Source organism: Komagataeibacter sp. FNDCR2 (genome assembly GCF_021295395.1).
Classification (GTDB): Bacteria; Pseudomonadota; Alphaproteobacteria; order Acetobacterales; family Acetobacteraceae; genus Komagataeibacter.
In genome coordinates, this window is the sequence record NZ_JAIWOU010000001.1 from 2,372,501 (window position 1) to 2,487,843 (window position 115,343).

Genomic DNA, 115,343 nt, shown 5'->3' on the forward strand with positions numbered 1-115,343 from the left:
TTCCAAAACAACCAGGAGGTTGGCTTAGAAGCAGCCATCCTTTAAAGAAAGCGTAATAGCTCACTGGTCTATTAGAAACCCTGCGCCGAAAATGTAACGGGGCTCAAGCCACGTGCCGAAGCTGTGGGTGCATATCTATGATATGCGCGGTAGCGGAGCGTTCCGTAGGTCTGTGAAGGAGACGGGGTGACCCTCTCTGGAGATATCGGAAGTGCGAATGCTGACATGAGTAGCGACAAACAGTGCGAGAAACACTGTCGCCGAAAGTCCAAGGGTTCCTGCGCAAGGTTAATCCGCGCAGGGTGAGCCGGCCCCTAAGGCGAGGGCGAAAGCCGTAGTCGATGGAAACCGGGCAAATATTCCCGGGCCTGCCAGAAGTGACGAATGCAATATGTTGTCGGGTCTTAACGGATTGATCCGGCTTTTGGCGCATTCCAGGAAATAGCTCTGGCATATAGACCGTACCCGAAACCGACACAGGTGGACTGGTAGAGAATACCAAGGCGCTTGAGAGAACGATGCTGAAGGAACTAGGCAAATTACTTGCGTAACTTCGGGATAAGCAAGACCCATCAGTGGGCAACCATTGGTGGGTGGCACAGACCAGGGGGTAGCGACTGTTTAGTAAAAACACAGGGCTGTGCGAAGTCGAGAGACGACGTATACGGCCTGACGCCTGCCCGGTGCCGGAAGGTTAAGAGGAGGTGTGCAAGCACCGAATTGAAGCCCCGGTAAACGGCGGCCGTAACTATAACGGTCCTAAGGTAGCGAAATTCCTTGTCGGGTAAGTTCCGACCTGCACGAATGGCGTAACGACTTCCCCGCTGTCTCCAGCATCGGCTCAGCGAAATTGAATTCCCCGTGAAGATGCGGGGTACCCGCGGTCAGACGGAAAGACCCTATGAACCTTTACTGCAGCTTTGCAGTGGCATCAGAGACATTCTGTGTAGGATAGGTGGGAGGCTTTGAAACCGGGGCGCCAGTTCCGGTGGAGCCATCCTTGAAATACCACCCTGACTGTTTCTGATGTCTAACCGAGGCCTGTTAGCCAGGTCCGGGACCCTGCATGGTGGGCAGTTTGACTGGGGCGGTCGCCTCCCAAAGTGTAACGGAGGCGCGCGATGGTGGGCTCAGGCCGGTCGGAAACCGGCTGTCGAGTGCAATGGCATAAGCCCGCCTGACTGTGAGAGTGACAGCTCGATCAGAGACGAAAGTCGGCCATAGTGATCCGGTGGTCCCGCGTGGAAGGGCCATCGCTCAACGGATAAAAGGTACTCTAGGGATAACAGGCTGATCTCCCCCAAGAGTCCACATCGACGGGGAGGTTTGGCACCTCGATGTCGGCTCATCACATCCTGGGGCTGGAGCAGGTCCCAAGGGTTCGGCTGTTCGCCGATTAAAGTGGTACGTGAGCTGGGTTTAGAACGTCGTGAGACAGTTCGGTCCCTATCTGCCGTGGGTGTTGGAGACTTGAGAGGATTTGTCCCTAGTACGAGAGGACCGGGATGAACATACCTCTGGTGCACCGGTTGTCGCGCCAGCGGCACAGCCGGGTAGCTAAGTGTGGACGGGATAACCGCTGAAAGCATCTAAGCGGGAAACCCACCTCAAAACAAGGTCTCCCCAAGGGCCGTGATAGACCATCACGTCAATAGGCCAGGTGTGGAAGCGCAGTAATGCGTGCAGCTAACTGGTCCTAATCGCCCAATAGGCTCATTCCATCGCCACAATCGTGGCAACATACATGCACAGCAGTCATCCACTCTCAACACTCATACAAAACACACCAACCCATCCACATCCTCTCCCCTCAATCAGGGGGACTGGATGACCTGGTGGCCATGGCGGGGAATGATCCACCCGATCCCATCCCGAACTCGGCCGTGAAATACCCCAGCGCCCATGATACTGTGCCTTAAGGCACGGGAAAGTCGGTCGCCGCCAGGTCTTCCAATCCCCCTCACAATCGCGGGGTGGAGCAGCCCGGTAGCTCGTCAGGCTCATAACCTGAAGGCCGCAGGTTCAAATCCTGCCCCCGCAACCAAATCCTATCCGTCTGTAAAGACAAGAAAAAGCCACCCACACGGGTGGCTTTTTTGCGTTTGGGCGTATAGCGCAGGGAGCCGGTTCTTGCGTGATCAGGCAGCTTCCAGGATCAGCCATCCCCTCAGCCTGTCAGCAAACGGATTCTGTCGGCTGGGATGTTCAAGACCAAGGTTATTCAAGAAATATCCACGTAATCGATACACTTATACATCGGAACGATAATCATTTTCATAATATAAATTTTATTTCGTAGATGAGGTGTTCAGGTTCGCGTCAGGTTTCTTTGTTATCGGTGGAAAGTCATCGTCTTGATGACGGAAATTTCATGTATAACGGGGAACAGACGCTTATTATGCGAAGGGTATGGCAGGGCAGTCTGTATATAGCCTGTATTTTCTTCCTGATGGTGTCGACCGCCTGGGCAGATAATGGGACAGAAGGCATATGCATGACAGTCCAGCAGGGTATTCGCCTGCATGTGGACGGCATGTATGGCGGATATCCTCATTCCGTACTGCGCGCTGCAGTGTTGCAGGGCGTGGCGTGCCCGTCTGATGCGGCTGAACTGCATGCGTTCAGTCTGATTGCTGACCCATCACCGCACCTGCGTGTTTCCGTTACGAGGCCCATGGGGCAGGGACAGCAGGGATCAATTTCTGCCCGACTGTTCTCGCGGGGACATTTTGTCATTGGGGAGCGTATGTCGCTCTCTCCATTGGCGCGTTCCCAGTCCCCGTTTTCAGTCACTTCTGACATCAATCTCATGATGGCGCGGCTGTGGAGCGATCTCGCCGAACGGATCAGCCACGGTGGTCCGGTCATGCCATGATGGCCTGAGGCATGAACCGCGCCATGCACCCCATCCTGTCGGTCGCCATGGCCTGCGCGCTGGCATGGGTGACTTTCGCCCGGGCTCAGGCGCCCCAGTCTGGCCTGTCCTTCCATGATGCGGTCGGAATGGCATGGGCCATTGATCCTGTCCGCACCGAACTGCAGATCGGCCACCATTCCGCCCGTGCCCGCGCCAGCGCCGCGGGGTCATGGTTTGCTGGTGGTCCAACTCTGTCTGGTGAATACATGGATGACCATATGCTGGGCAGTAACGAAGGCTATACAACGTATCAGGGCGGTGTGTCCGTACCGTTATGGCTGCCGGGACAGGGTAGTGCTACGCAACAGGTCGCAAGCGCGGAAGCCGCGTCGCTTGATGAACAGCTCAATGTCGAACACATGGCGCTGTCCATCCGTGTGCTTGACGCGGGAGCTGCCGCCCTGATCGCCCGTACCCGGGTGGATGTGGCCCATGTCCTGTATGATGCGACGGCACGCATGGCTACAAGTGCTACGCGTGCGGTGCATGGTGGCGAACTGGCCTCGGCTGATGGGCAGATGGCGCAGGCGGCGATGGAAAATGCCCGCAACGAACTGGCCCTGGCGCAGGAGGAGGCCGAAAACGCAGTTGCCTCACTGGAGGTGCTTCTGGGCCGTCCGGTCGTGCCGGATCTGGCGCGGTATGGGGAGGGCGACGTCACGCACGCCCGCTTCATCGCGCCCCGTGACATGGAAGACAATGACCCCCGCATCAAGGTGGCGCACCGTAATGTGGAAGCCGCCGAGGCCAACATGAAGCTGGCGCGCCGTTCGTTCATGCCCAACCCGGAAATCGGTGTGGATGCCATCCATGAGAAGCAGTACGGCAGCCCGTGGGATGACCGGGTCGGGCTGAATTTCAGCATTCCCCTGCCCAGCGAGGTCCGCAATACCCCCATCATGTCCGAAGCGCGCAACCGGCTGGCTACGGCCACCAGCCAGGAAACGCAGGCGCGACGCATGGTGCACCTGGAAATGATGCGCGTGCGTGAACGCCTGATTGCGGCAACCACGGCGCGGCAGACCACCCGCGCCGCCGCGGACAGCATGGAACGGCGTGCCGCGGCACAGGAACATGCATGGCGCGTGGGTGAGGCCAGTCTGGATACGGCACTTGCCGCCCGGCAGGCTGCGGCCAGCACCCGGCTGGCCAGTGCGCGGGCCGATGTGGAATGGCATGTCGCCAGCATCCGCATGCTGATCGCGACAGGCATCGTGCCATGAAGCGCATTACCCTTGTCCTGCTGCTTCTGGGGGGCGGCTGCCTTCCTGCCCAGGCGGAGGAAGGCGCGCTGCCCCCGGTCGTGAAGCTGGATGCGGCGGCGGTCGCCAATGAAGGTGTGAGTGTCGTCACGGCCACGCCCGGCACGATTGCGCCCGTGCTGCCGACCGTAAGCCGGGTCATGCCCGATACGACGCGGGTCGTGCATATCCACCCGGCGGGCAGTGGCAAGGTGCTGGCGGTGCCGGTCCAGCCGGGCATGCATGTCACGCGCGGGCAGGCGCTGGTGCGCTATCAGGATCATTCCCTGCATGTCGCGCGCCTGCAGGCCGTTCAGATGCGCGCGGCGCTCACGGCCGCTGTCGCCGCCCGGGCCGATGCGGCGGGCGCGGTGCAGCGGGCAAGGGCACTGGCGGGCGAGAGCATATCCATGGCCGAACTGCGCCGCAGGCAGGACGCGCTGGCGCAGGCGGACGCCACCCTGCGCGCGCGACAGGCGGACATGGACACGCTGGGCCACCGCTTTGCCGAGGAGTTCAATTCATCATCGGAACAGGACAGCCGGGGTGCGGAAGATGAAACCTCCACCCTGATTTCCCCGGTCGATGGCATGGTGCAGGCGATCGGCACGTCGGTGGCGGGCGACGTGGATCCGACCATGGACGTGGCCACCGTGGCCGACCTGTCCCATGTCTGGATCGTATCGGATATAGCACCCGATCAGGCCGCACGGATCGCACCGGGTGGCCAGCAGGTGACACAGGCGGCCAGTGGCCCGCTGATATCGCGCATCGACACGGTGGATGGCATGGCCAGCCCGCTGACCGGACTGGTCCGGGTCATAAGCAGGGTTGCCAACCCCACCAGCGCGCTGATGCCCGGCATGGTGCTGGACGCGACACTGGCGCAGCGTGACAGCGTGGCGGGCATTGTCGTGCCGTCCGAATCCATCCAGCGCATTGATGGGCGTAGCGTCGTGTTCGTGCGGGTGAGCGTAACCGATTACCGGCCCGTCGTGGTCGATGTGGCGCTGGATGACGGGCGGCAGGCGGTCATCCGCTCCGGCCTGAAAGGGGGCGAGCCGGTCGTGGGCCACGGCAGCTTCGCCCTGCGTTCGGTCATCGGTCTAGCCGGGATGGACGCGGACTGATGGCGCGCAGGTATCTCGAGGCCGTGTTGCGCGCGCGCATGCTGGTGCTCGGCGGGCTTGGCCTGCTGCTGGCGGCCGGCATCATGGCGGTGCTGGGCCTGCCGGTGGAGGCGGTGCCGGATATTTCGCCCAAACAGGTCCTCGTCTCGGTCGTGGCCCCCGGCCTCGCGACGGAGGAGGTGGAGAAACTCATCACCTTTCCCGTCGAGGCCAGCATGACCGGTATTCCCGGCATGACCGACCTGCGCTCCGTCTCCCGTGGCGGGGTGTCGGTGGTGTACGTGCAGTTTGCCGACGGGACCGACCTCAACCTGGACCGCACCCGTGTGAACGAGCGCATACAGCAGGCGCGTGCAAACATATCCGTACCCGGCATTACCGTCAGCATGGGGCCGCTGGCCACGGGCATGGGTGAAATCATGCAGTTCCAGATCCGGGGTACAGGGCGCTCGCTCATGGACCTAAACCGCATCATGAACTGGACCGTGGTGCCGCAGATGCGCCTCGTGCCCGGTGTGGTGGATGTCAATGTCAATGGCGGGGCGGAAGAAACCTATGAGGTAACATTGGACCCCGCGCGGCTGATTGGCGGCAACCTTTCGGTGGGCGAGGTCTATCGCGCGGTGGATGCCGGTAACGCTGCGTCCGGCGGCGGGTGGATCACCCACCATGCCGAACAGCAGAGCGTGGTCGGGCGCGGGCTGGTTGCAAGCCTTGCGGATTTTGGCAATATCGCCGTGCGGACCAACGCCGATGGTTCGGCGGTGCGGCTGCGTGACCTCGGGCGCATCACCACGGGCGCGCGCACCCGGCTGGGGGCGGTAACGCGTGACGGGCAGGGTGAGATCGTGATCGGCGTGGTGATGATGGAAAGCGGGGCCAGTTCCAACGCCACCCTTGCCGCGATAGACCGCGCCCTGCCGCGTATCAGGCAGGCGCTGCCCACGGGGGTTACACTCGAACCCTATTACACCCGCGCCACCCTGACCGGGCAGACCATCGCCACCGTGCGCGACAACCTGGTTATGGGGGCGGTGCTGGTGGTGGGCGTACTGGTGGTGGTGATCGGAAGCTGGCAGGCGGCGCTGGTCATTGCCTCAGTCATTCCGGTCGCCCTTGTCTGCGCCATGGCGGGGATGCGGCAGTTCGGCATCTCGGCCAACCTGCTCAGCCTTGGCGCGATCGATTTCGGCATGATCGTCGATGGCTCGCTGGTGGTGATCGAGCATGTCCTGTCGCGGCGCGAGGAAGAACCGGAGGCGGAATTCATCCCGCTGGTCATCTCGTCCGTGCAGCAGGTCATACGCCCGGTGGGGTTTGCCATACTGGTCATCATCATGGTCTATCTGCCCATCCTGACCCTGCAGGGGATCGAGGGGCATATGTTCCGCCCCATGGCGCAGACGGTTATCATGGCGCTGCTGGCGTCGCTTGCGTACTGCTTCATCTGCATCCCCGTGCTGGCGGCCCTGGCGCTGGGGGGCGTGCGGCCTGTGGGCGATACGCGGCTGATCGCCTTCATGCGCCGCCCTTATACCCATATGGTGACATGGGGGGAGGCGCATCCGCGCATCCTGTTTGGCGGTACGCTGGCGGTGCTGGCCATCTCGGCGGGGCTTGCGATGCGGCTGGGCGGTGAGTTCATTCCGCAGCTTGATGAAGGCGCACTCGCGGTCACAACCACGCGGCTGCCTTCGGCCTCGCTCGACACCGTGCTGGCTTCGGTCACGAAACAGGAGCAGATCCTGCGCCGCTTCCCCGAAGTGAAAGCGGTGGTCAGCAATACCGGCACGTCCGCCATCCCTACCGACCCGATGGGCGTGAACGAGACCGACAGCTTCATCTTCCTCACCCCGCCCGCCACATGGAAAACCGCCCGCACGCAGGCGGGGCTTGTGGCCGTGATGGATGATACCCTGCGCCGTGAACTGCCTGACGCGCTGTATTCATGGAGCCAGCCGGTGCAGATGCGTATGGACGACCTGCTGTCGGGTGTCAGGACGCAGATCGCCGTTTCGATCTTTGGTGATGACCTGACGAAGCTGGCCGATCTGGGCGACCGGGTGGTGGCGGCGATGTCGGGCGTGAAGGGTGCGGCGGACGTGGCGGCGGCGGGCGATGGCACCGTGCCGCTGATCGTGGCTGACATCGACCGCACGCAGGCTGCCAGCCGCAATGTGGCGGTGCAGGACATTCTGGATACGGTGGAAGCCGTGGGCGGTCATATCGGCACAAGGCCGGTGATCGTGGACAGTGCCATCATCAGCACGCAGGTCCGCCTTGACCCGAGGCGCGTGATCTCGGCGGCCGCAATCGGCGCGCTGCAGGTCCGGCGGATGGACGGGCAGGGGAATGTCCTGCTGTCACAGGTAGCGCATGTACATGAAGTCGATGGCCCGCCGCGCATAAGCCGCGATGGCGTGCGGCGGCGCATGGTGGTGCAGGCCAATGTGCGCGGGCGTGACCTGGCGGATTATGTGGCCGAAGCGCAGGCCCGCGTGGCGCGGGACGTGAAACTGCCGGCAGGCTACACCGTGCAGTGGGACGGGCAGTTCCGTAACCTGCAATCGGCGGTGCTGCGGCTGGAAATCGTGCTGCCCATTGCCCTTGGCCTGATTTTCGCACTGCTGGTGGTGGCCTTTGGCGCGGTGCGGCCGGCACTTCTGGTTTTCATCAACCTGCCGGTGGCGGCAACCGGCGGCATTGTGGCGCTGACGGTGCGCGGGCTGCCGTTCAGCATTTCGGCAGGGATTGGTTTTATCGCGCTGTTTGGTGTGGCGATCCTCAACGGTGTGGTGCTGGTCAGTGAAATCGCGGCCCTGCGGGCACGCGGCATGGCCGTGGCGCAGGCTGCCTTTGCCGCGGCGGAATCCCGTTTCCGCCCGGTCATGGCCACGGCCCTTGTGGCAAGCCTTGGCTTTTTTCCCATGGCGTTTTCCGAAAGTGCTGGTGCTGAGGTCGAACGCCCGCTGGCCAGCGTGGTGATTGGCGGGCTGGTGACATCCACCCTGCTTACGCTGCTGGTGTTGCCATCACTTTATGCCCGGGTCATGCGAGAGAAGGTTCAGGATTGATGCGTATCCTTATCGTGGAAGATGAACATGACCTTGGGGCTGCGGTACAGGAACATGTGCGGCTGGACGGGCATGCCGTGGACTGGTTCACGACGCTGGAGGACGCGCGCGCGGCCATGGCCACCGTGGAGTATGATTTCATGCTGCTCGACCTTGGCCTGCCGGACGGGAGCGGGCGCGACCTGCTGCGCGAGGTGCGCCGGACGTCATCGAATGTCGCCATCCTCATCACCACGGCGGAAGACCAGATCAGCGACCGCATTGCCGGCCTGTCCGAAGGGGCGGATGACTATATCGTCAAGCCCTATGACCTGAATGAACTCGTAGCCCGTATTTCTGCGGTGGCGCGGCGCTATGCCGCCCCGCGCAGGCGGGTCCGTTACCGTATTGGCGAGATTATGATTGACCGGGAAAACCGCTCGGTATCATGCGATGGACGGGCGCTGGACCTGACCGCACGCGAATGGGCCATCATGGAACTGCTGTCGCGCAGTCCCGGCCGGATCTATTCACGCCAGCAGATCGATACGGCCCTGTATGCGCTGGATCAGGATGTGGATAGCAACACGGTTGAGGTTTTCATAAGCCGCCTGCGCAAGAAGGTGGGCAATAAGGTTATCAGGACCGTCCGTGGCCGTGGTTACTGCCTGGCCGATGGGGAGGCCGCATGAAGAACTGGAGCCTTGCCACCCGGATTGTCAGCAGTGTCCTGGGTGTCGTGACGCTCAGTCTGCTCGCCCTCAGCCTCGCCGTCGCGGGGTTCACCCGTTACGAAATAACGGAACGGCTGGACAATTCCCTGCAGGAAGTTTCCGAACGGCTGCAGGCCACCATCGCGACACAGCCCCATGGACCACGGGACACTGTTGCATGGGTGCCTGATGTCGGACCACGGACGCTCGCCTATCAGGTGGTCGATCAGTCCGGGCACGTCGTGTTGCGCTCACAGAATGCGCCGGTTCAGCCCTTTGTGCCGGATATCCATACCGGGTTTGTCGATACGCCCCGTTTCCGGGTTTATATTGCGGCGCCGACTGCCGCAGCCTATCGTGTGCTGGTGGGGGAGCCCACGTTGCATCGTCGTGGCGCCACATGGCGCGCAACGGCGATTGCCATCGTGCCGATACTGGTTTTCCTGCCTGTCATCTGGCTGCTGGTGCGCCTGATCGTGCGGCGGGCTTTGCGCCCGCTCGACCGTCTGCATGATGAAATGCAATCCCGTGGCAGCGGCAACCTGCGGCCCATCCCGTCGCTTGACCTGCCGGTCGAACTCGTATCCATCCAGCATGCCGTCAATACCCTCCTGGCCCGTCTGGAAACGGCGCTTTCCACCGAGCGGGCCTTTGCCGCAAGTGCCGCGCATGAACTGCGCAACCCGCTTGGCGCCCTGCTGGCGCAGGTGCAGATGCTGGGCCGTATGGTTCCGGCGGAAACGGAGGCAGGCCGGCGGGTGGACATCATTGCCGACCGTACCCGCCGGCTGGGACGGACGGTTGAAAAACTGCTGCAGTTTTCCCGCGCATCGTCGGGCGCTGCCTTCCGGCGCAATCGCTTTGACCTGCTGACCGTGCTGCGCGTCCTGGCGGATGATCTGGACCATAACCCGCGTGATGGGTGCGGCATCATCCTGAACTCAAACGGGATCAGCCATATATTTGTGCATGGTGACATGGATGCGACCGGCATCATGCTGCGCAACCTGCTTGAAAACGCGCTGCTGCATGGGCGGGGTGATATGCCGGTGCAGGTGACCGTCCTGCCGGATGGTCGCATTGACGTCATCAACGACTGCCCGGCCCTGGCGCCGGACATACTGGCGCGGCTGACCAGCCCGTTCGTGCGCGGCGGGACCGGCACGCCCGGCAGCGGCCTCGGCCTGGCCATCGCCAGCAATATCGCCAGGCAGATGGATGCGACCGTGTGCCTGCGTTCCCCACTTTCGAAGTCAGGCAGGGGATTTGGCGCCCGCATCACTTTTCCTGACCCGGACGTGATGCGATCACCCGATGAAGCCTGAGACCTTGCGTTCAGCTTCGCGTCATATGGGACCGATATGAATACTGGCATGACACAGGAAACGTCCCCGGACCGCATGCGCTATGACGTGCCGACAGTCCTTTTTCACTGGAGTTGTGCGGCAATCATCGTGCTGCAGTTCATAAGCGCGAATATATGGGGCCTGTTTCGCAATCCGCTGCATCACCAGCTTGTAGTGGTGCACCTGACGGCGGGCATGGTGCTGAGCGTGCTGCTGCCCCTGCGCATTATGTGGCGGGCAGGCTGGGGGCGGCGCATGCCTGCGTCAGACCGCTGGCTGGATGCGGTCATGGCCCGCAGCGTTGAGTACAGCCTGTATGGGCTGGGCATGGTGGAAATCTGCCTTGGGTATCTGTGGCGATGGGGGAACGGGCAGGCCATGAGTTTCGTGTCCGTGCAGGTCATGCCCCCGTTTGGGAAATTTTCGATACGGACAATAGAGCTGCTGCACGAACTGCACCTGTACAATGGCTGGTTGATCGTGGTGCTTGCCACAGGTCACGCGCTGGCGGCGTGTTTTCATTACTTCATCCTGCGCGACAATGTTTTGCAGCGCATGTTCATTACAGGGAATATATCAGATGAACGTAACAGATAAGGGCGTGTCCAGCCCGGGGGAGAGACATGCGACGGCCCGTCTGGGCTGGCTGCGGGCCTCGGTTCTTGGGGCGAATGACGGTATCCTGTCCACTTCCAGCCTTATTATTGGTGTTGCAAGTGCCCATACCTCACAGGCTGGAATATTACTGGCTGGCATATCCAGTCTGATAGCTGGCGCCATGTCCATGGCAGCGGGTGAATATGTGTCCGTCAGTTCCCAGGCAGATTCGGAAAAGGCGGATCTGAGCCGTGAAAAAAAGGAATTGGGTAGTCGCTGGGATTCTGAAGTCGATGAACTGGCTGGCATATATCGTCAGCGTGGGCTGGACGATCTTCTGGCGCATCAGGTCGCCATCGCATTGATGAAACATGATGCGCTGGGCGCCCATGCCCGCGACGAACTTGGTATTTCAGAGGCGACGGCAGCGCGTCCGGTACAGGCCGCCCTTGCATCCGCATGTGCATTTGCACTTGGCGCCATACTGCCGGTGCTTACGGCCGTACTGTCACCTTTCAGGCTGGTGTCATGGAGTGTGTCTGTCGTTTCCCTGATCTGCCTTGCAATTCTGGGAACTGTCGGCGCACTGGCGGGAGGTACGGCACCCTGGCGTCCTGCATTGCGAGTGATATTCTGGGGCCTGATGGCTATGATTATTACTGCCGCTGTTGGAAATATATTCAATAATTAAAAATATATATTTATTCTGTTACGGGCATGATTGCGGACGACCGGCACGTACTCCCCTGTAACCAGCGTGGAAAAAAGGGGCCCGGCGACAAGGGATTGGAGGGACGTAGGGGTAAGGGTTCCCGTAGGAGTGGCCTCGTGACTGTAGTCCCCCCGGCATTCGCCGGGCCTGTTCAGAGGGGCTGGGCCATGATCTGCCCAACCCAGTGCGTGGCGTCCATCCGGCCCGATGCGAATTCGGCCATCTGGTCGAAGGCCGCATCGGAAAAGCCGCCAATATTCAGCACATCCTCCTGTTCGGCTGCCTGAGTGGTGCCGTAAGGCTGGATGTCGATGCACATGAGGCGCGCCGCCGGATTACGGGCTTTCAGCCTTGTCCACTTCCGCATCATATTCGTGGGTGTCCCATCAGGCCATGCCCTGTTCCATGATTCGTTATCCGACACGAACACAACCAGATCCACTGCCTCGTGCCGGGCATTGAGCCATGCCAGCGGGGCCGCGCAATCCGTGCCGCCTCCGCCCAGTTCCGCAAGGCGGCGGGCGTTGGTCAGGATCGTATCGCAGGGCTCCAGCGTGATGTCGTGTACCTGCATCGCGAAGGGCAGGACGCGGGCGGCAGGGTTGCTGCGCTTGATCGCCGCCGTCACGAGGGCCGCGACATCAATGCACCGTACCGCCGTGGTGGCGCTGCCCCGGTAACCCGTAACCGGCGAAAGCATGGAACTGGAGACATCGGGGCACACCACAACATGCCCGCCAAAGTGGGGCACATTGTCCACCGCGCGCTCCATGGCGTCATGCAGGGCTTCCCGCAAGGGGGGAGGCACCGCCGGGTCCAGCGCCCGCAGGGTGGCGAGCAACTGATAAGGCAGGACTTTCGCCGCCCGGATCCGCTTCTGGTCGCGTAGCACGGCCGCCACATGGGTCACGATGACCGGGTCGGTAAAGGCGCCGTTGCGTGTCAGCATGTTCAGCCCCTGCCGCAGGGTCTGCCATGAGGCCATGCGGGCGACCGCACCCCACTGCGCCGGCGAAAGCGGCAGGCTGCTCAGCAACTGGAACGACACGGCGGGCACCCGGTCCGACATGCCGGAACGGAAGGCCAGCAGATCCTGCACGATGGGCGGCAGGGCCGATATGGCGGCAGGCCGGTCGATCAGCCATGCATAGAAGGCCTCACGCCGCGGGTTGCCGGGGCGCGGATGGACCATGCGTATCACATCGGCCAGTGACGGGTCATTCCCCACCGAGGCAGCCAGAAGCTGTTCGTCGGAGGCGCCATCAAGCCAGTCCCGCACCATAGCCTTTGGGCGTGAACCCAGGGATTTGCGTCCGGTCTGTCCGGAGCGCATGATCTGCACAAAGGTGCGCAGCACCCGGCCGGATGTCACCACTTTCGGGAACGCACGGGCGAACAGCACCGGGTCGCGCCCGGACAGGACGGCCAGCAGCAGGGCGGGCGTATCCTTCATGTGGCCCTTGTCCCGAACATGGATGGCGGTGCGGGCCAGGAAATCCGGGCTTACGGTGCGGGCCAGTTCGACAAGGGCGCGCACCTGTGTCTGTGCATCCTGATAACAGCCGCCGGCAAAGGTAGCTGTCATGGCAAGCTGGGCCAGCCTGTGGGCCGGAACCAGGTCATAGGCAGGAGCGCCTGCCGCGTTACGGGTATTGGCATGCGGTGCGAACCGCCCCCGCAGCGACGCAAACACTGATCGGTCTGCCATGATCCTGTTTCCTTTCTTCGTGCCCCCCTTTTTTTGCCAGAGGAGAATGCGCGGAAAAAGAAAAACGACATTTCATGATAATATATTGTTATTAAAATGAATTATCGATATTTCGGTGTAGGGTCATCAAAAAATATTATATGGATTTATAGTGATTTATCGCTTTATATAAGAATATGCGTAATGTCGTCATTGGCTTCCTCGGCACCATCCTTGACCAGGGGCGTCGCCGCTCGTGGCGGCCCTCGGTGCAGATCTGCGCCCACCCGGATTTCCCGGTCGATCGGCTGGAACTGCTCCATGACCACCTCAATCTGCAACTGGCCGAGAAGGTGGCGCGCGATGTCGTGGTCCTGTCGCCCCGGACCGAGGTGCGGCTGGTGGATATGGAACTCGACAACCCGTGGGATTTTCAGGAAGTTTATGGAAAGTTATATGATTTCGCGGAATCCTACGGCTTTGACGAGGATCGGGAACACTATTACGTCCACCTGACAACCGGCACGCATGTCGCCCAGATCTGCTGGTTCCTGCTGACGGAAAGCCGCCATATACCAGCCCGCCTGCTCCAGAGTGGACCACCACGCGCGGAGGACGCGCCCAACGGCACGATCGACATCATCGATCTTGACCTTGCCCGCTACAATGCGTTGCAGCGTCGCTTCGAGGCGGCGGCGCGTGAACATTCCTACATGCTGCGCGGCGGTATCCAGACCCGGAACGCCGCTTTCCATCACATGATAGAACGGCTGGAGCAGGTCGTGACCCGCTCGGACGAACCGGTCGTGCTGGTGGGAGAGGCAGGCGTTGGCAAGACGACGCTTGCGCGGCGCATTTATGAACTGAAGCTCCAGCGCCGCCGGGTAAAGGGGCGTCTGGTCCATGTGAACTGCGCCGGGTTGCAGGGGCCACACGGCATGGCCGCCCTGTTTGGCCAGCGGCGCAATGTCGTGGGGCTTGCGGGCACGGAGCGGGCAGGGTTCCTGAGCGAGGCGGAAGGCGGGGTGCTGTTCCTTGATGACATCGACCTGCTGCCCCATGCGGCACAGGGGCTGCTGCTCGATGCGCTGGAAAGCGGCAGTTACTATCCCGTGGGGTCCGATACCGCGCAGAGTTGCCGTTTCCACCTGATTGCCGCAACCGGTTGCGACTTGTCGGTACTGGCGCGGCAGGGTCTCATGCGCCGCGATCTGCTGGCACGGCTGGCGCTATGGGTTTTTCACCTTCCGCCGCTGCGCGACCGGCGGGAGGATATGGAAGCCGAACTGGCGTATGAACTGGGGGAAGCGGAACGGAGCCTGGGGTGCAAGGTCGGCTTCAATGTGGATGCGAGAACGCGCTACCTGCATTTTGCCCGTGACCCGGCCATGCCATGGTCGGGTAATTACCGGGATCTGTCAGCTTCGGCCCGCAGGCTGTGCACCCTTGCCGAACGCGGGCGCATAACCCTGCCGATGGTGGAGGCGGAAGTCATGACCCTGAGCCACCAGTGGGCGGCGGTCCAGCGGGATGGCGACCTGACGCTGCTGGCTGAAATACTGCCCGACCCGGCAGGCGTGGATGAGTTTGACCGGGCGCAACTGGCGGCCGTGGTGCGGGCGTGCCGGGAGGCCTCATCGCTTTCCGCGGCGGGGCGGCGGCTGTTCGCCATATCCCGGCAGGCAAAGGCCAGCCAGAACGACGCGGATCGCCTGCGCAAATACCTGGCCCGCTTTGGCCTGAACTGGGAGATGGTCGCGAGTGGCGCTTAAACGCGCCGGTGCATTCTGGCTCTGTCCCGGTGTGGGATGGCGAGGCGGGGCCTCTCGCAATCATAAGAAAGCTTTAGGTGACGCTTTTTCCAGACCGCTCCTTAGTCAAATGTTTTCCCACGCGGGCGCACGATGGGCAGTATGTTTCCAGTCACCGCGTAATATACACGCTCTGAAATATTTGTGGCGTGGTCACCGATACGCTCAAGATTCTTGGCAATGAACAGCAGATGGGCACAAGGCCCGATATTGCGCGGATCTTCCATCATGTAGGTCACCAGTTCACGGAACATGGAGACATACAGTTCATCCACCGCCGTATCCGAATGCCATACAAGGCGCGCCAGTTCAGGGTCACGCTGGTCCATCGCGTCAATGGTGCGCCGCAGGTTTTCCTGCACCAGCCGCCCCATGCTGTGCAGCCCTGTCAGTGAAATGGGGCATGACAGCAGTTCGTTGCGCATGGCTCGGCGTGCGATGCTGGCGGCGCAATCCCCGATGCGTTCCAGGTCGCCCGAGATTTTCAGCGCCACAACCACCTCACGCAGGTCGCCCGCCATGGGCGCGCGCAGGGCCAGCAGGCGAATGACCAGCGCCTCGGTTTCGCGTTCCAGTTCATCGACCTGCGGGTCCATTTCGGGCGCATCCAGGGCCGCGACCTCGTCATGTTCGACCACGGCGGTAATGGCCTGCGCCACCTGCCGTTCCACCAGGCCCCCCATCTTGTTTACAAGCGAACGTAAATGTTCCAGTTCCTGGTCATAGCTCTGGACCGTATGTACGGATTCATGGGGCATCATCACTGCTTTCGCTTTTAGCCGAAGCGGCCGGTAATATAATCCTGGGTGCGTTTGGCATACGGGGCCGTGAACATCTTGTCGGCCGTGTCCACCTCCACCAGTTCACCCATGTAAAAAAACGCCACACGATCCGCGCATCGCGCCGCCTGCTGCAGGTTATGCGTCACGATGGCGATGGAGAATTCCTGCTTCAGTTCATCCAGAAGTTCCTCGATCCGGGCGGTGGAAATCGGATCCAGCGCACTGGTCGGTTCATCCAGCAGGATGATTTCGGGGCGCGTTGCAATGGTGCGCGCAATGCACAGGCGCTGCTGCTGCCCACCCGACAGGGCCGCCGCGGATGCATTAAGCCGGTCCTTGACTTCGTTCCACAGCGCCACGCGCCGCAGCACGCTCTCCACGCGCTGGTCCATATCCGTACGTGACAGGCGTTCATGCAGCCGCACGCCAAAGGCGATGTTATCGTAAATGGACATGGGAAACGGCGTGGGTTTCTGGAACACCATGCCAATGCGCGAGCGCAGCACGTTCACATCCAGCCCCGGCGAGAGGATGTTGCAGCCGTCAAACAGTACTTCCCCCGTCGCGCGCTGGCCCGGATAGAGGTCATACATGCGGTTGAAGATACGCAGCAGCGTTGACTTGCCGCAGCCCGACGGGCCGATCATGCCCGTGACCTGACGCGCGGGAAAATCCAGCGATATACCCTTGAGCGCATGGTTGCCGCCATACCAGAAATCCAGGTTGCGTATGGCCAGTGCCGACACGGTCCTGTTGCGGCCTGTCGTGTCATCCATGGTGATTTTGTTCATTGTTGTGCAGATCCATTGCGCGTAAGCCACCAGCGGGCGAGGATGTTCGTCGCAAGTACCGCGACAGTAATCAGCAACGCCCCGGTCCATGCCATCTGCACCCAGTCATCATAGGCCGAACCGGCGTACTGGTAGATCGTGACCGGCAGGCTGGCCATGGGCGCGTCAAGGTTGGTGGACCAGTTCAGGTTGCCAAGGGAGGTGAATAGCAGGGGGGCCGTCTCACCCGATATGCGGGCCAGCGCCAGCAGGACGCCGGTCATGATGCCGCCGCGCGCCGAACGCAGGCAGACACTCAGGATCACCCGCCATCCCGGCGCGCCCAGCGCATAGGCCGCTTCGCGCATGGCGCGGGGGACGAGGCGCAGCATGTCCTCCGTCGTGCGGACAACGATGGGAATAAACAGGACCGCCAGCGCCAGCGTGCCCGCCATGCCGGAAAAATGCCCCGCCGGTTCCACGATGATAAGGTAGATGAACAGCCCCACCAGAATGGACGGCACCGACAGCAACATGTCGGACACGAACCGGACAAGGGTGACAATCCGCCCGTCCTGACTGAATTCCGACAGGTAGATGCCCGCCATCATGCCAACCGGCGTGCCGATCAGCGCGGCAAGGCCGGTCTGTTCGCAACTGCCGATAATGGCGTTCGCCAGCCCGCCGCCAGTGCCGGGTGCGGCCGTGCTGTGCACGAAGGTGGGAAGTGACAGGCCCGCCGCCCCCCGTGTCACCAATGTCCATAAAATCGAAAACAGCACGAACAGCACGATCACCGTCGCCATGTTGCACGACAGGCTGACAAACCGTTCGACCAGCCTGCGCCGTATGGCCTGCGCACCGCCGCGCTGCCATCCACTGGCATCGCCGGATTGCGACTGGGGGGCTGACATCATGGATTGCCTCATTTCGACGCGCCGCGTTGCAGGAAGATGCGCGAGCAGGCCAGGGTAATGAATGAAATGATCATCAGGATCGCCCCCAGCGCCAGCAGGGCGGATAGTTTCAGGCTGCCGGCCGCGCTTTCGGGAAATTCCAGCGCGATCAGGGAGGCGATGGTGTTGCCCGGCGCAAACAGCGACCAGCCAAGGTGGTTGCTGTTGCCGATGACGAAGGTCACGGCCATCGTCTCACCCAGCGCGCGTCCCGTGCCCAGCATGATGCCCCCCATGACCGCCTGCCGCGACCATGGCAGGACGACCTGGCGCATCACCTCCCACCGCGTGGCGCCAAGGCCGAAGGCGCTTTCCTTCAGCACGGCGGGAATGGAGACGAATACATCCGTCATGACGGAACAGATGAACGGCGTGATCATGATAGCGAGGATCAGCCCGCCACTGAGCAGCCCGGTGCCATAGGGCGCGCCACGAAACAGCAGGCCGATACCGGGCACATGGCCAATGTAATGCGTGGTTACGGGTTCGATATAATGCGCCATGAACGGCACCACGATGAAAAACCCCCACATGCCGAATATGATGGAGGGCACCGCAGCCAGAAGCTGCACGGCGGTCTCGATAAACCGCGCCAGTGCCGGGGGAGCCATCTCCACCAGCCAGAAGGCCACGCCAAATGCGAACGGCACCGCGAAGACAAGGGCGATGGCGGTCGTGACCAGCGTACCGAAAATGGACGTCGCGGCGCCGAAATGGTCTGAAATCGGATTCCATGCCGTGCTGGTGATGAAACCGGGGCCAAAGGCGGAAAATGCCCGCCACCCCCCGCTGACCAGCACAACGACAATACCCGCCATGACAAGCAGGATGAACCATCCGGCCAGGCGGGCGATCATGCCAAAAATGAAATCGCCGTACCGCCCGTGCGTGTTCGTGTCCATTCCGGCACCGTCCCGGGCCGTCATGGCGGATGGAAGTTCCATCATGTAATTCCTGATGTGTATGACACAACTGCAGCACTAGGCCGCCATGCCGCATTGTTGCAATAATAACTTCCTGTATTTTGTATGAAGTTTTTATGACACAAGTCATGACATGCGTGTGAGCTTATGTATATTTGTGCATGTCATAGAAAGTTCATTTATTTCTGGTTGCGGGTGCCCATGAACTCCTGCATAGCACCCGCAGCGGGGACGGCCGTGCCTATACCGCCCCCAAAGGACAACAGGCAGGAAGCAGCCTTATGTTTGAATCCAGCGTTATCGAAATCGATGGTATCTTCGTTGGCATCGTTTTTCACAATGGACCCGATGAACCTTATGAATTCCGGGCCATGCATGAACGCGTGACGCAGATGGACGGGGACATCCTGCCCACGTTCGAGGCCGCTGTGGCGCAGGCCCGCACCCGTTTCCGGCTGGGTCGCCGCCACGCCCCGCGCGCCATGGAAACCGTACGTCTGCGGGCCTGAAAGGCTGCGCCCCTGCGCACCATTTCAAGTAATAGGTCGAAAAAAACAATAAAAGTTTTTGGGGGCTGCCTTTCTTCAAAAAGGCGGCGTTTCCTGAAGCTTTTTGAAAAAAGCTTCACCAAAAACTTCTTTTGATGCTGACTGTACTCAAAATATAAAATTCTTTTTGATTCTTTTTTCAGAAGCGGAGCCCGGATTACATCATGCCGGTCCCCGCGCGCGCCAGCATACCGGCGCGTGGGAAGGATAACCCGCAGCCTGTCGGTCGCGCCACGGTTTACACCCGGTTTCCGCCCGGGATACATTTTTCGCGTGCTTCAGTGCGATTTCAGCTGCCCCGCAAATGCCCGGGCGCGGCTCCCCTTTCCAGGCCGCCGCGCCTGTTTTCCGATTGCCCCCTTCATTTTCCGAGCAAGGTCATGACCCGAACCTCCTTTATTTTTCCCGCCGTACATACTGTCATGCGGCGCGGCGCGCCGACCCTGCGCCGTGCATGTCCCATGCTGGCGGCCGGCATGCTGCTGGCGGCGGGGCTGTGCCATGCGGCCGCATCGGCTTCCACCGTGCCGGAGGAGACGGGATATTTTACCGCCACGACACCATCGCCCGATGCTACGCGCTATCTGCCACCCCCGCCGCAGGCAGGCACGGCGCGGCAGGCAACCGATGACAGGGCTTTCCTGTCTACACGCGCGCAGGCAGGCAGTTCGCGCTGGGCGCTTGCCACATCTGATGCCGACCTGCGTGAAGATTCGCTGCTGCATTCATTTTCCTGCGCCGTGGGGTTTGTGATTGATACCGCCCATGCGCCACGCCTGACGGCGCTTATCCATAAGATGGACGTATCCGAAACCCCGGACATGCGCGCCAGCAAGGACTACTGGCATCGCGCGCGTCCGTTCGTGGGGAACAGCCAGCCTATCTGCACCGAGGCCGACCGGGCCCATCTGGCGACTTCCGGCTCGTATCCATCGGGGCACACCATGCTGGGCTGGAGCACCGCGCTTGTGCTGGCGGAACTCCTGCCCGAGCGCGCGACGGAAATCCTGCAACGTGGCCGCGTATTCGGGGAAAGCCGCATTGTATGCGGCGTGCATTGGGAGAGCGACGTGCAGGCGGGCTATATGCTGGGTACGGCCGAGATCGCGGCCATGCATGGACTCCCCGCTTTCCGGTCGGACATGGACGCCGCCCGCGCGGAGCTTGATGCCCTGCGGCATACGGCGCGCCACCCCAAGGCCGCGACATGTACCCGCGAAGGTGGCGCGGCCACCCATTCCCCGCTGTAAAGTAGGTAAACAGGCTGATTTTCAGGAACTTGTCACGTAGGTAGGCAGCCTGGGCGGGATGATGCTTCTTGCAACGCGGCGCGCCCGCGCCGGGGCATCCCTGGCGCTGCGGTCCCTTGTCATGGCGCATCGGGGGGTGAGCGCATCCCGCTGCCGCACCATGACAATTGATGGTGTGGCCGAGACCGGGTGGTTCACGACCGATTTCACCCTTGCGGAACCCAGGACCCTGCGCGCAAGGGAGCGCCTGCCCATCCTGCGCGCCCAGCTTCGCAATCATCCGGACGGCGCAACGGGACTGCGCGGCTGGTGGGCGTATATTGCGCATCCTGCGGCACGGAATTTGCGTCCCGATCCCTGACAATAGTCAGGGCCGATTGAGGCGATGCAACAGGAGTCACGCATGATAGAAACGTCTGCTGAACCCGACGTGATCAATTTTGGCCCCCTGCCAGCCCCGATCAACGCCCTGCTGCAGCAGGGTGTGCTTGCCTATCGTGACGATTACGCCCGTGCCGACGCGCTTTTCCGGCAGGCCCTGCAGGCCGCGCCAGACCAGCTTCCGGTTTATTTCTGTCTCTATAAAATCCATACCTACCGGGGCAATCTTGAAGACGCGCAGGCCGTCGCGGAAAGCGGCCTGCGGGAAGCCGCGCGACAGGCCGGGTGGAATGCGGACTGGCGGCAGTGGTGTCCCGAACCGGACATGCCCGATGGCCCCGGCCGCTTCGCGTTATATACCCTCAAGGCACTCGCCTTCATCAACCTGCGCCAGAACCTGCATGATGAGGCGCAACGCAAACTCGACGCGCTGAAAATCCTCGATCCCTCCGGGGCGGTCGGCTGGCGGGTCATCGACGCCCTGGCCGAAGGTGTCGTGCCCGAGGGGACCGTGCGGAACCCGTCCGCCCCGACACCGGGCCGCGTCAACTGAGATGTCCGGGAACCATCATTCTGTTCAGGATTTGTAATTTGTCAGCTATTTCAATGTTGTTACGTACGGTTCCATGACGCGCAAACCCGCAATACAGGTGGAAGATTTCCTGCAGCCCCATCAGGGTCTCGGTGTGCTGCGGCTGGCCACCCTGCTGGCCGAGGGCGAATGCCGGGCCGAGGACGAGGATCTGGACAGGATGTACGGCCAGATGGAGGCCGGTGCGCTGGCCGCCACCCCTGCATCCCTAATGTGGCTTGAACTGGCGCGCGGCCTGATGGCGCCAGCCCCCGCCACCATGCTGCGCACCCTGCGGGAGTGTGGTTGCCTGCAGGAAATCCTGCCGGAGGTGGCGGGCCTGTTCGGTGTGCCCCAGATTTCGGATGATCTGGGGGAAACCGATCTCGGCACGCATATGCTGGCCACACTGGCCGAGGCGGCCCTGCGGCAGGCCCCCCTGAGCGTGCGCTTCGCGTTGCTGGTGATGAATGTTGGCAAGACGGATTCCCCGCCGGAGCACCTGCCCCATCATTACCGCCATACCGAGCGCGCCCGGCCACGGATCGAGGCGCTTTGCGCGCGTTTTGGCGTGCCGCCCGAATGTCGCACCCTTGCCCTGATGGCCAGCACGGATGTGGAGCGGGTGCACCGTGTCTCCCCGGTGCGGGCCGGTCCCGTCACCGATCTGCTGCAGCAGATCGGGGGCTTCGATGCGCCCGCCCTCTATGATCTGCTGCTGCAGGTCTGCACCTGCGACTACTGTGCCTATGGCTCCCGGTCAGGTCAGGATTATCCCAAGGCGGTCCTGCTGGAGATCGCGCGCAACGCCTGTGCCGGCATCACCCCCGCACAGGATGCTGATGCGCAAAATACGGAAGCCGTGCGTGAGGCCCGCGCCATGGCGGTGGCCCATGCCTTCCGCCCGCTGCGCTGGTCTACCTGATGGTGTCTTCTTTTTTCAAATGGCTTCCGGATCCGCAGGGTTACGCGGTTCTGGTGGCCGCATCGATTTCCAGCGCCAGTTGCGCCATTCTTATCGCCCCCTCCCGGCTTGCCGCACCGCAGATAAAGCGCGCCGGGTGGGCGAAGACCGCATCCGGCACGCCCGACGCCGTGGCGAGCGCCGCGCCTTCCAGCCCACGCCATGCTTCCGGCAGGGACACCCGCTGCCCGAAATCGCCCCGCACCGGGGGCACGGCCTTTACGTTCCAGCGCTCGGGGCCCGCAGGCGACACCACATACACAACCGGAAGGTCATGCTCAAAAATCACCTTTTCGGTGGGCATGCCCGTTTCCATGACCAGAATACGCTGGTCTTCCGCCTGCCCATAAGCCGCCAGCACCCGGTTTACCGCCTTGAGACTGGCGCGCGTGCGATCGACCATGTTGACCAGATGGGCGGCGACCGCACTCGCGGCGTTGGCGAAGCCCAGCGCCTCACGCGCCCGGGCTTCATCCGCGCCGTACAGTTCGGCCGTGTCCCACGGCGGGCTACAGGCCGACACGATATCGGCCAGCGAGAGCTTACCCATCTTCACCACGCCATTGTCATCCTGGTCGATTGGCAGGATCAGGGACTTGTCCATGGACTGCCACAATGTGGCGAGCGTGGCGTCATCCACGGGTGTTTTCAGGATATTGCGGAGTGCGGCCACACCATAATCCCTCCACAGCAGCCCGGCCGCGCTATAGGGCGTGCCGTCCTCGCGCAGGGGCTTGTCCTTCATATGGTGGTCGTAGCGCCCTGCGGCAGGTTCGTACCGGCCCCCCACATCGAACACGATGTCAGCCGCCCCGATGCGTTCGGGCGATCTCGTGCGGACGAAATCAAGCCGGTCGGCGGGCTGGCCGCCAAGAACCCGCCCCCGCAGATCCCCCCCGGGCGCGAGCGCATAGTGAAGGATGACATAGCCCAGCGTCTCGTCGGCGTGGAAATTTCCCGAATGGGTCAGCGCCCGGACCGGGGCCGTTCCATTATCGAGACCGATGGGGGTGTACTCTGGCATTTCAGAACCTGCTGGCAGACAAAAGGTGAATTCCTGATCGTGCCCTCTCATGCCGCAAAGGTCGCGGCAAGACAATAAACTTCAGCATCCACGGCAGAGGATGCAGCCCTGCCTAACGTTTTTGCGCTCTCCTGCGGCCTGTGCGGCTGTTGTATCGTCAGGCAGGCACGTGAGGAGAAAGGGGAGACCGCGTGAGTCAGACGTGGGGTGATTTTCAGGCCATTGTCCAGTTATCGGCGGGCCTGAATGTAGCTATTCTCAGCTTTGTGGATATCAGCCTGCCCGCCATCAAGGAACGCAGGCATGTCTTTACCAAGGCGCAGCAGGAACTCGACATGCATCGCAAATCGCCATCCAGGCCGACCGATGCGGAACAGAAGGCCTATGACAGCCAGGTCGAGGAAATGAACCAGAAGCTGTACCTGCTGTGGAAGGAATCCTCCTCGTTCAGCAATGAAGAGGATTCCCTCATCCGCTCCACCGGCATTCTGGGTTTTTTCGGTGCGATCCTGAGCCTTCTGCTGCTCTGGTATTCCGCCGAATATTATGACGGGGTGATTACCCGCGGCGGAAAGGCGGTGATCCTGCTGTCATTCTGTTCACTGATCGGCGCGTTCATCATCAATTTCATGACGGCATCCCAGGCCAGCATTTTCACCAAGAAATGCAACCAGATCCGCCAGGAAATGCGCCAGAAGCTGTAGGAAGGCCCCTACGGGCCGGTGCACCCCTGCGCGAAGCCCGCCAGAAAAATCCGTACCGCGCGATGAAAGCGCGGGCGCATGTTCTGCAAAAGAACCGATGTTTCAGAGGCGCAGGCCAGGTTCTGGAGCATGAAGTCACCCACGGTCATGCCAAACAGCATGTTGCTGTACATGGATATGTCGCTCACCGCGTAATGCTTGCGCTGCACGTAGCAGTTCAGCCACGTGGTCAGGGCCGTATCCTTCCCCCCCGCGCGCAGGCTGGTCAGGATGTGGCGGATGTCTTCCGATTGCTGTGATTCGGCAATCAGCGCCCGGATCAGGCTCATCCGGTCGGGACACAGGATGATGCTGCCCAGGTTCATGAGCAGTTCGGTCAGCTCCTCTACAGGGTCGTCGCTGTAGTGGCACAGATCGGGGGCGAAATTGAACAGCCTGCTGCTGACCAGCGTATGGAACAGGTCCTGCTTGGATTCGAACATCTGGTACAGCGTCCGCTTGGACATGCCCGAATGCTGCGCCACCCGGTCCATGGACGCGGCGTGGTAGCCACATTGCTGGAGCACCTCGCTCGCGGCGTCCAGAATCCGTTCGCGACGTTCACATTCTTCCATTTCCGGCGGCCGGCCGGGGCCACGCCGCCCGCTGTCACAGCCGTTTGGCGCGGATGGTCGCGTTTCGTGCTCATTCCTGCTCATTTGTAATATAATCCCGACCACTTTTAGGTGGATGCCCTGCTTGACCGTCTTATGGAGACGATATAGTTTTCCATCCATTGAAAACCAAATAGTTTCGTTATTTGGCTTTCTTATGGCGGCCATGCCCGTTACGGACAGGGCCGTGTTTCAGAAACATTTTAAATGTAACGGCACGTAAGCCGGTTGGTGACCATGATGCATTATTCCCGTGTCGTAGCCCCGGCGGCTCTGATTCTTGGCCTCGCGGCCTGTCAGCGGCACGCCGCCCCCCCCAAAATGCCGCCCCAGCCGGTCAAGGTGGTAACGCTCAGAACCCAGCCGGTGGAAATCCACACCCTGCTGCCCGGCCGTACCGAAGCATTTGAAATCGCGCAGGTGCGCCCGCAGGTCAGCGGCGTGATCATGCAGCGCCTGTTTGTCGAAGGCACGGATGTCAAGGCGGGGCAGCAGCTCTACCAGATCGACCCGCGCACCTATCAGGCCGCGGTCGATGTGGCGCAGGGGCAGTTGCTCCATGCGCAGGGGAACGAGGTCACGACCCGCGCCAAGCTGAACCGGTACGGGCCGCTGCTCAAGGCGCATGCCATAAGCCAGCAGGAATATGACGACGCCCTGGCCGCCGAGCGTGAGGCGCAGGGCGACATCCAGTCGGCCAAGGGCCAGCTTGAGCGCGCCAGCGTCGATCTGGGCTATACCCATATGAATGCGCCGATCACCGGGCGTATCGGGCGGTCCATCCTGACGGTGGGCGCGCTGGTTACGGTCAACCAGACCAATAACGTCGCGATCGTGACCCGTCTTGACCCCATCTATGTGGATGTGAACCTGCCCGCGACCGAACTGCTGCGCTTCAAGCGCGAACTGGCGCAGGGGCGGCTGACCCGCGTGGGCGACAACGCCGCCAGCATCACCGTGGCACTGGAAGACGGCACGACCTATGAACACGCCGGCCGCATGGAATTCTCGGAAGTGAACGTCGATGAAGCGACGGCCACGGTGGTGGTACGCGCGGTCATGCCCAACCCCGAACACCTGCTGCTGCCCGGCATGTATGTCCATGCCCAACTGGCCGAAGGCACGGATCCGGCCGCCCTGCTGGTGCCGCAGGAAGCCGTGCAGCGCAACTCCCACGGGGATGCGCAGGTCTGGGTGGTCGATGGCGACAGCAAGGTCAGCATCCGCCCGGTGGTGACGCAGCAGGCCATCGGCACCGACTGGCTCGTGACCGACGGGCTGAAGGATGGCGAACGTGTGGTGGTGGAAGGCGTGCTGAAGATTCATCCGGGCGACAAGGTGACGCCGGTGGATGTGTCCCCCACCGCCAAGGCAGGATAACCCCCGATGTCACTGTCACGCTTTTTTATCGACCGCCCCGTTTTCGCGTGGGTGATCGGGCTGATCATCATGCTGGTGGGCGGGGTTTCGATCCTGCGCCTGCCTATCGCGCAGTACCCGGCCATCGCCCCGCCACAGATCGCCATTTCGGTCACCTATCCCGGCGCTTCGGCCGATACGGTGAACGATACGGTGGTGCGCCCGATTTTGCAGCAGATGTTCGGGCTGGATCACCTGGAATATATTTCCGCCCAGTCCTATGCCTCCGGGCAGATGGAAATCGACCTGACCTTCGCGCAGGGGACCAATCCCGACATCGCGCAGGTGCAGGTGCAGAACAAGCTCCAGCTCGCCCAGCCCAAGCTGCCGCCGGAAGTCACCGCGCAGGGCCTGAGCATCACGAAGGCCGTCAAGAACTTCATGATGGTCATCGCCTTCATCTCGACCGATAACAGCATGACCGGCGCGGATATCGCCGATTACGTGGCCTCGAACATTTCCGATCCGCTCAGCCGCGTGACCGGCGTGGGTGACCACACGCTGTTCGGCGCGGAATATGCGATGCGCATCTGGCTCGACCCCTCCAGGTTGTACAAATACAGCCTGACCGTGGGTGACGTGCAGACGGCGATCCAGACCCAGAATATCCAGGTTTCGTCAGGTGAACTTGGCGGCGTGCCCGCGACCAGGGGCGCGCGGCTGGACGCCACCATCATCGGGCCGACCCGCCTGCATTCGCCCGAGGAATTCGAGAAGATCCTGCTCAAGGTGCAGCAGGACGGCTCGCAGGTGCGCATACGCGACGTCGCGCGCGTGGAACTGGGGCCGCAGACCTATAATACCCATTCCTTCTACAACAACATGCCCGCATCGGGCATGGCGCTGAAGCTTGCCCCCGGCGCCAACCAGCTCCAGACCGAAAACGCCGTGCGCGCGCAGATCCATGAACTGGAGCAGTTCTTCCCGCCGGGGCTGAAGACCGTCTATCCGCTGGATACGGCCCCCTTCATCGTCCTGTCGATCAAGGAAGTGATCATTACGCTGGCCGAGGCGATCGCCCTCGTATTCGTGGTGATGCTGATTTTCCTGCAGAACTTCCGTGCCACCCTGATTCCCACCATCGCGGTGCCGGTGGTGCTGCTGGGCACGTTCGGCATTCTGGCCGCCCTTGGTTTTTCCATCAACACCCTGACCATGCTGGCCATGGTGCTGGCCGTGGGCCTTCTGGTGGATGACGCCATCGTGGTGGTGGAAAATGTCGAGCGCGTGATGACGGAAAAGCAGCTTTCGCCCAAGGAAGCGGCCCGTCAGTCGATGGATGAGATTTCGGGCGCGCTGGTCGGCATCGTGCTGGTGCTGACGGCGGTGTTCCTGCCCATGGCGGCCTTTGGCGGCTCGACGGGGGTGATCTACCGGCAGTTCTCCATCACCATCGTCTCCGCCATGTGGCTGTCGGTGGTGGTGGCCATGGTCATGACCCCGGCCCTGTGCGCCACCATGCTCAAGCCCGGCACCCATGAAAAGACGACCGGCGCGGCCGGCTGGTTCAACCGGCACTTCACCCGCCTGACCAAAGGCTACCAGAAGGGTGTTACCCGCGTGCTGGGCCATACCGGGCTGTCCATGCTGGTGTTCGTGCTGATCACGGCGGGGGTGGGCTGGCTGTTCATGCGCCTGCCCGGCGGCTTCCTGCCCGATGAGGACCAGGGCCTGATCTTCGGTCAGGTGACCATGCCCCCCGGGTCCACGCTGGAACAGACCGCCGCCGTCAACCGCAAGGTCAGCGACTACATTCTCAAGACCGAAGGCGGGAATGTCGAATCGGTCTATTCCATGAACGGCTTCAACTTCGCCGGGCAGGGGCAGAGCGCGGGGGCCTTCTTCATCCGGCTCAAGGACTGGGATGAGCGTCCTTCCGCCACGCAGACATCGGCGGCGATCGCCATGCGCATCATGATGCATTTCTGGATGGATCCGGTGGCGCAGATATTCGCCATCAACCCGCCCGCCGTGCTGGAACTGGGCAACGCCACGGGTTTCGATGTCGAGCTTGAGGATCGTGGCCATCTGGGCCATGCCAAGCTGCTGGAAGCGCGCAACATGGTGCTGGGCATGGCGGCGAAGGACCACCGCCTGACGGCCGTGCGCCCCAACGGCATGGAGGACGCGCCGCAGTTCCATCTGGACATCGACCGTGAAAAGGCGAATGCGCTGGGTGTCACGATCGCGGATATCAACACCACCATCGAGGGCGCGCTGGGGTCGATCTACGTCAACCAGTTCCTGCGCGATGACCGTGTGAAGCAGGTCTATATCCAGGGTGAGCCGGATTCACGCATGATCCCCGATGACCTGAACAAATGGTACATGCGCAACGCGCTGGGGGGCATGGTGCCGTTCAATGCCTTCATCTCCGGGCAGTGGGTCGTCGGGCCGCAGAAGGTGGAGGATTATAACGGCCTCAATGCCTTCGAGATCCTGGGCCAGCCTGCCGCGGGCTACAGTTCGGGGGATTCCATCGCCGCGATGAAGGACATCCTGGCCAAGCTGCCGCCCGGCGTGGGGTATGAATGGACCGGCCTGTCGTTCGAGCAGATGGCCTCGGGCGCGGCAACCGGCCCGCTTTATGGGCTGGCGGCCATCGTCATCCTGTTCTGTCTCGCCGCACTGTATGAAAGCTGGGCCATTCCCTTCGCCGTGCTGCTGGTCATTCCGCTGGGCGTGCTGGGGGCCATTGTGGCCACCCTGCTGCGCGGCATGGCCAATGACGTGTATTTCCAGGTCGGGCTGCTGACCACGGTGGGGCTGGCGGTGAAGAACGCCATCCTGATCGTGGAATTCGCCAAGGCGTTTTTCGAAAACGGGGCGACACTGGAAGAATCCGTGCTGGAAGCCGGGCGCGAGCGGCTGCGGCCCATTCTCATGACCTCCATCGCCTTCGTGGTGGGGGTGTTCCCGCTGGCCATCGCCAGTGGGGCGGGTTCCGCCGCGCGTGTCGCGATCGGCACGGCGGTAGTGGGCGGCATGGTGACGGCCACCTTGCTGGCCGTATATTTTGTGCCGCTGTTCTTCGTGGTCGTGCTGCGCCTGTTCCGTGTGCGGCGCGTATCCGAACGGACAACGGGGGAGTGATGCAGATGGTCGTATTCTCCACCCTCAGGCGCGCCGGAGCCGCCAGCATGGCGGCCGTCATGCTGGCGGGCTGTACCATGATCCCGCATTACAAGCGGCCCGCGCCGCCGCTGGCAAAGGCATGGCCCGCCTATGCCAATACGGGCGACCCGATGATTGAAAACCCCCTGGCGGCGGATCTGGGCTGGTCGGAATTCTTTACCGACCCCCGACTGAAGGCGCTCATCGCCATCGCCATCCGTGAAAACCGTGACCTGCGGCAGGCGGCGGCGGATATACGCCGCGCGCAGGGGCAGTTTGCCATCCAGCATGCCAGCCTGTTCCCCGCTATCGGTGGTGGAGGGGAAGCGATGTACCAGGGTCCCTCGGGGGCTGCGGGTCTGAGCTTCGCGCCGGGGCTGGATACCGGCAATCCGCCCATGTTCAAATACTACCAGATGGGCATTGGCGTCTCGTCCTACGAAATCGACCTGTTCGGGCGCATACGCAGCCTGTCGCGTGAGGCGGCGGAGCATGCGCTGATGCAGCGCGAGAACGCCCGCGCCATGCTGATCAGCATCATATCGCAGGTGGCGACGGCCTATATCTCGTGGCTGGGCGATCAGGCGCAGTTGCGGCTGTCCGATGACACGATCGCCTCGCAGAACGCGACGCTGGATATGGTCCGGGCCCAGTTCGCCCATGGCGAAACGGACGAGATGACCGTGCGCCAGACCGAAACGCAGGTTGCGCAGAGCGGGGCCTTCCGCGATGAGTCGCGCCGGCATGTCGCGCAGGATGAAAACCTGCTGACCCTGCTGATCGGCCAGCCGATCCCTGACAACCTGCCCCCCGCCCAGCCACTGGGGCGGCAGACCATCATGCAGGACCTGCCGCCGGGCCTGCCGGCGGAGGTGCTGGAACACCGGCCCGACATCATGGCGGCCGAGCATGACCTGCTGGCGGCCAATGCGGATATCGGCGCGGCCAAGGCGGCGTTCTATCCACGCATTACCCTGACCGCGTCGGACGGGATCAGTAGCCTCCAGCCGCACAGGCTGTTCACCTCGGCCGCGACGACATGGGGGGTGTCACCGCAGTTGCAGGTGCCCCTGCTGAACTGGGGGCAGAACAGCGGTAACCTCAAGGCGTCGCGCGCCATGCGGGCTTCCAAGATGGCCGTTTATGAAAAGACGGTGCAGTCCGCCTTCCGCGAGGTGGCGGACGCGCTGGCCGCGCGCGATACCTATCGCGATGAAACGGGGCAGATGGATCAATACGTCTCCACCACGTCCGACGCCTACCGTCTGGCCATGCTACGGTATGAGGCGGGAACGGATTCCTACCTGACTTCGCTGGTTTCGCAGCGCGCCATGTTGCAGGCGCAGCAATGGCAGATCTCCATCGCCGTTTCGCGCTACCAGAACCTTGTCACCCTTTACCGCGCGCTGGGCGGTGGCTGGACCGAACATACCCCGGTAAAACATGCAAACTCATCGCATGGTACCAACTGACGATTGCGGGCCTTTTCGCGGTGTCCGGGCGGGAGGCTGACAGCCGGCATCCCGCCCGTAAGCCTTCCGGCCCGTTCACGAATGTCTGCCCCTGTTCCATATTCCATGGCGAACAGGGTTAACGGGAAAGTCCCGGCAGTACCGCCTTGAGACCGGCGATCACCATGCCAACGGAAATGGCCAGCAGGATCATGCCCATAAGGCGCGTCGTGATGGTGCGCATCGTCTCGCTCATGACTTTCCCGATTTCCGAGGCGAAGAACAGCGTCACGAACAGAACAAGCAGTATTCCCGCAATAATGCCCCCTATTTCCAGTATGTCGATCAGGGGGGCGGGACGCCCGGTATAGATGATGATGGTTGCGATGGTGCCGGGGCCAATCAGCATGGGAAAGGTAAGGGGGTAGAAGGCCAGCCCCGACAGGTTCTGCAACTGGGCCTGTTCCTGATGGCTGCCCTGATGCGAGGGGATATTGCTGCCATTCAGCATGGACCACGAGATCTGGGCCAGAACAATGCCGCCCGCCACGCGGAACTGGTCGATGGTAATGCCAAAGAAGCTGATGATCTTCTGTCCCGCCAGCAGGATGACCAGACACATGATGGCCGAGAAAAGGGTGACCTTCACGGCAAGTACCCGCTGCTGGGCCACCGAAAATCCTGATGTCATCGCCAGAAAGACGGGCAGGCTCAGGAAAGGATTCATAATGGCGAGAAAGGTGCCGAGCGCCTTGACGATTTCGGTGTGGTCCAATGGTCGGTATCTTTCATAATGTGCTGATTATGTCAGGAAAAAACAAAACACGTCATACGGTCACAATCCATGGCTGCCAACCTTTTTGCGCCGCGGCCACGGCAGGGAAGCTATGTGTTGGTGCCTTCTTTCAAAAAGGCGCGTTTCGTGAAGCTTTTTGAAAAAAGCTTCACCAAAAACGTTCTTATGTTTTGCGGCCTGTCTCAAAGGCAGGTTTTTCAGACAGCCTTCCAGTCATTGCAACGCGCGGAGACCCGCTCCCGCGCGATCGGGACGCGGCCGCAGGGACCATCATCACATCAAATTTCCTGAAGGAATTTGGGAAACGTTACCAATCCGTTACGGGTTTGAGGCGGGTGGAAATGGCCCGAACGGCACTGGCCGTACGGAAATCGGAACATTTTTTCCTTGGAACGAATCGGGTTATGGGTTATTTATCAGTAATACTATTTCTCAATCCCGTAATACCGGAGCCGTGGTCTCATGCTGGTTTTCCCATCGCTTAAACAGGCTGTCTGGGCTGGAATCATTGCATTCTGTGGGGTCTCCCAGGCGGCGCATGCCGCCGAACCCCTCAGGATCGGGTATAGTGACTGGCCGGGCTGGGTGGCATGGCAGGTCGCCATTGATAAGGGCTGGCTTGCCGAAGCCGGGGTGGATGCGCAGTTCCAGTGGTTTGATTACAGCGCGTCCCTCGATGCATTCGCGGCGGGCAAGCTGGACGGCGTCCTTGCCACAAATGGTGACGCGCTGGTCACCGGCGTAAGCCACAAGGGGCGGATGATCCTTGTAACGGATTATTCTGATGGCAATGACATGATCATCGCCAGGCCCGGCATCCACGATATGGCGGAGCTGAAGGGGCAGGCCGTTGCCGTGGAAGAAGGGCTGGTCGATCACCTCCTGCTGCTCAAGGCGCTTGAAAAGTCGAACATGAGCGAAAAGGACGTCAGGCTGGTCAATACCAAGACCAACGAGACGCCGCAGGTCCTGGCCTCGGGGGAGGTGGCGGCAATCGCCGCGTGGCAGCCCAATTCGGGGCAGGCCCTGCGCATGGTGCCCGGTTCGCGCCCGGTATTCACGTCGCATGAAGTGCCGGGGCTGATCTACGATACGCTGCTGGTTGATCCCGTCAGCCTCAAGGACCATGCCGACCAGTGGCGCCGCCTCGTAAAGGTATGGGACCATGTGGTGAGTTACATCGAGGATCCCGCCACGCAGCCCGATGCCCTGCGCATCATGGCGGCCCGCACAGGTGTCGCGCCCGCATCCTATGCCCATCTTCTCAAGGGGACGCACCTGCTGAGCCTTGCCGATGACCGGAAGGTTTTTGAAAAGAAGGACGGCCTGGGCTCCCTTTATGGCTCAAGCCACGAAGCCGACACGTTCAATGTCAAATACGGGGTCTATAAGGTCAATCAGGACGTAAACCGTTACATCGATCCGTCATTCGTCGCCGCTGCTCAATAATAATTGGGGGGAAGGGAAATGGCGCGGTTCATGTCAGGTTGGCGGCTATATGAAGATACTGCCAGATCGACCCGCACTGTTCTGGGTATTCTGTCGGTAGTGATTCCATTGTCCATATGGAGCCTTGTCAGCTATGTGCCGTTCATCTGGCATCCGCAGGTCCTGATCACCAACCCGGGTGGTGAGGAATATCTGGAAGCCGGCATGCGCATGAACCGCGTGGACTTCCGCCATGCCGTGCAGGAAATGCGTGACAGCGGCCAGCAGCTTCCTACCGGGGTGGCCGCCAATCCCGTCTATCTTCCCACACCGGGGGAGGTGGCGCTGGCCTTCTGCCATGCTTTCACCCAGTCGGCCTCGACCGGTCCGGAAAAGTCCATACTGGTGGCGTTCGGGCATAGCCTGCAGATCATTTTCTGGGGGTTTCTTATCTCCTCCCTCATCGGGGTGCCGCTGGGGGTCATGTGCGGCGCCCTGCCGGCGCTGGCCAGGCTGGTTGAACCCTCGGTCGATTTCCTGCGGTACCTGCCCGCACCCGCCTTTGGCGCGCTGGTGGTGGCGATCCTGGGTATTTACGATGCCCCCAAGATCGCGATCATCGTTATCGGCACGCTGTTCCAGCAGATCCTGGTCATAGCCAATACGACCCGCAAACTGGATCTGGCGCTGATCGAGGCGGCGCGCACGCTGGGCGCAAGCGGCAAGCGCCTTCTCTTTCGCGTTATCGTGCCCGCCATTTTGCCGGATCTGTACCGTGACCAGCGTATTCTGCTTGGCTGGGCATGGACGTATCTGATTGTTGCTGAACTGATCGGGACCTCCTCGGGCATTACCTGGTTCATCACCCAGCAGGCCAGATACCAGCATTTTGAAAATGTCTATGCCGCAATGGCCTTTATCGGAATTGTCGGTCTGGGTGGTGACATGCTGCTGGGCTACGCCGCCCGCTTCCTGTTCCGGTCAAGGCGGGAGAACGCGTGATGACCGATCATACGCCCACCGGCCCGGTGGATTACCGTGACCTTCCGCCCGATGTCGCCGCACGCATGGCGCGTATTCGCGCCCGCGAACTGGTCATGCAGGTCGAGCATGTCGGCAAGGTCTTCACCCAGGGAAAGAAGCAGACCGTCGCCCTGGAGGATATAAGCCTGGGTGTGCACCGGCGCGAGTTCGTGTGCGTCGTCGGGCCCTCGGGCTGTGGCAAGTCAACACTAGTACGCATTCTGGCGGGGCTTGAAAGTGCCACTTCGGGCCGGATCCTGGTTGATGGCAGGCAGGTGACGGAGCCGGGGCCGGACCGGGGAATGGTGTTTCAGAAATACACCCTCTTTCCGTGGCTGAACGTGTGCCAGAATGTCATGTTCGGCATGGAAATGACTGGCAGCAGCCGTGACGAGGCCCGCCGGCAGGCCCTGCAGTGGCTACAGATCATCGGGCTCGAACAGTTCGCGCATTCATGGCCGCATCAACTGTCCGGCGGCATGCAGCAGCGCGTGGCCATTGCCCGCGCCCTGGCCGCGCAGCCACGGGTATTGCTGATGGACGAACCCTTCAGCGCGCTGGATGCCCAGAGCCGGGTGCGCATGCAGAACTACCTTATGGAAATCTGGCGCAAGATTGACATCACCATCGTATTCATCACGCACGATCTGGATGAGGCCATCTATCTGGCCGACCGTATCCTGGTGCTCAGGGCGCATCCGGGCAAGGTGGAGGAAATCATAGATGTTCCCCTGCCACGGCCGCGGCACGCGCGGCAGATGGACAGCGCGGAATTCCAGGCCACCAAGGCCCGGCTGGAAGAACTGATCCATACGCAGGCCGATCCGGAACCCGACATGGACAACCTGAATATTCCCCTTCTCACCCTAGTAACGAATACGGTTGAATAGAGGCTGACGGATCATGGCCAGAAAAAAAACAGACGAGCAGGTAAGTCGCGTAAGTATTTCCCTGCCCCCCCACATCCTGCGTGATCTGGATGAAATGGTGGAGGCGAAAGGGTACCTGAGCCGGTCGCAGGCCATCCAGAACGTGCTGCATCAGGAACTGATTTCGTGCCGGCAGGACAATGAAGACGAAGTGATGGCGGGTGTCATCATCCTTTTCTACGACAATGCCGCAACCGGCCTGCAACAGAAACTTGCGGACATGCAGTATGAAAACCTGGCCGAGGTCATAAGCTCCCTCCATGTCAACCTGATACGCAGGCAGACCCTTGAGGTCATGCTCGTGCAGGGGAAAGTAAAAAAGCTCAGGGAAATTGAAAACCAGTTCAAGACCCTTGCCGGCGTCATATCGGGTGACATGCACCTGATCGCGTCCCTTATCCCGCCGGTACATACCGCGGGCCAGCACGATCGCGCCGGGGCGGAAGACTGAACCTACGTATTGCGCAGAACGTCATCGCAAAACGAATGGAAATGAAGAAGATGCAGATAGATCAACAGACCCCCGCATGGTACCGCGAAAGGTACAACCACCTTCGTGACCGCGCCCTGCAAGAAGAGCGGGCATCCCGCCCCGTGTACACACCCATCGACATGACCGAAGATGCAGTCAGGCACCGCGAGACGGTTCCGGGTGGATGGTACTGGAGCACCGTCGTGCCGCGTGGTCAGGCGCTGAGAATAATCAATACATCCGGCAATAATGGTGTTTCCGTCATGCTGTGGAACGCCGATGACCCGAGCGAACGCTACAACGCGGGCGATACGGTCAAGCTGCAATGGACAACGCGGCTGTCGACCGGCCGCGTCCTGTTTTCGGACATGGGGCGCGTACTCGCATCCATTATCGGTGATACGGGCGGTTACAATGATGCACTGGCGGGCGGTAGCACCCCGCAAAGTAACGAGAAGAACTTCGGTAATGCCGCATTGCGCAATACGCGTAACAATATGCGGCTCATGGCGGGCAAGCATGGCATGACCGTGCGGGATGTACCGCCCTGCATGAACTTTTTTTCGCATGTCAGCGCGGGGCCGGACGGGCGTCTGGCGTGGGTGGATGACAGCATCAGGGCTGGCGCGCATGTCGACCTGCGGGCGGAGATGAATCTGCTTGTCGGTATTTCGAACTGCTATCACCCGCTGAGCCCCGATACGACATTCGCGCCCGAACCCATCGAGATCGTCCGCTGGCAGGCCCCGGCCCCCGCAGCGGATGACCTTTGTCGTACTTTCTGTGAGGAAGCACGCCGCGGTTTTGAAAACACGGACCCGCTGTTTCGCTAATTCAGGAATCTTGTCATGACCGCCAATACCAACCCGATCCAGTCCGCCAGAACCGTACTGGATCACGTCGTGCCCGCGCGCATGCCGTGGTCCGCCATTGTTGAAAAAGGCCAGATCCTGCGCATTATTGATCTGGAAAGCCAGCAGGCCGTCGATGCGCTTTTCTACAATGCCCGTGCCACGCACGAGCGTTACAGCGCGCAGGATACGATCATAAACCAGGGCGCTGCCTATATAGGCAAGGACGCACGGCTGTATTCCAACGAAGGCAATGTCCTCATGACCGTGGTGGAAGATACCTGCGGTCGTCATGATACGCTGGCGGGTGCGTGCAGTTGTGAATCCAATACAGTGCGTTTCGGGCATGATACAAAATACATGCATGCATGCCGCGAGAACTTCCTGCTGGAACTGGCCAGGTACGGCATGGGAAAGCGCGACCTTGTCAGTAACGTCAACTTCTTCATGAATGTTCCCATTCTGGAAAATGGGGAACTCGTCATTGACGACGGGCTGTCCGATCCGGGTGGCTATGTTGACCTGCGCGCCGAAATGGACACGCTTGTGGTGCTGTCCAACTGTCCGCAGGTCAACAATCCCTGCAACGGGTTCGTGCCCACGCCCATCCGTGTGGTCATTACCGAACCTGTTTCCGCCTGAGCCTGACCGTCTGGAACGCATCCATGTTTTCAAAAGTCCTGATCGCCAATCGTGGTGAAATCGTCCGTCGTATCACGCGTACCCTCAAGCGTATGGATATTGGTTCCGTAGCGGTATGTTCGGTGGCCGACAGGTTTTCCCCGCCGGTTCTCGAGGCGCAGGAAGCCATAACGATTGGCGGGGCGGCTGTAACGGACAGCTACCTGAACATGGATGCGATTGTGGACGCCTGCGTGGAAATGGGCGCGCAAGCCGTGCATCCCGGTTATGGCTTTTTAAGCGAACGGGCCGAATTCGCGGAAAGACTGGCGCAAAAGGGCATCCGTTTCATCGGCCCGCGCCCCGAACATATGCGCGCCTTCGGGCTGAAGCACACCGCGCGCGCACTGGCCGTGGAAAATGGCGTGCCCCTGCTGCCGGGCACGGACATCCTAACCTCCATCGACGAGGCCGTGCAGGCGGCGGTCCGTATCGGTTATCCCGTCATGCTGAAAAGCACGGCGGGCGGTGGCGGCATCGGCATGCAGGTTTGCGCCAATGAAGCCGAACTGCGCGCCTGTTTCGACGGGGTATCGCGGCTGGGCGGAAACAATTTTGGTGACGCCCGGGTTTTCCTGGAAAAATTCATAGCATCCGCGCGCCACATAGAAGTGCAGATATTCGGTGACGGCAAAGGCAATATCCTGACGCTGGGGGAGCGGGACTGCTCGCTGCAACGGCGCAACCAGAAAGTCATCGAGGAAACTCCCGCCCCGGGGCTGAGTGCCGAAACAAGGCGGAATATCCACGAGGCCGCGCGCGCCCTCGGGTCCGCGGTGCAGTATGAATCCGCTGGCACCGTGGAGTTCATTTACGACACGCAGACGGACCGGTTCTATTTTCTGGAGGTCAATACGCGCCTGCAGGTCGAGCATTGCGTGACCGAGGAAATCTACGGTGTCGATCTTGTCGAATGGATGGTGCGACAGGCCAGCGGTGATTTCATCCTGCCGGATCCGGAAACGCTGAAGCCCCGTGGCGCGGCCATCGAAGCCCGGATTTATGCTGAAAACGCCGCCGAGAATTTCCGCCCCGCGACCGGGCGCCTGACCCGCGTAAGCTTCGCACCGGGCGTGCGTGTGGATGGCTGGGTCGAAACCGGGACGGAGGTCACGTCGTATTACGACCCCATGCTCGCGAAAGTCATCGCCCGGGGTGACGACAGGACGCAGGCGCTGCGGAACCTGCATGAAGCCCTGAAGGCGACGGATATCGACGGGCTTGAAAGCAATCTGGATTACCTGCGCGCCATCACAGCCCACCCCGCCGTGGTGGGGGGCGATGTCACAACCGCGTTTCTGAACGGGTTCGCCTATACTCCCCATACAATCGAGGTTCTTGCACCCGGCCTGCAATCCACCGTGCAGGACTGGCCCGGTCGCCTGGGGTACTGGGATGTGGGTGTGCCCCCCAGTGGCCCCATGGATAACAGAAGCTTCGGCATGGCCAACAGGATTGTTGGAAATGCCGAAGGGGACGCGGCGATCGAACTGACGCTTTCCGGCCCGGTGCTGCGTTTCAATGCCGGGGCCGTCATCGCCCTGACCGGGGCCTACATGCCCGCGACCCTGGATGGCAACGCCATTGCGTACTGGGAACCCGTTACGGTTAAGGCGGGGCAGATACTCGCGATCGGACAGATCAGGGGGGCGGGACACAGGACCTACCTGGCCATCAGGGGGGGGATCGACGCGCCGACTTATCTTGGCTCGCGTGCGACCTTCATGCTGGGGCAGTTCGGGGGGCACGCGACAGGACAGCTCAAGACGGGGGATGTGCTGCGGTTCCATCCGGTTGCCGGACTTCCCGCGCCGTCAGGTACGTCCATAGCCGGGGAAGACCGTCCGGTCCTGACCCGTGAATGGGAACTGGGGGTTCTGTACGGCCCCCACGGCGCCCCGGACTACTTTCTTGAAAGCGATATCGAGACCCTGTTTTCCAGCGAGTATGAGGTCCATTTCAACAGCGCGCGGACCGGCGTGCGCCTGATCGGCCCCAAGCCCCGCTGGGCCCGGACGGATGGGGGGGAGGCGGGTCTCCATCCATCGAACATCCATGATAATGCCTACGCCATCGGCGCCATAGATTTTACCGGGGACATGCCCATCCTGCTGGGGCCTGATGGCCCCAGTCTGGGCGGTTTTGTCTGCCCTGCCGTGCTGGCGCGTGATGAGTTATGGAAAATGGGGCAACTGCATCCGGGCGACAAGGTCAGGTTCCGGCGCATCACGCCACCCGCACTGAACGTGTCCTTTCTGGAACAGCCCATAAGCGGGCAGGAGCCGGTCCTGTTCAGCTCCCCAGGCGTTACGCCTGTTGTCTATCGCCGGGCTGGTGATACGTACCTGCTGCTGGAATTCGGGGCGCCCGTACTGGACATCGCCCTGCGCCTGCGTGTGCAGATCATGCTTGAACAGATCAAGGCCCATCGGATCGAGGGGATCATCGACCTGACGCCGGGCATCCGGTCCCTGCAGGTGCATTACGACCCCGATCGCCTGTCCCTGCCGGCGCTGCTGGAACGGCTGCATACCATCGAGCAGGCCCTGCCCGATGAAGACGATGATATCGTGGTGCCCAGCCGTATCGTCCACCTGCCCCTGTCGTGGGATGACGAGCAGGCGCGGCTGGCCATGCAGCGCTACCAGCAACTGGTGCGCCCCAATGCGCCGTGGTGTCCGTCCAACATTGAGTTCATCCGTCGGATCAACGGCCTGAACAGCATCGAGGACGTAAGGAAAATCATATGCGACGCCTCATACCTGGTCATGGGGTTGGGGGATGTCTATCTGGGGGCGCCCGTTGCAACGCCGGTTGATCCGCGCCATCAACTGGTCACGACAAAATACAACCCGGCCCGGACATGGACACCGGATAATGTCGTGGGCATCGGTGGCAGCTACATGTGTATCTACGGCATGGAAGGGCCGGGTGGGTACCAGTTGTTCGGCCGCACCCTTCAGGTATGGAATACCTGGCGCAGCACCCCGGTATTCCGCGATGGCCAGCCGTGGCTCCTGCGCTGTTTTGACCAGATCCGCTTCTACCTTGTTTCACACGATGAACTTATGGAAGCGAGAGCCGCCTTTCCCTATGGCCGCTATCCCATCGAGGTGGAAGAAACACGCTTCAGCCTGAAGGAATACCGCGCATTCCTTGCGCGGCATGCCGATGAGATCGCGGTGGCCAAGGCCCGCCAGCAGGCCGCGTTCGAAGCCGAACGCCAGGACTGGATCGCGAAGGGGCTGGATACTTACGAAGAGGAAGCCACAGCCCCTGCCGCCGAGGAAACCGTGCTGCCCGAAGGGCATGTCGGGGTGGACAGTCCGGTGCCCGGTAATGTGTGGCAGTTACTTGTTTCGGTTGGCGACACCGTACGCAGCGGTGACGCGGTACTGGTGATCGAAGCCATGAAAACGGAAATGAAGGTAGTCGCACCCGTCTCCGGCAAGGTCAGTGAGATCCTGTGCCGCACGGGCCGCGAGGTGCGCGGTGGCGAACGGGTGATGGTGCTCAGCACCCCGTAAATACTTTCTCCCATCCCGCTCCCGTCAGGGGGCGGAATGTCAGGAAAAGGGAGCAGGAAGATGTTACCGACAATGTTGCAGATCCGTGATGTCCTGGATGCTTACCGCTCCGGCGCCCTGCGTCCATCCGCGCTGGTTGGGATCGTGTATGAACGGATCACGGCCTATGCGCAAAAGGATCCGGCGGTCTGGATCAGCGTGGCGCCACTGGAGCATCTGCTGGAGCGCGCCGCGTTTCTGGAAAGCCGGTCAATGGATGCCCTGCCCCTGTATGGCGTTCCCTTCGCGGTCAAGGACAATATCGATGTGGCGGGCCTGCCAACCACGGCGGCCTGTCCGGCCTTCGCCTACACGCCCGCGGTCAGCGCCGAAGTCGTGCAGCGGCTTGAAGCCGCCGGGGCGATTGTCATTGGCAAGACCAACCTGGACCAGTTTGCGACGGGACTGGTCGGAACCCGCTCACCCTATGGCGCGCCGCACTGCGTGTTTGATTCCCGGTACGTATCGGGTGGCTCCAGTTCCGGTTCGGCCGTGGCCGTGGCGGCGGGGCTGGTTTCCTTCGCGCTGGGCACGGATACCGCCGGTTCGGGTCGGGTGCCGGCGGCGTTCAATAATATTGTGGGCCTCAAGCCCTCACGTGGGGTGCTGAGTAACCAGGGCGTCGTGCCTGCCTGTAAATCACTGGACTGCATTTCCATTTTCGCGGGTTCGGTGGCGGATGCCGCTCTGGTTGAACGCAAGGCCGCATCATGGGATCCGCGCACCCCTTATTCGCGTCCGATGGTGCCGCGTCCCGCATTGGGGGAAAGCTTCCGGTTCGGCATCCTTGCCCCGCAGGACAGGTTTTTTGACAACGACACCGAAAACGCTGACCTGTACGAGCAGGCTGTCAGGAATATGGAGGCGCTGGGGGGCACGCCGGTCGAACTGGATTATGCCCCGTTACGCGAAGCCGCGGAATTACTGTACAATGGCCCGTTCGTTGTGGAACGGATCACGGCCATTGAAGAATTCCACAGGCGGCATGCCGCTGAAATGGACCCGACCGTCGCCAGCATCTATGACAATGCGCGGCGATATGGCGCGACGGATGTCTTCCGGGGGCTTTATCGCCAGCGGGAACTCCAGCAGGTGGCCACGCAGATGTGGCGGCAGTTCGATGTCATGCTGCTGCCAACAGCGCCCCGCATCGTATCACGCGCCGAGGTGAAGGCCGAACCCATAGCGGCGAACAGCCTGCTTGGCACGTACACCAACTTCGTCAATATACTCGATATGTCGGCATGCGCCGTTCCCGCTGGCTTCCGGGGTAACGGGCTGCCGTTCGGGGTTACGTTGATCGCGCCCGCCAATGCGGATTATGCACTGGCGGATCTGGCGCAGCGTTACCAGATGGCCGGGGATGACACCATCGGGATGGCACGACACGAAAAACCGCATCCGGTATCGCTGCCCCCCCATGAAGAAACGGATCGCGTGTTACTGGCCGTAGTGGGGGCGCATCTGCGCGGATTACCGCTGCATTTCCAGCTTGAGCGCGAAAACGCCGTGTTCAGGCGGGCGGCACGTACCGCCCCGGATTACAGGCTGTTCGCATTGCCGGACAGTACTCCCCCCAAACCGGGAATGTTCCGTCAGGCCGGATTTGCCGGAGCCGGGCTGGAGGTTGAAATCTATGAACTGAGCGCGGCGGCTTTTGGCCGGTTTGTCGCATCAATCCCCCAGCCCATGGCGATTGGACGGATCACGCTGGCGGATGGGGAGGAAGTGGATGGCTTTCTCTGCGCGGAAGCCGCCGCCAGGAACGGGCGCGATATTACCGCTTTTGGTGGATGGAAAAACTATCTGGATACGATGTGAAGCGATCCCCATATGTCACGTATTTTACATAATAAAACACACTTGTTTATTTAAAATTAAGGATGTTTTTTTCATATGTTACGTTGACGTAACGATGATGTACGGTAAAAGGAATCCATACGAACAATTGTTTCGAATCGTTGTTTATCCTGACATCGAATAGGAAATCCGCATGAGACGGTTCTGTACCCTGCTTGGCATAAGCATTCTGGCCTTTCCCATGGACGAAGGGGCGCGGGCCCAGACCCCGGATATTCCAACGGAAGTGGAACGCCCCCTGGAAGCGACCGAACCGGTGGAGGAAGCAACCCCCGCCCCCGTTACGGGCAATATCTTCCACCCCCGTCCGGGTCACGCCCGCACCTACTGGGACGGGCTGGAAGGCCATGTGCAGATCGAGGCCGGCATTTCGGGTAACCCCTGGACCCGCTCGGGCCGCAACTTCGGCCAGTTCTATACCGACCGCGCCAATACGGTCACGATGAACCAGATCATGGGTTCGCTCTCGCATGCCGTCACCGATGTCGGGCATGGCTACGGCCTGGGTTTCGTGATCGAGGCGATGTACGGTTCGGACGCACGTTTCGACCCGACGGCAGGGATGGGGTCGGGATCGCTGACCGGGCTGTACCAGTGGGTGCCGACACAGGTCCACCTGGATGCGCACCTGCCATGGATCTACCGGCGCGGGATCGATGTGCAGATCGGGCAGATGTACGGCCTGCTGGGATCGGAAGGCACGCCCGCGACGGCGCGGCCCTTCTATACCTTCAACTATGCTTCCGACTATATCGTCCCGTTCGAGACGGTCGGTATTGTCGCGACCATGCACCTGACGCGGACCATGGACTGGATACTGGGCGTGGATGCCGGTAATTCCACCACGTTCGGCGCGTACGGGAACAATAACAAGCCCAAGGGATATTTCGGGTTTTCATGGAACAACCTGATGCATGGCAAGCTGAACCTGCATGCCATCGGCCATTTCGGCCCGCAGGGCAATAATGGCCGCTCCATCAGTGGCGGCGGCTGGACCAGCGCGGGCCTTGGCCGCAGCGCCAACCACCTGATGCAGTATAACGGTGACATCATGGCCACGTACCATGTCAATGATCGGGTCACGCTGACGGTGGACGGCACCTACCTGCATGATGACGCCCTGCGCGACGATGCCTATGGCATCAGCAGTTATGTGGCGTGGGACATCCGCCCGTGGCTGACATTCAATGCGCGTGGCGAAATCTTCCGTGACAATACCGGCGGCGTCATTACGGAATATGCGAGCTTCACCTCTTTCACCAAATCCATCACCAACCAGCCCTTTCCGTACTATGCGGCCCCGCCCACAACCTATGGCGCGCTGACGCTGGGCGTGTCCTACCGGCCGGAGTTCATCAACCGCCGGATGTCGCTGGGCAAGCTGACCATCCGCCCCGAAATCCGTCTGGACAAGTCCCTCAACGGCACGCGACCCTTCAACCAGTCCGGCACGACGGCCAATCCCATTGTAAACAATGGCACGAACAACATGCTCTGGTTCAGTTGTGACGCCATCTGGTCGTTCTAGGAGACTGTTTGAAAGGCACCCAAAAACCTTTGTTGTTTTTTATCAAACAGCTTCTTACATCGTCACATACAGCCTGCATGCGGGATCGGGTCTCGGGAGTGGCGCAGGCCGGGCGTTGTGATCCGTCCGCATCCGGTCATGGGAGGAGTTGCCATGTCCATTCGCGTCGGTGTTGCTGGCTGGTCGATCCCTTCCGCGCTTGCCGGGCAGTTTCCCCCGGTCGGCACGCATCTTGAACGCTATGGCGCACGCTTCTCGGCTGTCGAGATCAACAGCAGTTTCTATCGACCGCACCGGCGCACAACCTACGAACGCTGGGCGGCAAGCGTGCCGCCTGCGTTCCGCTTCTCCGTCAAGCTGCCCAGAACGATCACGCATGAGCGCCGGCTGATCGACTGTCGGGCGCTGATCGCGCGCTTTGCCGAGGAAACGGGTGGCCTGGGCGACAGGCGTGGTCCCATCCTGGTTCAGCTTCCCCCAAGCTTCGCCTATCCCGGCGCGATTGCGGAACGATTTATGGACGATCTGCAAGCCATGATCGCAGGGGCTATCGTTCTGGAGCCAAGACATGCAAGCTGGTTCCAGCCAGAGGTTGACCACATGCTGGCGGGGCGGCGGATCTCGCGCGTCGCGGCGGATCCGGCCAGGTTCCTGCCCGCGGCGCAACCCGGGGGCTGGAGCGGCCTCGCCTATTTCCGCCTGCACGGTTCCCCACGGATTTATGAGTCACCTTATGGCAAGGAGGCCATTGAAGCCCATGCGAAAACCGTTGCCTCGCTTGCCGCGGCTGGCAGCGATGTCTGGACAATCTACGATAACACCACCTATGGCGCCGCCACGCGGAATGCGTTGGAACTTATGGACGCGTTCGCTGAAGACAGCGCCCGGAAATGAAACGCTCAATCGCCGACAGGTGCTGGTGGTGATCCGTGAGGACACCAATTGAACGGATGCGCCCGTCTGTTCGCACGGTGCGTTGTGAATTTGAAAATCCTGCAAATCATCCATCCTGTGCCGAAGCAGCGGAGTCGTAAGGTCGGCCCCGTTCCGTTTTCGTGGTCCTGCCGTTTAGGGGCATGCCCGGTCTCAGGCGCGGCAGGGGAGGAGGGAACCTTTCCTGTCCGGTTCATGAACATATCATGGCCTGAACATGGTGAATACATGAGTATTGCGTAATGGTATATGGATAATATATGTAATTAAAAAATAAAAACAATGAATTTTAGCAGTTTATTGTGAATATAAATTTAAATAAATGATGAAATATTATAAATAATCAGAAAATATTTTTATTTACTGCTTTGCAAAATTTTGTAAATTTTATCCTTCCAATATCAAAAATCATCACATATCTATAGTGCATGACTTCTGGCGCCATATGTTTTGTGGTTCAGCGCGTAGGAAGTGCATGAAAGGTAGGGTCTGAACTTTGAATTTACACAGCAAATCCGATAATCAACTGCCTGCGGCCGTGCGCCCTGATGGGAAATTACGCATGGTTATTTTCGATTGTGATGGCGTTCTGGTCGATGGGGAATACCTGTCCACCTCCATCATGGCGCAGGAAGCGCGGAAATATGGCTGGAACATTACGGACGCGCAGGCAAACAAACTGTTCACCGGCGGTGAACTGGCCAAAATCCGCGATCGTATCGCCCATGAAAGCGGCAGGGAACTGCCCGATAACTGGGATATGATCGTGCAGAACCGCATCGTAACCATGATGAAAACCGATGCCCAGACCGTGGATGGCGCGGAAGACATGCTTCAGGCAACACTGGGTCTGGGGCTGCCGGTGCGTATCGGCTCCAATTCCTCCATGGCGGAGATGGACGCCAAATTCAGCAGCACGGGCCTCGATCAGTTGCTGGAAGAAGACCGCATCCATTCAGGCCGCGATCTGGATATGCCCAAGCCCCGGCCCGATCTGTACCTGTATGCCGCGGAGCAGGACAATATCCCGCCCGGCAACTGTATCGTTCTGGAAGATTCCGATGCCGGCGTGGAAGCCGCCCGCCTGGCGGGCATGGCCTGTGTGCTGCTGCGTGATCCGGGCCAGCCCGCGCCGCAGTGGCCGGGGCTGTTCCGCATTGCGCACCTGTCGGAATTCGTGCCGCTGCTGCGGCGCATCATGACCGAGCAGAAGCAGGTCGCCGCCTGAGCAGGTGCGCCGCTCAGTCGGTGTAACGGCTGCTGCGGCCCTGTTTGATGCGGCTGCGGTGCTGCTTGTTCTCCATCCGCCGCTTGCGCTGCCCGCGTGAGGGGCGGGTGGGCACACGATACGCCTGTACGGTGCTGGCCTGTGCGATCATGTCGTGCAGGCGGGCGACCGCGTCCTCGCGGTTGCGGATCTGGCTGCGAAAGCGCCGCGCGGTCAGCACGATCACGCCATCCCCCGTCATCCGGCTGCCTGCTATCTCCACCAGCTTCTGTTTTATGCGTTGTGGCAGGGTGGGGGAATTGCGGGCGTCAAAGCGCAGTTGCGCGGCGGTCGCGACCTTGTTGACGTTCTGCCCACCCGGACCCGACGCCAGGATGTAGGTCACATGTAATTCATCATCCGGGATGGTGTGTGGAGACATGGCGGTTTACGGTCCTGCGCGGGGGGCGTTACATCGTGAACGGATGGGCCGCCCTGCATGGGCGGCATTGCTGCGTGGGCTGTTTGCTATCACCATGCCTGTCCGATGATGACAAGAGCGGAGTTGTTACAATCATGAACGATCAGGCCATGACGGACCAGTTGCGCAAGGCCCTTGCGCAGGCGGCGGGCGATGCGGCGCAGGCCAAGGTCATGCCGGTGGTCAGGATGATTGCGGCCCAGCAGCTTGTTGTCATGGATCTCATGCAGATGCTGGTGGATGCGGGCGTTGTGGAGGCCGATGTGATCGCGGCCCGCATGCGCCATCATATCGAACACACCGATACGAAGGACATGGCGGCCCGAACCCTGTTTGAACAGGTGCGTTCACGTTTCGCCTCCGCTCCCAAATCCCCCTGATAATGAAGAAAGGGCTGCCAATGGCTGATCATCCTCCCGCCCTGCGGGCAGAAATCGTCGCACTCAAGGCGGAACTGGCCCGCGTGCGCGACGAACTGGCCATTGCCCGCAAGACCATCCAGGAACTCAGGCTGGACTTGCGGCGTGAGCAGACACGCCCCACCCCCAAGCGCCCATAAGCCAGCAGGACAAGGTATTCCCCATGAATGAGGAACGTGACGCGACCGGTCGGGTTGTTGTTTACCCCACGGTCAGTTGTGGCGCGGAAGCCGCGCAGGATTCCATTGTGGTGATGGACCTGTTCATGGCCACGGCGCCCGAGCATATGCCCAAGGGCGACCGGCGGGTCGTGACCGTGCTGCCGCCGGAACTGGCCCTTAACCTGGCCGAACAGCTTCGCAGTGCGGCCGAGCGCGTGCAGGCGGCGCGGGGCCGCAGGCAGGCCACGCCTTCAGATGGCGTTCAGCCCCCTGTGAAATCCTAAGGGCCGATCACGGCGGGCTGGAAGCGTTCAGGGCCCGCTTGCGAAACTTCGTACCAGCCATGGAGAGGGGTTTGGTGGGGCTTTTTTCCAAAAAGCTTCAGGAACGCCGCATGCCGCCATAGCGGATGTTGAGCGTGGCCTCTCCGCCGCTTACGGTCGGTATGGTTATGGTATGATGCAGTGCCGCGCGCATGGCTTTTTGCGATGCCATATGCACGATACCGACCGGCGCATGGGGAAAGAACAGGTTGGCCAGTTTTCCCGTCGCCTCGTCCAGCAGCCAGGGGCCTATGTAGTTGTGGCTGTTGTCCAGAAAGGTGACGGGTAGCCCGTCAATATAGACCGCCAGGGCGATGCAGAGCTGGTCCTGCGTAAACGCCATGCCCCGGCGCGGCAGGATGCGCGCCTGCCACCGCCGTAGCACGGGCCAGATCGGTGCGTCACGATGCAGGCAGAATACACCCGCGTTCAGCAGCGGCTTGGCCCCGATCTGCCTGCGTATGCTGAATGGCAGGCGGGCGCGGGTGGCGTTTTTATATAAGAACGAACGGATCTGCATCCAGCCGGGGCAGATCCAGCGCACGCCCAGCAGGTTGGCGATCTTGGCGCCGATTTCCGGCACGATGGCCAGCGTGCCCCCGGTTGCCGCCGCAAACATCTGTTCGATGGCCCGTCCGTCCTGCACCCATGCATCGGCGTCAATCCACAGGATCAGGTCGAAGTCGGGCAACATCTGGTCCAGCCAAAGCTTGCATATGTTGATCGCAAGGCTGGGGCGGCGTTTCAGGGCCCGCGCCGGGGCGTAATCGGGAATGAAGGGGGTAATGACCCGAATGCCCTGCGCCGCAAGTTGCGCCAGCTGGCTGGCATCCATGCCGCAGTCGATCACCCCGATGGGCGTCGGGCTGTGGTCACGTATGGAGGCGATCAGCTCCATGACCAGTTCGAAATAGGCATGGTCGCAGCCGGTTACGATAATCCGGCGGGCCGTGGTGGCGTCGGGCGGTGTCATGCCCGACCTTATAGGCGCAAAGGCGGGTCAGCGGAATGACCGTCTGCATGTCTTCATCCCAGCGGCGCGGGCCGGTTGCGCGCGCTGAGTGCTGGGTGGCGGAACGCCATGATGGCGCGCAGGTTCTCATGCGCGGCCCATGCATCATTGGTCGTGCGTGAATTGCCGTGGGTGCGGTAACGGCACAGGATCTCCGGCACGTAGGCGACCTCGAGGCCGTGATCTATGAATTTGAGCCAGAAATCATAATCTTCCCAGCCTTCGTCGATATGGCTGTAGCCATCCACCTTTTCCCATGCCTGCCGGCGGATCAGCGCCATCACATCCACATAGTTCTCCCGCGCCATCTGGGCGGGATCCCATATATCGGCCGAGCCGATGCGCTGTTCGTGGCCAAAATATTCGATCTGGCTGTACGTGGCGTCAAATTCCCCATCGCAGGCCGCTTTATGCAGGCGACCGATCGCGCGGGGATAGATGGTGTTATCCGCGTCCATCACGAAGACAAAGGTGCCTGAAGCCTGCCTGAACGCGGTGTTCCGTGCCTCGGACGGGCCCTGGTTGCGGGTGTGGACGATCAGGGTGCAGCGCCAGAACCGCTCCTGGTTTTCCTCCATCCATGCGGTGATGCGCGCCACGGAATCATCCCTGTCCGAACAGTCATCGACCACGATCAGTTCAAGTGCCGCATGGCTCTGGGCCGCGATGGAATCGAGGGCGTCCACAATGTAGCGTGCGTAATTGAAATTTGTGACGCAGACGCTGACCAGTTCGGCTACCCGCCTGCGGCGGCTTCTGGAGGTGAAGATGGCGTGGCCGGTCGCCATCCAGGGGGCGGTGATGCTCATGTTTCGGGCGTGCTCCATACATGCGCGATGAACCCGCGAATTTTCTCGCAATGCGCCTGGTTGCGGGCGGGTGTGCTGATCAGCTTCAGTGCGGCGCACCGGATGGCCTCGGCCCTGGCCTGGCCATCGGGCGTATGCAGCAGCCATTCGATCAGGTTGGGGATATGACGGCCCGTTTCCTCAAGGAAATGCACGTTGGGGCGAAAGACGGGATGCGGCAGGCAGGGTTCCGAAACCACGACGCTCCCGTTGGCCATGGCGCCCTTGACGATGCGGTGCCATTCAAAAAAACCGTAATCATCGCGGTGGATGTTCAGCGTGATGCGTGAATGACCGGCAATATGCGCAGCAAGGCGGGAGAGCGGGTTGTCCCGTGGGCTGCTGTCGATGGGGTTCAGGAACTTGCGGTAGTAGATGTAATTGCGATACTGCGCGAGGAACGCGGCATTGCGGGCAAAGAACTTTTCCCGGTGGGTGGATGTATTGCCAAAAAAGCTGATGTCGATCTGCCGGTCCGCAAAAGAGGTGGCGGGATCGGGCCGGGCGCGACACGCGGGCGGCAGGATGCGGACCATGGCGTGGCGCAGGTCGCCTTTTTCCAGATAGTCGCGCGCGGGGCCGATCGTGGGCGTGAAGTGAATGGCGGGCAGCCCCGCCTGGCGGAAGCCCTCGGCCATCTGGTGGCAGATATCGATTACGCCAGCCGCCATGAGCATGAAGGGAAGGCCGCGTTCGAACCACAGCGTCTGGGGCTGTTCGGTGTTGAACATAAGGGCGTCACGGATAATGTTGCCCGTGGCCCATAGCGGCCCGCGCCCGAGATGGAAGAACTCATGCGGGGCGACGAATATGCACAGATCCGGCCGGTTGGCGGGGTCGGCGGTTTCATCCAGCAGGGCGCAGTTCAGCCCCGCGTCGGTCAGGCTGCGTTGCAGGTCGGCCGCGATTTCATGAATGAATACATTGCCGCCGGTATTGTAATAAACGCCGATACTGTCCGGCACCGCCCCGGTGGGGTTGATGTAATGGGCATCATCCAGCCCCGGGGCCGCGCATAAGGCCCCCAGCGTTTCGGATACGCGCATGGCGCCAAAGATGCGCCGCCCCTCCGGCACGCCATAGAGCAGGGCATGCTCGGCCATGTCGGTCGTCGTGCGGTCGATGTCGCGGTTGATGTCATGGTAGGCGGCGGGATCGAAAAACGGCAACTGCTCCAGTGTTTTGACGCCAAGACTGAGATCTTCGAGATGAAAGCGGGTGAGCAGCCCGTGATGGGCGATATGACATCCCTCATGCGTTTGCAGGAAATGAACGAAGGGATTGCGGTTTTTCGCCCCGGCTTCGGGGTGCTGGCTTACATACAGGGCAGGGCGGAAATTGCGGTTGGGCTGGCGGCCTTCACGGCACCCGTACCGGACATAGTGGACCAGCGGGTCGATTTCCGATCCGGCCACGTCCCTGTAGGTCGCGAGATAGAAGCCGGCATCGAACTGGCCTGACTCCTCTATGATCTTGAGATCCTGCTGTTCGGTGGGTGTCAGTGTAAGGAGCAGATCCGCGGACAATGTCTTTACCTTGGCTGGGACGGGTCTGAAAACGCACGGGCCCGGTCAGTGTGACGGGGGCACGCAGTTATTCTGCTAGGGCAGATCAATTAATATTTGATTATTCCCCCCGCCGGTTTCGGCCCGGCCCATCGCGCGCCCCATGCTCTGCTGCGGTATTATCAATCCTAATTCATATAATGCAGGGCATGCCACGGGGGCTCCCCTTATGGCGCGGGGTGCGGAATAGTGGACACGCATGCAACTGGCGGGGGACGGAGCGTAAGTGGCCACACTGGAATGGGAGGGAAAGCGCGCGGTCGCCGCCATGCTTGAGCGGATGCGCGCGGGTGTGCTGCGGCCCGATCCCGCGCTGTCACGCGGTGCGGCGGATGCGCGGGACTGGATCATTCAGGGCGATAACCTTGCCGCCCTGGCCACGCTCATGCCTGACCTGGCGGGTCGGGTGGATATGGTGCTGATTGACCCCCCCTATAATACCGGGCGGCGTGACTGGCTTTATGATGACAGCGCCAGCGCCCCCGCCGCACGGCGCTGGCTGGAAGCGGCGCTGGGCGCGCGCGCGCGTACCCTGTCGCGGCAGGACAGGTGGCTGTGCCTCATCTACCCGCGCCTGATCATGCTCCGGCGGTTGCTGGCGGAAAACGGCGTGATCGCCTGCTGTATCGACGACCACGAATACCCGCGCCTGCGGCTGTTGATGGAGGAAGTGTTCGGACCCGAAAACTTTCTGGCCACCTTCGTCTGGGTCAATACGGGCAATATGGACAACCACAGCCGCATCAAGACCAATCATGAATATGTGGTGGTCTTCGCGCGGGAGGCGCGGCGTTTCGTCCCCGGCTGCGTGATCGCGCCCCAGGTCGGCGCGCGTAGCAAGCTGCGGCGGCCGGTCATTCGCAACACCATTATCAAGAACGGCCCACGCAACCCGATCTCCGAACTTGTGCTGCCAGCGGGCTTTCCGGCCAGTTTTGAAAACGGGAAGATCGCCCCCCCGGCGGATGCGGGATTCTGGCCGCGTTTCACCACGCCGATTGTCGTGCGCGCAGGGCGGCTGGCCCGGCCCGTCGCGCTGCGCAGCGGGTGGAGTTCACGCAGGCAGTGCGCGGCTTTCATCGCGGGCGGGTTTCGGGACATTCTCGACCGGCGGGGGCTGAAAACCCGCTTTTACCTGACACCAAGCGGCGCGGTTTTCATGGAAAAGGACCGCGATGACCAGTCCAGTCACATCCTGAGCGTGCTGGAGGGCATGGGCACCGTGCAGCAGGCCGCGGCGGGGCTGGCGCGGCAGGGCGTGCGCTTTGATTATCCCAAGCCTGTTCCACTGGTGCGGTACCTGCTCAGCGCGCTGTGCGCGCGCCGGGACGCGCTGGTGCTTGACGCCTTTGGGGGGTCGGGCACCACCGGGCAGGCCGTGATGGACCTGAACGCGGCGGATGGCGGGTGCAGGCGGTTCATCGTGATGGAAATGGACGAACGGATCGCCACCACCGTGACCCAGCCGCGACTGGCCCATGTGCTGGCGCGGCACGACCTGCCGGGTGCCGGGTTGCGCTTCTTCAGGCTCGCGGCCCCCCCTTGCTGAAGCGGGTATTCCCTCAGGCGGGTCCGGTCCGGTGGGCAGGCTTGCGTGAAGACGGGGTCCCGCCCGCTGTGCATGGCATGGCAGGGTCTGTTCTGTTAGGGTGACAGGTCTGGAAAAAACGTTCCCGCTGGCCAGTGGCAGGGAACGCAGCGGGGCATGATGCATTTCTGGCAGGGTAGGGAACAGGGAGAACCGCTGGATGGATCTGGCGTGGGCAGACAGGCATGCAACGGTCGGGACGTTTGTCAGGCGGCACTGGTGGGCCTGCATGGCGGTGCCGGTCCTGCTGGGCCTGCTTGGTGGTTTCGCGGGTTACGTGAACTGGAACAGCCATAGCGATGAGGATTTCGCCCGGCACAATGTCCTGATGAAACATTCGCAGGAGGAGGCGGCCTATGCCCGCCAGCTTGCGCAATACGACCAGACGGTCATAAAAAACCGCCGTGTCTTCCTGGACATCACCCGCGCGGAGTTCGACCGCATCGTCACCCCTGAACAGAAGGCGTGGCTTTTGCACGAATACCGCAAATTCGATATCACCCGCGTCAGCACGTATGACGGGCATGACATCCGTCCCTTCCAGCCTTCAGCCTGTACGGTCGAATTGTGTTTTGTCCCGATCTTTGTTGAATCCCTGCATGATGATCCGGTCCACAACACCAAATACGTGCAGGTGGGCGCGCTGGAGGACATGTCGCGCACCCTGATCGTCGATCAGGAACAGTTCTGGCGCCTGCGCAAGCTGGTCATCCGGATCGACGCCATCCTGTTCGCCGCCCGGCGCCAGCAGATTGCGGATTACGAACAGATGATGCAGCTTCGCGCATCGCTTGATGTCCTGCGCACGACCACACAGAAGATAAAATGAACGAAGGAGGTCGTACACCCACGGGCGCATCCTGATTCCGGCAAGACCGTGCAACAAGAAGCAAGAATACGATCAGACTTTATAGCACATAACATAAGTATGTTTTTTCAGGAGTAAAACTGGTGGCCTCCATTATGCAAGCAGCGGCGCAGCATTCTTCCTCTCCCGTGGTTCCGGTTATCCTGTCGGGTGGAAGTGGCAGCCGGTTGTGGCCCGTTTCACGCAGTTCCTATCCCAAGCAGTTCTGGCCGCTGGTCTCGCCCCTGACAATGGTGCAGGAAACGGCGCTACGCAGCCATGGGCCCGGTTTTTCGGCCCCCATTGTCGTATGCAATAACGAACACCGCTTCATCATGGCCGAACAGTTGCGCGAAGTTGGCATCAACACGCCGCGTATCGTGCTGGAGCCGATGGGCCGCAATTCGGCGCCCGCCATCGCCGTCGCCGCCCTCCTTGCCGCCGAGACCGACCCCGATGCCGTATTGTGGGTCATGGCCGCCGATGCCGCGCTGCTCAAGCCGGGGAATGTGCCCCCCATGCTCGACCTGGCCGTGCGCGTGGCGCGCTCGGGCCGTATCGTCACCTTCGGCATGGTGCCGAGCAAGGCGGAAACCGGCTACGGCTATATTGAAAAAGGGGACGGGCTGCCCGGTTATGACGGGGCCTTTTCCGTTGCCAAATTCGTTGAAAAACCCGACGCCGCCCGTGCGGCCAGCATGTTCGAATCCGGGCGGTTCCTGTGGAATTCCGGCATGTTCGTATTCACCGCCCGCACCATGCTGCGCGAAATGGAAAAGTTCGAGCCCGCCATCCTGACCGCCGTGAAGGAAGCGGTCAGGGCCCGCCAGACGGACTTCGATTTCGAACGTCTGGATACGGTGGCCTTCGCCCGTTCGCCTGATATCTCGATCGACTACGCCGTGGCGGAACGCACGGATCTCATGACCGTCATTCCCGGTGATTTCGGCTGGTTCGATGTGGGAAGCTGGGATGCGCTGTGGGAACTCAGCCCCAAGGACGACCACGGCAACGCCACCAAGGGCGATGTGATCGTGAACAACACCAACAACAGCTACATCCGCACCGACGGTGTCCTGACGGCGGTGGCGGGTGTGAACGACCTGCTGGTGGTGGTGAACGAGGATGCGGTTCTCGTCGCCCATCGCGATCACGCGCAGGATGTGAAGACCATCGTGGCGGAACTGAAAAAGGCCGGGCGCAAGGAAGCGACGGCCCACCGGCGCTGCTATCGTCCATGGGGTTTTTACGAATCCCTGATCGAAGGCTCGCGCTTTCAGGTCAAGCGGATCGTGGTCGAACCGGGGGAGAAGCTGTCCCTGCAGAAGCATTTCCACCGCGCCGAACACTGGGTGGTGGTGGAAGGCACGGCGCAGGTCACCCGTAATGAGGACATCATCCTGGTGCGCGAGAACGAGAGTATCTACCTGCCGCTCGGGGCCGTGCACCGGCTGGAAAACCCCGGTCGCATTCCCCTGACCCTGATCGAGGTGCAGTCCGGCCCCTATCTGGGCGAAGACGACATCGTCAGGCTGGAGGATGTGTACAGCCGCGCCTGATCGCCCCACCCATGTAACGCCAGCAGGGCACGGAATGGCAGATTACTGTTTTTTCCGTGCCTTTTTTTATCCGGAGCATACCGCGCAGGCATGACGAAGGGGTTCATATTTCCTTCATAAAACTGTCATGGACATATCATTTTTATTTGCGCGAGCAGTTATCTACTGTCCCGCCTGTCTGCCGGATAGCCAGACATGTCTGTTTTCTTCATGTCGGAGAACATGAGTATTATGCACTTTTCTGCTCGAATCCTAACATGCGCCCTGCTGGCGACCGCATTGCCCGTCATGGCGCATGCCGCCGATATCACGGGCGCGGGCTCCAGCTTCGCCGCGCCCATTTACGGAGCGTGGGGAGCGGATAGCGGGCGTGCTGCCGGCGTCAACCTGAATTACCAGACCGTGGGCTCCAGCGCCGGGCAGAACCAGATTCTGGCGGGCACCGTTGATTTTGGCGCATCCGACGTGCCCATGGACGCGCAGAAGCTGGAAAACGCGCATCTGTTCCAGTTTCCCACCGTCATGGGCGGGATCGTGCCGGTCATCAACCTGCCGGGTATCGAAACCAACCAGCTCCAGCTTGATGGCCCGACACTGGCCGCCATCTACCGTGGCGAGATCGGGCAGTGGAACGATCCGAAAATCGCGGCCCTCAACCCCGGCCTGAAGCTGCCCGATACCGACATCGCCACGGTCCACCGCGCGGATGGTTCCGGCACCACGGCGGTCTTTACCGGCTATCTCGCCCGTGTCTCGCCCGAATGGCATGAAGGGCAGGGGGCGGGGGCGTCCATCGCATGGCCCGGCGGCATTGGCGCGCGCGGGAATGATGGCGTGGCGGCCTCCGTGCGCAATACGGAAGGGGCCATCGGCTATGTCGAATACGCCTTCGCCGCCAATGCGCACATGACCACCGTCAAGCTGAAGAACCATAGCGGCGCCTATGTCGCGCCCGGCATGGACAGCTTCAGCCGCGCGGCCGAAGCCGCCGACTGGAAGGACGCCGCGCATTTCGCCGTGGACCTGCTGGATACGACGGGTGCTGGCGCATGGCCGATCGTCTCCCCCACCTATGTTCTGGTGCCCGTGCCCACCGGCAAGGCCACGCATGGCGCGGCGGTACGCAAGTTCTTTGGCTACGCGCTCGGCAATGGGGATGCGGCGGCCTATCGTCTTGATTACGTTCCCGTGCCCGCCAATGTGAAGACGGACATCCTGCAGCAGTGGGATAACGCCAAATAATACGTTACAACAAATAAAGACAAAATAAATCCGTCCGGTCTCCGGGCGGATTTTTTTGTATCTGGCGATGTCATAAAACCTTCATAAAACTGTATTGGAAACATAACACACAGAACAGATCAGTCATTCTAAATGAACCCGTCCTTCATTACGGAATGATTAATATGATTCGCCGGTCCGCTGTATCGTTCTTCCTCGGTTCTTCCGCCATATGGGGGGTATCCTTATCACACCAGGCTTCCGCGGCATCCGCATCGGATGCACAGATCCAGGCCCTGCAGCATGAAATGCAGGAGATGCGGCGTGAGATGTCAGGACAGATCAGCGTGCTGCGCCAGCGTCTTGCCCGGGCCGAGACCCATGCGTCCCCCACCGCGGCCAACGCCGCGCAGGCCCGCCGCGTCGCGGCCGCCAACGGCCAGCCCCTGCCGGACAGCTACGCGCGTGACATCCGCATTGGTGATGACAGCGCGAATACGATGAACGTGCTGCACAAGGCGGATCTCGGCACGCCGCCGTCGGATCGTGGCGTCTCGTCCTCATGGGCGTCCTTCCGTGCGGCAACGGAGAAGGAAGAAGCCCTGCATATGGGTGGCATGGTGGTCGGCTTCCCCGGCGGGCGTCCCACCATTTCGACCGAGGACGGGATGTACGCCATGTCCATCGGCCTGGCGTTTCATGAAGATATCGGCGGCTTCATGGGCATGTCGCCGCGCAGGGGCGAGAGCAAGGGCGATTTCGCGGGTCTGACCGAGAACGCCCGCCGGCTGCGTATTCCCATCTCGTTCCGTTACAAGAACTGGATCGCCAACATCACGCCGGATTTCGGCTCCAGCAGCCATGACGGTTCGGCCACGCTGTATGAGGCCAACCTGAACTATGCCGGGTTCCACAATACCATCATCACCGCCGGTTATTTCCAGCCGCGCGTGACGGAAGAAGATTCCGAAAGCTCGAACGAATTCGAAATGATGGAACGCCCCGCCATTACCGACATGGTGCGTAACATCGCCGCCGGTGACGCGCGCATGAGCCTTGGCGCCCTGCATTATGACAAGCGCTGGTGGATCGCGGGTTACCTGACCGGGCAGAGCTATGGCGCCCGTAGCGCGGGCAACGTCTATGACAGCCAGACCGGCGCCACCTTCCGTGTCGCGGGCCGTCCGTACCTGTCAAAGGACATAGACGTGCATATCGGCCTGTCCGCCATCAGCGCCTTCAAGATGGCGCAGACCAACGCCGCCGGAGGGGCCGCCCGCACCTCGGTCGCGATGAGCGAGGCCCCGGAAGTGGACCTGACCACGACCAAGCTGCTCAGCGCCACCGTTGGCAATGTCGGCAGCATGTGGTCCGCGGGTCCGGAACTGGGCTTCAGGTGGAAGCGGCTGGTGCTGAAGGGTGAATACTATCACATCGGCATCACACGCGGCGACAACACGGCGGGCTCCGTGGGGAACGTAAGCAACGCTGGCGGCACCGTGAACTTCCAGGGTTATTATGGCGCGGCCAACTATACCCTGTTCGGCGCGCCGCGCAGCTACAACATCAAGGAAGGCGCGTTCTCCGCACCGGGCGTGGACCATGCGTTCGATCCCGCGCATGGCTACTGGGGCGCGCTGGAAATCTCTGGCCGTTACAGCGTGGCCGACCTGAACAGCGGGCTGGGCAACAGCTTGACGGCGGTGCGTGGCGGGCAGCAGACGGTCTGGTCGGGCGGGCTGAACTGGTATCCGAACCGGCATTTCCGCTTCATGCTTGATTTCAACCACTTCATCGTAAGCGACAACAGCGTCGCGCAGAATATCATGGGCCGCCACGGCAACTCCGTTGCGGGCCGTATCCAGGCGGCGTTCTGAACGCAGTCCCCCCATAAAAGTCTTCTTCCAAAGCCTTGTTTTCCGCGCGTGACGCCATATCCCCGTATGGCGTCACGTCGTGCATTTCCGCCTGCCCCTTCCGTCCTGTCATGAAACGTGACGGAAGGGTTCCGGTTCCGCCGCCCGCCATAATCTTCATATCAGCCCCCCGCGCCGCAGGGGGCCGGTCTGGCCAGCAATGGCAGGCTGTGCAAGATTTGTTGCGGATAAACTGGGCGGCGAAAAATAATGAACGGGTGGAAACGGGGAACTGTCGCAGCATTACTGGCCGCGACCATGCCATTGTCGTATGGGGTGGCACGGGCGGCCGATGATCCCCCGTCCTTCGCCTTCACCCGGACCCAGGTCAACGCGGGCGGTGAGCATCCGGAAATCTGCCTGATTTTCAACGGGGCGCTCGATGCGTCCCGAACGGATGGCCTGGCCGCGAATGTCACGCTTACGCCCGCGATGCATTTTGTCCCGCGTGTGGAGGATAACCACTTCTGCCTTGGCGGGCTTTCCTACAATACCGCCTATCATATCGCCGTAGCCCCCGGTTTCCGTTCCGCCGCACAGGAAATGCTGGCGGGCCCGCTGACGCTCTCGGCCCATTTTGGCGATCGCCCGGCCATGGTGGCGCTCAGTGGGGATGGATATGTTCTCCCGCAGGAGGTTTCGGGCAATATCGTTGTCCAGACCGTCAACATGCCGGTGGTGCGCGTGCATGTCTATCACCTGTCCCAAAGCCTGGCGCAGGTCGCGGGCATGGGTGGCGGTCCCGATATCAACATGGCGCAGACGACAATGGACAGGGGCACCTTCCAGTTCCTGCTTTCCAACAGGCTGACCGAAGTCTGGCAGGGCACGCTGGAGACGGGTGGGCAGAAAAACCGCTCCCGGAGCACGGGTTTTCCGCTTGGCACCATCACCCATGGCCAGCAGGATGGCCTCTATCTCGTCACGGCTGAAAATCCCGCCACATCCCGGCCGTCCGGCCCGGCGGCTGAGGGAGATGAAGACCCGGCCGATTCCGCCCCGCCGCTTGCGGTCCATTGGGTCAGCCTCAGCAATATCGGGCTTTCCGTCGCACGCGGCAGCGACGGGCTTTCCGTTACCGCGCGTTCCTACGCCACGGCCCTGCCCCTGCCGGGCGTGAAGGTGACGCTGGTATCCGCCGGGCAGGACGCGCTTGGCACGACCGTGACCGATGCGCAGGGACAGGCCCGTTTCGATGCCGGGCTTCTGCGTGGCAGGCATGGCGCGGAAGCCGAGCAGTTGCGCGCCAGCACCGCCAATGATTTTACCATGGTGCGGCTGAACAGGCCGTGGTTCGATTTTTCCGATCTGTGGCCACAGGGCGCGCGCGCATATTCCCGGCACACCGTGCTGCTGGAAACCGACCGGGGCATCTACCGCCCCGGTGAGACGGTGCAGCTTGTCGCCCTACTGCGCGACAGGTTCGGCATGGCGGTCGCCAACCAGCCGCTCACATTCGTCCTGCACCGTCCCGATAATGTCGAGGACCGCCGCTTCATGCGCGCGGGCAGCGCCGATGGCGGCTTCGTCCTTCCGCTGCCACTGGGCCGCAGCGCGCAACCGGGGCCGTGGCGCCTTGATGCCTTTACCGACCCGACCCTGCCCCCGGTCGGCAAGATCCAGTTCCAGGTCGATGATTTCCGACCCCAGACAATTTCCATGACCATGGCCGCGACCCCGCAGGTCTATCAGCCGGGCAACCCGGTGGCGCTGCATCTTTCAACACGGTATCTCTATGGCGCGCCCGGTGCCGGACTGCATGGTGAGGGCAGCTATGCCGTCAGGGTCATGCCCACCCCGGTTCCCGCTTACGCGGGCTGGGCCTTCGGGCTGGAAAATGAATCCGTGCCCGACATCGCGGACAGGCTCGACATCCCGGATGCCGACGCGCGGGGCAACAGCACCGTCTCGTTCACGCCCACCCTTCCGGCAGGCGGAACGCGCCCGCTTGAAATCCGGATTGACGCCGGTTTTTCCGACCCCTCGGGGCGGGAGGTCAGCCAGCAGCTATCCGTGCCGGTCCGCCGCGTGCATGAACTGATCGGGCTGCGCGCCAGACCGCCCGCCAGCAGTGATGGAACCGTGGCGGTGCCAGTGGATGTCGTGACCATTGACCCCGATGACCATCCCGTCGCGACAAAGGGGCTGCACTGGACCCTTTCACGGCTGAACCGGATTTTTGACTGGACCGGCAATGAGCAGGGTGGCTGGAGCTACACGGTCCATACGGTGGATGTTCCGGTTGGCGCGGGTGATACCCAGACCGATGGCAATGGCCTTGCCCATCTCACGCAGAACCTTGACTGGGGGGAGTACCGCCTGACGCTCGGCAATCCCGCGACCGGGGCGGCAAGTTCCACCACCATCGCGGTCGGCTGGTCCGCGCAGGATGACAGCGATACGCCCGACAGGCTGGCCGTTACGGCCCGCAATGACGAGATCCCGCCCAATGGCACGACACAGGTGCATATTGCCGGGGGTTTCGCGGGGCGGGCGCAACTGATGATCGCGACGGACCACATCCTGTCCACCCGCGTGCTTGACGTTCCGGCCCAGGGGCTGGATGTGCCGGTCACGGCGGATGCGCAATGGGGGCAGGGGGCCTACGCGCTGGTAACGCTTTACCGGCCGCTTTCCGCGCCCCATCGCCCCCATGACCCGGTGCGTGCCGTGGGGCTGGCGTGGATTGGCGTGGATAACCACACTCACCATCTTTCCATCGCCCTGCATGCGCCGGACAAGGCGCTTCCCCGCCAGCGGCTGAGCATACCCGTGAATGTGAATGGCGCTACGGCAGGCAGGCCCATTAGGCTTACGCTGGCCGCCGTGGACCAGGGCATTCTGAACCTGACGTCGTTCCAGCAGCCCGACCTGTTCCGGATCATGTTTGGCCCGCAGGGTCTCGGCGTGGACATAACCGACACCTATAACCGGCTCCTGCTGGGCAATGCGCCCGTTGGCCGCATCCGGGAAGGTGGGGACGCCTTCTCCGCGCAGGGCAGCGCGCTGTCCGTTACGACGGCACGCACCGTGGCGCTGTTTTCGGGAGAGGTCACGCCGGATGCGCGGGGTCATGGCACCGTTACGCTCGATGTGCCCGATTTTGAGGGACAACTGCACCTGATGGCCACCGCCTGGTCGGTCGATGGGATCGGCACGGCCACGGCCGACACCCTCATCCGCGATCCCGTATTTCCGGATATGACCCTGCCGCGCTTCCTCGCCCCCGGTGACAGCGCGCAGTCCCTGCTTTCGATCGTGAATAACGATGGCCCCGATCAGGCCTATCATCTGAACCTTACGGCAACAGGTCCGCTCCATTTCGGCAGGGATGCGTCCATAAACGCCACGCTGGCGCCCGGCGCACGCTATGATACGCCGGTTACGCTGGTGGCCGATCATGCCGGTATCGTCCATTTCCACGCGGTGCTGAGCGCGCCGGGCACCTCGGCCCCGCTGGCCGTGCGTGACTGGTCGATGGAGATACGTCCGGGCCACCTGCCCTATACGCAGTCCCAGTCGGCGGCGTTCGCGCCGGGGGCGAAAGTGACCCTCGGGCCGGAGGTACTGGCCGGTCTGGCAAAAGGGGACGTGAAGGTCACCGCCGGTTTTTCCGCGGCGGAGGGGCTGGATACGATCGGCCTGCTGCAGGCGCTGCAAACCAGCGTGTGGGGATCTTCGGAAATGCTGGCGGCTCAGGCGCGCGCCCTGCTGTATCTCGACAATCCGGCGCTGCTGGGCATGGGCGAGACGCGGGCCAGCGTGCATGACAGGGTGCAGTCCGCAATCGACGCCATGCTGGCGCGTGAGGACGGGTCCGGTGTCATTGGCCAATGGCGTCTGTATGATGGGGAAAGCCTGCCTGACATGCAGGATTACCTGGCCGATTTCCTGACCCGCGCCCGGGCCGCGGGCTATAATGTGCCCGATACGGCCTACAACCTGCTGATGGACCAGATTGAAACCCGGCAGTTGCAGGCTGGTGGGGAGGATGATGCGTCCGACCGGAATTCGCGGGCCTATGCCGCCTATGTTTTCGCCCGCGCGGGACGGTTGCGGCCGGATGCGATACAGGCGCTTGCGACCGACCTGAATACGGCCCGGCAGAACGGGCGGACCTACCTGTTATGGGCGGGTGCCGCGGCGGAACAGGCGCAGGCCATGCCGCTGGCTATTGGCCACGTGGCCGCCGCCCTTGCGCTGGACGACATGCCCGAGCAGGCGGCACACCTGTTCGATCAGGCCGAGAGCGCGCTGGGGGCAGCCAGGACGGGACGGCCCGGCCTGCTGGATATTGATTACTGGCGTTATGTCCGTGACCTGTCGGGGCTTGCGGCGCTGGCGGCCGAGGCACATGACACGAACAGGGCGGCCGCGCTGATCCGGCGGTTCCAGTCCCTGCAACTCGGGGCTTCGGAACTGGACGGGACGGAGCAGACCGCCCTGCTGGAAGCCGCCGCGGCGCTGGATCAGGATGAACCGGGGCGGCGCATCCGTATGGGAACCGCCAGCAGTGCGGATCCGCTGCACCTGCCAGCCGCGTTCCCCCTGGGGGAGCAGGCCCTCGCGCAGGGGATCAGCATGGAGAATACTGGCGACAAACCCCTCTATCGCACCCTGACCGTTCACGGCACGCCAGTGGGAGCGGTGCGGCCGCTCACCAACGGCATGGTCCTGACAGCCAGCGCGGTCAGCCTGAGCGGGGAACCTGTCGATGTGACGCACCTGAACCAGAACGACCGCTTCATCATGCGCTTTGACGGGGAGGTATCGGATAACGACATGCACCAGATCGGCCTTGTCGACCTGCTGCCTGCCGGGTGGGAGATCGAATCCGTGATCACACCGGGGAACGATGCCTATAAATTCCTGGGGCACCTGGACCTTCCGCGCAGCGTCCAGGCGCGCGATGACAGGTTTGTCGCGGTGATGCGGGTCAACGACCCGGATGCGGACCTGTCCGCCGAGGATGATGACGGCGGCGATGGGTTGAAGCAGTCCGTCAATCCGCACGAGTTCCATGCCGCCTATATTGTCCGGGCCGTTACCCCGGGCACTTTCATCCGGCCCGAAATCCTGGCGGAGGACCTGAACCGGCCCATGATGCTGGCCCGCACGGCATCGTCCACCACCACGGTCATGGCGCGCTGAGCCGCCATTGCGCCGGACGCCCGCCGTTACCCTGACGCTCGGCCTGCTGGCGGCGATGGTGCTGTCGGCAGGCATGCTCTGGATACTCGACCGCCTGCTGCCGCCGGATCTGTCCCGCCTGCAAGCATCCGCCCTGATCCTGACTGAGCGCACCGGCGCGCGGCTGGACGGGCGGACAAGCGTGGACGGGGCGTGGCGGCTGCCGCTTGCGGCGTCACAGGTTGATCCGGTCTACATGCACATGCTGCTTCTTACCGAAGACCGGCGGTTCTACTGGCATCCGGGTGTCGATCCGTTCTCCATGGCGCGTGCCGTTGGCCAGCTTGTCACGCGCGGCCATATCGTTTCGGGGGGATCGACGCTGGCCATGCAGGCTTCCCGCCTGCTCAGCCCGCACCGTCACAGCCTGCGTGGCAAGCTGCTGGACATGGCCCGCGCCATGCAACTGGAATGGCGTTATGGCCGCAGGGGGGTGCTGGACATCTACCTGACCCTGACGCCGGAAGGGGGTAATATCGAGGGGATCCGCGCGGCATCCCTGCTGTATTTCAATCACGAGCCCGATCACCTCGCGCGGCAGGAGGCCGCCGTGCTGGTGGCCATTCCCCGGCACCCGACCACGTTGCGCCCCGGTCGCCACAGCGCACTGGCGCTGGCGGCCGCCCGGCGGGTGCTGCGCCGCACGGGGATGGGGCGGGGAGTGGAGAACGTCCCGTCCGATGCGGCTTCCCTGCCCGGGGCCGCCGCCATGCCGCATGCGGCTCCGGCGCTGCTTGCCCATGCATGGCGGGCCGGGCGGCGGGGCACCGTGCGTACGACGCTTGATGGCAGGCTGCAACGCATGTTGCGCAGCGTCGTGGCCGCCCGTGACGCACCGTTGCGCGGAACCTTCGCCGCCCTTGTCGTCCGGCATGATGGGGGTGTGGCGGCCTGGATTGGCGGGGGCGAACATCAGTGTCCCGGCTGCGCGGTCGATCTGGTCCTGGCGCGGCGTTCGCCCGGTTCCACCCTGAAGCCATTCATCTACGGCATGGCGTTTGACCGTGGGGTGCTGACACCGCGCACCCGGATCAGCGATGGCCGGATGAGCCTGTCAGGTTACGCACCGCATGATTTCGACCAGAACTTCAGGGGTGAGACAACGGTTGCGGATGCCCTCAGGCAGTCACTCAACGTGCCTGCGGTACAGGCCCTGCGCCTGATCGGGCCGGATCATTTCCTGTCCCGTCTTGCCGCCTGTGGCGTGGTGCCCCGGCTGCCGGGCCGCGATACCGCGCCCGGCCTGGCGATCGCACTGGGTGGGGAAGGGATCTCGATGCATGACCTCGCCACGTTATATTCCGCCCTCAATCACGACGGCCAGGCCATGGTCCCGTATTTCGACGCGACCGGGCGCGCACCCGGCGCCAGCCTGCTTGGCCGGCGCGCGGCACAGGATGTACGCGCCATTCTGGAAGGGACACCGCCCCCACCGGGTACCGGACAGTGGAACCATGTCGCGTTCAAGACCGGCACGTCCTATGGCATGCGTGACGCCTGGGCTGCGGCGGTGACCGGACCATGGACCATTATCGTCTGGGCGGGCCGCCCGGATGGCACGGCCTCCCCCGGCATCACGGGCCGCGCAACGGCTGCGCCCCTGCTGGCGCATATCGTCAGCCTGCTGGAGCCGGATGGGGATATCATGGCATCTGGCGTGACACCCCGTCATCAGGCCATACGCTATCTGTCACCCGCGCTGCGGCAGCTGGCCCGGCCCGGGGGGCCGCAGATCATCCTGCCCCGACCGGGCAGCGAAATGGAAAGCCGGGCTGATGACGGCACCATGACCCCCATTGGCCTGGAGGCTGGCGGGGGAACGCCGCCCTATCGGTGGATGGTGAACGGAACGGGCCTGGAGGTGCCACCCGGAGCCATGCCGTCATGGTTGCCCGATGGTGTGGGTTATGCCCATATTTCCGTTATGGACATGCAGGGCCGCAGTGCCGCTGTGGATGTCAGGATTCGCTGAGAAGCTGCCTTTTTTCAAAAAGGCGGCGTTTCCTGAAGCCTTTTGAAAAGAGCTTCCCCCAAGACTTCCTTATGGCAGGCAGACTTTCCCACCCGGAAGCGCATGGGCTGCCGTGGATCACGTTAAGACGTAATGTGTTGATTTATAATGGATATGAAGTGATTTGTGGTGTCCGCGGCGGGATTCGAACCCACGGCCCCAGGATTCATGCCACTTCGGCTTTCGCCGCCGCCATGGTGGCATGGCGTTCGTGGTCTGGACTGTCCCTTCACCATGGGCCGTAAGCGGCCGACAGGTGCTGCCCATCCAGTCTCTACACCTTGCCGGAGAAACAACCGGCCTTGGCTCGGGATTGGCACGGCGTTAGCCAGAGCGTTCCCCGAATTTGAGCAGATCCGTCACGTGGTTTCCCGTCGTGACGCCCAATTGAAAACCAGGAATCCTGTGCTCTATCCGGCTGAGCTACGCGGACACACGCAGGCTTTCTAACCGAGCCAGCCCGGCCGGGCAAGGTGTTTTCCGGGGGCGGCCATGGAATATTCGCGCCTTAACGCCGCCTGCGGTCATGCTGCGCCTGCGCGCACAGGCGGGCGACATGGCGCAGGCACAGCACGGTCTCCGGGCTGCCGGTCTGTTTGCAGGCCAGTTCCAGCGCCTGCGTTTCGTCCGCCGCGCGCAGCAGGGCGGCAGCGGACCATATGCCCAGTGCCTGTGAGAAACTGTCGGTTCGCTTGAAGAACACAGGCGGCCGCAACTGCCGCATGGCGTCCGCCCGGCTCATGCCGCCATCCATCGCGATCCGCGCACGGCGCAGGCGGTGGATATGCGACAGCAGCACCCGCGTCAGCGCCACCGGGCTGCTGCCATCGGTCGTAAGGGCCCGTTCCGCCGCCGCGTCGGCCCCCCTGCGGTCGCCCGCCATGGCGGCGAAGGCCGCGTCTTCCAGCGAAACGCCAGCGGCATCTCCCACACAGGCCCGCACATCCTCCAGCCCCAGCCTGCCGCCCTTTCCGGCGAACAGGGCCAGTTTTTCCACCTCGCTGCGGGTGGCGGCCCGGTCGGGGCCGGCGCGTTCAACCATCCAGCCCAGCGCATCGGGGTCGATGCCGACATCCTGCGCCGACAGCATCTGCCGGATCGCGCCTTCAAGCGCGCGGCCTTCCTCCGGGTAGCAGCCGATCACGCCGCACAGGCGGTCCTTCTCGGCAAAGGCGCGCAGCTTCGCGCGGGACGCCAGCCCCGGCGCTTCCATAATGACCAGCGTATCCGACGCCCGCGCCAGACTGCGCTGAAGGGAGGCCAGCAGCCCGTCACCCGCCTCCCGCACCCAGATCACGCGCCGCCCGCCGCTCAGGGAAAGGGCGGTCGTCTCCTCTTCCAGCCGGTCATGCTCCTCGCGGCCCAGAACCGCGACACGGAAGGGGTCGTCCAGATCGGGGCAGATGGCTTTCGCCGCCGTTGTGGCGCGCTCACGGATCAGCCCGGCATCGTCCCCATGCAAGATGATGGCCCGCAGCGCGCCCGGCGCCTGCAACGTGGCGTTGATGGCGCGGGCTTCGATCTTCACTGGTTTTCGTTGCCCCCGATGCTGATGCCCGAACTGCCACCGGGTTCACTGTCCGATGTATCGGGCTCCGGGCGCTCGCGTGGCGTGGGGGCGGGGGCATTGTCCATCGGCACGCTGCCGGTGGAAGTATCCATGTCCTCGTTATTCTGCTCGTTAAGCTGGGCGTCGGTCCGGCCCGTGGCCAGCGCGGGCAGGCCATCGGCCCCCGGCTGCTGGGCGGGCATCTGGTTGTTGGGGTTGACGATGCTGTTGGGGTCGACATAGCGCGGCTGGTTCTGGTCCGTGGCCGAACCGCTTACGGCAGGTCTGGCATGGGTGCGGAACCAGACGGCGACCTGCTGCGTAATCTGCTCCGCCATGTTCCTGGCGACGCGGGTACGCACGTTTTCCAAGTTCAGGGTCAGGGCGAAATACTGTTCGTAGTTGTTATTGACGCCATCCACCACCGAGGCATCGCCACTGGCCAGCAGTTGCGGTTCATCCGCCATGGTATAGAGACGCCAGTGGGCAAAGGCCGTGGTGCGCGTGCGGCCGCTGGTGTTGTCGGCATGGATGTCGACAGCTTCGTTCATGATGTAGGTATTGATATGCAGTGCGTAGCCCGTCGGGTTTTCCGGCCCGGCGCCTGACAGGTCCTGTTGCAGGAACTGGCGCAACTGCTGGCCGTACCGTTCCTTGATGACCGGCACGTAAACCTGTTTCAGTTCCGCCAGCACGTTCCCGACCGTGGGCTTGCCGTCGGCCCCCAGATGGGTTCCCGTCGTCTTGTACATCGGGGAAAAGCCGCACCCCGCCACGACAAGCAGGGCGCAGAACATGCCGGTGCGACGGACGGGATGCGCCATCTCTATTTCGCAACCACGAAGTTGACGATCCGGCCCGGCACATGGATGCGTTTGACAATGCGCGCCCCTTCCAGCAGGCGCGCCACGTTCGGCTCGGCTTCCGCCAGGGCGATGACCCTGTCCGCCGGCATGTCGGGCGGCACGGCGATGGTGCCGCGCAGCTTGCCCATGATCTGCACCGCGATGGTCAGTTCACTGGCCCTGAGCAGTTCAGGAATCGCGGAAGGCCATGCGCGTTCGACAACCGGACGGCCATCGGGTTCAAGCAGCGCCATCATCGCTTCCGCCTGGTGTGGCACCATGGGCGCGCAGAGCAGGGAGATGACGGTGGCGGCCTCGCGGCGGGCGAAGGCCATGCCGTCTTCCCTCGCCACCTTCTCGGCATCCGCCAGGGCGGAGGTCAGTTCATGCAGGCGGGCCACGGCCACATTGGCGCTGAAGGCTTCCAGCGCCTCCGTGATTGCCGCGGTGGCGCGGTGCGTGGTCCGGCGCAGCCCGTCCGCCGCGCGGGAGAACGTTTCGGGGCAGGGGCAGGCCGCCGGGGTCTGTTCGGCCACGGTGCGCACGACGCGGAACAGGCGCTGGAGGAAGCGGGCCGAAGCGGCGACACCGGATTCGGTCCATTCCATGTCGCGTTCCGGCGGGCTGTCGGACAGCACGAACCACCGCGCGGTATCCGCGCCGAAACGCTCGATGATGGCGACGGGCGCGACCGTATTGCGCTTGGACTTGGACATTTTTTCCACCCGCCCGATGGTGACGGGCGCGCCGGTGTCGCGGCGGGTGGCGCTGTCGGCCCTGCGTTCGACTTCCTCGGGGTAGAGCCAGTTGCCTTCGGCGTCACGGTAGCTTTCGTGGTTGACCATGCCCTGCGTGAACAGCCCGGCAAAGGGTTCATCCACATGCAGGTGGCCCGTCTCATGCATCGCGCGGGTGAAGAAGCGGGCATAGAGCAGGTGCAGGATCGCATGTTCGATCCCGCCGATATACTGGTCCACCGGCAGCCAGCCATCGGCGGCGGCGGGCAGGGTGGGGGTGGCCGCCTGCGGGGCGGTGAAGCGGGCGAAATACCATGAACTGTCCACGAAGGTGTCGCAGGTATCGGTCTCGCGCAGCGCGGGTTTGCCGCAGGACGGGCAGGCGACATGCTTCCATGTCGGGTGATGCTCCAGCGGGTTGCCGGGGCGGTCGAATGTCACGTCGTCGGGCAGGATGACGGGAAGCTGGTCATCCGGCACGGGCTGCGCGCCGCAATCGGTGCAGTGGATGACGGGAATGGGGCAGCCCCAGTAACGCTGGCGCGAAATGCCCCAGTCGCGCAGGCGCCAGTTGACCACGCCGTGGCCAAGCCCCAGGCCCTCCAGCCGGGTGATGGCTTCCTTCTTCGCGGCGTCGGTGTCCAGGCCGTCCAGAAAACCCGAATTGAACAGCGTGCCCTGTCCCTCATACGGCTTGTCCGTGGCGGTGAAGGTCGCGGCCTCCGCGCCGGGCGGCAGGATGACCGTGGCGAAGGGCAGGTTGTACCTGCGCGCGAAGTCGAAGTCGCGCTGGTCGCCGCAGGGGCAGCCGAACACCGCGCCCGTGCCGTAATCCATCAGCACGAAGTTCGCGATCCAGACCGGGAACGAGCGGTCGGGCATGAACGGGTGCGCCACGCGCAGCCCCGTGTCGAATCCGCGCTTTTCAGCGGTTTCGATCGCCTCTTCCGATGTGCCGAGCCGGTGACATTCGGCAATGAATTCCGCAGCCCCCGCATTTTTGGCCGCGACCTTGGCCGCGAGTGGGTGGTCGGCCGCGATGGCAAGGAAGGACATGCCGAACAGCGTATCGGGGCGGGTGGTGAATACCTCCACCGAATCAAGGTCGGTATCGAAACCCGTGGGGGGTTCATGCAGCCCGAAGCGGACGCGCGCGCCCTCCGAACGGCCGATCCAGCGTTCCTGCATGGTGCGCACCCGTTCGGGCCAGCGCGGCAGGGTGGACAGGCCCTCAAGCAGTTGCGGCGCGAAACGGGTGATGCGCAGGAACCACTGCGAAAGCTTTTTCTGTTCGATCAGCGCGCCGGAGCGCCAGCCGCGCCCGTCCACCACCTGTTCATTGGCCAGCACGGTCTGGTCCACGGGATCCCAGTTGACCCAGCTTTCACGCCGTTCGACCAGGCCGCCTTTGAGCATGTCCACGAACAGCTTCTGCTGCTTGCCATAATAGTCCGGCAGGCAGGTCGCGATCTCGCGGTCCCAGTTGAACGAGAAGCCAAGCCGCTTGAGCGTCGCGCGCATGGCGGCGATGTTGTCCATCGTCCATTTGCCCGGATGCACGCCGCGTTCGCGTGCCGCGTTTTCCGCTGGCAGGCCAAATGCGTCCCACCCCATCGGGTGCAGCACGCTGAAGCCGCGCGCCCGCTTGTAACGCGCCACCACATCCCCCAGCGTGTAGTTGCGCACATGGCCCATGTGCAACTGGCCCGACGGGTAGGGAAACATTTCCAGCACATAGTATTTGGGCCGGTCGGCGGGCGGCACGTCGGGAACATTGAAGATGCCCGAAGACGCCCAGCGTTCCTGCCACTGTGGTTCTGCCGTGTGGAAGTCATAGGCGGGGGTGGCGCTGTCCGGTGGGGTGCTGGTTTCGGTCATCTTCTTCTGGTTTCGGTATGCGGGTGGCGGGCGGCGATGGCCCGCGGGAAGGCGCGGGCCGCGCGAAAGGCGGCGGCCCGGCGGGGAAAAACGTGCGTGCTCAGTGCTGTCCGCTATCGGTCCGGAGCTGGCGCGCGCGCGTCAGGATACGCGCCGTGATGTCGGATACGGTATTGGCGGCGACAGGGGTATCAACCCACTGGTTGTCCTGGAACGCCTGACGGAACACCGATACGCGCAGCGCGTCCGAGCGCAGGCTGCGCGAGAGGATGAAGCAGGTGATCTTGAAGCGTTCATCCTTGGTGGCGGGGGGGGTGTACCAGTCCGTCAGGATCACGCCCGCCACCGCATCGGCGGAGGCGAACGGCATGAACGACAGGGTATCGAGCGCGCCGCGCCACAGGAAGGCGTTGACGCCGTTGCTCTCCAGCGGGGTGGACCCGCCATTGGCCCCGCGATCTTCCTTGAGCAGGTGATTTTGCGGTATGGCCAGCCCGCTCCTGTCATGTGGCCCGGAACCGCAGCCGGCCAGCAGGGAGGCGGCCAGCAGGGCAGGCAGGGCCACGCACGGCCGCAGGCGGCGGCCCGATGGGGCGGAGGGGGCGGAATGGAACGGGCGAAGGGTCATGATGCCTCTGTGGACGCCGGGGATGGCCCCCGCATGTGGTGATCCGGCCCCGCGCCGTTCCCGCCGGGGTAAGCCGGGCGGGCGGCGTGGTGGCCTGTCGCATTGTCCCTGTCTTCATATCGCGCCCCGCCAGTCCCGCCAAGTCGCACGGGCACTTTACCCCTGCCTGCGTGACAATCCGCCCATTTGGGCGCAAAAATGGCGTAGCCTTTCACTGCTGATGGGACATGATGAGACACTCAGCCAGATGGTACGGAGCCGCGCTGTTCGGGTGGGGCATGCTGTGGCTGGGGGGCAATGTCACGCCGTCATGCGCGGCGGCGCTGGCGGGGGGCGGTACGGGCACGGGCCATGGCGCGGAAATGGCGGCGCGCATGCAGCCGGTGGAACAGCAGGCCGTCGTGCAGGCCCGTCCCGGCGTGGGGGCGGCGGCGGATACGACCGGCCTGCTCGCCTGGCCGGGCGTGCCGCGGCTGGGGCTGCCGGTCCTGCGCATGCCGGATTTCTCCACCATGGCCCAGCCCGCCGATGGCAATCCCTGCCCCATGCTGCCGTGGCTGGCGCTGGCCGCGACGTGGGATCCCGAACTGGCCCGCCGCGCGGGCGTGGCGCGGGCGCGTGGCGAGTGGCGGCATGGCCGCGCCGTGCTGCGCGTGGGCGGTGTCGACCTGCTGCCTTCGGGCCGCCTCCAGGCGGGGGAGGACCAGATGCTGGCGGGCGCTACGGCAGGCATGATCGGCGCGGGTCTGCTTTCGGGGCATGTGCTGCCCGTGTTCGGTTCCGTGGTGGGGGAGGAGCAGGCCCGCGCCGATGGCGCGCTGCCCGAGCGCACCCGGCAGGTGCCCGCGACCCAACTGGTGGCGGGTAGCCTGCTGGGGGTGGCCGTGGCGCTGGAAACCGCCCATGGCGGGGCCATACTGTGTGGGGGCATGGCCGCGTGCGAGACCGTGACGGGACTGGAACAGATGGTGCATGACGGCTGGCGCTTCCCCGGCATGGTCATGGCGCTGCCCGGCGGCGCGGGGCAGGCGGCGGGAAACGGGGCCGCGCCCGCCATGGCGGCTGTTGGCGCGGGCGTGGACATGGAACAGGTCGGCGTGGGTGAGAACGGGCGCGACGTGCTGGGGGCCAGCCTGCGCCAGGCGGTGCGTGAGGGCAGCGTGAAACCCGCGCGGGTGCAGGCCATGGCCGCGCATATCCTCGCCTCGTTCTACATGGCGGGCAGTATCGACCATCCGCCGCCATTCGCCAGCACGCGCGCCACGGTGGAGCCGTCCCCGACCGATACGCTGGTGGGCGATGTGGAGGCCGAGGGCGCGGTCCTGCTCCAGAACGAGAACCGGGTGCTGCCGCTTGATCCCGCCCTCGGCCCGGTGCTGCTGCTGGCCCGCCCCGCCATGGCACCCGCCGCCGGGCGGCTGGCGGATGCGCTGCGCCATGCGGGGCTGGGGGTTAGCCTGATCCCGCTGGCGGATGGCGCGGGCGCGCCGGGAACCCTGCCGCCCGCGGCGGCGCAGGCCGCGCGCATACTGGTGCTGAGCAGCAGCAACGATGATAACCGGCTGATTACGTCGCTGGCCGATCTGGGGGGGCATGTGGCCGTGGTGCTGGGGGCGGACGACCCCGACCGGCAGATGCCCTGGCTCGACATGGTGGACAGCGTGGTGCAGGCATGGGCCTGGCGCGATGAATACGCCCAGCCCCTTGCCGCCCTGCTGGTAGGGCAGCAGGAATTCTCCGGCCACCTGCCCGTGACCCTGACCGGCGGTTTCTATCCCCCCGGCCTGGCGGATGCGGATTACCGGGCATTTGCGGGGGCGCATATCGTGCCGCTTTTCCCATTCGGGTATGGCCTGTCCACGCATGCGCGTATCACGCTGAATGACCTGCGCCTCACGCGGGAGGGGGGGCGTCTTACCGCCAGCTTCTCCGTCACCAATCCCGGCGGCGTGCCGGTGCGCGCCGTGCCGCAGCTTTATGTCGATCCGCCGCCCGACCAGCCCGGCCTGTCGCGGCGGCTGGCGGCATGGCGCAGCATCACGCTCGCGCCGGGACATACGGTCAGGCTGGTTGTGCCGGTCAGCCTGCGCCTGCTGGGCCAGTGGGATCCGGCGGGCGGCAACTGGGCCGTGGCGGCGGGGGATTATACGCTGTCGCTCGGGTTTTCATCCGTCATGCTGGTGCGCCACGCGGGCATCCACCTGCCCGCGCTGCATGTGTCCGGCGCGCTGGAGGCCGCGCCGATACCTGTCGCCACCGCTGAATGAGGCGGCTTTACTGCCCCGGCCGGATAACGGTGCACGGCAGCCCCTGGTTCTTGAGCGTGGTGCAGGCCGTCAGGGCCGCGACCTGTGACAGCCCGGCCAGGCGCGCCCGGTAGATCGTGCCGCCTGCTGGCCGGGGCACCGGAATGACCATGCTGCGCGCGCCCTGAAGAACGGAAAAATCACCCTGCCGCGCCATGGTGGTGGCGAACCGGGCCTGCCCTTCAGCCGAGAACGCGCCCACCTGCACCATCCACGCCCCATAATCCACCCCGGTAGTGGGAACGGGTGGGGGGCTGCGGGTATCGGTATGGCAGGTGGCGCTGGCGGGGTCGTAGGCCAGGTTGGCGTCCTGCACGCAGGCCGTGCGGTGCTGCACGGGGGCGGGGGGATTGAGCGTGGCGTACTGCACATAGGTATGGTCACGCGGGGCGCTGCGGCTGCCACCCTGCGCCAGCGCGACCGGCGTGGCCGTGACGGGCTGGGATGAACTGCCGTAAACCGCCAGTGGCCCACTCAGGGCGATCTCGTTGCCCAGGTTGGGCGTGATGATGCGCAGGTAGCGCACCGTCTGGCTGGGCAGCGGGCGCCCGTTTTCCAGGTAGTCGTTCAGGCGCTGGGTGCCCGCGTTATAGGCGGCCAGAAAGCCGGGCGCGCCATACAGGCCGTACAGGATACGGATATAGGCGGTCCCCGCCAGAATGTTGTTATGCGGGTCATACGGGTCGGAACCCAGATGGTTGCGGCGCTGCATGTCGGCATAGGTGGGCGGCATGAGCTGCATGAGCCCGATCGCCCCGCTGGCCGAGCGCGTCAGGTGGCCGCCGATATATTCATGCCCGCCGGATTCCTTCTGGATCACGGCGCGGATCCAGTCCTGCGGGACGGAAAACCTGCTGGAGGCATCAACAATATAGGGCTGCCACGGGTCGGAGGGCGGGCCCGGCGGCCGGTAGGCTTCCCTGCCTTCATAATAATTGCCGTAGCGCGAGCCGCCCGAACTGGCGCAGGCGGCCAGACCCAGCCCCACCATGCCCAGCAGCACAAGCCGCATCACACCGCGCAGGGATGGCGCGGCCAGCGTGCCCGGCACGGTCAGATCAGGCACAGTTCAGCCAGTTCGTTACGCAGGGCTTCGGGCAGTACGTCGCCGGTATGGTCGTGGGCGCGCAGGTCCGGCGGCGCGTCCTCGGGGCGGAGGTAGCGCCAGCCCTGGAACGGGCGCATGGCGCGCGGGCTGACGGGAATGATCTCGGGCGCCATCATGACCAGCGCACAGGCGGTGCCATCCTCACGCGTGTCGGGCCGGATGGCGGTAATGCGCTGGCGGCACAGGATCCGGCCGGAAATGACGCGGTAGATCGACCCGCCATCCACCATCTCGGCCGCGCGGCGTGGATACATGCGGGTGCGGAACCACGGCATGCCCGTGGGGTCCGTACCGTCAAGATCGTCAACCGGCGGGGTCTGGAGGGACTGGCGCAGGGCCAGATCCTCGATCGACTGGATGCCAACCGCCAGCTTGACCATATGAAGCATGCGACGTGCCTTTCCGCCGTTAGCGCCCGTGCGCGGGCAGGTCTGTCCAGGCTTCATGCATGAACACGTCCCGGAAGCGCTGGCTGTCAACGGAGCGGACGATATGGACCCGGCGCATCGGGCTGTCGTGCGGCGCGAGCGCGTCGGGCACCACGAAGGCATGGCCATAATGCGGGCCACGGCTGGTATCTATATCCATCCGTGCATCCACCGCCGCCGTGACCAGCGTGGGATCGACCGCGACGGCGCTGGTCAGTTCATCCCACAGGGGCAGGGGGTCGTAATATTTTTCCATATAGGCGGTCAGCGGTGTCTTCCTGCTGGTGATCTGGTCCAGATACGGGCGCGACAGCATGAGGTCGTTCGACACGCTGCCCACCACCGTAATGGCTTTCCATGGGGCGGTCAGGGTGATGTGCGCGGCTTCGGGGTCGAATATCATGTTGAAATCGGACGCGAAATCCGCGTTGCCGGTAATGGAGGCCATGCTCGTGTCCAGCATGCCGCCCATGAAGACAAGCTGCTTCGCCGTTTCGGCAAAAGTCGGATCCTGCCGGATGGCCAGCGCGATATTGGTCAGCGGCCCGGCCGCGACGATGGTGACCGCGTGGGGGTGGGCGTGGACCTGCTCGATCAGGAACTGCGCCGCACTCTGCGCCACGGGGGCAAGATGGGGCGCTCCTTCCTTCAGGGCCGGAACGGGGGGCTGGAGATCCGGGGCCTTGTCGATGGAGCCAAGGCCACCCCATGCGCCTTTCCACGGGATGGTGCCGAACTGCTGTTCATGCACCTTCATGTCCGCCTTCGTGTTGACCAGCGGATAGACCGCGCCATCGGCCACGGGCACATCCGTCCGGCCCACGATTTCCAGCAGGCGGCGCAGATGCGCGGATTCGGCGTTTTCCCATCCGTCGCCGCTCACCACCGTCAGGCCCAGCACGCGCACATGCGGGTTGAACAGGAGCGGAATGGTGGAAAGCTGGTCCGATCCGCCGGGGCCAAGGTAATCGTTATCCGCAATCACCAGTTCCGGGGCGTCGTCCGTCGCGGGGGCGGGCGCGGCATGGGTGGTCGTGGCCATGAGCATGAAGGCGGCGGCGCAGGTGGCAAGCCGGGCGGAACGGGACTGGAGGAAGGAAAACACGCGGCGAACTCCTTGCCGTGGATGCATGGACGCCATCGTATGGCCAAATTTCTTAAAGCACCAGCGCGGCAAGCAGGCTTTCCAGCCGCAGCCGCCCCGCTGGCGTGGCGGCCAGGGTGTGGCGGAGCGGATCATGGGTTAGGTAGCCTTCCGCCACGGCGGCGCGCATGATGTCGGGATCGGTCGCATCCGGCACGGTCATGCCGGTGCGGTGGGTAAAGCGGGTGGTCGATATCCCTTCCGCCAGGCGCAGGCCCATCAGCAGCATCTCACGCGCGCGGTCGCGGTTATCCAGCATTTCCTCGGGGTGGCCGCCGGTGCCAGTGCGCTCCACGCGTTCGGCCCAGGGTTCGGGTGCGCGGTGGCGGCGGGTCGCGGCGGTCACGCCATTGCGGGTCAGCCGCCCATGCGCGCCGGGGCCAATGCCCAGATAGTCGCCATAGCGCCAGTAAGTCAGGTTATGGCGGCTTTCAGCGCCGGGGCGGGCATAGTTCGAGATTTCGTAGCCGTACAGCCCATGCCGGGCGGCGACCTCGGCGGTCAGGTCATACAGTCTGGCGGCGTCATCGCCCTCGGGCAGGCGGAAGCGGCCCTGACGGTACAGGCTTTCAAAACGGGTGCCCGGCTCGATGGTCAACTGGTAGAGCGAGAGATGGTCGGACACCAGCGCCAGCGCCGCCTCCAGCTCCGCCCGCCACGCCTGCGCATCCTGTCCCGGCCGCGCGTAGATCAGATCGAACGAGACACGCCCGAACAGCGCGCGCGCCAGTTCCAGCGCAGCCACCGCCTGCCGCGCGTCATGCTCGCGGCCCAGAAAGCGCAGGGCCTCGGGCTCAAGGCTCTGGATACCGATGGAGATGCGGTTCACCCCGGCATCGCGAAAGGCGCGCAGCAGCCCGGTCTCCACGCTGGTGGGGTTGGCTTCCAGCGTGATTTCCACATCCGCCGTGGTGCCGAACAGGGTCCGGGTATCCGCGATCAGGCCCGCCACCGTTTCCGGCGCCATGAGGGAAGGCGTGCCGCCGCCAAAGAAAATCGAACTCACCACGGGGCGTTCCGCCCGCGTGGCCCCCATGCGCGCGGCTTCATGCGCCAGTTCGCGGCGCAGGGCCGCGCCAAAGCGGGCGCGCGGGATTTCATCGCGCACATGGCTGTTGAAATCACAGTACGGGCATTTGGACAGGCAGAACGGCCAGTGCACATACAGCGCCAGCGGTTCTTCCGTGTCCATGAGCGTACGCACGCGGGTCAGATCGCCAGCCGCACGCCCAGTTCCACCACGCGGTCGGGTGGAATGCGGAAGAATTCCGTGGCGGGCGTGGCGTTGCGCGCCATGAGCAGGAACAGGGACATGCGCCAGCGCGACATCTTGGGCACGGAGGAACGGACCAGCAGCTCACGGCTGGTGAAGTAGGAGGCCTGCAGCGCGTCGAAATCGAGGCCGTTGGCCTTGAGGTCCTCCAGCGCGCGGGGCAGGTTGGGCATTTCCATGAAGCCGTAGCGCAGGATGATGCGGTAGATGTCCGGCGCCACTTCCTGCAACGCCACGCGGTGCCCGTGGTCGGCTTCGGGCTGGTCCAGCGTCTGCACGGTCACGAACAGCACATGGTCATGCAGGACCTTGTTGTGCTTGAGGTTATGCAGCAGGCAGGCCGGCACGAAATCCGGGTTGCCGGTCATGTAAACGGCGGTTCCCGGCACGCGGATGATGCGTGACTGCGGCAGGCGGGCCAGGAACGAATTCATCGGCATGCTGTCCTGCTTCTGCCGGTTCATGAGAAGCTGGCGGCCCTTCTTCCACGTCGTCATCATGAGTGTCAGCACGATGCCCAGCAGCACCGGCACCCACCCGCCCTGCGGGATCTTGAGCGCGTTGGAGGCGAAGAACGTGCTGTCGAGCACGAAAAAGCCCCCGAACGTCGCGATCGCGGCCGGGCGTGACCAGTGGTACAGCCTGCGGAACACCACCATCGCCAGTACGCACGTGCACATGAAGGTGCCGGTCACCGCGATACCGTAGGCCGAGGCCAGCGCATCCGAACTGCGGAAGCTCAGCACCAGCAGCAGCGCGCCGATCATGAGGAAACGGTTGAACTCGGGCAGGTAGATCTGGCCCTCCTCCTCCGCGTTCGTGTGGGTCACGCGCATGCGCGGCAGGTAGCCAAGCTGGATGATCTGGCGGCATAGCGAGAACCCGCCCGAAATGCCCGCCTGGCTGGCGATGACCGTGGCCATGGTGGACAGGATGATCATCGGCACCTGCAGCCAGTGCGGGCCAAGCAGGAAGAAGGGATTTTCCAGCGCCGCGGGGTCATGGATGATCAGCGCGCCCTGGCCCAGATAGTTCAGCGCAAGGCAGGGCAGCACGCAGAACAGCCATGCATAGCGGATCGGCTGGCGGCCGAAATGCCCCATATCGGCATAAAGCGCCTCCGCCCCCGTGACCGACAGCACGACCGAGCCAAGCGCGATGAACGACAGCCAGCCGTGATAGACGATGAACTGCACCGCATAGGTGGGCGATATGGCCAGCAGCACGGTGGGGTGGTGCAGGATCTGCAACCCGCCCAGTATGCCCAGCAGGCTGAACCATACCAGCATGATCGGCCCGAATATGGCCCCCACCTTGCCCGTGCCGTAGCTCTGCACCGAAAACAGCCCGACCAGCACCATGAGCGCGATGGGAATGACAAGGTCATGCGCGGCGGGGAAGCTGACCTCCAGCCCTTCCACCGCGGACAGGACGGAAATCGCGGGCGTGATCATGCCATCACCGAAGAACAGGCACGCCCCGCCGATTCCCACCATGCCCAGCGCGATGCGCAGCCGGGTGCTGGGCGCCACGCGCTGGGCGAGGGACATGAGCGAAATGATCCCGCCTTCGCCATTATGGTCGGCGCGCATGATCAGGATGACGTATTTCACCGTAACGATCAGGAACAGCGACCAGATGATCAGGCTGAGAACGCCCAGCACTTCCCACGGTTCGATCCTGTGGTGCTGCGAGACGACCATGATGGTCGAACGCAGGGCGTAGATCGGGCTTGTGCCGATATCACCGAACACCACGCCCAGAACGCCCAGCAGGGCGGCGAAACCGACCGGATTGGCGGCGTGTTCGTGCTGGTCGGCGCCATATTCGGTAATCTGGGACGGCGCCGGAGTGTTGGCGGCGCTGGCGGCATGATCACCGCCAGCGGGCGTCGTCTGGGGTCCGGGGGCAGCAGGCCCCGTGGGTTGCGTCATGTCGTGACGGCTCCGCGGCAATAAAGACAGAAAACCGGCATGGGATCGCGACCGGATAGTTTCGCATTACCGTCTCGCCCCATGCGCAGCAAGGCCCCTGTCCGCTCAGGTGCCATTCCCCCGGATTCAGGGGTGCGCGGGCCGCGCCCCGAAAATCGCGCTGCCCACCCGCACCAGCGTGGCGCCACAGGCGATGGCGCGCTCGAAATCGGCCGACATGCCCATGGACACCACCGGCAGCCCGTGCCGCGCTGCCATGTCGGCCAGCAGGCGAAAATGCGGCGCCGGATCCTGGTCATGCGGCGGGATGCACATCAGCCCCTTCACGGCCGCGCCAAAGCGGGCGCGGCTGTGGTCGATGAACTCATCGGCGTCTTCCAGCCTCACGCCGGATTTCTGGGTTTCATCGCCGGTGTTGACCTGCACCAGCAGGTCCGGGAGCCTGCCCGCCCGCTCCGCCGCGCGCGCGAGCGCGTCCGACAGGGCGGGCCGGTCGAGGCTTTCGATCATGTCCGCTATCCTGACCGCCTCTGCTGCCTTGTTGGTCTGCAACCCGCCGATGATGTGCAGCCGCAGATCCGGCCAGCGCGCGCGCAGGGCGGGGAATTTGGCCGCCGCTTCCTGCACCCGGTTTTCCCCGAATACGCGCTGCCCCGCCTCCAGCTCCGCCCGCCACGCCTGCGCATCCTGTCCCGGCCGCGCGTAGATCAGATCGAACGAGACACGCCCGAACAGCGCGCGCGCCAGTTCCAGCGCAGCCACCGCCTGCCGCGCGTCATGCTCGCGGCCCAGAAAGCGCAGGGCCTCGGGCTCAAGGCTCTGGATACCGATGGAGATGCGGTTCACCCCGGCATCGCGAAAGGCGCGCAGCAGCCCGGTCTCCACGCTGGTGGGGTTGGCTTCCAGCGTGATTTCCACATCCGCCGTGGTGCCGAACAGGGTCCGGGTATCCGCGATCAGGCCCGCCACCGTTTCCGGCGCCATGAGGGAAGGCGTGCCGCCGCCAAAGAAAATCGAACTCACCACGGGGCGTTCCGCCCGCGTGGCCCCCATGCGCGCGGCTTCATGCGCCAGTTCGCGGCGCAGGGCCGCGCCAAAGCGGGCGCGCGGGATTTCATCGCGCACATGGCTGTTGAAATCACAGTACGGGCATTTGGACAGGCAGAACGGCCAGTGCACATACAGCGCCAGCGGTTCTTCCGTGTCCATGAGCGTACGCACGCGGGTCAGATCGCCAGCCGCACGCCCAGTTCCACCACGCGGTCGGGTGGAATGCGGAAGAATTCCGTGGCGGGCGTGGCGTTGCGCGCCATGAGCAGGAACAGGGACATGCGCCAGCGCGACATCTTGGGCACGGAGGAACGGACCAGCAGCTCACGGCTGGTGAAGTAGGAGGCCTGCAGCGCGTCGAAATCGAGGCCGTTGGCCTTGAGGTCCTCCAGCGCGCGGGGCAGGTTGGGCATTTCCATGAAGCCGTAGCGCAGGATGATGCGGTAGATGTCCGGCGCCACTTCCTGCAACGCCACGCGGTGCCCGTGGTCGGCTTCGGGCTGGTCCAGCGTCTGCACGGTCACGAACAGCACATGGTCATGCAGGACCTTGTTGTGCTTGAGGTTATGCAGCAGGCAGGCCGGCACGAAATCCGGGTTGCCGGTCATGTAAACGGCGGTTCCCGGCACGCGGATGATGCGTGACTGCGGCAGGCGGGCCAGGAACGAATTCATCGGCATGCTGTCCTGCTTCTGCCGGTTCATGAGAAGCTGGCGGCCCTTCTTCCACGTCGTCATCATGAGTGTCAGCACGATGCCCAGCAGCACCGGCACCCACCCGCCCTGCGGGATCTTGAGCGCGTTGGAGGCGAAGAACGTGCTGTCGAGCACGAAAAAGCCCCCGAACGTCGCGATCGCGGCCGGGCGTGACCAGTGGTACAGCCTGCGGAACACCACCATCGCCAGTACGCACGTGCACATGAAGGTGCCGGTCACCGCGATACCGTAGGCCGAGGCCAGCGCATCCGAACTGCGGAAGCTCAGCACCAGCAGCAGCGCGCCGATCATGAGGAAACGGTTGAACTCGGGCAGGTAGATCTGGCCCTCCTCCTCCGCGTTCGTGTGGGTCACGCGCATGCGCGGCAGGTAGCCAAGCTGGATGATCTGGCGGCATAGCGAGAACCCGCCCGAAATGCCCGCCTGGCTGGCGATGACCGTGGCCATGGTGGACAGGATGATCATCGGCACCTGCAGCCAGTGCGGGCCAAGCAGGAAGAAGGGATTTTCCAGCGCCGCGGGGTCATGGATGATCAGCGCGCCCTGGCCCAGATAGTTCAGCGCAAGGCAGGGCAGCACGCAGAACAGCCATGCATAGCGGATCGGCTGGCGGCCGAAATGCCCCATATCGGCATAAAGCGCCTCCGCCCCCGTGACCGACAGCACGACCGAGCCAAGCGCGATGAACGACAGCCAGCCGTGATAGACGATGAACTGCACCGCATAGGTGGGCGATATGGCCAGCAGCACGGTGGGGTGGTGCAGGATCTGCAACCCGCCCAGTATGCCCAGCAGGCTGAACCATACCAGCATGATCGGCCCGAATATGGCCCCCACCTTGCCCGTGCCGTAGCTCTGCACCGAAAACAGCCCGACCAGCACCATGAGCGCGATGGGAATGACAAGGTCATGCGCGGCGGGGAAGCTGACCTCCAGCCCTTCCACCGCGGACAGGACGGAAATCGCGGGCGTGATCATGCCATCACCGAAGAACAGGCACGCCCCGCCGATTCCCACCATGCCCAGCGCGATGCGCAGCCGGGTGCTGGGCGCCACGCGCTGGGCGAGGGACATGAGCGAAATGATCCCGCCTTCGCCATTATGGTCGGCGCGCATGATCAGGATGACGTATTTCACCGTAACGATCAGGAACAGCGACCAGATGATCAGGCTGAGAACGCCCAGCACTTCCCACGGTTCGATCCTGTGGTGCTGCGAGACGACCATGATGGTCGAACGCAGGGCGTAGATCGGGCTTGTGCCGATATCACCGAACACCACGCCCAGAACGCCCAGCAGGGCGGCGAAACCGACCGGATTGGCGGCGTGTTCGTGCTGGTCGGCGCCATATTCGGTAATCTGGGACGGCGCCGGAGTGTTGGCGGCGCTGGCGGCATGATCACCGCCAGCGGGCGTCGTCTGGGGTCCGGGGGCAGCAGGCCCCGTGGGTTGCGTCATGTCGTGACGGCTCCGCGGCAATAAAGACAGAAAACCGGCATGGGATCGCGACCGGATAGTTTCGCATTACCGTCTCGCCCCATGCGCAGCAAGGCCCCTGTCCGCTCAGGTGCCATTCCCCCGGATTCAGGGGTGCGCGGGCCGCGCCCCGAAAATCGCGCTGCCCACCCGCACCAGCGTGGCGCCACAGGCGATGGCGCGCTCGAAATCGGCCGACATGCCCATGGACACCACCGGCAGCCCGTGCCGCGCTGCCATGTCGGCCAGCAGGCGAAAATGCGGCGCCGGATCCTGGTCATGCGGCGGGATGCACATCAGCCCCTTCACGGCCGCGCCAAAGCGGGCGCGGCTGTGGTCGATGAACTCATCGGCGTCTTCCAGCCTCACGCCGGATTTCTGGGTTTCATCGCCGGTGTTGACCTGCACCAGCAGGTCCGGGAGCCTGCCCGCCCGCTCCGCCGCGCGCGCGAGCGCGTCCGACAGGGCGGGCCGGTCGAGGCTTTCGATCATGTCCGCTATCCTGACCGCCTCTGCTGCCTTGTTGGTCTGCAACCCGCCGATGATGTGCAGCCGCAGATCCGGCCAGCGCGCGCGCAGGGCGGGGAATTTGGCCGCCGCTTCCTGCACCCGGTTTTCCCCGAATACGCGCTGCCCCGCCTCCAGCGCCGCGATGACGCTGCCCTGGGGATGGAACTTGGAAACGGCGACCAGCTCCACGCCGGAAGGGTCGCGGCCCGCCGCCCGCGCGGCGGTCGCGATACGGGCGCGGATGCCGCCCAGCGCCTGTGCTATGGATGTGGATGTTGACATGGCTCTAGGCTTGGCCTGAATACCTCCCCGGTCAAGCCCCCGCGTGTCGCAGCTTTCAGGTCAGGATTACATGAAGCCTCCCTCGTCCTCCCCGTCCCGTCCCCCCGGTCGCCGCCCTGGCCGCAGCCCCGGCGCAGGCCGTCCCGACCGGCGTGGGGGCAGGGTCGCACCCGACCCCACGCGCGACATCGCCTTTGATATCGTCGAGGGCGTGATCGTCCATCGCCGCATGCTCGACACCTCGCTCGAACACTCTGCCGCCGCCCGCACCGCCGAACCGCGCGATCGCGCCGCCGCCCACAGGCTGGCCGCCACCGTGCTGCGCCATATGGGCACGGCCAATGAAATCCTCGCCCCGTTCCTCAAGCGCGAACCGCCCGAGCCGGTGCGCGTGGTGCTGCTGATCGGGGTGATACAGCTTTTGTTCCTTGACACGCCGCCCCATGCCGCGGTGGCCACCTCCGTCGCGCTGGCGCGCAGGCGCGGGCTGGTGCCGTTCGCGGGGCTGGTCAACGCGGTGCTGCGCCGTGTCGCGGCGGAGGGCGCGCAGGCGCTGGAGGGGCTGGACCAGCCCCGGCTCGATGTGCCGCCGTGGCTGTGGCAGTCATGGGGCCGGCTGGCGCGTCCCATCGCCAGCACACTGGGCCATGAACCGCCGCTTGACCTGACCATCCGCCCAGGTGACACGGCCCCGCCGGGTGGCGAAGTCATGCCCAATGGCAGCGTGCGCTTCGCCCCGGGCACGGTCAAGGTGACCGAACTACCCGGTTTCGGCGGTGGCGCGTTCTGGGTGCAGGACATGGCGGCCACCCTGCCCGCGCGGCTGCTGAACGTGCGGCAGGGCGAGCGCGTGGCGGATCTGTGCGCCGCCCCGGGCGGCAAGACCGCCCAGCTCGCCTGCGCGGGGGCGGAGGTCTTCGCCATTGAGCGCGAGGGCCGGCGCATCGAGCGCCTGCGCGCGAATCTGGCGCGGCTGGGGCTGGATGGCGTACATGTGATCCAGGCGGACGCGGCGCAGTGGCGGCCCGATGCGCCGCTGGACGCCATCCTGCTCGACGCGCCCTGCTCGGCCACGGGCACCATCCGCCGCCATCCCGATGCCATGTGGATCAAGCGCCCGCGCGACATCGCCACCATGACGGAGGGGCAGGACCGCCTGCTTGCCGCGGCCCGCGACATGCTGCGCCCCGGCGGCAGGCTGGTCTATGCCGTGTGTTCCCTCCAGCCCGAGGAAGGCGAGCAGCGCGCCCTTGCCGCCGCGGCCATGGGCCTTGTGCCCGATCCCTTCACGCCCGGGGAACTGGCCTTCCTGCCGCAGGCCCGCACGGAGGAAGGCTGGCTGCGCACCCATCCGGGCATGCTGGGCGCGCGCGGGGGAATGGACGGCTTCTTCGCCGCGCGTTTCCGCCGGGCGTGACGCGCCGGGGCGTGATGTTACGAAAGGTTGGCGTCAGCCGTGGATTGCTGTTAAAAAACAGGCATGGCTGCTCTCAAGACCCCCCTCATCGCGCCCAGCGTCCTGTCCGCTGATTTCTCCCGCATGGCGGAGGAAGTCGCCGCCGTGGAACACGCGGGCGCGGACTGGCTGCATCTGGATGTCATGGACGGGCATTTCGTGCCCAACCTGTCCATGGGGACGCAACTCATCAAGGCGCTGCGCCCGAAGTCGAACCTGCCCTTTGACGTGCACCTGATGATCGCGCCGGTCGATCCGTATATCGAAGCCTTCGCCCAGGCCGGGGCGGACCATATCCACCTGCATGTGGAGGCGGGGCCTCACACCCACCGCTCGCTCCAGCATGTGCGCAACAGCGGGGTGAAGCCCGGTGTGGCGATCTGCCCCGCCACCCCGCCCGAAGCCGTGGGCGAGGTGCTGGATCTGGTGGACATGATCCTTGTGATGACGGTCAACCCCGGCTTCGGCGGCCAGAAATTCCTGACCAGCCAGTTGCGCAAGATCGAGACCCTGCGCCGCATGGCGGATGCGACGGGGCGCGATATCCGCATCGGCGTCGATGGCGGGATCACGACGCATACCGCGCCGCTGGCGGTTGCCGCGGGGGCCGATGTGCTGATCGCGGGCACGTCGGTGTACGGGCAGGATGATTACGCCGCCGCGATCGCGGGCCTGCGCAGTGGAGCGCACGGCCCGGCGTGAGGGAACGCCGCCCGCTACTCCACGGGGGTAAGAGTTCATGACGTTGAAGCGTATGACGCGTGGCGCGCGTCTGTCGTTTGCACGCCTGTCCCTGTTCGGTGGCGGCAAGCGCCTGCCCGCCGCGCCCGTTCATACCATGCGCGACCTGTGGCCGGGCGATCCGGTCGCGGGGGCGCAGCTTACGCGCGGCAGCCTGACATGGGCGGGCTACACCCATCCCGTGGGGCCGGGGCGGTGGGACGCGCCGGAATTCGAGCCCGCCTTCCGCGAGGGACTGCTGGGGTTTCGCTGGCTGCGCGATCTGCGCGCGGTGGGCACCGATGCCGCGCGGCTGAAGGCGCGCGCGCTGGTGGATGACTGGCTGCACCATCCCGCCCAGCATCCCGCAGCCTTCGAATGCGGGGTGATCGGCGCGCGGGTTTCGGCGTGGCTGGGGCATTATGATTTCTTCGCCGCCTCCGCCAGTGATTCCTTTCGCCAGCGTCTCATGGCCCGCCTGCTGGTGGAGGGGCGCACCATCGCCGCCATCATGCCGCCCGAACGGCACGGGTGGCAGTCTCTCGCCGCCCTGAAGGGCCTGCTGGCCGTGGCGGTCGCCATGCCGGAATATACCGGGCTGCTGGCCCGCTACCGCCGCTATATCGACGCGGAGGTGGAAAGCCAGATCCTGCCCGATGGCTGGCATGTCGAGCGCAGCCCCGAAGTGCAGTTGCGCGCCCTGCGCGAACTGGCGGAGATGCGGGCCATGATGCAGGCGGTGCAGCATGCCCTGCCGCATTCGGTCGCCCTCGCGCTGGACAAGATGAGCCCGGTGCTGCGCGCCATGCGCCATGGCGACGGCGGGCTTGCCCTGTTCAATGGCAGCCATGAACGCAACGCCGCGCTGATCGAGATGGTGCTGTCACAGGCCACGCGCACGCGGGTCGTGGCGCACAGCATGCCCGATGGCGGTTTCGTGCGCATGCAGGCGGCCCGGTCGCTGCTTTTGGTCGATGCGGGTATTCCGGCCCCCGCGGGCTTTGACCGCAATGCCCATGCGGGCACCCTGTCGTTCGAGTTTTCGTGCGCCCGCCAGCGCCTGATCGTCAATTGCGGCGGCGGCGTGCTGCCCGCGTGGAAAGACGCCCTGCGGCAGACGGCGGCGCACTCCGTCGTGGTGGTGGAGGAGATGTCCTCCTCCGAATTCGCGGATGACGGCACGGTGGCGCGCCGCCCCACGCATGTGGGCGTGGACCATGCGGTGGCGGAAGGCGCGCACTGGGTCACCCTGTCGCATGATGGCTATCATGCTTCCGCCGGGGCGACCTGCTACCGCAGGCTTTATCTGGGCGCGGATGGCGAGGTGCTGCGCGGCGAGGAAACGGTGGAGGGTGAGCGCGCGCTTGCCTTCGTGCTGCGCCTGCACCTGCACCCGTCGGTCACGGCGGTGGATGCGCGCGATGGCTCGGTCCTGCTGGGCGCGGGGGAGCAGCACTGGCGCTTTCGTGCGGCGGGTGGCGTTGTCGCGATCGAGGAGAGCGTCTATTGCGGCGGCCAGAGCCCGCGCGCCAGCCTGCAACTGGTCGTGCGGGTGGACCCGGCCACGCGGCTGGCGGGGGAAGCCGGGACGGTGGAGCATGAAGCCGCCCGGCGGGACGCCGCCCGGGTCGGCGGGGGCGCATCCGGCGGCGCGGGCCTGCCCGAAGCGGGGCCGGGCATGGTGCGGCAGGTGGTGCGCTGGGCGCTCCAGCGCGAAAAAATCCTGCTGCTGACATGAAGATCCTCGAAGTCACGAATGTTGACTTCTCGCTGCGGCAGTTTCTCTTTCCCCTGATGGTGGCGCTGCGGGCGCAGGGTCATGATGTGGTGGGCGCCTGTGCCGAAGGCCCGCTGCTGGATCCGGTGCGCACGCAGGGCCTGCGTGTCGTGGCCGTGCCCATGTCGCGCACGCTGTCGCCGGTGGCGCAATGGCGGGCATGGCGGGCGCTGGTGCGGCTGATCCGGGCGGAAAGGCCCGATATGGTTCATGCGCATATGCCCATAAGCGGGCTGCTGGCGCGGTTCGCCGCCTGGTGGTGCGGTGTGCCCTGCATTGCCTATACCGGCCATGGCTTCCTGTTCAACCAGCCGGGATCATGGCTGCGGCGGGGCATCGCCCTCATGCTGGAATGGCTGGCGGGGCGCGTGACCGATATCTACATGACCGTATCGGAAGCCGAGGCCCGCGATGCCCGGCGGCTGGGCATCCACCGGGGGGCCACTGCCATCGGCAACGGGCGCGACCCGGATGTTTTCCACCCCATGCCGGCGCGGCGCGCTGGCCTGCGCCGGGAACTGGGTGTGGGGGAAGGGCAGGTTGTCGTCCTTGCCGTATCCCGTCTGGTGCGCGCCAAGGGGTATCCCGAACTGCTGGCGGCCATGCGGCAACTGCCCCCGAACGCGGTTCTGTGGGTGGTGGGCGAACGCCTGCCCAGCGACCGGGGGGCGGATCTTGGCGCCTGTTTCCGCCAGGCCGCGCGTGATCTGGGATCGCGCCTTGTTTTCCTGGGCTATCGGGAAGATGTGGCGGAGCTTATGGCGGCGGCGGATATTTTCGTGCTGCCCAGTTCTTTCGAGGGCCTGCCGATGAGCGTGGTCGAGGCCATGCTGTGCGGCCTGCCTGTCGTGGCCAGCGATATTTCCGGCCCGCGTGAGCAGGTGGTGGCGGGCCGGACGGGGCTGCTGGTCCCGCCGGGCGATGTCCGCGCCCTTGCCCGCGCGCTTGGGGCGCTGGCGCGCGATGCGGCGCTACGCCAGCGGATGGGGCAGGCGGGGCGGAGACGTGCCTGCGCATGTTACACGCAGGCCATGGTGCTGGCGCGCACGCTCGGCCTGCTTACACCGGCCCGGGCCGCTACCTGACGCTTCCCGGAAAAAGCTTCACCAGACATTTTCCCATGATTTGCGGGGGGCAGACGCCCCTAACGCTGCTGGCCCTGCTGTTCATTGCCGCCCATGGCCTGGATCAGGGCCTGGACCTCGGCGGGGTGGGCCTTGAGCAGGGCGACGTTATCGGGGTTGAGCGGCGGCATGTCATTGCCGTCCTGCGGCGGATGCATGATGACGGCCTGCGTCATGCCAAAGGTGGTGATGTTCATGACGAACTCACGCGGGGACATGCGGTTGCGCTGGAGGATCGGCTGGAGCTGGGGCATCGCCTGCGTGCGGCTGATGGTTTCTTCCAGCGTCATGCTCGGCGTATCCGGGGGCGAGATATGCGCGAGCTTGATCTGCTGGATGACGGGCAGCATGCGTGCGAAAAAATTGTTCGGCAGTTTGTAGCGCGCCACGGTCTCCACATCGCGGTTGAGTGCGGCTTCCTGCTCCGGGGTAAGCTGCTGCACGTTGTTGGCCTGCCCGGGTCCGGCCTGTTGCTGGGGGCCGATCTGCCCGGGACCGGCCTGCTGGGCCGCGGCGTGGCGCATGCCGGCGGGCAGGTGGGTCACGGCCAGGGCGCAGGCGGTGGCCAGCAGCGTTTTACGGATGGAAGGATAGGTCATGGCTGGTTGCTCCATTCGCCCTGTCTCATCAGGGGTTCGCGGCTGCCATCGTGGTTGATGGCGTCAACGTCGATTTTGCTGGACCCGATCATCCAGTCAATATGGATGAAACTGGTATTCGCGCCCTGGCGGGTCAGTTGGGCTTCGGTCAGGTTTTCGGTATCGCACATGCATTTGGCGTAGGACTGGCCCAGTGCGATATGGCTGGATGCGTTCTCGTCGAACAGGGTGTTGCGGAACAGGATGCCACTTTGTGAAATGGGGGAGGACGCGGGCACCAGCGCCACCTCACCCAGCCTGCGCGCGCCGTCATCGGTATCGAGAATGCGCTCCAGCACTGCCTGCCCGGTGCTGGCGTGGGCCTCGACAATGCGGCCTTCCTCGAAACGTACGCGGATATCGTCAATCAGCGTGCCCTGGTGGAACAGCGGCTTGGTCGCGCGGACATGCCCGCTCACCTTGCGCGCATGGGGGGTGGTGAACACTTCCTCGGTCGGGATGTTGGGGTTGCAGACAATGCCGTTGCCCGCCGGTTCCGCCCCCCCGGCCCAGGAATGGCCATCGGCCAGCCCCACGGTCAGGTCCGTATCCGGCCCGCTGAAATGCAGCGCCGCGAAGCGCCGCGCGTTGAGCCATGCCGTGCGGCGGCCGAGATAGGCGTTATGGGCCTTCCATTCCGCCACCGGGTCATCCACCGTCACGCGCGAGGCCTGGAAGATCGCATCCCACAGGCGGCTGACCGCCTCTTCTTCCGACAGGTCGGGAAAGACCTGCATCGCCCATGCGGGGGTGGCGAAGGCCACGATGTTCCAGTTGACGGCAAAGCGCGTGATCAGTTCCATGGCGGGCCGCCCCGCGCGGGAGGCGGCGCGGGACACGCGGGACACGCGCTCGGGGTTCTCCTTGGCCAGCAGCACGGGGTTGCCGCCGGTAATCGCCATGCGCGCGGCCCCCTTGCGGTAGGCATTGGCCATGCCTTCGTGCAGCCAGTCGGCGGCGGCGTCCAGCGTGTCATCGGCGGCGTAATGGAAGCGGGCGAGCGTGGCCACGTCATCGGAATAGAACGGCGTGACCAGCGCGGCTCCGGCCCTGTAGGCATGTTCGGTAATCCGGCGCACCAGCGGCACGGCCTCCAGCGGCGCGGTGACAAGAAGCTGTTGCCCGTGCGCGATGTTCAGGCCGATACGGACCGCGACCTCAGCCAGGCGGTCCAGAAGCTGTTCATGCCGGGGGGAGAGAACCATGCGTCATCAAATCCTGTTATTGGCGGGCGACGTGCCGCGTGCCTGTAGCGTGGCAACACGATAGACGACACGCCCATCGCGCGTAAGATGCTATCGGAAAACCAGCGGAGGCATGCACTTAATGAAGCAGACGGTGCCGGGTTCCCATGCCCTGTGCGCGCTGTCCGCCGCCCGCGCGGCGCCGCTGCGCGTGATGTGCGCCGGGCGCGCGCTGGTGGTGTGGGTGGGGGCTGATGACCGGCCCGCCGTGCTGGATGACCGCTGTCCGCATGGGAATGCCCGCCTTTCGGCCGGGTACGTGGTGAAGGGCCGGATTGTCTGCCCCCAGCATATGTGGAGCTTCGGCCCCGACGGGCAGGCCGATGCGCCCGGTGGCGGACAGGGTGGCGGGGCGTGCATGCCCCGGTCCTACCCGTGCTGGGTCAGCGACGGGCAGGTCCGGGCGATTCTGGGGCCGTCCGCGCCTGATCGCGGCGCAGCCACTCCCGTATGACCGCGAGGAGATAGGCCTGCTGCCCGGCATCGAGCGGCTGGCCCGCCGGTATGGCGTGCCATTTGGCCACGCAGCCCCGGCAGCAGGTGCCGGTTGCGTGCTGGGCTATGAAAACCGGGTGCCCGCGCCACGGCGTCTGCCTGCCATCGCGGGCGGGGTGGGCGGGGGCCAGGCGGGTCGTGATGAAGGTGGCCGCATGGGCCATGACTTCGGCCATGCCGCGACTGGCCAGATAGGCGTGCTCCGCCTTGCCCAGATGGAAGCGCGCGCGAAACCGCGACCCCGCCAGCCGGGTCCACAGCTCGGGCGCGACCGGGGGCGGTTCGGGTGGCGTTACAGGCTGTCGGGGAGGTGGTGCGAACAGGTCCCCCTGCCGTGCCGGTGCCTGCCCCGCGCGCCGGTCCGGCATGGGATCAGACCGGACGGACCAGGATGTGCCGCTTGCGCCCGGCGGAGAGCTTGACCGCGCCATCCAGCAGGTCCGTATCGGATATGGATTGCGCCTCATCGGTTATGACCACGTCATTCACCCGCGCGCCGCCGCCACGGATCAGGCGGCGGGCCTCGCCGTTACTGGCGGCGAAACCGGCCTCCACGAACAGGCGGAAGGCGGGCAGCCCCTCGGTCAGCAGCGCGGCGGGCAGGGTGACGGCGGGCAGGGCGGCGGCGGTCACGGCCCCTTCCTCGAATGTGCGGCGCGCGGCTTCGGCGGCGGCCTCGGCGGCGGCGCGGCCATGGCACAGGGCCGTGGCCTCGGTGGCGAGGACTTTCTTCGCCTCGTTGATTTCAGCACCACCCAGGGCGGCAAGGCGGTCGCATTCCGCAACCGGCAGGTCGGTGAACAGCTTGAGGAAGCGGCCCACATCCGCATCCTCCACATTGCGCCAGAACTGCCAGTAATCGAACACCGGCAGGCGCAGCGGCGAAAGCCAGACCGCGCCCTGCGCCGTCTTGCCCATCTTGGCCCCGGAACTTGTGGTCAGCAGGGGCGTTGTCAGCCCGAAAACCTGTGCGCCATTCATTCTGCGGACAAGATCGATGCCCGAGACGATATTGCCCCACTGGTCCGACCCGCCCATCTGCAGCGTCACGCCATGACGGCTGTTCAGTTCCCGGAAATCATAGGACTGGAGGATGGAGTAATTGAATTCCAGAAACGTCAGCCCCTGCTCACGTTCAAGGCGCGAGCGCACCGAGTCGAACGACAGCATGCGGTTGACGGAAAAATGGATGCCTACATCGCGCAGCAGCTCGATGTAGGAAAGCCTGTCCAGCCAGTCGGCGTTGTTGGTCAGCAGCGCGTCCTTCTCTCCCGCGCCAAGCGGCAGGAACTGGCGCAGGCAGGCTTCAACCCCGCGCAGGTTGGTGGCGATGGTTTCTTCCGTCATGAGCTTGCGCGCTTCCTCCCGAAAGGAAGGATCGCCGATTTTCGCCGTGCCGCCGCCCACCAGCGCCACCGCGCGGTGGCCATGGCGGTGCAGCAGGCGCAGCATCATGATCTGGATCAGGCTGCCCACATGCAGGCTGTCCGCCGTGGGGTCGAAACCGATATACCCCCCCACCGGCCCGGACAGCATGGCCGCGTCCAGCGCCTCCATGTCCGTGCACTGGAATATGAAGCCGCGTGCTTCGGCTTCCCGGAGGAATTCACTCTTGGGCATGATCTGTTCCGCGCTGTAAGATGCATCGCTGGCCGGGCCGCCCCGGTGCGGACCAGCCTCTAGCATGTTCACGGCACTTCATGGAACAGTCCGGCCCCGCCGGGGTGGTAAATCAGTCGGCCGCCAGCGCCAGCGCCTTGCGGTTCATGACGGTGCTGACATGGTCTTCCAGCGCTTCGGCCACCTGTTCGGCATGGTTGGCGAAGACGTGGTCGGCCCCCTTGAAGATACGGTAATCCACCGTCACGCCCTTCTGGGTGTTCAGCTTGTCCACCAGCTTGCGGATGGCGGGCTCGGGCACGAGTTCGTCGTTCTCCCCCGCGATCATGAGCCCACCGCACGGACACGGCGCGAGAAAGCCGAAATCGTAATGGTTGGCGGGCGGCGCGACACTGATCCAGCCGGTGATTTCGGGGCGGCGCATGAGCAGTTGCATGCCCACGAACGCACCGAAGGAATACCCCGCGATCCACAGCCCGCTGGCGTTCGGGTTGATCATCTGCATCCAGTCAAGCGCGGCGGCGGCGTCCGAAATCTCGCCAATGCCGCCGTCGTAGCGCCCCTGTGAGCGGCCCACCCCGCGTGAGTTGTAGCGCATGACCGAGAAGCCCATTTTCTCGAACGCGCGATACATCGCGTAGGTGATGCGGTTATTCATGGTCCCGCCGTGCAGCGGATGGGGATGAAGCACCAGCGCAAGCGGCGCGTTGGGCGCGCTTGAATGGTGGTATCGACCTTCCAGGCGGCCATCAGGGCCGGCAAACATGACCTCAGGCATAGGTGTCCCGCATTTGCGTTTCCCCGTGCATTCCAGGCATTGCATCGGGAACAGTTGCTGTTACAGCCCGCCCGACCGGCGATGCCCCGTCAGGTCGGCAGGCAGAGAAAACACCATTACCCGTCAGTTATCCGTGCGCGGAGCAGGAATTACCCTGTATTCATCCGGTGGCAACATGACGGAAAATAGAATTGATCCGGTCTGGCACACCAGCCCGAAAGTATGCCAACCCACCTTATTATGGGTATGACGCCTACCAGATAAAAGTGCATCTTCGGCAGGCGTGCCCTGCGCGGGGGGCAGATATGGCGGTAGCTGGCGCGGCCCGGGCGTGGGAGCAAAGGGGTTTTCCGCCATCGGGCCGGGTGTATCGTGTCGGTTCGCTCTCCTTGCCATGCCCGGCGAGCGGGCGGGCGACATTGAGGCAGCGGTATGGGCACGGGTGTTTCCACCCCCATAACACGTTGCAATAAATATTATGTTGCGCTGCCTTATAGCGGTGTGGATTCCCAAAATGCCAGATAAATCGTAATTCCCGTCGCAAAAGGACTTGGCGTAACCCATATGGCTGGACAGCACGCGACCCCACCGGGGCGCTTTACCTATCTCGACGCGAACGCATCCGAGCCGATCCGGCCCGAGGCGCTCGCGGCCATGACGCAGGCGGCACAGGTGGCGGGCAATCCCGCTTCCGTGCACCGTGCGGGGCGGAGCGCCCGCGCGCTTCTTGAAACCGCGCGTGAGGAACTGGCCGCCCTGTTTGGTGTCACGGCGGAAAACTGCGTGTTCACCTCCGGCGGCACGGAAGCCAACGTGCTGGCGATCGGGGCGCAGGCGGGGGGCAGGCGCGTCCTGTACGGGGCGACGGAACATGACGCGGTGCGCGCCGCCGCCACCGGGGCGGGCGTCATTCCCGTGCGGGCGGAGGGGATGGTGGACATCGCGGCGCTGGAGCGCATGCTGGCGGCTGACGCCACACCGGCGCTGGTCTGTGTGATGCTGGCCAATAACGAGACCGGGGTCATCAACCCGCTGCCCGAAATAGCGCGTCTGTGCCGCGACCATGGTGCGCTTTTGCATGTCGATGCCGTGCAGGCCGCCGGGCGCATCCCCTTCACGCCGCAGGAACTGGGTGCCGACAGCGTGGCGATTTCGGGCCATAAATTCGGCGGGCCGAAGGGGGCTGGCGCGTTGTTGCTGGCGGGTGGGCGGTTTCGCAGCCTTGCCCCCCTCCTGGCGGGCGGGGGGCAGGAACAGGGGCGGCGCGGGGGCACGCCCGCGCTCCCCGCCATCGCGGGCATGGCGGCTGCGGCGCGCGTGGCCGTTGCGGGCATGCAGGCGCAGGCCGGGCGGCTGGGCGCGTGGCGTGAGCGGATCGAGACGGCCGCCGTGGCTGCGGGGGCGCGGATCTGTGGCGCGGATGCGCCGCGCCTTGCCAATACCAGCGCGCTGCTCCTGCCGGGGCGGGCGGCGCAGACCCAGCTTATCGCGCTGGACATGGCGGGGTATGGCGTATCGGCGGGATCGGCCTGTTCATCGGGAAAGGTGGCGCGCTCGCACGTGCTCCAGGCCATGGGGCTGGGCGCGGATGCCGGTTGCGCCATTCGCGTCTCCCTGCCGTGGTCGGTCACCGGGGCGGAGGTCGAGGGCTTCATCGCCGCCTATACGGCCATGGCCGGGCGGCTTGGCACACAGGCGAAGGGCCGGACATGAACGCAGGTGAGCTGATCTATCTGGATTATCAGGCGACAACCCCGTGCGATCCCCGCGTGGTGGCGGAGATGCTGCCGTGGTTCACGCAGCACTTCGCCAACCCGCACAGCCTTGACCATGCCGCCGGGCGCGCGGCGCATGACGCGGTGGAACAGGCCCGTGCCGATGTCGCCGCCCTGCTGGGCGCGCAGGCCCGTGAGGTCGTGTTCACATCAGGTGCGACGGAGGCCAACAACCTCGCCATCAAGGGGGCGGTCCGTCACCTGCGCGAACGCGGTGATGCGCGCGCGCGGGTGATAACCGTGGCGACCGAGCATAAATGCGTGCTGGAATCCGTGCGCGATCTTGGCCGCGAGGGCTGTGAGCCGGTCATCCTGCCCGTCCGCCCCGATGGCACGCTGGACCCGGACGTGCTGGCCCGCGCGCTGGAGGTGCCGACCCTGCTGGTCAGCATCATGGCCGCCAATAACGAAACCGGGGTGTTGCAGGATCTGGCCGCGCTCGCGCCACTGGTGCGCGGTGCGGGCGCGTTGCTGCACAGCGATCTGGCGCAGGCGGCGGGCAAGGTGGATGTGGACGTGCGGGCGTGGGATCTCGATCTGGCGTCGGTCTCCGCGCACAAGCTGTATGGGCCGAAGGGAATTGGCGCGCTTTATGTCCGCCGCAGGCCACGGGTGCGCCTGGCGCCGCTGTTTTCCGGTGGTGGGCAGGAGCGTGGCCTGCGTTCGGGCACGCTGCCCGCGCCGCTGGTCATCGGTTTCGGCGCCGCCTGCCGCATCGCGCGCGCCGAAGGGGCGGCGGAGCGCGCGCGTGTCGCCCAGTTGCGCGACCGGCTGCTCGCGGCATTACGGGCCGGGTGTGGCGGCGTGCATGTGCATGGCGGCATGACGGGGCGGCTGGCCGGAAACCTCAACCTGCGTTTCGAGGGGGTGCGGGCGGTGGACCTGCTGGCCGCCGTGCCGGGGCTCTGCCTGTCCACCGGCTCGGCCTGTTCCTCGGCCGAGGTGGTGCCCTCCTACGTGCTGACGGCCATGGGTCTTGACGCATCGCGGGCGGCACAAGGCTTGCGTCTGGCCGTCGGACGCTATACCTCAGCCGCCGATGTGGATCGCGCGGCGGGGATCCTGTGCCAGGCAGTGGCACGATGCCGCGCGGCAGGTAGCCCTTCGTCGGGATGAAGGGCGCGTAGCACAGGCAGGATGGAAAAATGGCGCATATCGTATTCATCGAGCGTGACGGCACCCGCCGCGAGGTCGCGGCCCCGCTGGGTCTGTCGGTTCTGGAAATCGCCCACAAAAACGGCATCGACCTTGAGGGCGCATGCGAAGGCTCGCTGGCCTGCGCGACCTGCCATGTGGTGGTGGACCCCGAATGGGCCCCGAAACTCACCGCCCCCACCGAGGACGAGGAAGACATGCTGGATCTGGCCTTCGGGCTGGAAAAGACATCCCGGCTGGGCTGCCAGATCGTGATGACCGAAGCCCTGGACGGTCTTGTCGTGCGCCTGCCGCGCACGGCCTGAGGGGACGGGCCATGTCGCGGGCGCGCCCTGTTGTGCGCCGTTGCGTGACATGATGTTTGACGCGCGGCATCCGTGGGGCCGATAGTCCTGCGGGCCGTTGCTGTTATGGAAAGTGGAACCGAGCCATGCGCATTCTTGTGGCCATGTCCGGCGGGGTGGACAGCTCCGTCGTCGCCGCGCGTCTGGTGGACGAGGGGCACGAGGTGATCGGCGCCACGCTCCAGCTCTATGATTCGCGTGAAAGCACGAAAAAGGGCGCATGCTGCGCGGGGCGCGACATTCACGACGCGCGCCGCGTGGCCGACCGCCTTGGCATCCCCCATTACGTGATCGACGCCGAACGCCGGTTTCAGGACAGCGTGATCGGCACCTTCGCCGATGCCTACGCCGCGGGCGAGACCCCGGTACCCTGTGTCGCGTGCAACCAGGGCGTGAAGTTCACCGACCTGCTGGGCATGGCGCGCGACCTTGGCGCGGACGCCATGGCCACCGGCCATTACGTCCGCCGGATCGAGGGGCCGGAAGGGGCGGAACTGCACCGCCCCATGGATGCCGGGCGCGACCAGTCATGGTTCCTGTTCGCGACCACGCGCGCGCAGCTTGATTTCCTGCGTTTCCCGCTGGGTGACATGCCCGACAAGGCTGCCGTGCGCGCCGAGGCCGAGCGTTTCGGCCTTGCCGTCGCCACCAAGCCGGACAGCCAGGACCTGTGCTTCGTGACCGATGGCTCCTATGCCGGGCTGGTGGAAAAGCTGCGCCCCGATGTGAGCGGCGCGGGCGAGATCGTCGATCAGGCGGGGCATGTGCTTGGCCGGCACGAAGGGGTGAGCCGTTACACCGTGGGCCAGAGCAAGCGGCTGGGCAACGCCGCCATGGTGGCGGGCGCGCGCCAGATGGTGGTGGGCATCCAGCCCGCGACCCGGCGCGTGGTGATCGGCCCGCGCACGCAGGCCGTCTCCCGCACGCTGATGCTGCGCGACATGAACTGGCTGGTGCCCCCGCCGGGGCCCGAGGGGCTGCGCTGCGCCGTGCAGATCCGCGCGCGTGAGGCGGCCCGCCCCGCCACGGTATGGCAGGCGGAAGGCAACGGCGCGCGCGTAGTGCTTGATGACGGCGCGGTGCCCGCGCCGGGACAGGCCTGCGTGATGTACGTGGGCAGCAGGGTTATGGGGGGTGGCTTTATCCGCCGGTCCGAAAGCGAAGGGAAAGTCGCATCATGAGTGATGGTATTCTGGTCATTGGCACGCGCCGGTATTCGTCATGGTCGCTGCGTGGCTGGCTTGCCGTGCGGCTGGCCGGGCTGGATGTGCGCGAACAGGTGATCCCGCTGGCCGATAACGGGGAGACCGCCGCCATCCGCACCATCTCCCCCAATGGCAAGGTGCCCTATCTTGAACATTGTGGCGTCGCGGTGTGGGAGAGCCTCGCCATCTGCGAATACTGCGCCGAGCAGGCGGCCGGCCTGTGGCCCGCCGACCCGCGCCAGCGCGCCTATGCCCGCAGCATTTCAGCCGAGATGCATGCCGGTTTCCGCGCCCTGCGCCAGGCCATGCCCATGAATACGGGGCGTGAGAACACCCCGCTCGTCGCAGGCACCACGCAGGACATCGACGCCGAGATTTCACGCATCGACGGGATCTGGACGGAAGCCCGGCTGGACTTTGGCGCGGGCGGGCCGTTCCTGTTCGGCGCCACGTTTGGCATGGCCGATGTCATGTTCGCGCCCATCGTCTCGCGTTTCCTGTCGTACGGCATCAGCCCCTCGCCGGAATCGCAGGCGTACATGACCGCCGTGCGGGCCCACCCGCTGGTTGATGAATGGTACCAGAAAGCGGCGCAGGAACCCAAGGAATGGCGGCAGGCCCGGTTTGAGGATATTGCCTGACGCCACGCCCCTCCCCCCGGGGCGCGTGGCGGTCGTACTCCCCCCGCGTGAGGGGTTCGCCACCGGGGCCGTGGGGGCGATCGGCCTTCAGGTCGCGGCCCTTGCGGGTCCGGATGACGTGATCGTCGGCCCCCCGCCCGCCGGGGCGTCCCTGCTGCCGGGGCATGAATACCGGCCCGTGCGGCCGGGCCTGTGGCCGCCGGGGGGGCGCAGCCTGCGTTACGCCGCCGCCGTGGCCCGCACCGTGCGGGACATCGCGCCCGCCGTGGTGGAGGTGCATAACCGCCCGGACATCGCCCATTACATCGCCCGCCACCACCCCGGCCAGAAGGTGCTGCTGGTGCTGCATAACGATCCGCAGGGCATGCGCGGCGCGGATACGCCCGCGTTGCGCGCGGCGCTGCTGGCGCGCATGGGGGTGGCCTGCGTGTCCGGATGGGTGCGGCAGCGTTTTGTCGCGGGCCTGCCCGACAGCGCGGGCCGGCAGGTCGGCCTTTCCCCCAATGGCGTGGCGCTGCCCGTATCCGTGCCGCCCCAGTCCGCGCGCGGGCGGGTGCTGCTGTTTGCCGGGCGCGTGGTGGCGGATAAGGGGGCGGACCTGTTCGTCGCCGCCTGTGAACGCTTAAGGCCCGACCACCCGGACTGGCGGTTCGAGATGATCGGCGCGGACCGCTTTCGCGATGATGCGCCCGCCACACCGTTCGTGAACGCGCTTGCGCCACGGGCGCGGGCGGCGGGGGTGGACGCGGCAGGCTACCGCCCGCATGCGGATGTGCTGGACGCCATGGCGCGGGCCGCCATTGTCGTGGTGCCCAGCCGCTGGCCCGAACCCTTTGGCCTGACCGCACTCGAAGCCATGGCCGCCGGGGCCGCCCTGGTCGCGGCCCCCACCGGCGGATTGCCCGAAGTCGTGGGTGATGGCGGCGTCCTGTGCGCCCCCGAACCCGTGGCCGGGCTGGCGCGGGCCATCGGCACGCTTATGGATAGCCTGGCGGCGCGCGAAGCCCTGGCCGCGCGCGGGCGGGCGCGGGCGGCGCGGTTCAGCGTGGAACATGCCCGCGCCTGCCGGGCCGCGCGGCGCCTTGCCGCCCTGCGTGGGGGCGGCGGCTGACCGGCTTTTGGATTTTTCTGCCCCGCCGGGTATGGGACACATCGCCCCATGGCCCTATATCTGGACAGACAAGGCCGACGCCCAGCGTCGCATAGAGTGAAAGACCGGAGGCTCCATGTCCGATACCATCCAGGCCGCGCCCGTCGCCGCGGCCCAGAACGCCCTCGTGCCGGTTACGGTGCTGACCGGCTTTCTGGGCGCGGGCAAGACGACCCTGCTCAACCATATCCTGACCGCCCAGCATGGCCGCAAATACGCGGTGGTGGTGAACGAGTTCGGTGAACTCGGCGTGGACAACGACCTTGTGGTCGATGCCGACGAGGAAGTGTTCGAAATGAACAACGGGTGCATCTGCTGCACCGTGCGGGGCGACCTGATCCGTATCCTCGGCAACCTCATGAAGCGGCGCGCGAAGTTCGACGGCATCATTGTCGAGACCACGGGCCTTGCCGATCCCGCCCCCGTGGCGCAGACGTTTTTCGTGGATGAGGACGTGCGCGGCAAGACCCGGCTCGATGCCGTGGTGACGGTGGTGGACGCCTACAACGTCCTTCAGACGCTTGATGAAAGCCCCGAGGCGGTCAACCAGATCGCCTTTGCCGATGTCATCATCCTCAACAAGACCGACCTTGTGGACGAAGTGGCGCTGGCGACCATCGAATCGCGCATCCGTTCGATCAACGCCGTGGGCCGCATCCACCGTGCGCAGCGCGGCGACGTGCCCCTGTCCGATGTGCTGGACCAAGGCGGGTTCGACCTCCAGCGCGCGCTGGAGCATGCGCCCCATTTCCTTGAAGACACCAGCCACTCCCACGAAGCGGACGTGACCTCGCTCTCCTATGAGGTGGAGGAGCCGCTGGACGCGGCGCGCTTTCAGGCATGGATCGGGGCGGTGCTGCAGGAACAGGGCGCTGACATCCTGCGCGCCAAGGGCATCCTGAACTACGCGGGCGAGGACAGGCGCTTCGCCTTCCAGGCCGTGCACATGATGGCCGATGGCGACTTTATCGGTCCGTGGAAGGAAGGGGAAAAACGGGTCTCCCGCCTTGTCTTCATCGGGCGCAACCTCAATCGCCCGCAGCTTCGCCGTGGGTTTGAAAGCTGCCGTGTAAAATGAGCGAAGCCATGAACGACGCCATGTCCCCCTCGCTGCTGGAGCGGCGCGGGGCGATGCGCCAGCTTGAGGGACAGGTCACCGGCTGCGCCATCGCGCGCGACAGCCAGCAGGTCGCCTTCGCCACGGGGGAGGGTGATGTCGTCGTCGCCAGCCGTGCGGACTGGGGACGCTCCGATGCCTGGAACGTCACGACCGTGCATGACGGCGCGATTCTCGCCATTGCCCCCGACGCCGCTGAAACCGGCTTCCTGACCGGCGGGGACGACAACGCCCTGCGCCGCGTCGGCGCCGATGGCAGCGTGGCCGGTCTGGTCAGCGGGCGGCGGTGGATCGAACACATCACCACCTGGGCGGGGGACAGGGGCGGGGTCATCGCCTTCGCCTCGGGCAAGCAGGTCGAACTGCGTGACGCAACGGGGCATACGACGCTGAAGGTGCTGGATCATCCCTCCACCGTCAGTGGCATCGTGTTCGATGCGAAGGGCAAGCGTATCGCGGCCTCGCATTACAACGGGGCCTCGATGTGGTTCGTGCAGGCGAAAGTGGACACCGTGCGCCCGCTGGAATGGAAGGGCAGCCATATCGGCATCGCCATCCACCCGGCGGGGGAAGCGCTGGTGACCTCCATGCAGGAATCTGAACTGCATGGCTGGCGGCTTTCGGACGGGCACAACATGCGCATGAGCGGCTACCCGTCCAAGGTGCAGTCCATGGCCTTTACGCGCAACGGCAAGTGGCTTGTCACCAGCGGGGCGGATACGATCGTGATGTGGCCGTTCTTCGGCGGTGGCCCGATGGGCAAGCCGCCGGTCGAGGCGGGCGGCATTCCGGGCGTGATCTGCACCCGCATCGCCTGCCACCCGGTGCATGACATCGTGGCCGCCGGTTTTGCCGACGGCTCGGTGCTGATGGCCGATACCGCCGCCCAGCGCATATTGCCAGTCTGCACGGCCGGTGGCGGCCCGGTCTCGGCGCTGGCCTTCAGCCCCGATGGCTGCGCGCTGGCCTTCGGCACGGAAGATGGGCGCGCGGCCGTGGTCGACCTTTCGGCCAGATAGGCCAGTATTCCCGGCCATGCCGGAGGGGACGGATCAGCGCATGCGCGTGCTTCATGTCATGGCGGCCCGGGGCAACGGGGGGGCGGAACTCTATTCCACCGATGTCATGCTCAGCCTGCATGAAGCGGGGCTGGAACAGGTGGCGGTCATGCACCCCGCCGCCCCCCGGGTGGCCGCAATGCGGGGTGCCGGGATGACGGTGGAGACCGCGCCGCTGCGTATTCCGCTTCGCCCCGTGGCGCGTCACGCGCTGCGCCGCCTGATCGGGCGCGTGCGGCCCGACCTGATCCATTGCTGGCTGCGCCGCGCGGCTGAACTGGTGCCCGCCGGTACAGGCGTGCCGGTGATCGGCTGGTTCGGCAATTACAAGGATCTGCGTCCCTTCGCGCATTGCGACTATCTTGTCGGATGCACGGCGGACATGGCGCGCTCCATGCGTGAACGCGGCGCACCCGCGGATCGCGTGGCCTATATTCCCACTTTCCCGTCCGTCCGCCCCGAACCGCCGGTGGCGCGTCAGGCGCTCGACACCCCGGCGGATGCGCCCGTGCTGCTGGTGCTGTCACGCCTGCATCCGGCCAAGGGGCTGGAAACCCTGCTGGACGCGATGGTGGAGTTGCCGGGCTGTCACGTCTGGCTGGCGGGTGAGGGCGCACTGCGCGAGTCCCTCATGGCGCAGGCGGCGCGGCTGGGGCTGGCCCGGCGGGTTCATTTCCTGGGCTGGCGGTCGGATCGCGGGGCCTTGCTGGCGGCGGCGGATCTGTGTGTCCTGCCATCGCGTTATGAGCCGTTCGGGACTGTCATCCTCGATGCCTGGTCCACCGATGTGCCGCTGGTCGCCTGTGCGGCGGATGGCCCGCGCGCGCATATCCGCAACGCTGAAAACGGCATGCTGGTTCCCATTGACGACGCCCCCGCCCTTGCGGGCGCGATCCGTCAGGTGCTGGACGACCCGGCGCTGGCGGCGCGGATCGTGGCGGGGGGACGGCGCGATTACGAGACGTATTTTACCCGCCAGGCCGTCACCACCCAATGGCTCGAACTGTATGGGCGGGTGCTGTCAGCGCACCGCCGGTAGCGGCGGGGCGGCGGGGGGCGGGGGCCGCTTCGCCACTGGCGGGCGCGAGGCCATGCCATCAAGGAAGGCTTCCGCCAGCGCGGAATACAGGGCCTGCGAGCAGATCATGCGCGAGACGCCATAGGCGAGGAAGGACGTGGCGAGCAGCGCCAGCGTCACCTGCTGGTTGTCGCACATTTCCATAACGATGACGGACGCAGTCAGCGGCGACTGCACCACGGCCGAGAAATAGGCGACCGTGCCCAGCAGCACCACCGCCCCCGGTGTGGTATGCGGCAGGAACTGCGCCACCCAGCCGCCAAATCCCGCCCCGATGGCGAGTGAAGGGGCGAACAGCCCGCCCGGAATGCCCGAACAGTAGGAAATGATGGTGGCGATGAATTTCAGGATGAAGAAGGACGCGGGATAGTGCGTCTTGCCTTCTATGATCTCGTGGGCCTGGATATAGCCGGTGCCATAGGTGATCCCGTCCGACGCGATGCCGATCACGGCCAGCGCCAGCCCGCAGGTGGCCGCGAACGCCACGGGGCGGCCCCTGGCGAACCGGCCCAGCCCGCCCGGCAGCCCGCGTGTCGCGCGGATCAGGATGGCCGAGAACACACCGCCGCCAATCCCGCCCAGAATGCCGCAGGTCGGCACCGCGATCCAGCTTATGCCGATCGGCACCACCACGTCGGTATGGCCGAAATAGCTGTAGTTCCCCACCAGCGCGATGGCGGTCACACCCGACAGGATCACACCCGTCAGCATCGTGCCGCTGGTGCGCTGCTCGAACGAATGGCTGAGTTCCTCAATGGCGAACACGATGCCCGCCAGCGGCGTATTGAACGCGGCCGACACCCCCGACGCCCCGCCCGCCAGGATCAGCCCGCGCCGCATCCCCACGGTGGACAGGTTCAGCCACCGCCCGCAGGCATGCATGATGGCGGCCCCCACCTGCACGCTTGGCCCCTCGCGCCCGATGGATGCGCCCGCCAGCAGCCCCAGCGTGGTCAGCACGATCTTGCCCCCCGCCACCCGGAGCGAGAGCAGCCGGTCGATGATGGCGAAGTTCTCGATATGCAGCGTGGCGATGGTCTGGGGTATGCCGCTGCCCTGCGCGCCACGGAACCACGTGCGCGTAAGCCATGAAGACAGCGCAAGCCCCCCCGGCGTCATGACCAGCATGATCCATGGGTTGATGTGGATGATATGCGTGCGCACCGTGGCCGCCGCGTCCGCCGCCATGGCGAAGCCCACCGCCACCACGCCCACCATGATGGCCGCGGCCCAGCAGGCCAGCTTGCGTCGCCACTGTTCGGTGGTGATGCGGGCGGAACGGCGCAGGTGGCGCATATGCCGCCTGCGTATTTCGGTAAGGTCGGTGCGCATGACCGGCAATGCACTTTCAGTAACAGTACTGATAGACGGGACAGTACTGACAGATAAACCGGGGCACGGCAATCCGGTTGCTGGAAAAGGGGGGTATTTATCGCGGGCCAGCCTGTCGTTTTCCGGCCATCAGGCCGGATTTCGCACGGTACGCGCACCCCTGCGGCCCGGGGTTACGGCAACACCAGCACGCCTGTATGCTTGGCCTTGCGCTCGGGTTCGACATGGATGTTGATGAGTGCGTCCCCCAGTCCCTCGCGAAGGCCGGCCTCGACCCGGTCGCAGATATGGTGGGCGTTCTCGACGCTCATCGTGCCGGGTACGACCAGATGGAATTCGATGAAGGTCATGGCCCCCACGATCCGCGCGCGGATGTCATGCGCCTCCAGCGCGCCGGTGGCGGTCTGGGAAATGATGGCGCGGATCTGCCCCAGCGTTTCCGAATTCGGGGCTTCATCCATAAGCCCCCCGATGGAACTGCGCATCATGTCCCACCCGGTGCGCAGCACGTTCAGCGCGATCAGGGCCGCCAGCAGCGGGTCCAGCCACAGCCAGCCGGTCAGCGGGATCAGGATGAAACCGCACACCAGCGCGGCGGACGCCCACACATCGGACAGCACATGGTGCCCGCCCGCCACCAGCGCGGGCGAATGGTGCGCCCGCCCCAGCCGCAGCATGACCAGACCCCACACGAGGTTGAGCACCCCCGCCCCGGCGTTGAAGGTTACGCCCAGCAGGGAGTCGACCGGGGCGCGCAGGTTGTGAAACCCCACCCATGCCTCATGCGCGATGGTGATGGAGGTAATGACGACCAGCACCCCTTCGGCCACGGCGGAGAGGTATTCGGCCTTGTAATGGCCATAGGTATGGTTCTGGTCGGGCGGCAGGCTGGCGACACGCAGCGCCCACAGCCCGGCGATGGCGGACACCACGTTGATGATCGTCTCGATCGCATCGGAATACAGCGCGATACTGCCGGTGACGCGCCATGCCGTATATTTCATGCCCAGGGCCACCACGCTGATCGCGAGGCTGCACCAGGCGGCAAGGATCTTGGTGCTGGAATCGGAAATTATGCTCAACAGACGGGCCTTGGGGTCAGAAACTGTGGGCGCTGGCGAGAACGCAGTGGTCGGCATCGGTCAGGGTTTCGATCTGGAAGGTGGGATGAACGATGCCAAAGCGTGCCTGCAATTCCTGTGCCGCCCGGTGCAGCAGCCCCTCGGCGGCGTCGCCATTGTCACCGTGCCGGCGCACGAGATGGACCGTCAGCGCCGTTTCGGTGGTGCTGAGTGGCCAGATATGCAGGTCATGCAGGTCACATACGCCGGGCAGGGTGCGTAGATAGGCTTCGACCTGTGCGGGGTCAATGCCGCGTGGCACGCGGTCAAGCGCCATGTCCAGTGAATCGCGCAGCAGCGACCATGTCGCGATGATGACGGACAGCGACACGAACAGGCAGATGACGGGGTCGATCCGCAGCCATCCGGTCAGCAGGATCAGCCCGCCCCCCGCCACCACGGCCAGTGACATGAGCGCATCCGCCGCCATGTGCACGAATGCGCCACGCAGGTTGAGATCCTGCCGGCCGCCGCTGGCGAACAGCAGCGCCGTCCCCCCGTTGACCGCAATACCGATCCCGGCCACGACCATCACCGCCCCGCCCGCCACCGGGTGGGGCTGGATCAGGCGCAGCACGGCTTCCCACATGATCCCCCCGGTCACGACCAGCAGCGCCACCGCATTGCCCAGCGCCGACAGGATGGAGGACCGGCGCAGCCCGTAGGTGAAGTTGGTGGTGGGCGTGCGGCGCGACAGGATTTCCGCCAGCCATGCCGCCCCCAGCGCCAGCACGTCGGACAGGTTGTGCCCCGCATCCGCCAGCAGCGAAAGCGCGTGGCTGCGCACGCCCCATGCGGCCTCCCCCACCAGATAGGCAAGGTTGAGCCCGATCCCGATGGCGAACGCGTTGCCATAGGATGCGGGCGCATGCACATGGTGGTGGCCGAACAGGCCGCCGCGCCCATGGTCATGCCCGCAGTCATGGCCATGTTCCGCGTGGCTGGCGTGGTCGTGATCGTGGTCGTGATCATGGTTATGGGCATGGCCCGCATCGCCATGATCGTGCTGGCATTCGCCCATCGGGCAGCATCCATTCAGCGTGTGGAAAACTCAGGGTATCGCCACTTTCCTAGCAGAAGGTTGAGATATCCCACCAGCATTCACTTGCGGACTGCCGCGAAAGACTGCCCCCGGGACACCCCGCGAACCATAAGGAAGTTTCCGGCGCGGTTTTTTTCAAACAGCTTCTTAGCACATTTCGTACCGGCCCCCGGCATGATAAGGCAGCGCAGGCCTGCCCAGGCCCACACCACCATGGGAACGTGACCCGATGATCAGACTGACCGAACTGCGCCTGCCGCTCGACCATAACGAAGCCGCGCTGAGGCAGGCCGTGGCCGGGCGGCTGGGCGTGGCGGAAGCGGATGTGGGTGAGATCAGCGTTTTCCGTCGTGGCCACGATGCCCGCAAGCGCGGGCGGATCGTGCTGGTCTATACGGTGGACTGCCCGGTGCGCGATGAAGCGGGCGTGCTGGCCGCGCATGCGGGCGCGCGCGACATCATGCCCACGCCCGATACCGACTACCGCTTTGTCCTGAACGATGGCGCACGGCTTGCCGCGCGCGCGGGGTATGCGCGCCCGGTCGTGATCGGGGCGGGGCCATGCGGGCTCATGGCGGCGCTGGTGCTGGCGCAGATGGGCCTGCGCCCGCTGGTGCTCGAACGTGGCAAGGCGGTGCGCGCGCGCACGGCGGATACCTTCGCCCTATGGCGCAAATCCATCCTGACCCCCGAAAGCAATGTACAGTTCGGGGAAGGCGGGGCGGGCACCTTTTCCGACGGCAAGCTCTACAGCCAGGTCAGTGATCCCCGGCATTACGGGCGCAAGGTGCTGTCCGCCTTCGTGCGCGCCGGCGCGCCGGAGGAAATACTCTATCTTTCCCGCCCGCATATCGGGACCTTCCGGCTGGTCACGATGGTGGAGCATATCCGCGCCGAAATCGAATCCCTTGGCGGCGAATACCGCTTTGGCGCGCATGTCAGCGATTTCATAAGCCATGACGGGGGCGTGGAAGGCCGCCGCATCACCGGCCTGCGTCTGGCCGATGGGGAGGAGATCAGCGCCACCCACGTCGTGCTGGCCATAGGCCACAGCGCGCGCGATACCTTCGCCGCGCTGCATGCGGCGGGGGTGGAGATGGTGGCCAAGCCCTTTTCCATCGGGGTGCGGATCGAGCATCCGCAATCCCTCATCAACACCGCCCGTTATGGCCAGCCCGGCACCATGCCCCTGCTGGGGGCGGCGGATTACAAGCTGGTGCATCATGCCGGCAATGGCCGGGCGGTCTATTCGTTCTGCATGTGCCCCGGCGGCACGGTGGTCGCGGCCACGTCCGAGCCGGGGCAGGTGGTGACCAACGGGATGAGCCAGTATTCCCGCGCCGAGCGTAATGCCAATGCGGGAATCGTGGTGGGGGTCACGCCCGAGCGCGACTACCCCGGCGGTCCGCTGGCCGGGATCGCCTTCCAGCGTGAATGGGAGCGCAGGGCGTTCGTGGCCGGAGGGGGCGCCTATTTCGCGCCCGCGCAACTGGTCGGGGATTTTCTTGATGGAAGGGCCTCCACCGCGCTGGGTGATGTCGTACCGTCCTATCGCCCCGGTGTGACGCCCACGGATCTGTCCACCTGCCTGCCCGGTTTCGTAACGGATGCCATACGTGAGGCGCTGCCCGCGTTCGATCGCAAGCTGGCCGGTTTTTCCATGCGTGACGCGGTCATGACGGGGGTGGAGACGCGCACCTCCTCGCCGTTGCGGATTCCGCGCGGGGTGGACGGGCAGGGTGTGAACCTGCGCGGCCTGTTCCCGGCGGGCGAGGGCGCGGGCTATGCCGGGGGCATCCTGTCCGCCGGGATAGACGGCATCCGCATTGCGGAAGCGGTGGCCCTGTCGCTTGCGGGGCGGCAGGTGGAACAGGGGATGCAGCGCGGTATGGTCCATGCCTCCGACGCGCAGTGACCGGGCGGCATGAACTGGGCGGCCCCGGCCCGCTATAGCGGCCTGCATGGCTTCCATCGCTACTGGGGCAAGAAGCCGCTGGAGCCGTTGCGCCATCTTGTCACGCTTCTCAGCCAGCCGGGCGATCTCGTGGCCGATCCCTTCATGGGAACGGGCGCGATCGCGGGGGACGTGGTGCGCGGGGGCAGGCGCTTCGCCGGGGCCGATCTCAATCCACTGGCGGTCCAGTTGGCCCGTTTCCTGGCCGAACCGGGGGATGCGGCCACCACCGGCGCGGCCCTTGCCCATATGGAACGCACGCAGCGCCCGGAAATAGAGCGGACCTATCGCACGGCGGATGGGCGTATCGCCACCCACATCCTGTGGAACGGTACGGACATCGAGGCCGTGTGGCGCCGCCCCGCAAGCGGGCGGCTGCGCGAATCCCGCCCCCCGCAGGCGGCCGATCATGCCAGCGCGGCCCGGCACGCGGCCTATTATCCCCATGGCTGGCGGCGGCTGGGCCTGTATGACAATGGCCGGATCAACGCGGCCGCGGGGCTGGACTGGCCCGACCTGTTCACCGGCCGCGCGCTGCGCAATATCGACATGCTGCTGGGCGCGATCCGGCGGGTGGAGGACACGGTGCTGCGCCGTGCGCTGGAACTCACGCTTACGGCGGGGGTGGGCCAGATGTCGCGCATGGTGTGCGCGCTGACGCGGCAGGGGCGCGTCGATCCGGGAAGCTGGACCATGGGCTACTGGCGTCCCGCGCGGCATTTCGAATGTAATGTCTGGAATGGCTTCGCCCTGCGCGCGGCCCGGCTGATGCGCGCGCTCAGGGGGGTACGGCCCGGCGCGGCCCCGGTCGTGGATCTGGCGCGCCTGCTGGCGCATACGGCCCCCGCCGCGACGCTGGCCTGCATGGATGGCGGGGATTTCGTGGCGGCGCTGCCCGCGCGTGGCGTGCAGCTTGTCCTGACCGACCCGCCGCATGGTGACCGCGTGCCCTATCTGGAGCTGAGCGAGATGTGGAACGCCATGCTGGGGCTGGATGTGGCGATGGCGCGTGAAATCGTGGTGTCCAACGCGCGCGGGCGCGACAAGGGCACGGCGGCCTATGACCGTGCGCTGTCCGCCATCATGGCCGGATGCGCCGCAAGGATCCGGCCCGGTGGCTTTGTGGTGAGCATGTTCAATTCGGCCCGGCGTGGTGACTGGAGCGGTCTCGCCGCCACGGGCGGGCAGCCGGGCATGGTGCTTCTGGGCAGTATGCCGCTGGCCTATTCCGCGCGTTCCCTTGCGCAGGACCTGCGGTCCGGCGCGCTGCGGGGCGACCATGTGGTGGTCCATGCCCGCCTGCCGGTCGATCCCGCCCGCCACGCGGCGCTACGCGCCCTGCCCGGCTGGCGGGAGGACGCGCCGCCGGGCATGTAGCGGGCACCTACAGGAAGGAAACGGGGTCGATATCCACATCGATCCGCGCGCCGCGTTCGGGCCTGACACGGCCCAGCCATTCCCGTACGATCGGCTGCACCGCGATATTGCGCCGCGCGCGCAGCAGCAGCCGGTGGCGGTGCCGCCCGCGCAATATGGCCAGCGGGGCGGGGGCGGGGCCAAGCACCTGCACGCCGTCCAGGCGCGGGGCGTCCCGGCCCAGCGCGCGCGCGGTCAGCTCGGCCGCTTCCGGCGTGTCGGCGCTGACGATCAGGGCCACCAGCCTGCCATAGGGCGGCCAGAAACCGGGGCGGCGCTGTTCGGCCTCCTGCTGCATGAAACTGTCGAAATCACCCGATACCAGCGCCTGCATGACCGGGTGGTCGGGCACGTAGCTTTGCAGAAGCACGCGGCCCGGCGCTTCGGCCCGGCCCGCCCGGCCCGCCACCTGATGCAGGAGCTGCACCGTGCGTTCCGACGCCCGCAGGTCGCCCCCCCCCAGCCCGAGATCCGCATCCACGATTCCCACCAGCGTCAGGTGGGGGAAGTGCCAGCCCTTGGCCACGATCTGCGTGCCGATCACAAGGTCGATCTCACGGCGGGCGATGCGCTCGACCGCGGCGGCGGTGGCGGCGGGGCCGCTCAGCGTATCGCTGGCCATGACCAGTATCCGCGCATCGGGAAAGGTGGCGCGCGCTTCCTCCGTTATCCGCTCCACGCCGGGGCCGATGGGGGTCAGGCTGTCGGTATCGGCGCATTTGGGGCAGGTCTGGGGAATGGGCTCGTCATAGCCGCAGTGGTGACAGGTCAGGATATGGCGCGCGCGGTGTTCGACCAGCCACGCGGTGCAGTTGGGGCACTGCATGCGGTGGCCGCAGGTGCGGCACAGCGTCAGCGGCGCGTAGCCCCGGCGGTTGAGGAACAGCATCGCCTGTTCGCCGCGCCCGATGGCGTCATTGATCGCGCCCGTCAGCACCGGCGAAAGGAACAGCCCGCGCTCCGGCGGGTCGGCGCGCATGTCCAGCGTGCGCACTTCGGGCATGGTGGCGTTGCCGTGGCGGGCGTTGAGCCGCAGGTGGCGGTAACGCCCCGCGCCGACATTGGCCAGACTTTCCAGGCTGGGCGTGGCCGAGACCAGGATAACCGGCGCACGGCTCATGCGCGCGCGGACCACGGCCATGTCGCGGGCGTGATAGGTTACGCCGTCTTCCTGCTTGAAGGCGGTTTCGTGTTCCTCATCCACGATGATCAGGCCAAGCTGGTCAAAGGGCAGGAACAGCGCCGAACGCGCGCCCACCACCACGCGCGCCGTGCCGTCGGCCACCGCCCGCCATGTCACCCGGCGCAGGCGCGCGCCAAGGTCGGAATGCCACAGGGCGGGCTCCGCGCCAAAGCGGCGGGCGAAGCGGCCGGTCCACTGGGCGGACAGCGCGATTTCAGGCAGCAGGACCAGCGCCTGCCTGCCTGTTTCCAGGCATGCGGCAATGGCCTCCATGTAGATCTCGGTCTTGCCGGAGCCGGTCACGCCTTCCAGCAGGGTGATGGAAAATCCTTTCTCCGCCACACGGTCGCGCAGTTCACCCGCCACCTGCGCCTGTTCGCCTTCCAGCCGTGGGGGGCAGTGCGCCGGGTCGGGTGGGGCGAAGGGCGGCGGGGCGGGGATGTCCACGGCCTCAAGCGCGCCCGCCTGCGCCAGTCCCCGGATCACGGCGGCGCCGACCCCGGCCCGGCGCGCCAGTTCCGCCGTGGGCAGGGGCGGGGGAGAGGCCGCGATGTCCAGCACCTTCTGGCGGGCGGGCGTAAGCCGTAGCCCGGCGGGCTGCGCATGGGCGCCCCGCCACCCGCTGGCGGGACGGGGCAGCGGGGCCAGCGCATTGGCGCGCAGCGCCATGGCCAGCACCATGCCGGGCGGGGACAGGGTATAGGCGGCCACCCAGTCCACGAACTGGCGCAACTGCGCGGGCAGCGGCGGCAGATCGGCGCGCGCGGTCACGGGCTTGAGGCGGCTGGCGGCGACTTCCTTCTGGGGCGGGGGCATGAATTCGGGCGGCAGGTGGGGGGCTTCATCCCATATCACGCCGGTTTCCGTGCGGCGGCCCAGCGGCACGGTGACAATATCCCCCGGCCCCGCATCGGCCAGCCGGGGGGGCAGGAGGTAGTCGAGCGGCCCGGCGAAGGGCAGTGTGAGCATGACCCGCACCCGCCGCCCGGTGGGGGTGGGTAGCAGCTCTGCCTGCGAAGGATTGCGATGCGGCATGTGTTTTTCTACCGTCATCCACCGCCCGTGTCTTGTCCATCGGTCATGCGGGGCGACACGAAAGGACGGACGGCATGATGGCGGGCGGGGCACGGGATGCGTTTTTGCAGTGGATGGAGACCGAACGCCGGGCCTCCCCCCTGACACTTACGGCCTATCGGGGGGATCTGGACCGTTTCCTGTCGTTTCTGGCGGGTCATCTGGGTGGTGAGCCGGATCTGGGCGCGCTGGCCGGCCTGTCGCTGGCCGACCTGCGGGCGTGGCTGGCGCATGAACACGGCGCGGCCCTGACCGCGCGCCGCCCCACCACGCAGGATCGCGCGGCGCGCACGCGCGCGCGGCGGGTCTCGGCGCTGCGTTCGTTCTTCCGTTATCTGGCGCGCCATCACGGCGTGGACAACCCGGCGCCCGCCCTTCTGGCCACGCCGCGCACCCGCCGCCCGCTGCCCCGCCCGCTGCCCGGCGCACAGGCCTGCGATGTGCCCGAAGGCGTGGCCGACCTGGCCCACACGCCGATGGCGCAATTGCGTGACGCGGCGCTGTTCATGCTGCTTTATGGCTGCGGGCTGCGTATTTCCGAGGCCCTGGCGCTGGATGTGCGCGATCTCGATCAGGCGGCGGCGCTGGGGGATGCGACGGCGGGCGATGGCGTCATGCGTATCCGGGGCAAGGGCGGCAAGGAACGCATGGTGCCGGTTCTGCCGCAGGTGATGCAGGGCCTGCGGCGCTGGTGTCGCGCCCATCCGCTTCCGCAGCCTGACGCGCCGCTGTTCGTGGGTGTGCGCGGGGGCCGCCTCCAGGCCGGGATCGCCCAGCGCGCCATGCGCGCATGGCGGCACATGGCCGGGCTGCCCGACCATGCAACCCCGCACGCGCTGCGGCATTCATTCGCCACCCATCTGATGGAGGGCGGGGCCGACCTGCGTGTGATACAGGACCTGCTGGGCCATGCCAGCCTGTCCACCACGCAGCGTTACACCCTTACGGACGAGGCCCGCCTGATGGATGTCTGGACACGCGCCCATCCCCATGCCACCGATACGGCCAGTTGAACAGGAATGCCCATGCCAGAACGGTTAGCCTACCCCCCGATAGACCCCTACGACCATGGCTGGCTCGATACGGGTGAAGGGCACCGGATTTACTGGGAACTATGCGGCAATCCCGCCGGGATTCCGGTCGTGTTCGTGCATGGTGGTCCCGGCGGGGGGTGTTCGGCCTTCCAGCGGCGGATGTTCGATCCCGCGCGCTACCGCATTCTCCTGTTCGACCAGCGCGGCTGTGGGCGCTCGACGCCCCATGCCGGTCTCGAGAACAATACCACATGGCACCTGGTGGCCGACATGGAGCGCCTGCGCACCATGACGGGGGCTGAAAAATGGATGGTGTTCGGCGGCTCATGGGGGTCGGCGCTGGCGCTGGCTTACGCGCAGGCGCATCCGGAGCGTGTCAGCGCGCTGGTCATGCGCGGCATCTTCACCCTGCGCCGGGCGGAACTGCTGTGGTACTATCAGGAAGGCGCGTCATGGCTGTTTCCCGACCTGTGGGAACAGTTCATGGCCCCCATTCCCCCCGCCGAGCGCACGGACCTGATGGCGGCCTACCACCGGCGGCTGACCGGCGCGGACGAGGCGGTGCGCATGCAGGCGGCCATAGCATGGAGCGTGTGGGAAGGGCGGACCATCACCCTGCGCCCCGCGCCCCAGACCATGGTCCAGCATGCCGACCCGCGCTACGCGCTGGCTTTCTCACGCATAGAAAACCACTATTTCGTCCATGCCGGATGGCTGGAAGAAGGCCAGTTGATCCGGGATGTGGACCGGATCCGGCACATTCCCGCCGTGATCGTTCAGGGCCGCTACGACGTGGCGACCCCCATGCGCACGGCATGGGATCTGCACCGCGCATGGCCGGAGGCGGATTTTCAGGTCATTGACGTCGCGGGCCACGCCATGACCGAGTCCGGTATCCAGGCCGCCCTGCTCGATGCGACCGACGCCCTGGCGGAGCGCCTGGCGTAGTGGCAGGCGCGCGTACCCGCCTTGCGGCCTGCCTGCTGGGTGCGGCCATGGCCTGCGGCCTGTCGGGAGGGACCGCCCGGGCGCAGGATGTCGCGCGCCTGTGCAACCATGAACGCGTGGCCCAGGTGCCGCTGCGCGATGACGGGGGGTATCTGTCCATTGTCATCAGCATCGCGGGGTATGAACTGAGCGCTCTGGTCGATACGGGTTCGGATGGCGGGCTGCTGACACCGGACATGGTGGGCTACCTGCGCCTGCGGCTGGACCCCGACCATGAAACCATCGTCCACGGCACGGGCGGGGTGGCGCAGGCCACGCCCAACGCCATCGTGCCGGACCTGCGGGTTGGCGGCGTGGATTTTGGCGCGCGGTCCGTGCCGGTGGGGGAACTGCCGGGCAAGCCCATGATCCGCCCCCCCGTGGCGGGGCTGCTGGGCGGGGATATCCTGTCGCGCTTCGATCTGGACATGGATGTGCCCGGCGGCACGCTGACATTGTGGAACATCCGGCACGGGGCCCTGGCCTGCGCGCCGCCGCCGGTATGGGACGGGCCGTATGAAACCCTGCCCCTGACCCGGCAGGACAACCGCTTCCTGCTACAGGTCGGGCTGGATGGCAGGCCGGTCACGGCGCTGCTGGACAGCGGGGCGCGTTCACGCATCGTCTCGCCAGAGGTCGTCCATCGCGCCGGTGTCAGCCAGTCGCGGCTGGAGCGCGATCCCGGCGGGGTGACGGCAAGCGTGGACGGGCATCAGGACATCTATCACTGGCACCGTTTCGACAGTCTCCAGGTGGGTCATGAACTGGAGCGCAACGTCACGCTGACCGTGGCGCCACTGCGTGAACACCTGGAAATGCTGCTGGGGTCGGACTGGTTCGCCAGCCACCGCGTATGGATATCCTACGCCACCAACCAGGCCTTCGTCCGCCCCGCGCGGCGGCCGGGCGGGTAAGGGCGCGTACCGGCCGGAACATTCAGGAACTGGGGGCGGTCCGTCAGGCCGGACCGCCGGCTGGTCAGCCTTTCAGCTTTGTATTGCACTGGCTGTAATAGCCGCCGCCATGCTGGATCCAGCGCAGCCCGCCATTGGCGTTGGTGGCTTTGTTGGCGTTGTACTGATCCAGGCAGGTGTGCATGCGGGCCTTGCCCGCCGATTCCTTGGCGTATCTGGCGGCAATGGCGTCCGGCATCACGGCGGTGGTGGATGTGGCGCCCGTCAGGGCGGGCGCGGGATGGGGCGCGGGTGTCGCGGCCACGGGTGCGGGGCTGGCGGCGGCATGTTCCCCGGCCGCCGGTGCTGCTGGTGCCGCGGGGGCGGCGGTGGTTCCGGTCGTGGCCCCGGTATCGCACTGGGCGGCCTTGAACGCCTTGTAGGTCTGGCCGTTCAGCGTGCCCGCCGTCCGGGCCGCCGTGAATTTCTCGTGGCATGCCTTGGCGGTTTCGCGCGCCTGCCCCGCCCCGGCGGACAGGGCGAGCGCCAGCATGCCCATGCCTGCGATCGTGAAACGCGATGATATCGCCATATGTATGATCCGTCCTGAAATGAGAGAGGGAAATGCCGTGTTCAGAGCGCGCTGTCACCCGTTTCGCGCGTGCGGATGCGAATGACGCCTTCCAGCGGGGAAATGAAGATCTTGCCATCCCCGATCTTGCCGGTATGCGCCGCTTCCAGGATAGTTTCCACCGCCTGATCGACCAGATCGTCGCTTACCGCGATCTCGATCTTGATCTTGGGCAGGAAGCTTACGTGGTATTCCGCCCCGCGATAGATTTCGGTCTGCCCCTTCTGGCGGCCGAAACCCTTGACTTCCGATACCGTCAGCCCCTGTATCCCCAGTGGGGTCAGGGCCTCACGCACATCGTCGAG

94 protein-coding genes, 1 tRNA gene, 2 rRNA genes and 1 pseudogene (2 of these 98 running past the window's edge) are annotated in these 115,343 nt (G+C 64.5%); 63 read left to right on the forward strand and 35 right to left on the reverse strand.

Translation table 11 applies throughout. From position 1 onward, the window contains the following. The 11 genes from LDL28_RS11405 to LDL28_RS11455 form a co-directional block, all read left to right on the forward strand. A 23S ribosomal RNA gene (locus tag LDL28_RS11405) occupies positions 1-1,721 on the forward strand; it begins 1,022 nt to the left of the window's first position. 110 nt (positions 1,722-1,831) lie between these two features. Beyond that, positions 1,832-1,947 (forward strand): 5S ribosomal RNA (gene rrf, locus LDL28_RS11410). 20 nt (positions 1,948-1,967) lie between these two features. Then, positions 1,968-2,044 (forward strand) — tRNA-Met (locus tag LDL28_RS11415). A gap of 327 nt (positions 2,045-2,371) precedes the next feature. Continuing rightward, positions 2,372-2,875 carry a hypothetical protein gene (locus LDL28_RS11420; RefSeq protein WP_233058657.1) on the forward strand — a complete coding sequence of 168 codons (504 nt, stop codon included), beginning with the start codon at positions 2,372-2,374 and terminating at the stop codon, positions 2,873-2,875. 11 nt (positions 2,876-2,886) lie between these two features. Further along, the gene (locus LDL28_RS11425) at positions 2,887-4,140 is read left to right on the forward strand and encodes a TolC family protein (RefSeq protein ID WP_233058658.1); all 1,254 of its coding nucleotides are present in this window, start codon (positions 2,887-2,889) and stop codon (positions 4,138-4,140) included. Then, positions 4,137-5,288, forward strand: a complete 1,152-nt coding sequence (locus tag LDL28_RS11430) for an efflux RND transporter periplasmic adaptor subunit (protein ID WP_233058659.1) — start codon at positions 4,137-4,139, stop codon at positions 5,286-5,288. The genes LDL28_RS11425 and LDL28_RS11430 overlap by 4 nt, the downstream gene beginning before the upstream one ends. Continuing rightward, a complete protein-coding gene (locus tag LDL28_RS11435; RefSeq protein WP_233058660.1) occupies positions 5,288-8,362 on the forward strand; it encodes an efflux RND transporter permease subunit in 3,075 nt (1,024 codons plus the stop codon). Before LDL28_RS11430 ends, LDL28_RS11435 begins: the two co-directional genes overlap by 1 nt. Next, a complete protein-coding gene (locus tag LDL28_RS11440) occupies positions 8,362-9,033 on the forward strand; it encodes a response regulator transcription factor (protein WP_233058661.1) in 672 nt (223 codons plus the stop codon). The genes LDL28_RS11435 and LDL28_RS11440 overlap by 1 nt, the downstream gene beginning before the upstream one ends. Further along, on the forward strand, positions 9,030-10,379 hold the full coding sequence (locus tag LDL28_RS11445) for a HAMP domain-containing sensor histidine kinase (RefSeq protein WP_233058662.1): 1,350 nt from the start codon (positions 9,030-9,032) through the stop codon (positions 10,377-10,379). The genes LDL28_RS11440 and LDL28_RS11445 overlap by 4 nt, the downstream gene beginning before the upstream one ends. A gap of 48 nt (positions 10,380-10,427) precedes the next feature. Continuing rightward, a complete protein-coding gene (locus LDL28_RS11450) occupies positions 10,428-10,997 on the forward strand; it encodes a cytochrome b (protein ID WP_233058663.1) in 570 nt (189 codons plus the stop codon). Continuing rightward, positions 10,981-11,688 (forward strand): VIT family protein, encoded by a 708-nt coding sequence (locus tag LDL28_RS11455; protein WP_233058664.1) that lies wholly within the window; start codon positions 10,981-10,983, stop codon positions 11,686-11,688. Before LDL28_RS11450 ends, LDL28_RS11455 begins: the two co-directional genes overlap by 17 nt. A 172-nt stretch (positions 11,689-11,860) precedes the next feature. Here the strand turns inward: LDL28_RS11455 and LDL28_RS11460 are convergent, their stop codons facing one another. Continuing rightward, entirely contained in the window at positions 11,861-13,417 is a 1,557-nt protein-coding gene (locus LDL28_RS11460; protein WP_233058665.1) for an RNA-binding protein, read from the reverse strand. Between the two features lie 176 nt (positions 13,418-13,593). Between LDL28_RS11460 and LDL28_RS11465 the strand changes: the two genes are divergently transcribed. Beyond that, positions 13,594-15,168 (forward strand): RNA repair transcriptional activator RtcR family protein, encoded by a 1,575-nt coding sequence (locus tag LDL28_RS11465; RefSeq protein WP_233058666.1) that lies wholly within the window; start codon positions 13,594-13,596, stop codon positions 15,166-15,168. 101 nt (positions 15,169-15,269) lie between these two features. Here the strand turns inward: LDL28_RS11465 and phoU are convergent, their stop codons facing one another. The 4 genes from phoU to pstC are packed head-to-tail and all read right to left on the reverse strand — an operon-like array spanning position 15,270 to position 18,662. Further along, positions 15,270-15,965: a phosphate signaling complex protein PhoU gene (gene phoU, locus LDL28_RS11470; protein ID WP_233059278.1), complete on the reverse strand. Its 696-nt coding sequence runs from the start codon at positions 15,963-15,965 to the stop codon at positions 15,270-15,272. A gap of 17 nt (positions 15,966-15,982) precedes the next feature. Continuing rightward, positions 15,983-16,780, reverse strand: coding sequence for a phosphate ABC transporter ATP-binding protein PstB (pstB, locus tag LDL28_RS11475; RefSeq protein WP_233058667.1), 798 nt, complete (start codon positions 16,778-16,780; stop codon positions 15,983-15,985). Further along, positions 16,777-17,676, reverse strand: coding sequence for a phosphate ABC transporter permease PstA (gene pstA, locus LDL28_RS11480; RefSeq protein WP_233058668.1), 900 nt, complete (start codon positions 17,674-17,676; stop codon positions 16,777-16,779). Before pstA ends, pstB begins: the two co-directional genes overlap by 4 nt. A gap of 8 nt (positions 17,677-17,684) precedes the next feature. Beyond that, a complete protein-coding gene (gene pstC, locus LDL28_RS11485) occupies positions 17,685-18,662 on the reverse strand; it encodes a phosphate ABC transporter permease subunit PstC (protein WP_233058669.1) in 978 nt (325 codons plus the stop codon). A gap of 257 nt (positions 18,663-18,919) precedes the next feature. On the opposite strand from pstC, the gene LDL28_RS11490 reads away from it, so the two are divergent. The 5 genes and pseudogenes from LDL28_RS11490 (at position 18,920) to LDL28_RS11510 (ending at position 22,313) form a co-directional block, all read left to right on the forward strand. Further along, positions 18,920-19,147 (forward strand): hypothetical protein, encoded by a 228-nt coding sequence (locus tag LDL28_RS11490; RefSeq protein ID WP_233058670.1) that lies wholly within the window; start codon positions 18,920-18,922, stop codon positions 19,145-19,147. A gap of 419 nt (positions 19,148-19,566) precedes the next feature. Further along, the gene (locus LDL28_RS11495; protein ID WP_233058671.1) at positions 19,567-20,436 is read left to right on the forward strand and encodes a phosphatase PAP2 family protein; all 870 of its coding nucleotides are present in this window, start codon (positions 19,567-19,569) and stop codon (positions 20,434-20,436) included. Positions 20,437-20,494: 58 nt separating this feature from the next. Continuing rightward, a pseudogene (locus tag LDL28_RS11500) lies at positions 20,495-20,701 on the forward strand (hypothetical protein); the annotation flags it as partial. A 138-nt stretch (positions 20,702-20,839) separates the two neighbouring features. Next, the gene (locus LDL28_RS11505; protein ID WP_233058672.1) at positions 20,840-21,370 is read left to right on the forward strand and encodes a M48 family metallopeptidase; all 531 of its coding nucleotides are present in this window, start codon (positions 20,840-20,842) and stop codon (positions 21,368-21,370) included. Positions 21,371-21,443: 73 nt separating this feature from the next. Further along, positions 21,444-22,313 (forward strand): hypothetical protein, encoded by an 870-nt coding sequence (locus tag LDL28_RS11510; RefSeq protein ID WP_233058673.1) that lies wholly within the window; start codon positions 21,444-21,446, stop codon positions 22,311-22,313. A gap of 40 nt (positions 22,314-22,353) precedes the next feature. Here the strand turns inward: LDL28_RS11510 and LDL28_RS11515 are convergent, their stop codons facing one another. Next, positions 22,354-23,376 (reverse strand): MYG1 family protein, encoded by a 1,023-nt coding sequence (locus tag LDL28_RS11515; RefSeq protein ID WP_233058674.1) that lies wholly within the window; start codon positions 23,374-23,376, stop codon positions 22,354-22,356. Positions 23,377-23,567: 191 nt separating this feature from the next. Here LDL28_RS11515 and LDL28_RS11520 point away from each other — a divergent pair, with 191 nt between their 5' ends. Beyond that, a complete protein-coding gene (locus LDL28_RS11520) occupies positions 23,568-24,080 on the forward strand; it encodes a hypothetical protein (protein ID WP_233058675.1) in 513 nt (170 codons plus the stop codon). Between the two features lie 8 nt (positions 24,081-24,088). On the opposite strand, the gene LDL28_RS11525 is transcribed toward LDL28_RS11520, so the two are convergent. Then, the gene (locus LDL28_RS11525) at positions 24,089-24,778 is read right to left on the reverse strand and encodes a TetR/AcrR family transcriptional regulator (RefSeq protein ID WP_233058676.1); all 690 of its coding nucleotides are present in this window, start codon (positions 24,776-24,778) and stop codon (positions 24,089-24,091) included. Positions 24,779-24,970: 192 nt separating this feature from the next. Between LDL28_RS11525 and LDL28_RS11530 the strand changes: the two genes are divergently transcribed. The 3 genes from LDL28_RS11530 to LDL28_RS11540 are packed head-to-tail and all read left to right on the forward strand — an operon-like array spanning position 24,971 to position 30,738. Beyond that, positions 24,971-26,113 carry an efflux RND transporter periplasmic adaptor subunit gene (locus LDL28_RS11530; protein ID WP_233058677.1) on the forward strand — a complete coding sequence of 381 codons (1,143 nt, stop codon included), beginning with the start codon at positions 24,971-24,973 and terminating at the stop codon, positions 26,111-26,113. Positions 26,114-26,119: 6 nt separating this feature from the next. Next, on the forward strand, positions 26,120-29,245 hold the full coding sequence (locus tag LDL28_RS11535) for an efflux RND transporter permease subunit (protein WP_305069307.1): 3,126 nt from the start codon (positions 26,120-26,122) through the stop codon (positions 29,243-29,245). After that, positions 29,245-30,738 (forward strand): efflux transporter outer membrane subunit, encoded by a 1,494-nt coding sequence (locus LDL28_RS11540; protein ID WP_233058678.1) that lies wholly within the window; start codon positions 29,245-29,247, stop codon positions 30,736-30,738. The genes LDL28_RS11535 and LDL28_RS11540 overlap by 1 nt, the downstream gene beginning before the upstream one ends. 118 nt (positions 30,739-30,856) lie before the next feature. On the opposite strand, the gene LDL28_RS11545 is transcribed toward LDL28_RS11540, so the two are convergent. Further along, positions 30,857-31,492, reverse strand: coding sequence for a MarC family protein (locus LDL28_RS11545; protein ID WP_233058679.1), 636 nt, complete (start codon positions 31,490-31,492; stop codon positions 30,857-30,859). Between the two features lie 69 nt (positions 31,493-31,561). Between LDL28_RS11545 and LDL28_RS11550 the strand changes: the two genes are divergently transcribed. The 12 genes from LDL28_RS11550 (at position 31,562) to LDL28_RS11605 (ending at position 46,012) form a co-directional block, all read left to right on the forward strand. After that, the gene (locus LDL28_RS11550) at positions 31,562-31,804 is read left to right on the forward strand and encodes a hypothetical protein (protein WP_233058680.1); all 243 of its coding nucleotides are present in this window, start codon (positions 31,562-31,564) and stop codon (positions 31,802-31,804) included. Between the two features lie 171 nt (positions 31,805-31,975). Then, complete coding sequence (locus tag LDL28_RS11555) at positions 31,976-32,962, forward strand: ABC transporter substrate-binding protein (protein WP_233058681.1); 987 nt, start codon at positions 31,976-31,978, stop codon at positions 32,960-32,962. Between the two features lie 18 nt (positions 32,963-32,980). Next, positions 32,981-33,943 carry an ABC transporter permease gene (locus LDL28_RS11560; protein WP_370636324.1) on the forward strand — a complete coding sequence of 321 codons (963 nt, stop codon included), beginning with the start codon at positions 32,981-32,983 and terminating at the stop codon, positions 33,941-33,943. Beyond that, on the forward strand, positions 33,943-34,854 hold the full coding sequence (locus LDL28_RS11565; protein ID WP_233058683.1) for an ABC transporter ATP-binding protein: 912 nt from the start codon (positions 33,943-33,945) through the stop codon (positions 34,852-34,854). The genes LDL28_RS11560 and LDL28_RS11565 overlap by 1 nt, the downstream gene beginning before the upstream one ends. A gap of 13 nt (positions 34,855-34,867) precedes the next feature. Beyond that, the gene (locus LDL28_RS11570) at positions 34,868-35,344 is read left to right on the forward strand and encodes a CopG family ribbon-helix-helix protein (RefSeq protein WP_233058684.1); all 477 of its coding nucleotides are present in this window, start codon (positions 34,868-34,870) and stop codon (positions 35,342-35,344) included. 50 nt (positions 35,345-35,394) lie between these two features. After that, the gene (locus LDL28_RS11575; RefSeq protein ID WP_233058685.1) at positions 35,395-36,198 is read left to right on the forward strand and encodes an urea amidolyase associated protein UAAP1; all 804 of its coding nucleotides are present in this window, start codon (positions 35,395-35,397) and stop codon (positions 36,196-36,198) included. A gap of 15 nt (positions 36,199-36,213) precedes the next feature. After that, on the forward strand, positions 36,214-36,858 hold the full coding sequence (locus LDL28_RS11580; protein ID WP_233058686.1) for an urea amidolyase associated protein UAAP2: 645 nt from the start codon (positions 36,214-36,216) through the stop codon (positions 36,856-36,858). A 23-nt stretch (positions 36,859-36,881) separates the two neighbouring features. Beyond that, on the forward strand, positions 36,882-40,424 hold the full coding sequence (uca, locus tag LDL28_RS11585) for an urea carboxylase (protein ID WP_233058687.1): 3,543 nt from the start codon (positions 36,882-36,884) through the stop codon (positions 40,422-40,424). A gap of 72 nt (positions 40,425-40,496) precedes the next feature. Beyond that, on the forward strand, positions 40,497-42,284 hold the full coding sequence (gene atzF / locus LDL28_RS11590; protein WP_233058688.1) for an allophanate hydrolase: 1,788 nt from the start codon (positions 40,497-40,499) through the stop codon (positions 42,282-42,284). Positions 42,285-42,456: 172 nt separating this feature from the next. Continuing rightward, positions 42,457-43,851 (forward strand): outer membrane beta-barrel protein, encoded by a 1,395-nt coding sequence (locus tag LDL28_RS11595; protein WP_233058689.1) that lies wholly within the window; start codon positions 42,457-42,459, stop codon positions 43,849-43,851. Positions 43,852-44,004: 153 nt separating this feature from the next. Further along, the gene (locus tag LDL28_RS11600) at positions 44,005-44,745 is read left to right on the forward strand and encodes a DUF72 domain-containing protein (RefSeq protein ID WP_233058690.1); all 741 of its coding nucleotides are present in this window, start codon (positions 44,005-44,007) and stop codon (positions 44,743-44,745) included. A 601-nt stretch (positions 44,746-45,346) separates the two neighbouring features. After that, entirely contained in the window at positions 45,347-46,012 is a 666-nt protein-coding gene (locus LDL28_RS11605) for an HAD family phosphatase (RefSeq protein WP_233058691.1), read from the forward strand. Between the two features lie 13 nt (positions 46,013-46,025). Here the strand turns inward: LDL28_RS11605 and arfB are convergent, their stop codons facing one another. Next, positions 46,026-46,433, reverse strand: a complete 408-nt coding sequence (gene arfB, locus LDL28_RS11610) for an alternative ribosome rescue aminoacyl-tRNA hydrolase ArfB (protein WP_233058692.1) — start codon at positions 46,431-46,433, stop codon at positions 46,026-46,028. Positions 46,434-46,567: 134 nt separating this feature from the next. Here arfB and LDL28_RS11615 point away from each other — a divergent pair, with 134 nt between their 5' ends. The 3 genes from LDL28_RS11615 to LDL28_RS11625 are packed head-to-tail and all read left to right on the forward strand — an operon-like array spanning position 46,568 to position 47,336. Further along, a complete protein-coding gene (locus tag LDL28_RS11615; RefSeq protein ID WP_233058693.1) occupies positions 46,568-46,852 on the forward strand; it encodes a hypothetical protein in 285 nt (94 codons plus the stop codon). Between the two features lie 20 nt (positions 46,853-46,872). Continuing rightward, positions 46,873-47,031: a hypothetical protein gene (locus LDL28_RS11620; RefSeq protein ID WP_183479426.1), complete on the forward strand. Its 159-nt coding sequence runs from the start codon at positions 46,873-46,875 to the stop codon at positions 47,029-47,031. A gap of 23 nt (positions 47,032-47,054) precedes the next feature. Next, positions 47,055-47,336: a hypothetical protein gene (locus LDL28_RS11625; protein ID WP_233058694.1), complete on the forward strand. Its 282-nt coding sequence runs from the start codon at positions 47,055-47,057 to the stop codon at positions 47,334-47,336. Positions 47,337-47,433: 97 nt separating this feature from the next. Here the strand turns inward: LDL28_RS11625 and LDL28_RS11630 are convergent, their stop codons facing one another. The 3 genes from LDL28_RS11630 to LDL28_RS11640 are packed head-to-tail and all read right to left on the reverse strand — an operon-like array spanning position 47,434 to position 50,761. After that, a complete protein-coding gene (locus LDL28_RS11630) occupies positions 47,434-48,348 on the reverse strand; it encodes a glycosyl transferase (RefSeq protein WP_233058695.1) in 915 nt (304 codons plus the stop codon). 53 nt (positions 48,349-48,401) lie between these two features. After that, the gene (locus LDL28_RS11635) at positions 48,402-49,196 is read right to left on the reverse strand and encodes a glycosyltransferase family 2 protein (RefSeq protein WP_233058696.1); all 795 of its coding nucleotides are present in this window, start codon (positions 49,194-49,196) and stop codon (positions 48,402-48,404) included. Further along, positions 49,193-50,761 carry a hypothetical protein gene (locus LDL28_RS11640; RefSeq protein ID WP_233058697.1) on the reverse strand — a complete coding sequence of 523 codons (1,569 nt, stop codon included), beginning with the start codon at positions 50,759-50,761 and terminating at the stop codon, positions 49,193-49,195. Before LDL28_RS11640 ends, LDL28_RS11635 begins: the two co-directional genes overlap by 4 nt. Positions 50,762-51,026: 265 nt before the next feature. On the opposite strand from LDL28_RS11640, the gene LDL28_RS11645 reads away from it, so the two are divergent. The 7 genes from LDL28_RS11645 (at position 51,027) to pbpC (ending at position 65,093) form a co-directional block, all read left to right on the forward strand. Next, a complete protein-coding gene (locus tag LDL28_RS11645; protein WP_233058698.1) occupies positions 51,027-52,349 on the forward strand; it encodes a site-specific DNA-methyltransferase in 1,323 nt (440 codons plus the stop codon). A 199-nt stretch (positions 52,350-52,548) separates the two neighbouring features. Further along, complete coding sequence (locus LDL28_RS11650) at positions 52,549-53,217, forward strand: hypothetical protein (protein ID WP_233058699.1); 669 nt, start codon at positions 52,549-52,551, stop codon at positions 53,215-53,217. 134 nt (positions 53,218-53,351) lie between these two features. Then, entirely contained in the window at positions 53,352-54,794 is a 1,443-nt protein-coding gene (locus LDL28_RS11655; protein WP_233059280.1) for a mannose-1-phosphate guanylyltransferase/mannose-6-phosphate isomerase, read from the forward strand. 231 nt (positions 54,795-55,025) lie between these two features. Beyond that, a complete protein-coding gene (pstS, locus tag LDL28_RS11660; protein WP_233059281.1) occupies positions 55,026-56,036 on the forward strand; it encodes a phosphate ABC transporter substrate-binding protein PstS in 1,011 nt (336 codons plus the stop codon). Between the two features lie 155 nt (positions 56,037-56,191). Next, positions 56,192-57,892 carry an OprO/OprP family phosphate-selective porin gene (locus tag LDL28_RS11665; protein ID WP_370636328.1) on the forward strand — a complete coding sequence of 567 codons (1,701 nt, stop codon included), beginning with the start codon at positions 56,192-56,194 and terminating at the stop codon, positions 57,890-57,892. Positions 57,893-58,189: 297 nt separating this feature from the next. Then, positions 58,190-63,082, forward strand: coding sequence for an alpha-2-macroglobulin (locus tag LDL28_RS11670; protein WP_233058701.1), 4,893 nt, complete (start codon positions 58,190-58,192; stop codon positions 63,080-63,082). A 7-nt stretch (positions 63,083-63,089) separates the two neighbouring features. Next, entirely contained in the window at positions 63,090-65,093 is a 2,004-nt protein-coding gene (gene pbpC, locus LDL28_RS11675; protein ID WP_233058702.1) for a penicillin-binding protein 1C, read from the forward strand. Between the two features lie 547 nt (positions 65,094-65,640). On the opposite strand, the gene holA is transcribed toward pbpC, so the two are convergent. The 4 genes from holA to LDL28_RS11695 all read right to left on the reverse strand — a co-directional run bounded on the left by holA (position 65,641) and on the right by LDL28_RS11695 (position 70,769). Further along, complete coding sequence (holA, locus tag LDL28_RS11680) at positions 65,641-66,660, reverse strand: DNA polymerase III subunit delta (RefSeq protein WP_233058703.1); 1,020 nt, start codon at positions 66,658-66,660, stop codon at positions 65,641-65,643. Then, complete coding sequence (locus LDL28_RS11685; protein WP_233058704.1) at positions 66,657-67,505, reverse strand: LPS assembly lipoprotein LptE; 849 nt, start codon at positions 67,503-67,505, stop codon at positions 66,657-66,659. Before LDL28_RS11685 ends, holA begins: the two co-directional genes overlap by 4 nt. Positions 67,506-67,507: 2 nt before the next feature. Then, positions 67,508-70,141, reverse strand: a complete 2,634-nt coding sequence (gene leuS / locus LDL28_RS11690; protein ID WP_233058705.1) for a leucine--tRNA ligase — start codon at positions 70,139-70,141, stop codon at positions 67,508-67,510. A 100-nt stretch (positions 70,142-70,241) separates the two neighbouring features. Beyond that, complete coding sequence (locus LDL28_RS11695) at positions 70,242-70,769, reverse strand: DUF3576 domain-containing protein (protein WP_233058706.1); 528 nt, start codon at positions 70,767-70,769, stop codon at positions 70,242-70,244. Between the two features lie 227 nt (positions 70,770-70,996). Here LDL28_RS11695 and LDL28_RS11700 point away from each other — a divergent pair, with 227 nt between their 5' ends. Beyond that, positions 70,997-73,036, forward strand: coding sequence for a glycoside hydrolase family 3 protein (locus tag LDL28_RS11700; RefSeq protein WP_233058707.1), 2,040 nt, complete (start codon positions 70,997-70,999; stop codon positions 73,034-73,036). Between the two features lie 7 nt (positions 73,037-73,043). Here the strand turns inward: LDL28_RS11700 and LDL28_RS11705 are convergent, their stop codons facing one another. The 8 genes from LDL28_RS11705 to LDL28_RS11740 form a co-directional block, all read right to left on the reverse strand. Then, positions 73,044-74,087 (reverse strand): transglycosylase SLT domain-containing protein, encoded by a 1,044-nt coding sequence (locus LDL28_RS11705; RefSeq protein ID WP_370636387.1) that lies wholly within the window; start codon positions 74,085-74,087, stop codon positions 73,044-73,046. Positions 74,088-74,128: 41 nt separating this feature from the next. Beyond that, positions 74,129-74,572, reverse strand: coding sequence for a DUF1489 family protein (locus tag LDL28_RS11710; protein WP_233058708.1), 444 nt, complete (start codon positions 74,570-74,572; stop codon positions 74,129-74,131). Between the two features lie 19 nt (positions 74,573-74,591). Next, positions 74,592-75,743: a nucleoside hydrolase gene (locus LDL28_RS11715; RefSeq protein ID WP_370636389.1), complete on the reverse strand. Its 1,152-nt coding sequence runs from the start codon at positions 75,741-75,743 to the stop codon at positions 74,592-74,594. Positions 75,744-75,768: 25 nt separating this feature from the next. Then, a complete protein-coding gene (hemW, locus tag LDL28_RS11720; RefSeq protein ID WP_233059284.1) occupies positions 75,769-76,947 on the reverse strand; it encodes a radical SAM family heme chaperone HemW in 1,179 nt (392 codons plus the stop codon). Positions 76,948-76,964: 17 nt separating this feature from the next. Beyond that, positions 76,965-78,962, reverse strand: a complete 1,998-nt coding sequence (locus tag LDL28_RS11725; RefSeq protein WP_233058709.1) for a potassium transporter Kup — start codon at positions 78,960-78,962, stop codon at positions 76,965-76,967. A 126-nt stretch (positions 78,963-79,088) separates the two neighbouring features. Beyond that, the gene (locus LDL28_RS11730) at positions 79,089-80,171 is read right to left on the reverse strand and encodes a YggS family pyridoxal phosphate-dependent enzyme (RefSeq protein WP_233059285.1); all 1,083 of its coding nucleotides are present in this window, start codon (positions 80,169-80,171) and stop codon (positions 79,089-79,091) included. A 17-nt stretch (positions 80,172-80,188) separates the two neighbouring features. Beyond that, positions 80,189-82,186, reverse strand: coding sequence for a potassium transporter Kup (locus LDL28_RS11735; RefSeq protein WP_233058709.1), 1,998 nt, complete (start codon positions 82,184-82,186; stop codon positions 80,189-80,191). A gap of 126 nt (positions 82,187-82,312) precedes the next feature. Continuing rightward, a complete protein-coding gene (locus LDL28_RS11740) occupies positions 82,313-82,996 on the reverse strand; it encodes a YggS family pyridoxal phosphate-dependent enzyme (protein ID WP_233058710.1) in 684 nt (227 codons plus the stop codon). A gap of 70 nt (positions 82,997-83,066) precedes the next feature. Between LDL28_RS11740 and LDL28_RS11745 the strand changes: the two genes are divergently transcribed. The 4 genes from LDL28_RS11745 (at position 83,067) to LDL28_RS11760 (ending at position 88,034) form a co-directional block, all read left to right on the forward strand. Then, entirely contained in the window at positions 83,067-84,413 is a 1,347-nt protein-coding gene (locus LDL28_RS11745; RefSeq protein WP_233058711.1) for an RsmB/NOP family class I SAM-dependent RNA methyltransferase, read from the forward strand. A 63-nt stretch (positions 84,414-84,476) separates the two neighbouring features. Further along, positions 84,477-85,154 (forward strand): ribulose-phosphate 3-epimerase, encoded by a 678-nt coding sequence (gene rpe, locus LDL28_RS11750; RefSeq protein WP_233058712.1) that lies wholly within the window; start codon positions 84,477-84,479, stop codon positions 85,152-85,154. A gap of 37 nt (positions 85,155-85,191) precedes the next feature. After that, positions 85,192-86,910 carry a heparinase II/III family protein gene (locus LDL28_RS11755; protein WP_233058713.1) on the forward strand — a complete coding sequence of 573 codons (1,719 nt, stop codon included), beginning with the start codon at positions 85,192-85,194 and terminating at the stop codon, positions 86,908-86,910. Then, positions 86,907-88,034, forward strand: a complete 1,128-nt coding sequence (locus LDL28_RS11760; RefSeq protein ID WP_233058714.1) for a glycosyltransferase family 4 protein — start codon at positions 86,907-86,909, stop codon at positions 88,032-88,034. The genes LDL28_RS11755 and LDL28_RS11760 overlap by 4 nt, the downstream gene beginning before the upstream one ends. Positions 88,035-88,093: 59 nt before the next feature. Here the strand turns inward: LDL28_RS11760 and LDL28_RS11765 are convergent, their stop codons facing one another. Both LDL28_RS11765 and LDL28_RS11770 read right to left on the reverse strand, forming a co-directional pair. Further along, positions 88,094-88,672, reverse strand: a complete 579-nt coding sequence (locus tag LDL28_RS11765) for a hypothetical protein (RefSeq protein ID WP_233058715.1) — start codon at positions 88,670-88,672, stop codon at positions 88,094-88,096. Next, positions 88,669-89,916: an aminopeptidase gene (locus tag LDL28_RS11770; RefSeq protein ID WP_233058716.1), complete on the reverse strand. Its 1,248-nt coding sequence runs from the start codon at positions 89,914-89,916 to the stop codon at positions 88,669-88,671. The genes LDL28_RS11765 and LDL28_RS11770 overlap by 4 nt, the downstream gene beginning before the upstream one ends. 121 nt (positions 89,917-90,037) lie before the next feature. Here LDL28_RS11770 and LDL28_RS11775 point away from each other — a divergent pair, with 121 nt between their 5' ends. Further along, positions 90,038-90,409 (forward strand): Rieske (2Fe-2S) protein, encoded by a 372-nt coding sequence (locus LDL28_RS11775; RefSeq protein ID WP_233058717.1) that lies wholly within the window; start codon positions 90,038-90,040, stop codon positions 90,407-90,409. Here LDL28_RS11775 and LDL28_RS11780 read toward each other — a convergent pair. The 3 genes from LDL28_RS11780 to LDL28_RS11790 all read right to left on the reverse strand — a co-directional run bounded on the left by LDL28_RS11780 (position 90,339) and on the right by LDL28_RS11790 (position 92,848). Beyond that, on the reverse strand, positions 90,339-90,818 hold the full coding sequence (locus LDL28_RS11780; RefSeq protein ID WP_233058718.1) for a DUF4186 domain-containing protein: 480 nt from the start codon (positions 90,816-90,818) through the stop codon (positions 90,339-90,341). The genes LDL28_RS11775 and LDL28_RS11780 overlap by 71 nt on opposite strands. A 4-nt stretch (positions 90,819-90,822) precedes the next feature. After that, complete coding sequence (tyrS, locus tag LDL28_RS11785) at positions 90,823-92,070, reverse strand: tyrosine--tRNA ligase (protein ID WP_233059286.1); 1,248 nt, start codon at positions 92,068-92,070, stop codon at positions 90,823-90,825. 112 nt (positions 92,071-92,182) lie between these two features. Further along, positions 92,183-92,848, reverse strand: coding sequence for an alpha/beta hydrolase (locus LDL28_RS11790; RefSeq protein ID WP_233058719.1), 666 nt, complete (start codon positions 92,846-92,848; stop codon positions 92,183-92,185). Between the two features lie 564 nt (positions 92,849-93,412). On the opposite strand from LDL28_RS11790, the gene LDL28_RS11795 reads away from it, so the two are divergent. The 9 genes from LDL28_RS11795 to LDL28_RS11835 all read left to right on the forward strand — a co-directional run bounded on the left by LDL28_RS11795 (position 93,413) and on the right by LDL28_RS11835 (position 102,332). Continuing rightward, complete coding sequence (locus tag LDL28_RS11795; protein ID WP_233058720.1) at positions 93,413-94,561, forward strand: cysteine desulfurase family protein; 1,149 nt, start codon at positions 93,413-93,415, stop codon at positions 94,559-94,561. Further along, complete coding sequence (locus LDL28_RS11800; RefSeq protein WP_233058721.1) at positions 94,558-95,739, forward strand: cysteine desulfurase family protein; 1,182 nt, start codon at positions 94,558-94,560, stop codon at positions 95,737-95,739. Before LDL28_RS11795 ends, LDL28_RS11800 begins: the two co-directional genes overlap by 4 nt. A 29-nt stretch (positions 95,740-95,768) precedes the next feature. Next, on the forward strand, positions 95,769-96,083 hold the full coding sequence (locus LDL28_RS11805) for a ferredoxin family 2Fe-2S iron-sulfur cluster binding protein (protein ID WP_183479468.1): 315 nt from the start codon (positions 95,769-95,771) through the stop codon (positions 96,081-96,083). A gap of 125 nt (positions 96,084-96,208) precedes the next feature. Further along, the gene (gene mnmA / locus LDL28_RS11810) at positions 96,209-97,303 is read left to right on the forward strand and encodes a tRNA 2-thiouridine(34) synthase MnmA (protein WP_233058722.1); all 1,095 of its coding nucleotides are present in this window, start codon (positions 96,209-96,211) and stop codon (positions 97,301-97,303) included. Continuing rightward, on the forward strand, positions 97,300-97,968 hold the full coding sequence (locus tag LDL28_RS11815; RefSeq protein ID WP_233058723.1) for a glutathione S-transferase family protein: 669 nt from the start codon (positions 97,300-97,302) through the stop codon (positions 97,966-97,968). Before mnmA ends, LDL28_RS11815 begins: the two co-directional genes overlap by 4 nt. Beyond that, a complete protein-coding gene (locus tag LDL28_RS11820; protein WP_233058724.1) occupies positions 97,961-99,079 on the forward strand; it encodes a glycosyltransferase family 4 protein in 1,119 nt (372 codons plus the stop codon). Before LDL28_RS11815 ends, LDL28_RS11820 begins: the two co-directional genes overlap by 8 nt. Before the next feature lie 115 nt (positions 99,080-99,194). Then, entirely contained in the window at positions 99,195-100,196 is a 1,002-nt protein-coding gene (locus LDL28_RS11825) for a GTP-binding protein (protein WP_233058725.1), read from the forward strand. Positions 100,197-100,204: 8 nt separating this feature from the next. Beyond that, entirely contained in the window at positions 100,205-101,254 is a 1,050-nt protein-coding gene (locus LDL28_RS11830; protein WP_370636329.1) for a WD40 repeat domain-containing protein, read from the forward strand. A gap of 40 nt (positions 101,255-101,294) precedes the next feature. Further along, complete coding sequence (locus LDL28_RS11835; protein ID WP_233058727.1) at positions 101,295-102,332, forward strand: glycosyltransferase; 1,038 nt, start codon at positions 101,295-101,297, stop codon at positions 102,330-102,332. Here LDL28_RS11835 and LDL28_RS11840 read toward each other — a convergent pair. The 3 genes from LDL28_RS11840 to LDL28_RS11850 form a co-directional block, all read right to left on the reverse strand. Continuing rightward, a complete protein-coding gene (locus LDL28_RS11840) occupies positions 102,315-103,667 on the reverse strand; it encodes a chloride channel protein (RefSeq protein ID WP_233059287.1) in 1,353 nt (450 codons plus the stop codon). The genes LDL28_RS11835 and LDL28_RS11840 overlap by 18 nt on opposite strands. Before the next feature lie 209 nt (positions 103,668-103,876). Next, entirely contained in the window at positions 103,877-104,785 is a 909-nt protein-coding gene (locus LDL28_RS11845; RefSeq protein WP_255663141.1) for a cation diffusion facilitator family transporter, read from the reverse strand. A 16-nt stretch (positions 104,786-104,801) separates the two neighbouring features. Continuing rightward, positions 104,802-105,845 carry a cation diffusion facilitator family transporter gene (locus LDL28_RS11850; RefSeq protein ID WP_233058728.1) on the reverse strand — a complete coding sequence of 348 codons (1,044 nt, stop codon included), beginning with the start codon at positions 105,843-105,845 and terminating at the stop codon, positions 104,802-104,804. Between the two features lie 250 nt (positions 105,846-106,095). Between LDL28_RS11850 and LDL28_RS11855 the strand changes: the two genes are divergently transcribed. Both LDL28_RS11855 and LDL28_RS11860 read left to right on the forward strand, forming a co-directional pair. Continuing rightward, positions 106,096-107,781 carry an NAD(P)/FAD-dependent oxidoreductase gene (locus LDL28_RS11855; RefSeq protein ID WP_233058729.1) on the forward strand — a complete coding sequence of 562 codons (1,686 nt, stop codon included), beginning with the start codon at positions 106,096-106,098 and terminating at the stop codon, positions 107,779-107,781. A gap of 9 nt (positions 107,782-107,790) precedes the next feature. Next, positions 107,791-109,197: a DNA methyltransferase gene (locus LDL28_RS11860; protein WP_233058730.1), complete on the forward strand. Its 1,407-nt coding sequence runs from the start codon at positions 107,791-107,793 to the stop codon at positions 109,195-109,197. A gap of 7 nt (positions 109,198-109,204) precedes the next feature. On the opposite strand, the gene LDL28_RS11865 is transcribed toward LDL28_RS11860, so the two are convergent. Beyond that, the gene (locus LDL28_RS11865) at positions 109,205-111,454 is read right to left on the reverse strand and encodes a primosomal protein N' (RefSeq protein WP_233059289.1); all 2,250 of its coding nucleotides are present in this window, start codon (positions 111,452-111,454) and stop codon (positions 109,205-109,207) included. A gap of 74 nt (positions 111,455-111,528) precedes the next feature. Between LDL28_RS11865 and LDL28_RS11870 the strand changes: the two genes are divergently transcribed. The 3 genes from LDL28_RS11870 to LDL28_RS11880 are packed head-to-tail and all read left to right on the forward strand — an operon-like array spanning position 111,529 to position 114,428. Then, a complete protein-coding gene (locus LDL28_RS11870) occupies positions 111,529-112,506 on the forward strand; it encodes a tyrosine recombinase XerC (protein WP_233058731.1) in 978 nt (325 codons plus the stop codon). Between the two features lie 12 nt (positions 112,507-112,518). Further along, entirely contained in the window at positions 112,519-113,475 is a 957-nt protein-coding gene (pip, locus tag LDL28_RS11875; RefSeq protein WP_233058732.1) for a prolyl aminopeptidase, read from the forward strand. Between the two features lie 47 nt (positions 113,476-113,522). Then, complete coding sequence (locus tag LDL28_RS11880; protein ID WP_233059290.1) at positions 113,523-114,428, forward strand: retroviral-like aspartic protease family protein; 906 nt, start codon at positions 113,523-113,525, stop codon at positions 114,426-114,428. A gap of 64 nt (positions 114,429-114,492) precedes the next feature. Here the strand turns inward: LDL28_RS11880 and LDL28_RS11885 are convergent, their stop codons facing one another. Together LDL28_RS11885 and LDL28_RS11890 are read right to left on the reverse strand one after the other, a co-directional pair. Next, positions 114,493-114,999: a hypothetical protein gene (locus LDL28_RS11885; protein ID WP_233058733.1), complete on the reverse strand. Its 507-nt coding sequence runs from the start codon at positions 114,997-114,999 to the stop codon at positions 114,493-114,495. A gap of 41 nt (positions 115,000-115,040) precedes the next feature. Continuing rightward, positions 115,041-115,343: the 3' portion of a P-II family nitrogen regulator gene (locus LDL28_RS11890; RefSeq protein ID WP_025814180.1), read on the reverse strand. 36 nt of this gene lie beyond the right edge of the window; only the last 303 of its 339 coding nucleotides appear in the window; its start codon lies beyond the right edge, outside the window — the gene reads right to left on this strand; its stop codon occupies positions 115,041-115,043.

Coding starts and splice junctions, on each gene's coding strand:
- LDL28_RS11420 (WP_233058657.1), top strand. CDS start 2,372: ATGTATAACGGGGAACAGACGCTTATTATGCGAAGGGTATGGCAGGGC.
- LDL28_RS11425 (WP_233058658.1), top strand. CDS start 2,887: ATGAACCGCGCCATGCACCCCATCCTGTCGGTCGCCATGGCCTGCGCG.
- LDL28_RS11430 (WP_233058659.1), top strand. CDS start 4,137: ATGAAGCGCATTACCCTTGTCCTGCTGCTTCTGGGGGGCGGCTGCCTT.
- LDL28_RS11435 (WP_233058660.1), top strand. CDS start 5,288: ATGGCGCGCAGGTATCTCGAGGCCGTGTTGCGCGCGCGCATGCTGGTG.
- LDL28_RS11440 (WP_233058661.1), top strand. CDS start 8,362: ATGCGTATCCTTATCGTGGAAGATGAACATGACCTTGGGGCTGCGGTA.
- LDL28_RS11445 (WP_233058662.1), top strand. CDS start 9,030: ATGAAGAACTGGAGCCTTGCCACCCGGATTGTCAGCAGTGTCCTGGGT.
- LDL28_RS11450 (WP_233058663.1), top strand. CDS start 10,428: ATGACACAGGAAACGTCCCCGGACCGCATGCGCTATGACGTGCCGACA.
- LDL28_RS11455 (WP_233058664.1), top strand. CDS start 10,981: ATGAACGTAACAGATAAGGGCGTGTCCAGCCCGGGGGAGAGACATGCG.
- LDL28_RS11460 (WP_233058665.1), bottom strand. CDS start 13,417: ATGGCAGACCGATCAGTGTTTGCGTCGCTGCGGGGGCGGTTCGCACCG.
- LDL28_RS11465 (WP_233058666.1), top strand. CDS start 13,594: ATGCGTAATGTCGTCATTGGCTTCCTCGGCACCATCCTTGACCAGGGG.
- phoU (WP_233059278.1), bottom strand. CDS start 15,965: ATGCCCCATGAATCCGTACATACGGTCCAGAGCTATGACCAGGAACTG.
- pstB (WP_233058667.1), bottom strand. CDS start 16,780: ATGAACAAAATCACCATGGATGACACGACAGGCCGCAACAGGACCGTG.
- pstA (WP_233058668.1), bottom strand. CDS start 17,676: ATGATGTCAGCCCCCCAGTCGCAATCCGGCGATGCCAGTGGATGGCAG.
- pstC (WP_233058669.1), bottom strand. CDS start 18,662: ATGATGGAACTTCCATCCGCCATGACGGCCCGGGACGGTGCCGGAATG.
- LDL28_RS11490 (WP_233058670.1), top strand. CDS start 18,920: ATGTTTGAATCCAGCGTTATCGAAATCGATGGTATCTTCGTTGGCATC.
- LDL28_RS11495 (WP_233058671.1), top strand. CDS start 19,567: ATGACCCGAACCTCCTTTATTTTTCCCGCCGTACATACTGTCATGCGG.
- LDL28_RS11505 (WP_233058672.1), top strand. CDS start 20,840: ATGATAGAAACGTCTGCTGAACCCGACGTGATCAATTTTGGCCCCCTG.
- LDL28_RS11510 (WP_233058673.1), top strand. CDS start 21,444: ATGACGCGCAAACCCGCAATACAGGTGGAAGATTTCCTGCAGCCCCAT.
- LDL28_RS11515 (WP_233058674.1), bottom strand. CDS start 23,376: ATGCCAGAGTACACCCCCATCGGTCTCGATAATGGAACGGCCCCGGTC.
- LDL28_RS11525 (WP_233058676.1), bottom strand. CDS start 24,778: ATGAGCAGGAATGAGCACGAAACGCGACCATCCGCGCCAAACGGCTGT.
- LDL28_RS11530 (WP_233058677.1), top strand. CDS start 24,971: ATGATGCATTATTCCCGTGTCGTAGCCCCGGCGGCTCTGATTCTTGGC.
- LDL28_RS11535 (WP_305069307.1), top strand. CDS start 26,120: ATGTCACTGTCACGCTTTTTTATCGACCGCCCCGTTTTCGCGTGGGTG.
- LDL28_RS11540 (WP_233058678.1), top strand. CDS start 29,245: ATGCAGATGGTCGTATTCTCCACCCTCAGGCGCGCCGGAGCCGCCAGC.
- LDL28_RS11550 (WP_233058680.1), top strand. CDS start 31,562: ATGGCTGCCAACCTTTTTGCGCCGCGGCCACGGCAGGGAAGCTATGTG.
- LDL28_RS11555 (WP_233058681.1), top strand. CDS start 31,976: ATGCTGGTTTTCCCATCGCTTAAACAGGCTGTCTGGGCTGGAATCATT.
- LDL28_RS11560 (WP_370636324.1), top strand. CDS start 32,981: ATGGCGCGGTTCATGTCAGGTTGGCGGCTATATGAAGATACTGCCAGA.
- LDL28_RS11565 (WP_233058683.1), top strand. CDS start 33,943: ATGACCGATCATACGCCCACCGGCCCGGTGGATTACCGTGACCTTCCG.
- LDL28_RS11570 (WP_233058684.1), top strand. CDS start 34,868: ATGGCCAGAAAAAAAACAGACGAGCAGGTAAGTCGCGTAAGTATTTCC.
- LDL28_RS11575 (WP_233058685.1), top strand. CDS start 35,395: ATGCAGATAGATCAACAGACCCCCGCATGGTACCGCGAAAGGTACAAC.
- LDL28_RS11580 (WP_233058686.1), top strand. CDS start 36,214: ATGACCGCCAATACCAACCCGATCCAGTCCGCCAGAACCGTACTGGAT.
- uca (WP_233058687.1), top strand. CDS start 36,882: ATGTTTTCAAAAGTCCTGATCGCCAATCGTGGTGAAATCGTCCGTCGT.
- atzF (WP_233058688.1), top strand. CDS start 40,497: ATGTTGCAGATCCGTGATGTCCTGGATGCTTACCGCTCCGGCGCCCTG.
- LDL28_RS11595 (WP_233058689.1), top strand. CDS start 42,457: ATGAGACGGTTCTGTACCCTGCTTGGCATAAGCATTCTGGCCTTTCCC.
- LDL28_RS11600 (WP_233058690.1), top strand. CDS start 44,005: ATGTCCATTCGCGTCGGTGTTGCTGGCTGGTCGATCCCTTCCGCGCTT.
- LDL28_RS11605 (WP_233058691.1), top strand. CDS start 45,347: ATGGTTATTTTCGATTGTGATGGCGTTCTGGTCGATGGGGAATACCTG.
- arfB (WP_233058692.1), bottom strand. CDS start 46,433: ATGTCTCCACACACCATCCCGGATGATGAATTACATGTGACCTACATC.
- LDL28_RS11615 (WP_233058693.1), top strand. CDS start 46,568: ATGAACGATCAGGCCATGACGGACCAGTTGCGCAAGGCCCTTGCGCAG.
- LDL28_RS11620 (WP_183479426.1), top strand. CDS start 46,873: ATGGCTGATCATCCTCCCGCCCTGCGGGCAGAAATCGTCGCACTCAAG.
- LDL28_RS11625 (WP_233058694.1), top strand. CDS start 47,055: ATGAATGAGGAACGTGACGCGACCGGTCGGGTTGTTGTTTACCCCACG.
- LDL28_RS11630 (WP_233058695.1), bottom strand. CDS start 48,348: ATGACACCGCCCGACGCCACCACGGCCCGCCGGATTATCGTAACCGGC.
- LDL28_RS11635 (WP_233058696.1), bottom strand. CDS start 49,196: ATGAGCATCACCGCCCCCTGGATGGCGACCGGCCACGCCATCTTCACC.
- LDL28_RS11650 (WP_233058699.1), top strand. CDS start 52,549: ATGGATCTGGCGTGGGCAGACAGGCATGCAACGGTCGGGACGTTTGTC.
- LDL28_RS11655 (WP_233059280.1), top strand. CDS start 53,352: ATGCAAGCAGCGGCGCAGCATTCTTCCTCTCCCGTGGTTCCGGTTATC.
- pstS (WP_233059281.1), top strand. CDS start 55,026: ATGCACTTTTCTGCTCGAATCCTAACATGCGCCCTGCTGGCGACCGCA.
- LDL28_RS11665 (WP_370636328.1), top strand. CDS start 56,192: ATGATTAATATGATTCGCCGGTCCGCTGTATCGTTCTTCCTCGGTTCT.
- LDL28_RS11670 (WP_233058701.1), top strand. CDS start 58,190: ATGCCATTGTCGTATGGGGTGGCACGGGCGGCCGATGATCCCCCGTCC.
- LDL28_RS11685 (WP_233058704.1), bottom strand. CDS start 67,505: ATGGCGCATCCCGTCCGTCGCACCGGCATGTTCTGCGCCCTGCTTGTC.
- leuS (WP_233058705.1), bottom strand. CDS start 70,141: ATGACCGAAACCAGCACCCCACCGGACAGCGCCACCCCCGCCTATGAC.
- LDL28_RS11695 (WP_233058706.1), bottom strand. CDS start 70,769: ATGACCCTTCGCCCGTTCCATTCCGCCCCCTCCGCCCCATCGGGCCGC.
- LDL28_RS11700 (WP_233058707.1), top strand. CDS start 70,997: ATGATGAGACACTCAGCCAGATGGTACGGAGCCGCGCTGTTCGGGTGG.
- LDL28_RS11705 (WP_370636387.1), bottom strand. CDS start 74,087: ATGCGGCTTGTGCTGCTGGGCATGGTGGGGCTGGGTCTGGCCGCCTGC.
- LDL28_RS11710 (WP_233058708.1), bottom strand. CDS start 74,572: ATGCTTCATATGGTCAAGCTGGCGGTTGGCATCCAGTCGATCGAGGAT.
- LDL28_RS11715 (WP_370636389.1), bottom strand. CDS start 75,743: ATGCATCCACGGCAAGGAGTTCGCCGCGTGTTTTCCTTCCTCCAGTCC.
- hemW (WP_233059284.1), bottom strand. CDS start 76,947: ATGGACACGGAAGAACCGCTGGCGCTGTATGTGCACTGGCCGTTCTGC.
- LDL28_RS11725 (WP_233058709.1), bottom strand. CDS start 78,962: ATGACGCAACCCACGGGGCCTGCTGCCCCCGGACCCCAGACGACGCCC.
- LDL28_RS11730 (WP_233059285.1), bottom strand. CDS start 80,171: ATGGACACGGAAGAACCGCTGGCGCTGTATGTGCACTGGCCGTTCTGC.
- LDL28_RS11735 (WP_233058709.1), bottom strand. CDS start 82,186: ATGACGCAACCCACGGGGCCTGCTGCCCCCGGACCCCAGACGACGCCC.
- LDL28_RS11740 (WP_233058710.1), bottom strand. CDS start 82,996: ATGTCAACATCCACATCCATAGCACAGGCGCTGGGCGGCATCCGCGCC.
- LDL28_RS11745 (WP_233058711.1), top strand. CDS start 83,067: ATGAAGCCTCCCTCGTCCTCCCCGTCCCGTCCCCCCGGTCGCCGCCCT.
- rpe (WP_233058712.1), top strand. CDS start 84,477: ATGGCTGCTCTCAAGACCCCCCTCATCGCGCCCAGCGTCCTGTCCGCT.
- LDL28_RS11755 (WP_233058713.1), top strand. CDS start 85,192: ATGACGTTGAAGCGTATGACGCGTGGCGCGCGTCTGTCGTTTGCACGC.
- LDL28_RS11760 (WP_233058714.1), top strand. CDS start 86,907: ATGAAGATCCTCGAAGTCACGAATGTTGACTTCTCGCTGCGGCAGTTT.
- LDL28_RS11765 (WP_233058715.1), bottom strand. CDS start 88,672: ATGACCTATCCTTCCATCCGTAAAACGCTGCTGGCCACCGCCTGCGCC.
- LDL28_RS11770 (WP_233058716.1), bottom strand. CDS start 89,916: ATGGTTCTCTCCCCCCGGCATGAACAGCTTCTGGACCGCCTGGCTGAG.
- LDL28_RS11775 (WP_233058717.1), top strand. CDS start 90,038: ATGAAGCAGACGGTGCCGGGTTCCCATGCCCTGTGCGCGCTGTCCGCC.
- LDL28_RS11780 (WP_233058718.1), bottom strand. CDS start 90,818: ATGCCGGACCGGCGCGCGGGGCAGGCACCGGCACGGCAGGGGGACCTG.
- tyrS (WP_233059286.1), bottom strand. CDS start 92,070: ATGCCCAAGAGTGAATTCCTCCGGGAAGCCGAAGCACGCGGCTTCATA.
- LDL28_RS11790 (WP_233058719.1), bottom strand. CDS start 92,848: ATGCCTGAGGTCATGTTTGCCGGCCCTGATGGCCGCCTGGAAGGTCGA.
- LDL28_RS11795 (WP_233058720.1), top strand. CDS start 93,413: ATGGCTGGACAGCACGCGACCCCACCGGGGCGCTTTACCTATCTCGAC.
- LDL28_RS11800 (WP_233058721.1), top strand. CDS start 94,558: ATGAACGCAGGTGAGCTGATCTATCTGGATTATCAGGCGACAACCCCG.
- LDL28_RS11805 (WP_183479468.1), top strand. CDS start 95,769: ATGGCGCATATCGTATTCATCGAGCGTGACGGCACCCGCCGCGAGGTC.
- mnmA (WP_233058722.1), top strand. CDS start 96,209: ATGCGCATTCTTGTGGCCATGTCCGGCGGGGTGGACAGCTCCGTCGTC.
- LDL28_RS11815 (WP_233058723.1), top strand. CDS start 97,300: ATGAGTGATGGTATTCTGGTCATTGGCACGCGCCGGTATTCGTCATGG.
- LDL28_RS11825 (WP_233058725.1), top strand. CDS start 99,195: ATGTCCGATACCATCCAGGCCGCGCCCGTCGCCGCGGCCCAGAACGCC.
- LDL28_RS11830 (WP_370636329.1), top strand. CDS start 100,205: ATGAACGACGCCATGTCCCCCTCGCTGCTGGAGCGGCGCGGGGCGATG.
- LDL28_RS11835 (WP_233058727.1), top strand. CDS start 101,295: ATGCGCGTGCTTCATGTCATGGCGGCCCGGGGCAACGGGGGGGCGGAA.
- LDL28_RS11840 (WP_233059287.1), bottom strand. CDS start 103,667: ATGCGCCACCTGCGCCGTTCCGCCCGCATCACCACCGAACAGTGGCGA.
- LDL28_RS11850 (WP_233058728.1), bottom strand. CDS start 105,845: ATGGGCGAATGCCAGCACGATCATGGCGATGCGGGCCATGCCCATAAC.
- LDL28_RS11855 (WP_233058729.1), top strand. CDS start 106,096: ATGATCAGACTGACCGAACTGCGCCTGCCGCTCGACCATAACGAAGCC.
- LDL28_RS11860 (WP_233058730.1), top strand. CDS start 107,791: ATGAACTGGGCGGCCCCGGCCCGCTATAGCGGCCTGCATGGCTTCCAT.
- LDL28_RS11865 (WP_233059289.1), bottom strand. CDS start 111,454: ATGCCGCATCGCAATCCTTCGCAGGCAGAGCTGCTACCCACCCCCACC.
- LDL28_RS11870 (WP_233058731.1), top strand. CDS start 111,529: ATGATGGCGGGCGGGGCACGGGATGCGTTTTTGCAGTGGATGGAGACC.
- pip (WP_233058732.1), top strand. CDS start 112,519: ATGCCAGAACGGTTAGCCTACCCCCCGATAGACCCCTACGACCATGGC.
- LDL28_RS11880 (WP_233059290.1), top strand. CDS start 113,523: ATGGCCTGCGGCCTGTCGGGAGGGACCGCCCGGGCGCAGGATGTCGCG.
- LDL28_RS11885 (WP_233058733.1), bottom strand. CDS start 114,999: ATGGCGATATCATCGCGTTTCACGATCGCAGGCATGGGCATGCTGGCG.